The following is a 114,298-nucleotide window of genomic DNA, read 5'->3' on the forward strand; positions in this document are numbered from 1 at the left end:
CACCATGGTGTAGCCCAAGGCTATCAAGGCATACATGCTGCCGAGAACCAGACCGTTGATGATCTGCTGCAGCAAAAATTCCATAACAACACTACCTATTTATGTGCACCAAGAAGGCGCTGGTTTTTGCGGTAGGAGGAAGGTGTGGAGGCGCATCTCAGGATGCTTATCAGCATCGAACACGGACAACATGCTCACATGACCTGATCTTGACCCTTCTGATGCGCATTCCTTGAAACCCTGGACCGAATCCAACGCTTCAAACCATCTTGTCTCCGCCTAGAACAGGCTTTTTTTTTCTAACGCGAGGCTCCGGATGAATACGAGTTGCGCAGCGATGCAACAGCTCGATCTCTATGAGATCCAATGCGTGTTGGCTCAGTCAATGGATGTCTTCGTGTTGTTCTTGAAGGTCGAAAGCGTAAGGGCCGGGCTTCTAAGATCACCGTCCTTGTCGAATTGAATGGCGGCCGTTACTCCGTTGTAGTTTGCAGAGCTGATCTCCTTTCGGAAAACCGAAGGATTGGTCGAGTTCGCGCGCTTCATCGCGTCGGCCAGAAGCATGACTGCGTCGAAAGCATAGGGAGAGAAGATGGCGTATTCATTAGGATACTTCTCGTCATAGCGCTTCTTCCACTCGATGCCTTTGGGCATTTTTGCGACAGAAGTACCGCCTTCCGCACAAATCATCTTGTCGAGGGAGGCAGAGCCGGCGGCGAGCGAGCCAACCTTGGTCGAGCAGACACCGTCCCCGCCCATGAAGCGGACATTCGACATTCCCAACTGATCCATCTGCCGCAGCATCGGGCCGCCTTGGGAGTCGATGCCACCGAAGAAAATTCCATCCGGGTTCTTCGATTTGATGTTGGTCAAAATTGCGTTGAAGTCCACTGCGGTGGTGGATGTGAACTCCTCTGCCACGATCTCGATCCCCGCTGCACGTGCTTCGCGCTTGAAAACCTCGCTCAGGCCCTGTCCATATGCACTGCGATCGTCGATGACCGCAACCCGCTTCAGCTTCAAGGCACTGGAGGCATAGAGGGCCAGCCCTTTTGCTAGTGCATTGTCGTTGGCAAGCATGCGGAATGTGTACTTGTAGCCGAGGTGGGTCAGTTTCGGATTCGTTGCCCCGGGCGTAATGAATGGAATATCGCAGTCGTCGTAGACCCGCGATGCCGGAATTGCAGTACCCGAATGAATATGGCCGACCACGCCCGCGACTTTTGTGTCACAGAACTTCTGCGCCGTCGCCACGCCTTGCTTGGGATCGCCTGCGTCGTCCTCGACATCGAGCGCGAACTTGATCTGTTTTCCCGCTATAACTAACTTTTGAGAATTGAGCTCTTCGACCGCCATTGATGCTCCATTCTTAACGTCCTTGCCAAGATGCGCTACGGCGCCGGACAACGGTCCGACCAAGCCAATCTTCACAATTTCCGCAGGCTGAGCGTGTACGGCCTGCAAGCCAAATGCGGCTCCGATGAAAATGAAAGTGCTCTTGAGATTCATGATGCAGAAAGGGTAAAAACTTGGAAAAAACAACGCCGATATCGCGGCCGGTGCATCAGAAGATGCCGGATGCGACCTAGCATGAGATGGGGTACGGCTACCTGATTCAAGAGTTTTGTTGTGCGATCGGATTCGAGATCTGGTGAGCCGGTGCTTCAGTCCCATCGGGTGCAATTATTCGTTTCTGTAGAATGCTTAATGTCATCTGTCTCCTTCTTGTTGATAAAACCTCGATGCTTTTCGCCAAAAGGTCACCACGACCTTGGGCCGGTCCTTCCCACAAGAACTAAATCGAGAGAACTCGCTCGATGGCTTCGGCCACGCGTTCCACGTTCGAATCATTCAGGCCGGCTAAGCAGATGCGCCCAGAGCGAATCAGGTACACGGCGTGTTCTTCGCGCAGGCGGTCCACTTGTGTTGCACTGAGCCCGGTGAAACTGAACATGCCGCGCTGTGTCAACAGATAGTCGAATCGCCGATTCGGAATCCGCCTGCTCAGTTCACCATGAAGAGATCGGCGCATCTTCTGGATTCGCTTCCGCATTCGCGCTAGCTCTTCATGCCACTGCGCCCTCAGCACGGGGTCCCCAAGCACGTCTGCGGCAACTCGACCGCAATGAATCGGGGGGCTGCTGTAGCTGCGCCTGATGAAGGACTTAAGTTGTCCCAGTACATGACGGGACTCCTTTTCGCTACCGGTGACCACGCTTAGCGCACCACAGCGCTCACCATAGAGACCCATACTTTTGGAGAACGAGTTGGCTACGAAGAAGCGCGCTCCAGCATTCAACAGCTCCCGCACGACATACGAGTCTTCCTCGACTCCGTCTCCGAATCCTTGATAGGCGAGATCGAGATACGCAATGTGCGAGCCCTGGAGAAGAGTTTGAACGATCTCGGACCACTGTTCGCGCGTTGGATCGACCCCGGTCGGGTTGTGGCAACAGGCGTGCAAGACAATGACGCTTTGCGTGGGCATCCGACGGATGGCGTCGATAAGCGCGTCAAACTTCAAACCTTGCGTTTCGGGGTCATAGTAGGGATACATCCCGACGTTGTGACCGGCGGCTTCAAATATCGACGAATGGTTTTCCCAGGTCGGATTGCTTACCCAGACTTGGCTATCTGGGAAATGCAATCGAATGAACTCCGCACCAAGTCTTAACGCGCCACTCGAGCCCACAGTCTGCACTGTTGCGATACGGTCGGACTGGATGGCTTCGTGCTCCCAACCGAATAGAAGTTCTTGCACCAAGCGCAGAAAAGCCCTGTTGCCCTCAATTGGTTGATAGGGTCTCGCTTCGGCCTGCTGCACGGCATTTGCCTCGGCTTGGCGAACTGCCGAGATCAGTGGGACCTTGCCATCCTCGTCAAAGTACATCCCGATGATGGCGTTTACCTTGTGTGTTCGCGTGTCTTTAGAGAACTCCGCATTGAGTTCGAGGATGGGATCGCCGTGAGATTCTGGAATGTGCTCGAACATTTGGTCTACTCGTTTGTCTCGAATCGATTTATCCCGAAACTGAAAAATCGTCGCGATGTCTGGGGCTCCCGGCGGCAACCGGCTCGAAGCATCTCGTCGATGCTGCCCGACGGGGCCGTATCGAAGGCGATGACAAACTTCAGTTTAGTTCGAGGAGGCTGCAATAAATGCAGCAACAAATGCGCGTTCTTAATGCTCTGTGCAAGAATCTGTCATCTTGTCGAGAGCGAGGTGAAACCATGGAAATCGATGCAGCCGATCGAAGAATCTTGGCGGCGCTGCAGAAAAACGGTCGAGCAACTTACGACGAAATTGCTGAACTGGTCTCGCTGTCTTCTTCGACGGTTATGCGCCGAATCCGGCGCATGGAAGAGACGGGTGTGATTGCTGGATACCGCGTGGACATATCGGCACGCCACATCGGCCTGACGCTAGTTGCTTACATCAACGTTGGGGTTGACAAGCATGTGGGTGGAAAAATGGTCGCGTTGCGCGAGTTCCTCGCCGCCGTCGAGGTGTGGCCCGAGGTGATGATGTGCGTTGCTCTCTCGGGCGAGAGCGATTTTCTTCTCAAAGTGGCCGTTCGTGACATGGATCACTTCACGAGCTTCATTGCGGATAAGTTGATGTCTCACCCGAACGTTCGAGAAAGCAAATCCAGCTTCGTCATGAACATGATGAAAGAGGTCGAAGGTCTTCCTCTTTAGACGCGCGTGCGACAACGCGCTGCGGCCGGGATCGCCTGCTGCGCCTTCAAAAACTCCTCCGGAGAGGGTCTTCTACCACCTAGGATGAAGCGTCAGTCCTGCCGTAGCACGCAAAAGGGCGAGCAGCAGTGCGTCCTGATCGACGCCGGATATCAGTTTGTAGAGCTACCGTTCATGAATGGCTTGAGACATGCATATGCGGTGCGATGAAAAGGGGTCGCAATTCCGTGCTGCTCGCCAAGCCTGCTGATAGCACCGCAGATGCCGTCGAGCTCCAGTGGGCGTCCGGCAGAAAGATCGTGGTGCATAGACGCGTACATATCGCGTGGTAGGCCTGACAAGAGCGTCCAGACTTCCTTGTCATAGTCAGGTGGAAACTTCGCCCCGCACGCCCGCCCCACATCTATCGCCTCTTGAATCGACTGTCTTGCCAGCGGCGCTAGGTCGGGGTCGAAATAGATGCGACCGACCGGGCTGCGGGCCAAGCAGGTGAGGGCGGCATTCGTCGCAAGAGGGACAAATTTTCTCCACTGGGTAGTGACGATGTCGTCAGTACAGACGCCCTTGAACGGAGCGATTCTGTCAACGGCGTTGGCGGCGTCTTCGAGGGCTCTCAGTTGTTCATTCGCGCGGGCTCCCGTACCACCAAATTCGATGGAGGACATGTCGGAGTAGTACTCTATATGTCCAGCGGCGGCGAGTTTGGCGCCTACGTAGGCAAGTCCTCCGAAAACCGGAGCACCTCCCAATCCCTTACTCATTCGGAACTGGCCGTCAATCCCGTTTTGAAGACTGACGATCGCCTTGCTGCGTCGCAAGAGTGGAGCCCACTCTTCGGCGGATGACTGTGCGTCGTAGAGCTTTACCGCGGATAGCGCGACATCGAAGTTCGACTCGCCTTGCGAAGGATCTGTGAGCACCTGGTGTGGGGTGATGTCCCAGTTTCCCCGCGGGCCTCGTAACTTCAGACCTTCAGCTCGCAGTCGTTCCCCGGTTGAGGGCCGAACCGCGAAGCTCACACGGTGCTTATCTAAGGCGAAAAGCCCGCCCACGTAGCCACCAATGGCACCCGCTCCAATTATCAAAATATCCACATCAATTCCTTCAATTGATCGCGCTAACCAGGACCGCCGCCGCACCGTTATTGTGCAGCGAACTCCGGCTCCTCCGCGCCGAACACGGCCTTGCTTGCAACAAGCGCATCGATCGCCGAAGCGTCGACCCCCGCAGCTTTCAACACTTGAAATGTGTGCTGCCCGCAGTTCGGAGCCGCCTGATGAGGAGTCAGGTTGCTTTGCGCACTGTTCACGGGGAACCCGGGCATTCTGATCCAGCCGTGTTCGGGATGTCTCACGCCTGCGAGCATTCCGTTGGCGGAAATCTGCGGATGCAATGTGAGGTCCTCGTACGTTGAGACACGCGAGCAGAGGATGTCATTGTGTTGCAACAAAGGCAGCCACTCGTCAGTCGTTCGAAGCTTGAGGGCCGAGTTCAGCTCATCAACCATTGCTTGGCGGTTGGCAACGCGCAGGGGAGACGTCGAGAACCGCGGATCTGCGCTGACATGGGGAATCTCCAGAAGTGCGCACAGACGTGTCCAGCGGTCCGGCATGTAGGCGGCAATCATCACCCACCCGTCCTTGGTCTGGAACGCTTGGTTCGGTGCGGAGTAGGGAGCGGCGCTGCCAGCGCGCACCGGAGCCTTTCCGTCGGCGAGATAGCTGGTAATCGAGGACTGCTGTAACGCGAGTGCCGAGTTCAGGAGATTGACGTCTAGATGCTCGCCGCGGCCATCATGTGCTCGCTGGATGACCTTTGCTAGGATGGCCATGGAAGCGACATACCCCGTCATGACGTCAACAACAGGTGCCTGCACTTTGCAAGGCTCCGTGCCCTCTATCCCGATAAGGCTCATAAGACCAGAGTCGGCCTGTACGATGCCATCGACGCCGGCACGCTCTGCATAGGGGCCGATCTGGCCATAGGCCGAGATAGAGCAATAAATCAATCCAGAATTCGATTTGGAAAGTTGCTCATACCCGAGCCCAAGACGCGACATAACACCAGGGCGCATGCTTTCTACAACAATATCGGCATCCTCTATGAGCTTTCTCGCGACGCCTACACCGCCCTCCGTCTTGAGGTCGATGCAAACGCCGAGCTTGTTTCGATTAAATCCATGAAAGAGCGCGGCATCTTCCCCGATCCAGCCGGGTCCCAGGCTACGGCCAAGTTCACCGCCCGGGGACTCTACCTTCACGACCTGGGCTCCCATGTCTGCCATGAGCATGGTGCACGTAGGGCCGGCGCCTATCTGCGTGAAGTCGATTACTTTCAGACCTTCCAAAGCACTGCGAAGCATTATTTGTTCCTTGTTGTTCTCTTCACGAGATGGCCCGCATAAAGGCCCCTTGTGCGGTGGCGACCACCTTGTCGTTCTCGTCGAGAAGTTCTCCCGACGCGAAGTACATCGTGCGACCGGCCTTGGTTACCCGACCGATGGCGCGGACGCGGCCTTTTGAAACCTTGCTGAGATAGTTGATGGTTAGGCTCACCGTGACGGCATTCCCAAGAGCGTGTCCCGTGCTGGATCCGAGACCTGCATATCCGCACGCGGCATCGAGAAGCGTGGCTGTAACGCCTCCCTGTAGGCTGCGTTGCCGATTGAGATGTCGAGATTCAACCTCGACTTCAAATACGGCTCGCCCAGATTCAACGTCTGTCAGATAGATACCAAGGTAGTCCAGCAAAGGATTGTCGATGGCCTCGAGCATGTCTGTACTCTTGATCGGATTCATCTTGTGTTGCGTTCGACGCGGGCGCTGGTCGGGCTGCCGCGGACTGTTCGGTCTATCGTCCTTTGAATTCAGGGCGACGTTTTTCAGCGAACGCGGCTCGGCCTTCGTGACGGTCATCCGTATCTCTGAGCACACCCCAATAGAGTTCGGTAAGTTGCTGCGCATCCTTTTCGTTCAGATGCGCCGTTTGCCGAGCCAGCTTTTTGATTGCTTGAACCGCGAGTGGGGCGTTCTGCGAGATCGTTGTACCGAGAGCGAGCGCACGTTCGAGCAGCAGGTTCGGGTCGATCACTTCGGTCACCAATCCGATTCGGTGGGCCTCGGCAGCATTGATTCGTGCACCAGTGAGCGCCATCTGCATGGCATGGGCGCTAGGCACGGCTTTTAGAAGACGATGAACCCCGGAAACGCCCGGGATAGAACCCACTACCGCCTCTGGCAGACCAAAAGTTGCATTTGTCGCTGCGATCCGGAGGTCGCACTGCAATGCGAGCTCTAGTCCTCCACCCAAGCAATGCCCGTTCACAGCAGCAATGAGAGGTTTGTGGATGTGCAGATCGTTGAGATCCATCAAGCGGATGTACAGCCCCTTCTCGGTAGCGCGCGCCGGAGATCTAAAGATCGCTTCGGCATACGATGCAGCAGAGGCCTTTGCGCCTTTCAAGTCGGCGCCCGCGCAGAACGCCCGTTGACCTTCGCCAGTGACGATGGCAACTTGAAGATCATCTCTGTCGCGGAACGCTATCAGGTGCTCGCGAAGTTCCCACAAGGCTTGTATGCTGAGGGAATTCGCCACCTCTGGACGGCAGATCGTGAGAACCGCGACTCGTTCGCGAACTTCCAATAAAACATTGGAGCTTGTCATGGCTGGGTTTCTCAAACACTTGGCGAGGAAAGACTTCTTCCGCCGCAAACGTACAGCGTCTGACCGGTGACATAAGATGCAGCCGGATCAAGAAAAAAGAGGACTGCGTTGGCGATGTCATCAGCGGTTCCGATGCGCTTCACCGGTACGGAATCGTTCAATCTGGCCTGTACATCGGGCGTGAAGTTTCTGAACAGCGGTGTGTCCACAATGCCTGGCGCGATGGCGTTAACCGTCACGCCCTTGGATGCAAACTCGATCGCAAGAGAGCGCGTAAGGCTGATCACGCCGCCTTTGGCTGATGAGTAGTTCGCTTGCCCGAAGCCCCCCAACCAGGCTCGCGAGGATATGTTTACGATACGCCCTTGGCCTTGTTCCACCATGGACGGAAGGGCGGCCCGACAGCAAAGAAACTGCGACCGAAGATTGGTATTGACGACCAAATCCCAGTCCTCGTCGGTCATCTTCAGAAACCGTTTGTCCCTTACTGCACCGGCATTGTTGACCAAGTGGTCGATGTGGCCAGCTCTCTCCGAGATCTCCTTGAACGCGGACTCCACTGCTTGGCTGTCGGTCAGATCGACCGTGACTCCGAATGCAGCTGTTTGACCATCGTTAAGCTGCGATATCGCTTCATCGAGAGCGTGAGGATCGCGATCAAGCAAGGCAACGGTGGCGCCTTCCTGCTGGAGCCGCTTTGCGATGCCGAAGCCTATGCCGCGAGCGGCCCCGGTCACCACTGCTACATGGCCTGGTTTCAGTCGCTGCGTCAATCTCAAACTCCCAGAACGTGGACGGAAGAGGCTGCATGGTCTACGCCGGCAATGCCGCCACCCGTGCACTGCGTCAAACCAATTCGAGCATCGGTTGCCTGCCGACTGCCCGCGCGGGCCTGAAGGTGCCACATGACTTCGACCATTTGTGCGACACCGGTGGCTCCGAGGGGATGCCCCTTGGCGAGGAGACCACCGCTTGGATTCACAGGCACTCTCCCGCCGAGCTTCGTCGCACCCGACTTGAGAAGGCTGACAGCCTCGCCGGGAGACGCAAGCCCTAATGCCTCGTAGTAGAGAAGTTCCGCGATGGTGAACGCGTCGTGGAGCTCGACGACGTCTACGTCCTTCGGACCCAGGCCCGCTTGTTCATAGGCTTGGCGGGCAGCACGAGCCGTAATCTCGGCGTCTAGGATGTCGTCGTCAGCCTCTTCTCGAATCCCTGAGACGACAGTGGATGCCAGAATTCGGATCGGTTTGTGGTTTTTGCCTGGACGCGTACTCATCACGACCGCCGCTGCCCCGTCCACCTGGGACGGGCAGCACTGGAGCAGCGTCAGCGGATCCGCGATCATGCGGGAGGCCAATACTTCCTCAAGCGTTACTTCCGTGCGTTGCTGTGCATACTCGTTGCGGGACCCGTTACTTCGATTCTTCACTGCAATCTCGGCAAGATCCGCGGGAGACGCGCTACGCTCATGAAGAAAGCGGGTGCCTCTCATTGCATACACGGCGGGTAACACCATGCCGGATGTGGCGTAGAGATCTGTCTTGTGATCGTTGCGTTGCAGAGGGATCGTCCCGCCGCCTAGCGCTGTGAGCTGTTCGATCCCGAAGACAAGGACGGTGTCGTACTGCTGAGAAAGCAGTGCATGCCGTGCCAGATGGACCCCCGTGGCTCCGCTGGCGCATGCGTTCTCTACGTTGTAAACCGGGATGCCCTTGAGGCCCAGATCGCGAACGATCAGCTGACCAAGGATCATTCCGCCGAGCACGTTAGCGCAGTAGACGGCTTGAATCTGGTCCTTGGTGACTCCCGCGTCATCCAGGGCTTTCAAGATGGCTTGCTGCGCTAGCTCTGGTGCCATGACACCCGGGTGCCGGCCGAATGCGGTCATCGCACCGCCAATGATGTAGGTATCTTGCATGTGCTATCTCCTTCTGTGTCAGGCTGCAGGTGCCGCTTCGAAGACGTATCCAAACTTGTCGTCGCGTTTCGCGACGTACTTATCTCCAATCGCGGGTCTCACAGTTCCCTGCAGTCGTCCAAAAATACGCACGGGGCCAGGGAGATCGACGAAACCCAGCGCGTAAGGGGATTCGCCGCTCTTCTTACTCGGGTGAATGACTGTGAAGCTGTACACCGTTCCGACAGGAGCGATCGATACGGTCTCGTGAGTGGCTGCAAGCGGCGATGCGTCTGGAACCGCTGGGAAAACATACTCGCCGGTCGCTTTGTCGCGTGAGGCGAGCAGGGTTGGGTCGGGGCTAATGCTCCAAAGTGGATATGAGAGTTCCATCTGATTTTTCTCCTTGGCGGCGATTGCCTGGCAACGTGCCGGACAAGTCATGCGCAATTCTTGGCGTTCCAAGGAGTATGGACAATCGATATATTTCGAGTGACGCTTGAGAAGCGCTCAACTCAATAGCGGCCGCCCAAGCGCAGTTCCCCTCGAAGCATCGAATGCTCTTCCGACAACCGAAGATTTAAAAATGTGTTTGCCTAAGTGCAACGAAAATAGCTCGGATTCGCAAGAATCCGAGCTAATCCGACTTATAAGCTTCAATGAAGACGTTGCCGAGACGGCGACTCAATTCTCGTATTGGAGAAAGAAAGAATGGATCCGTCGTCGGCGACTAGGGCGTTCGACTCATCGAAAATGCTCGACGATTTCGATGTCATCCATCGTTCTGCGAGTGCCTTCGCTGGCATTGAAAGAATCAAAAGGATTCTCTTGCCGTCGATCCATCCCTGAAATGAGGCATTGGCTCCGCGCTCGAATTTCATGATCTTCTTGTCTTCAGGGCATAGCCGGTATAACCGGCATCTAGGAGCGCCGCGGACGCGTGGGAGGGGCCGTCGAGTGGCCTTCTTGTGTTGATGTCTGCTTCCTCAGGCGCTCTGTTTGATTGTCGAACCTTAGCGAAGGAAACCCGGGTCCTTCGCTAGCATCATGCGCATCATCGCGGCAAAAACCATTTGCGGCTCTTGCCCTTTGTCGTAGGCGGCTACCTTGTGCTGGGCGGCCGTGCGCTGAGCGGATTCCGTAGATGGCATATATAGGTTCTCCATTCCCCCCGCTTGTGCGGCAATCTGCATCTCACAAGCGCGCTGGAGATGATAGAGGTCCAGGAAGGCGTGTGCCAGAGTATTACCCGCAGCCAGAATCCCGTGATTGCGAAGAATCATCAGGCTCTTGTCGCCGAGATTTTCTTGCATCCGCACTCGCTCTTCGCGGTCGAGAGTGATGCCTTCGTAGTCGTGATAGGCGATACGCCCGGTGTAAAACATCGCGCCGATTGTTAGAGGGAGCAAGCCGCCTTTCTGGCACGAAACGGCTGCGGCCGCAGTGGTGTGAGTATGAGCAACTGCATTGAGATCGTGTCGAGCAGAATGAATTGCCGAATGAACTATGAATCCCGCGGGGTTGAATGTGTAGGGGGACTCACCAATGATCCGGCCTTCGATATCGATCTTCACGAGATTCGACGCAGTGACCTCGCGGTAGAGAAGTCCAAAGGGATTGATGAGAAAGTGATCCTCTGTATCCGGGACACGAACAGTAATGTGGTTGTAGATCAGCTCGTGCCAGCCATAGTGATCGAACAGCCGGTAGGCGCCCGCCAGTTCCTGGCGCGCTCGCCACTCCGCGGGAGCCATGCCGCGCGGCATCGGATATCCGGTGACATCGTTGAACATCTCAAACATATTTCATATCTCCTAAAAAGTTTCGCTCAGACTGCAGCTCACCGAGGCCGCTAGGCTGGTGACAAGATTTCGTGGGGGTACCGAGTCGGCTTGTCGTCCCCTGAACGAGCACTGCTCGCACATAGTTCCTAGTGTTGGTTTCGGCAACTCCAATGACAAGCGAGAAATTCGTCCTAGATGCTTGACTTAAAGTCAATCGAATAAGGGTCACCTCGGTTGACATTCGGGTTTTTCACCATCCCCCCCGATACTTAGTCGGAGAATCCGACCGCCGTGAAATATTCTTCAATCGGCAGTCGAGGAGTCACCATCTGATTGACTGGACTGTCCTCATCGGCGCGTCCCAGTGACATACCGCACACCAATATCTCCGATTGGGGGATGGACAGATGATCGCGAACAACCTGGTGGTAGCGGGCAAATGCTTGCTGGGGACATGTTGATAAGCCAACATCCACTGCAGCTAGCATCACGCTCTGCAAATAGATTCCAAGATCTATCCAAGCTGCCAACCCATCAAGTTCACGATCGAGTGTAAAAAATAAGCCGACAGGTGCGTCGAAGAACTCGTAGTTCCGACCGTACTGCTTTTGCATTCCAGCTTTGTCGCCCTTGGGGATGTCGAGAACCGAGTAAAGAGTTCTTCCTATCTCACGTCGACGCGCCAAATAGGGCTCCTGCCAGGCCGCTGGGTAGTAGTTGTACTCCTCGGTGCATCCGGCGTCCGGCCGCTTATGTGCTGCTAGTAAGGCGTTGCTTAGCACTCGGCGTTTCTCCCCGGCAACCGCATAGACCCGCCAGGGTTGGGTATTCGATGCGCTAGGGCTTCTAGCCGCGGCAGCGAGAATCGAGGCCAGAAGTTCATACCCAACTGGATCGGGCAGGAACGCGCGAATGCTGCGACGCTTGTGGAGCGCCTCAAACACCGTCATTGCCTATCGCTTTCTCAAAGTTTTATGATCACGGACTTCTGCTGCGTGTAGTGCGTGAGTGCGTCCATTCCTTGCTCCCGGCCATAGCCGCTGAGCTTATAGCCGCCGCAGGGATTCTGCACGAAACCTCCGCCGTACTCATTGACCACGATCCGTCCGGCTTCTAGCTTGGCTGCGACCCGATGAACGCGCCCGATATCGCGGCTCCAGATTCCGGCTGCGAGACCAAAGGGAGAGTCATTGGCGATCCGAACGGCATCAGCTTCATCCTTGAACGGAATGACACACAGAACCGGTCCGAAGACCTCCTCGGAGGCGAGGAGCATATCGTTTGTGACGCCGGTATAGACCGTCGGTTCGATAAACCATCCATCTTTCAGGCGTTCCTGCGTTGGAAGATGGCCCCCAATCACCGGCGTCATTCCTGCATCCTTCGCGAGCGTGAAGTAGCTGAGGATCTTTTCGTACTGAGCTTGCGTAGTAATTGGCCCGGCGGCCGCATCGTATTCCGGGCCAATCTTTAGATTTGAGACCGCTGAAATCAGCCTTTCGACGAAAGCGTCGTGGATGCTTTCCTGAACGAGCAGACGCGTTCCAGCAGCGCACCACTGGCCGCTGTTCCAGGTGAACGCTCGAACTGACCCAGGTACAGCTGCTTCGAGGTCTGCATCGGCGAAAACGATGTTTGCGGATTTACCACCGAGCTCGAGAGTGAGTGGAAGAATGCGATCCGCCGCCAGCTTACCGAGCTCCTGCCCGGCACGGACACTTCCAGTGAAGGAGATCTTTCGAATTCGCTGATCGTCGACCATGGCCGGACCGACGACAGATCCCTGCCCCACGATGACATTGAAAACCCCGGCAGGCAGTCCCGCCTCCTCAACAGCGAGGCGGGCGATTTCGACCAACGAGGCGGAGGTGTGTTCCGAGGGCTTCGCCAATACCGTATTGCCCGTTGCCAATGCCGGGGCAATGGCACGCGCTGCTTGGTGTAAAGGTGCGTTCCAGGGAAGGATGACGCCTACGACGCCCAGCGGCTCGCGCAGTACATACGAATGGTACGCAGGGCCGACGTTGACTATCTCTCCGTCCATGGCGTTGGCAAGACCACCGTAGTACTCAAAGAACTGAGCTACTAGGTCAATAAGTACCGGCATCTCATGACCCGGCTTTCCAGTCTCAAGCGACTCGATGTCGCCAATCTTCTTCCCATGAGATCGAATGACCCGTGCGAGCTCGACGAGCAATCGTCCCCTTTGCGTTGGACGTAAGGTTTTCCAAGCCTCTAGTGCGGATTCACACGATCCGCAGGCCCGCTGCACATCAGCGGGTTCGCTGCGGGCCACGTCTGAGATCTTTGTTTTCGTACGAGGATCCATCTTGGAAGAGTACCGGCCACCAGACGGCTCAACGGTCCTTCCGTGGATGTAGCTCAGGGTGCGATAGTGATTCATATCTCTCTTTGTGCTTGTGTATTTGGATTGAGGCGTTTCGACACGCGCTCGGTGACGGTCTCGCCTCACTTCAAGTTGAGTTTTGACGACTTGGCTAGAGTCCAATCGGCTTCACCGGATTGATCGTTGGACGTACACCTCGCCGAGTTACGACAGACTGAACGATTGCGATGAATTCACCCATTACCCCTCTTCTAAAGGTGATGACGCAAACAATGAAGATGACGCCAGTGACCGTCGTGACAGATTCACTCAGCGAGTTAAACCAAGGGATGCCTGTCATGCCTGAGAGCCAGACGCCGAGCTCCCCCAACTTGTTCTCGATGGCTACGATGGCTGCTGCACCTACGATCGGGCCCGAGAGCGTTCCCAACCCACCGACGAGGGTCATCAGAACAACCTGACCGGACGTCGTCCAATGGACATCGCTCAAGGTGGCAAAGCCCAGCACCAATGTCTTGAGGGCGCCGGCCATGCCTGCAAGCCCTGCTGATAGAACGAACGCCAACAGCTTGAATTTCCGGGTGTCGTAGCCCAGCGAGACCGCGCGAGATTCGTTTTGCTTGATACCTTTAAGTATCTGCCCGAAAGGCGAGTGAACGATTCGCCAGATGAGCGCAAATGCTGCGATAACCAGGGCCAGCGAGACGTAGTACATCGTCACATCGTTCGACAGGTCGAGAAGCCCCAAGAGGTGGCCTCTCGGTACGCCCTGCAGACCGTCTTCCCCACCAGTGAATGGCGACTGCAAGGCGATGAAGAACACCATCTGAGCCAAAGCCAGCGTGATCATCGCGAAGTAGATGCCCTGGCGTCGAATCGCGACAATGCCAAAGAGCCAGCCAAGGGCGGCGCCGACTGCCACCCCACAGAGCAAGCCCAGTTCGGGGGACAAGCCAAGAACTTTGACCAGGTAGCCAGTGGTGTAGGCTGCACTTCCGAAGAATGCGGCATGGCCGAAAGAGAGAATTCCTGTAAAGCCCAGAAGTAGATTGAAAGACGCCGCGAACAATGCGAAACACATCAGTTTCATCGCAAACACAGGATAAACGCCGAGCGATGGGGCGCAGAGCAGCCCAACAAGCAGAAGTGCGTATCCGAAGAGAGAGAGTCTGGCAAACATCTTAGTTATCCTTGCCGAACAGACCTGAAGGTCGCATTGCTAGCACCATGATCATTAGAACGAAAACAACCGTGGAGGACGCCTGCGGATAGACCACCTTGGCGAGGCCTTCAACCAATCCGAGGCCGAGTCCTGTGACGATGGAACCAAGAATTGAGCCCATGCCACCGATCACCACTACCGCGAAGACCGTGATGATCAGGTTCTGCCCCATCAGAGGGGAAACCTGCATCACAGGGGCTGCAAGGACGCCTGCGAACGCAGCTAGCGCGACGCCCGCGGCATACGTCAAGGTGACCATAAGCGAGACATTGACACCGAAAGCCTCAACAAGTTTTGCGTTCTCCGTGCCCGCCCGCAGGTACGCACCGAGTTTGGTCTTCTCGATCACGTACCAAGTGCAGAAACAGATCATCAGAGACGCAACTACAACCCATGCACGGTAGTTCGGCAGAATCATGAAGCCGAGATTGGTTGCACTTCTTAAGGCGTCGGGAGCATCGTACGGAAGACCGGAAACGCCAAAGTTAGATCGAAGCACACCCTCGATGACCAAAGTCAAGCCTAACGTTAGCAAGAACCCGTAAAGGTGGTCCAGTCCATAGACCCAGCGGAGCAGTAGCCGTTCGATAAAGATGCCGATGCCCGCGGCCAAGAGAGGTGCGATCAGAAGCATCGCCCAGTAATTCACACCAAAGTAGTTGGCTCCGATCCAGGCGAAGATCGCGCCAAGCATAAAGAACGCGCCATGTGCAAAGTTAATGACATTGAGGAGTCCAAAGATCACGGCTAGGCCCAAACTAAGGATGGCGTAGAAGGAGCCATTCACTAGGCCCAGCAGTAGCTGGCTCAGCACTGCGGCTGGAGATATTTCAAGAAGGGACATAGTGTTAGGGCCGGTTAATCAAACGCCGAGCAGCTCATTGAGGACCGGCATCTTTTTCTCCAGCTGAGCAGCCGCGAAGGATTCGACGATATTTCCGTGCTCCATTACGTAAAAGCGATCGGCAAGCGGCGCGGCAAAGCGGAAGTTCTGCTCCACCATGACTACGGTATAGCCTTTGTCGCGAAGCTGTTTCACCATACGAGCGAGCGCTTGAACGATCACGGGCGCAAGGCCTTCTGAGATCTCATCAAGCAGAAGGAGGTTGGCGCCGGTGCGAAGAATGCGGGCAACGGCAAGCATCTGTTGCTCGCCTCCCGAAAGGCGGGTTCCTTGGCTGTTGCGCCGCTCGGAAAGATTTGGAAACATGGCGTAGATCTCCTCGACCGTCATGCCGCCCGAAGAACTCTTAAGGGCCGGCGGCAACAGCAGGTTCTCTTGCGCGCTGAGACTGGAGAAGATTCCTCGCTCTTCAGGGCAATAGCCGATTCCAAGATGTGCGATGCGATGGGTTGCCATGCCCAAGGTCTCGATACCATTGATCTTGATGCTTCCCGTGCGAGTGCCGGTGAGGCCCATAATCGCTCGCATGGTGCTCGTTCGGCCAGCACCATTTCTCCCCAGCAAGGTAACTACTTCTCCGCGCTGCACGACCATGTCGACGCCATGAAGAACGTGGGATTCGCCGTACCACGCGTGCAGTCCTTTGATCTCGAGTGCTGCCACCGTCATCAGTGCGCTCCTCGTAGCGGCTCGTCCGCGCTGCCCATGTACGCCTCGATGACACGAGGATCCTTAGATACCGATGCATAGGGTCCTTCGGCGAGCACCGCTCCCCGCTGTAGCACCGTGATTGTGTCGGCAATGGTGGACACAACACTCATGTTGTGTTCCACCATCAGAATGGTGCGTCCATGCGACACGCGTTTGATCAGTTCGGCAACCCGGTGAACGTCTTCGTGCCCCATGCCCTGCGTAGGCTCGTCGAGCAGCATTAGTTCCGGATCCATAGCCAATGTCGTGGCAATTTCAAGTGCGCGTTTTCGTCCATAGGGCAAATTGACGGTGAGTTCGTCCGCAAGCTGTTCCAGGTCAACCTCAGCAAGTAGTGCAACGGCTCGATCATTCAGTGAACTCAGTGATTTCTCGGTTCGCCAGAAATGAAAAGATGTGCCAAGCGATCGTTGTAGACCCAAGCGAACATTCTCTAAAAGAGTTAGATGCGGAAAAACGGCAGATATCTGGAACGAGCGGATCACGCCACGGCGCGCAACCTGTACGGGGCGCTCCTTAGTAATATCCCTACCATTGAACAGAATGGACCCCGACGTGGGTTCGAGGAACTTCGTAAGAAGGTTGAAGCAAGTGGTTTTGCCGGCGCCATTCGGTCCAATCAGCGCATGGATAGAACCACGCGTCACTGACAGGTCCACCTTGCTGACGGCGGTAAAACCGCGAAACTCCTTGGTGAGTTGACGCGTTTCCAAGATGGAAGACATATAGAGAGATGAGGTGTCTGACGCGGCGAACAAGCCACCGCGCCATATCGGACTGGAGGTGGATGTCTCAGGTACTGGGAAGAAGGCTGCATGCCCCCTTCTTTGTGGGCGCGAATGCTTCTTCGCCTGGGATGGTCGCTACGATCTTGTAGTAGTCCCAGGGCCGTTTCGACTCGGCGCGTGTTTTGACCTGCATCAAGTACATGTCATGGACCATGGCGCCATCGGCTCGGATATAGCCTTTAACGAACATGTCATCGATCTTGTCCCGCTTCAAAGCAGCCATAACCTTGTCGGAGTCCGTGCTGCCGGCGGCCTGGACGGCCTTGAGGTAGGTCAGAGTCGCTGAGTACTCGCCCGCTTGGAAGGTGGTCGGCATCTTCTTGTTCCGTTCGAAGAAGCGCGTGGCGAACGCACGACTTTTCTCGTTCTGATCCCAGTACCAACCATCGGTGACGTACATGCCCCCCGTTGTGTCGAGACCTAAACCGTGGACGTCACTGATTAGCGCCATAAGACCCGCCACTTGCATCTTGCCCGTGACGCCGAACTCCTTAGCGGTCTTGATCGTATTAATCAAGTCGTTGCCCGCGTTTGCGATACCCAAAACGGTCGCTCCAGACGACTGCGCTTGCAGAAGGTACGAGGAGAAATCGCTCGCATTCAACGGATGACGAGCGCTGCCAGCAACGGCCCCGCCGCCGGCCTGAACGACATCGGCGCTAGCCTTCTCGAGCGAGTGGCCGAATGCGTAGTCGGCAGTGACGAAGTACCACTTCTTTCCGCCGTTCTTGAGAAGTGCGCCGACAGTGCCCCGTGCTTGTGCAGATGTGCTGTACGTGTAGCGCACGAGATAGGGCTGGCATGCTTCTTCAGTCAGGCTATCCGCTCCGGCATTTACACTAATGAATACCTTCTTTTTCTCTTTAGAGACGGTACTGATAGCGAGCGAAACAGAGGAATTGACACCTGCTAATACAACGTCGACCTTATCCTGATCCCACCATTGCCTCGCCTTGTTTGCGGCAATGTCGGCCTTGTTTTGATGGTCCGTCGACAGCAGTTCGATGGGCTTTCCAAGTACCTTTCCGCCGAAGTCGGCAATAGCCATCTTGACCGCGTCGAGACCGCCGGGACCATCGGCATCAGAATAAGGACCGGACAAATCCGTGAGGAATCCGATCTTTATACGATCTGCCGTACCCTGGGAGAGTGCGAGAGGACTGAAGAAAGCACTCATCGCCATAAAGGCGGCGGGAATTGCACTTCGATGCATGGTATGTCTCCGTAATTTCATTTGGCTTGAGCCAAATGGCGTTCAGCAAACGCGGTGATGGCCGCAGTCATTGCTCGTTCCTTCGGTGTAACCCGCGATGACGAGCGGGCAGATTTTGGATATCTGCCTTTATGCTTACAACGGAGATTTGTGGCGTGTCGCTTGCGAAAATCTCAAGCATTGGACAGCACGCCGGGGCGCATGCGCGGCCGCTATGGCGGATAGAGCCTGCTACAAAAAAATGGGGGACGAAAGAGATGTCTGAATCTGACTCGTCGCCAGCTGGGCTCGAGAGCAGAAAACGGCACGCCGTCGGGACGTTGTGTTTCCTCGTCCTCGTCCTCGCGGTCGCTCCGACCGATTAAGTATTAAAAGACGTCAGAAGCGGTTGGGTCGGCGGAAATACTCAGTTGAGCGAAAAGCCAGCGTCGGAACATGTGCATGTTTCGGTTTTCCTCTCGATGGGACGGTGTCAACAGGTAGTAGGTGAAATCGCCCATGTCCACGGTTCTGTCTAGTAGAGCAATAAGTTGACCTGTACGCAGATCGTCCTCGACGAGAAAAAGCTGCGCCATTGCGATGCCTTGTCCTTGAATGGCGGCTACATATGACATCGCCGAACTCTGGAAGACGGTGCCTGCGCGAGGGTCAATCTTTGCGTCTCCTCCGTGCGCCTTGAGCCAGTGGGCCCAGTCGTCGGGCCGGGCAATCGAATGGAGCAATTTGTAGCCGGCCAGCTCGGGGACGGTCAAAAGCCCCTGCATGCCGACAAGTCGAGGGCTAGCCACTGGGACCAGGATGTTGTCCACCAGGCGACTCGCCGTCGCACCTGGCCAACGCCCGCTCCCCAATCGAATGGCACCGTCGATGTCCTCCCTCCGAAAATCGACTTCCTCGAGCGACGTGGTCAGTAAAACTTCAATCGATGGGTGGGACGCGTGGAAATCATTCAAACGTGGAATGAGCCAGCGCATTGCGAATGTCGTGTAGGCCCGGATTTTTAGTTGCTGGCGACGATTGCGATCGCGGTATCCGGAGGTAGCTTCTCTAATGATGTCGAAGGCCCTGCTCGACGCGATGTAAAGACTTTCGCCCTCTCGAGTCAAAGATACTTGACGATGCCCGCGAACGAAAAGCTGCTGCCCTAGATCGTCTTCAAGCGCCTTTACTTGGCGGCTGACTGCGCCGGGGGTCACGTTTAGTTCCGAAGCCGCGCTCGTGATGCTTAACAACCGCGCTGTCGCCTCGAAGGCTCTTATCGCGTTAAGAGGAGGGAGTCTGTCCATGCTGAAGCCTAGCATTCGCTAATACACATACGCGGCCGAATCGTTCGCGGGTTTACCCTTGGTCCAGAGCCTTGCCATCGCTAGGGCACCTATAAATCAGGAAAACTCAAGTCAACCTGCAATTTTTTCGATTGTCGTTAAAGGGTGACTGGGTACGATCGAAGTGCGGCAAGCTTTTCCCAGGCTTCAGTTGGTTGGCTCTTTATTGGACGATAAAAATGACTGCGCAAAATATCGGAAAAATTGCAATTGTTACTGGCGGTGGAAGCGGCTTTGGAGCCGCGATCGCACGAAGCCTTTATGACGATGGTGCTAGTGTCATCGTGTTCGACCTCAATGCGCAGGCTGCGGAGAAAGTCGTAGCGAATTTTGGCGAACGTGGACTCGCCGTTCAAGTAGATGTTTCTTCCACTGAAGATATGAAGAGCGCCTTCCAAGCAGTCGGAAAAGCGTTTGGCGGCTTGGATATTCTCGTCAACAACGCAGGAACCACACATGCTCCCGCCCAAGCGGACGAGGTGAGTGAGGAGGCGTTTGATCGACTGTTTGCTGTGAATGTCAAGTCGGTTTTCAACGGCGTTAAATTTGCGGTCCCCCCGATGCGCGCGCGTGGTGGCGGCGTGATCTTGAACGTGGGTTCCGTCGGCGCGCTCAGGCCTCGTCCGGGCCTGGTCTGGTACGGCGCGAGCAAAGGTGCTGTCGCAAACATGAGTCGTGGATTAGCTGTGGAATTGGCGCAGTACAACATCCGCGTAAATCATATCGCGCCCTCCGTCGGCGCCACTCCACTGCTGAGTTCGTTTGTGTCGGGCGACGTGGAGACCGGCGTCAAGCGTATGGTCGACACCATACCGCTGGGACGACTTTGCACACCTGAGGACGTCGCTAACGCAGTGGTATTTCTATCCTCTCCAGCCTCCTCGTACATCACTGGAATTGATTTTTGTGTAGATGGCGGCCGAAATATCTGACGTGCGATTATTTACGTCAAAAAATATGGAGAAAAGAAAAATGAAAGTTAATGCGGCCTTGGCGTTTGGCGCCGTGCTGTCCGTGGTGTATATCGCGCCAGTAATGGCTCAAGAAAAGGTGTCCGGTGGCGCGGTAAAGATTGGCGTGCTTACGGATATGACGTCTATCTATTCAGACTTTTCCGGCAAAGGATCGGTTGAGTCGGTGAAGATGGCGATCGAGGATCATGGTGGCAAGGTACTCGGCCGACCCATCGAAGTCGTATCAGCCGACCACCAGAACAAGGCCGATATCGCCGCGACCAAAGCTCGTGAGTGGTTCGACACGGGGGGCGTGGACATGGTGATGAACTTGGTGTCTTCGGGCACGGCCAGAGCAGTCTCCGAGGTGGGAAAGCAGAAAGAGAAGCTGGTCTTCGTGACGGCTGCGTACACGTCGAGCCTAACAAACGAAGCTTGCGCCCCATACACGATCCACTATCAGATCGATACTAACGCGTTGACGAACACGCCGAAGGCGTTGGTAAAGAGTCCTGACGACACGTGGTTTTTCATCACGGCGGATTACGTCTTCGGTCAAACGATGCAGAACGACGCGACACGAGCAATCAACTCGGGAGGCGGCAAGGTTCTCGGCTCGGTCAAACATCCCCTTAATGCTCAAGATTTTTCTTCCTTTGTCTTGCAGGCGCAGGCGTCGAAGGCTAGGTTTATCGGTCTGGCGAATGCGGGCGGCGACACTATCGCTGCGATCAAGAGTGCTTCCGACTTTGGTCTCACCAAGAATGGGAATCAGAAGCTTGTAGCCATGGCATTCATGCTGAATGACATCCATGCGCTTGGCCTTCCTGTGGCTCAGGGAATCTATACAACCGCGAGCTACTATTGGGACCGAGACGAGAAAAGCCGTGATTGGGCGGAGCGCTATTACAAAAGAATGGGAAAGATGCCGTCTGAAGTCCAAGCGGCTGACTATTCTGCTGCAACAAACTACCTCAAAGCGGTCGAAGCGGCAGGTACAGATCAGACTGCAGCTGTCGCGGCAAAGCTCAAAAATATGACCATCAATGACTTTTACGCCCAAGACGCAAAAATTCGGGCAGATGGTCGGTTGATGAAGGATGTTTACTTGGTCCGAGTAAAGAAGCCGAGTGAGTCAAAACGTGCGTGGGACTATCTTGAGGTGCAGGCAACTATTCCTGCAAACCAAGCCTTCCTGCCCGCTGATCAAAGCGTCTGTAGCCTCCTGAAATAGAACAATTTCCGCTCTAGTAACATGATTTTTGGGCGAGTCGATCGAGTTAATTATTAGTATGCTGTTTGAGACGTTTAAGCTAGGGGAGTTTCTGCTCCGAAACAGGATGGTGTTTGCACCGTGTACCCGGTGTAGAGCAGATGCTGAAGGCGTTCCGCTGGAGCTGGTCAAGCATTACTACGCGCAGCGAGCTTCCGCTGGTCTCGTTGTCAGCGAAGGGATTGTCGTTTCTCCTGAAGCACGGGGTTTCGCATTTACCCCCGGCCTCTATTCTTCGCGTCAAGTTGAAGCTTGGCGCGCAATTACCGACAAAGTGCATGCGAGCGGAGGGGTGATATTTGCGCAGTTGTGGCATACCGGTCGTATCTCGCATCGCTTGCTTCAGCCCGATGGTCGACTTCCTGGCGCTCCGTCGCCGATCGCCCCGGATACGCAGGGCCGCAGTGCTCACACTTACGAGGGCCTTCTTCCCTTTGAGACGCCCCGCGCGCTTTCAGTAACAGAGATCGAGCAAATAATTGGTGCATTTGTGAATGCCACACGGGCTGCCCGTGAGGCCGGCTTCGACGGCGTCGAAGTGCACTCCGCCAACGGATACCTTCTTGATCAGTTCCTGCGTGCATGTAGCAATCATCGAGACGATTCATATGGTGGAAGCCTTGCGAATCGTTGCAGGCTGACTATCGAAGTCGTCCGAGCCGTAGTTGCGGAATGGGATTCCAGTCGCGTGGGTGTGCGAATTTCTCCAACCAACTTCGTCAACGGCGTGCGGGATGAGGTGCCGGGGGAAACATTTTTCAATCTGGCACGCGCATTGAGTGAAGCGAAGGTCGCATATCTGCATGTAGTCGAGGGTGACTCACGGCTAAAGAGAGGCGAGGGACAGCCCTTTGACTATGCTGAGTTGCGGAAACTTTTCGCCGGAAGTTACATAGCGAACAACGGATACGAGAAAAAAACCGCTGCCGATGCCATAGCTGAGGGTGCTGCGGATCTCGTATCTTTCGGGCGCCTGTTCATCGCAAATCCCGATCTTGTCGAGAGATTTGCTGCTGATGCCCCGATGAATACCCCGGACGTCACAACGTTCTACGCCCAAGGTGAGAAGGGGTACACGGACTACCCAGCTGCCTTTGCTTCATGAGGGGTGTTTCGACGGGCGGACGGGTGAGGCGGCAGATGAGCGCGCACATGGCGCCTACTGTCTAGCGCGGGGCGTCGTTCAGCGTGCTTCAAATGAGTACGCGCGTTGATAGAACTCACTTTATCTCGTCCGTTCGGATGCGGCGAATACGTGCTCGCAACGGAAGGGCGGGTGAGATTGTGAACCCCTTTGGGCTTTAGAGCTATGTGTGATCGAAGCCCGTCGCCGTCGCTTGCCCAGGCTGTTAATTGCAACTTAATAGGCCGTCGTGCTATCGGTGCCTTGGGCTGCAAAAAGATTCGTCAGAGAGCGAGAAAAGCCGTTTCCTCGTGGCGTAGATGGAAGTGAGAAAAAATTCCTCACGTTGCTACCAGATCCGACTTGTGAAGTCTCATGAAATTTACTAAGTTGTGGATAAATTGCCTCGAAGATCGGTCTGGGCAATATTCGAGGATACCGCGCTACGATTTAAGATAAGTATGTCACGCGTCGAGTTGGGACACGCTGTGTGATGAGCTCCGTATAACGATAGTACGTTGTTCTGCGTTGCGGTACAGTTCTCAAATGAACGAAGATCGCAATTTGATCGTAGCCCTGGAGCGCGGGCTGCAGGTGCTCGAATGCTTTGCATCGCGGCGTACATCTCTCGGTTTAGGAGAGATCTCTACGAAGACGAAGTTGGCCAAAGCTACAGTCGCGCGCATTACCTACACGCTGAGCAAGCTAGGCTACATGCACCAAAATGTCGACCGAAGCTATTCGTTGTCTCCCGCAGTTCTGGCTTTGGGTCATCCTGTCCTCGCAAGCATGCCAATTCGACAAATCGCGCAGCCCCTGATGCGGAATTTGGCTGCAGAGATCAAGGGCACCGTATCGTTGGGCGTGCTGGACCGGACCCGTATCGTCTATGTCGAGACTTGTCGGAGTAGTCCAAATCCGGAGCATCTTCCGGATATTGGCCTCATATGGCCAATTCTCGAGAGTGCAATCGGTCGCGCTACTTTGGCGGCCATGAGCGCCACGGAGCGTACTCGCTTGATCAATAAGATTCGCGTGAACGACCCGGAGCGATGGGACAGGCAGAAAGCGAACATTGATGCGGCCCTCATCGACTATGAGCAGCACGGCTATTGTGTGTCGCTGCAGGAAATCCGACCCGGCTACCTTGGTGCCGCAGTCGCATTGTCTGAGCCGATCGGACAACACCGGCTAACATTCAATTGCTCCATCCCCGCGTTTGACCCGACGGGCGAGGCGTTACGACGCGACGTCGCTCCCAAGTTGGTAAACCTTGTCCACCAGGTTCGTGGTCTACTTAGCCAGCAGGAGCAAATTGAGCGTTTTGTTGGGCAAACGGGATGGCCTTTGCGCTAGAAAAGTTTCTCAGCGACTGGTCTTAGGTATTGCCTGCAGATATCTCGAGTGCACGACTAGATGATGCCTGCTGCGCGCAATCGCTCAAGGTGAATGGATGTGATTCCCAGCTCACTGTATACCGTCGCATTGTGCTCTCCAAGCGACGGACCGCTACGTGGGGCCTGAGGAGAGTAGCCTTGGAATCGAGGCACCACACATGGTGCTGGAACGCTACCCAACTCGGGATCAGCAAGACGAATAATGGCGTTTCGCGCTTGAAGATGCGGGTCGGAGAGCACGTCAGAGATATCGTTCACTTTGCTGAACGGGACCTCATGCCTTCGTAAAACTTCGGTGAGCAATGCTAGGCTCATAGATTCGCACCAAGCCTCAACAAGTTTGTCTAGCGTGTGGACATTCGCGAGCCGCTCGTTCGAGTCTGAGAATCTTTCGTCAGCCAACAGGTCAGATCTGTCCATTGCTTGGCACAGCCTTCGAAAAATGGGCTGTGATGTACCAACTAACGTTATCCATTGGCCATCCTGTGATCGATAGACATTCGATGGAGCTGTATAGGTCGCGCGCGATCCCGAGCGTTGACGAATCGTTCCTAGTTGTTCAAACTCAACGGGCAGTGGGTCCAGTAGCCGCAGAAGCGCTTCAGTGGCTGAAAGATCGATCACGCGTCCGGGTAACTCACTGCTGCCGCGCCGCTCTGCCATGGCGCTTGCTATTGAGAATGCACCAAATACCCCTGCAACCACATCCCCAAGAGAGTAGTTCATATGTTGGGGTGGCGCATTGGGAGTGCCAGTGAGATTTGCCCAGCCACTCATGGCCTCAAAGATCCGCGCGAAGCCTGGCCGTTGCGAATAGGGTCCTGTTTGACCGAATCCGGTGAGCCTCAGAATGCAAAGGGATGGATTCGCCCTATGAAGAGTCTCCATGTCGAGATTCCATCGTTCGAGGGTTCCGACCCGAAAATTCTCCACCAGCACATCAAAATTTTTGATGAGCTCGAGAAAGATCTGCCGACCTTCTTCCTTCCGAACATCTAGCGTGATCCCGCGCTTCCCTCGATTTGTGACCTTCCAATGAAGTGCATGCTTCCCTTTGGTCGGCGATAGAGATCGCAAGGTGTCGCTACCATCTGGAAGTTCAAGCTTTACTACATCGGCGCCGAGGTCTGCGCAAAGCGTCGCTGCCATTGGAGCCGCAAGGACCGTGGCCATGTCCAAGATGCGGATGCCATGCAAGGGCCCATTCGAAACGCTAGTTGCTGTCACACCGAATCTCGCAGTTGGACGCGGCAAATGTATAGCGCTGACGAAATCATCGTTTGCACCTTTTCACCGCGTTGGTTGATGACATTACGCTCAAACTCGACGATGCCCCGTTTCCCATCGGAGGTAAGCCGCTTCTTGAGAGGAATGATCTGAACGTGAATCGTGTCGCCATGTTTCACGGGGATTAGGATGCTCCATTTTTCCATCCCCAGCATGGCAACGACCGTGCCATCGTTGATCCCGCTCTGGCACTGTAACCCCGTGGCGATTGCTAATATCAAAGGGCCGTGCGCGATGACCTCACCGTAAGGTTGGGACTTACAGAATTCCCAATCTGCGTGCGGAGCGTTGTAGTCACCCGAAAGCCCGCAGAACGCCGTGATGTCCGCATGGGTTACTGTCCGGCGTGGAGTAAGGTAACTGCGACCGATCTCGAAGTCCTCGAAATAAAGGCCTCTGGGTTGCGCTACTTGTGTACTCATTGTCAAGGTATCGTTGCGTAGCATCACTACTCACCTTTGATGCCAGCGCGTGAGATAACCTCCGCATACTTGCGGACATCAGCTTGCAACACGGCCTGTGACGCCTCCAGGTCTCGGGGAGGCTCGGGGTCAAGTCCCGCAAAGCGTAGCTTTTCTTGTACTTCGGGCTCCGTCAAGATGCGAGAAATGGCGGCGTTAATTTTTTGCGCGATGTCTCTTGGTGTGTGGGAAGAAACAACAAGTCCATAGTGCGGGACGGCGTTGGCTTCCGGATAGCCAGCTTCGGCGATCGTGGGTACCTCCGGTAGTTCCTTAAGTCGTCTCTCACCTACAACGGCCAATGCCCGTAGCCGTCCCGATTGGATCTGGGGAATAGCCAATCCCGGAGAGAGCAAGGTTACCGAGAGATCGCCGCGAATTAAATCAAGGACGGTTGGCGGCTGACCCTTATACGGCACACTTGTAAGGTCGATGCCGGCCGCGAGCTTGAAAAGCTCTGTGTTGAGATGCATTGAGGAACCGATCGCCGGGTTTCCGTAGTTGAGCTTTCCCGGTGCAGCCTTGGCAGCAGCCACGAATTCCGCAAGCGTTTTACTGCTGCTACTGGCCGGAACTGTAATGAGGCTTGGCGCGGTGGCGACTATCCCAACGGCGGTAAAGTCCTTGACCGTGTTCCACACACCGGGGTAGAGCGAGGGATTTGCCGACAGAGAGGGCGATGCCATGAGCCAAGTCTGACCGTCGGCAGGCGCGCGGAGCACAGCGAGTGTGGCGATGTTGCTGTTGCCGCCGGGGCGTGATTCCACTATCACCGGTTGACCAAGGATCGCCGTCACGCGATCGCCCACTACTCGTGAAAGCACATCTCCCACACCGCCTGGAGCGTATGGGACCAAAACCTTGATGGGCTGGCTCGGGAAATTTTTTGCGCCCTGGGCCAGTAGCGGAAGAGGACTCAGTGCTGACGCTACCAGCAGCAAAGTGAATAGAGCGCGTTTCATGTTGTCTCGTCCTTCTAGTTTGAAAAAATTCGAATAGTCCCTAGAGCTGCAGCTGGCGTGCCGCCAGGTCTTTCAGAATTTCAGCGGCGCCACCGCCGATAGACAGAATCTTGGATTCGCGAAAGAGTCGATCCACTTTGTTCCGACGAAGGATGCCGTGGCCACCGTGGAGTTGAACGGCATGAGAGGCGCAGCATTCATAGCTCTCAGTCGCCAAATTTTTCAGCATGGCAATCTGCGCTGCATCTGCGTGACCTTGCATAAACCGAGATGTCAGTAAATCTAACGTTGCCTCGACTGCTTGGATTTTCGTCGCCATATCGACCAACATATGTCGTACCACCTGCTTTTCGATTAGTCGCTCGCCAAAAACCTCACGGCTTCTAGTCCATGCAACGGCCTCGTCATAGCAAGCCTTCGAGGCGCCCAGGACGATTGCTGCATTACCCAGGCGTTCCTGATTGAAGTTACGCATGAGGCCCTTAAATCCATCGCCCTCGTTACCGATGCGCTGGGCAATAGGAACCCTACAGTTATCAAAGATCAACTCAGCAGTATCGGATGCCCACCATCCAGTCTTTTCCAATGGAAGCTGGCGGAATCCAGGCGTGTCTCGGTTAACGAGAAGAAGCGATAAGCCATCGCGGCTCCTTTCGTCTGTACGTACCGCAAGCGTGAAGAAGTCGCCGCGTATGCCCGTGGAGATAAAAAGCTTTCTTCCGTTGATGATGTAGTGGTCCCCGTCACGTTGAGCGCTCGTTCGGATACTTGCGACGTCTGATCCGCCCTCCGGCTCTGAAACTGCGAGAGCCGCCAGCTTGCGGCCGCTGAGCACTTCTGGGACCACTGCGCGCTTGAGCGCTTCGTCACCAAGCGCCAGAATTGGAGGCAGCGCGATGGTGTGAGTTGTCAGGGCGACGCGAACTCCGCCGCTTCCGAACCTTGCCAACTCCTCTTTCACAAGTAGGACTTCCTTGAGATCTCCTCCCCGCCCACCGTACTCCAGAGGAAAGCCAGCCCCAAGAATGCCTGTCTCTGCCGCCTGCCGGTAAAGTGAAAGGGGAAACGTTCCCATCTCATCCCATTCGTGAGCGTGGGGCGCGATGTTCTGGAGAGTAAAGGTGCGAACGCGCCTTCTAAGACCTTCGGTCACATCAGTTTCGAAGATGCTGGGCCCGTGTGTGATCCGGTCTGCGGGAAAACGCTGAGGTGTGGCCCTCGAACTAATACTCTGGCTGATATCGTTCATTTTTCGCTACTGAGCAATCGAGGAAGCGCAGGTCTGAGTGCTGCGGGTGGAAGAATGTGAGGATGTGGCGAAAGGGGCTCTCAAAGAGCAACTAGCGTGCATCAAAGCTCGGCTTGCGTTTGTCGACGAACGCGCGGATCGCTTCTTGCGTATCTCGAGTGCGGGCTAGTGCAATCATGGCTTTCGCCTCCGAAGCCAACTGCTGCTCCAGAGTGACGGAAAGTGATTCGCTTAGAAGCGCCTTCACCGACGCATGAGCCAGTGGCGAACCGTCTGCAAGTTGCGCCGCAAGTTCCGATCCGCACATGACAAGATCAGCGTCGTTGCAGACTCGATCGATGAGACCCATCTCGTAGGCTTCCTCAGCAGCAACGGATCGGTTCGTCAGCATTAGCTCTCGCGCTCGGCGCAGGCCGATGTGACGCGGTAGCATGAACGTCGTTGCTGCATCTCCACAGAAGCCAATTGCCGTGTAGGCCGTCTTAAATGATGCAGAGCGCGCTGCCAACGTCAAATCGGCGGCGATAGCAAGACCCAGCCCACCGCCGGCTGCCACGCCCTGAACAATGGCGACAACGGGCGCCTGCATGCGCCCGAAAACCCCGAGCGCGGCATTCAAGGGAGTGATGATCTTCTCGATCTCCCACGGGAGGTCACTGCCAGCAGTGTGGAAGGCCCGAACGTCCCCGCCGTAGCAGAAGTTTGTTCCGGCTCCCTCGAGCAACACCGCCCTGACGGTTGAGTCCGCCGCGCACGCAAGGGCAGCGTCGAGCAAGAGTTTTGCCATTTCTGAGTTGATTGCGTTACCAACATGAGGGCGATTGAGCTTGAGGTGGGCGACCCCCCTCTTGATGCTGAAAATGAGCGGCGCCTCGTCTTGGTCGAGCATAAGTTTCTCCTGTCGAATGCATTTGCAGTCGTAGGGAATCATTTCTCGGGTGCTGCAGCTTGGTCAAGATTTCGGCGCCACTGATCCGCAGTGCGGAACAGATGCTGTGCGAGCAAGTACCTTGACTACGATTTAGAGCCTTTGCTTGTTGGCAGTGCAAACAAGCTCAATTTATCGCCCGATCGGAAGGAGCAGGATGAGCGCAGTAATAGTTAATGGTGTCCCATTCGATGTGGTGCGCACGCACGTCGTGGATGGTAAGACGGTAAGTCGAATGGAAAGGGCCTGCTTGGAGGAACTAACGCCGGGGGACGTAGTGCTGCGAACGCTCTTTGCCGGTGTCAACTACAAGGACTGTCTCTCGCTGCATGGTCGAGCGAAAATAATTCAAGGATTCCCAAGGATCGCTGGAATTGAACTAGTTGGAGAGGTCGTGTTATCCGAGTCGCCTGAATTCGAGCCTGGTGATCACGTCATCCTTCACGGTTTCTCGACAGGTATTGCTTACGACGGTGCGTTTTCCGAATACGTGCGCACACGATCGGAGCATCTTGTGCGACTGCCCCCCACTCTTACGGTTGAAGAAGCGGCCATCCTGGGAGTACCTGCCGTGACGGCGGCGATGTCGATCGAGCAGATCGAGAGTTCTGGAGTAAAAAAGCGCGAAGGCCCCGTCGCGGTAACGGGAGCGACGGGATCTGTGGGTCTGATGGCTATTGAGATTCTTCAAATAGCTGGGTATGAGGTAGCTGCAGTTACGCGGCGCGCAGGCCATGAGTCAACTTTGCGTGCTCTAGGTTGTGTCGAAATTGTGGATAGTTCAGATCTCGGAGCACAACTAGAACGGCCACTGAACAGGGCTCGATTCTCTGCTGCGATCGATAACGTCGGTGGCTCGACCCTTCAGTGGCTATTGAGCGTGATGCACCAGAAAGCCTGCGTTGCAAGCGTCGGAAACGCAGGAGGAAACTCATTTGAAGGAAGTGTTCTTCCTTTCATCCTTCGCGCGATACAGCTGGTCGGAATTGTCGCGAACCCACCTCTCGCGTCGAGGCAGCGTGTTTGGGAGCGGCTTGCCTCTGAATGGAAGCCAGATTTCGAAAAGCTTCGATCACATGTTCGATATATCCAGTTGAACCAGCTTCTAGAAACCAGCATCGACCAACTTGAAGGGAAAAACTTTGGGCGAACACTCATCGACTATCGCAGACTGTGACAGTCGATGAAGTTCATCAGGACGACCAACTCGATGTACCCCGGCTCTTCGCTCTCACGCGATGTGCCGCTTGCTTAGCGCGGTTTCCGCATAGGCTCATGCTGCACCAACGACGCATGCGCCCTTGTGTCGTGCCAAAGAACAATAAACTGCATCCGGACCCCTCACATTGCTTCACCTGCGAGAAATCTGTCTCGCAGATGGCATGTGCAACGACGGTTGCGAGAAGGTAGACCAAGTCTCCCGCAGCGTTCCAGATCCGATCGCTGCGTACCCGCAGACTCGTGTTGCCTCGTTCTCTGACCACCTGCAGCCGCCTCTCAATGCGACTTCCCTTATCTAGTAGCTCGTTAAGTGTTTCTAGATTTTCCACCTGCACTGCAGGAAAGGTTGGTGCCATGCGCTGCGTTGCCACGCCGCGGAACCACTCCCTCAGCACCCTTGCGTCAACAGCAGCCATGTCCAGTTCTTCCTGCTTGGCGAGTATGCGCATCGCTAAGCCCTCGCTCTTGGACATCAAGCCCGTTGCTTCCATCCAAGCAAGTAGGTCTCGCCCAGAGCCTAACCCCTCTAACTCATTTGGTCCAAAGTTTCTAACCGTATTGAGGTAGTCCAACGCGACGCAGCCGGAGATGGCCTCCGTGCTCGGCGGTTCACCCGGCTTCACTTTGGAGAAGCTGGTCATCCTGTTGTCTCCAGGTAGTGCGACTGAGCTTGATAGTAACCTGTCAACGAGGCTTGACAGGTTACTATGGAGTTTAGTAGCCTTGCCGCGCCGATATGGAAGTTCCACCTACTGGAGTGAAAGATGACCGCTATCTCGAATCGAGCCGTAGACGTCGACGGTGTGACCGTGTTCTACCGTGAAGCAGGTACGCCCAATCTGCCAACGCTGCTGCTTCTGCATGGGTTTCCTAGCTCTAGTCACATGTTTCGGGACCTCATCCCGTTGCTAGCTGATCGGTTTCATATCGTAGCGCCCGACCTGCCAGGTTTCGGCCAATCGTCAATGCCATCACGGGATACGTTTTCGTATACGTTCGATCACTTGGCTGATGTGATCGAGGCATTTACCGAGAAGCTTGAGTTGGACCACTTCGGAATCTACGTTTTTGACTATGGGGCTCCAGTTGGATTTCGCTTGGCCGTTCGTCATCCGGAGCGTGTAAGCGAGATAGTCACGCAAAATGGCAATGCATATCTTGAAGGTTTAAGTGAAGGCTGGAACCCGATTCGTACCTATTGGGAGAGTCCATCTCAGGAGAATCGCGATGCACTCCGGGCCCTTCTTACGCCCGAGACAACGCGGTGGCAATACACGCACGGGGTGAAAGACACCACGGCTATTTCCCCTGATGGATACACGCTCGACACGTACTACCTCAGTCGTGAGGGGATGGCTGAGATTCAGCTGGACCTCTTCGGCAACTACCAGAGCAACCTCGAGATGTATCCGGCGTTCCAGGCGTATCTACGAACGCATAAGCCTCGTGTGCTCGCGGTGTGGGGAGACAAAGATCCATTCTTCCTCCCCGCGGGGGCAGAAGCTTTCAAGCGCGATGTGCCCGACGCACGTGTGATGTTTTTCGAGACGGGCCACTTTGCGCTGGAGACGCATGCGAAGGAGATCGCGTCCGCGATACGTGAATTTTTGAGCTGAGAAGCGCACAGAGCAATCGATGGGTGGAAGTGGACGTAGGCCGATGTTGAGCTGCGACGCCCCATGCGAAGGCTGGTGGACGTTTGGATATAGCGGCGTCCCGTGCCGAATCCAGTTTCGAAATGAACTACGGGGAAAATTTGCGCCAAACGGAGACGAAAATGAACAACATCAAGGGTGTCGCGTTCGACATGTATGGAACCCTGTATGACGTGCATTCTGTGGCGGGGGAGTGTGAGCGGCGATTTCCCGGTCGAGGTCGAGAGATCAGTGTGCTTTGGAGGCAAAAGCAGCTGGAGTACGCGTGGCTGCGAACGCTCATGGGTGAGTACGAGGATTTCGAGCGTGCTACGCACGACGCTTTAACGTACACCTGCCGCCAGTTGAGGCTGGAGTGTGATGAAGAAGCTGCAGATGCGCTTAACAGCCTGTACTTGCGGCTTCGTCCGTTCTCCGAAGTCCCGAGCGCCCTACGGGCCTTGAACGAGCGGGGACTGAAGCTAGCAATCCTGTCGAACGGTTCCAAGCGAACGATTGACAGTATCGTGCGGAACTCTGCGCTCGTGGGGGAATTCGCTCATCTCATAAGCGTCGACGATGCGCGGGTGTTCAAGCCTCATCCGCACGCCTACGAGCTTGGAGAAAAGCAGATGAGGCTGGGTCGGGGATCGATCCTCTTTGTGTCGTCAAACCCATGGGACGCTACGGGAGCTAAGGCTTTTGGGTACAGGGTGTGTTGGGTAAACAGAGGACAAGTGGCATTTGACGAGCTCGGTCGCCAGCCGGATTACGTCGTTCGATCTGTAGAGGAAATCTTGGACCTGTTAGCTTTTGAAGCGTAAGCAGGAAATCCGCATTTGTTTACTTTGTCGTAATCAAATTATGCGTGTGACGGTCTGAGATACCTGGTTTTTTCAAAACCTCAAGAGAATGCTCTGGTATGGGAGTGCGGCTCGTCCGCGGAGTATTAAAAGGCGGCCTCTTCAAGATCTCAAGCTCATGGAACTATCCGATCGGTGGATACAAGCCTTGGTGCTCTAGGCGCACGTGGGCTTCGCGAAGGGCCTTGTAGCTCAGCAGCGTTTCTGGCGGTTAAGCCCGCCCGTCGTTGTTATCCATCGGTTTTGCATGGCGGCCACAGAGCCATATTCCGTTACTTGGATGGCGAAGCTCGGACTCCGTCAGGCCGCCCTGACCCTGGTGCCCCCCGTCGGAGGCGGAATAGATGTGTGCCCTGCAGCCGCTTTTAGAAGAGGCATCAGCACTTACACCCGGTCCTACAGTTTCTGCGATTGCACCGTGGAAGCTGCACTGATGGCCTGCCGCTTCCGCGATCTGTGCTCGGGCCTTCGAAGGAAATTCGGAGCGCAGCGTGCTTGACGTTGATCTACGTGGGTGTTGGCGCGCAACCAGTCGGTTCTTATGGGTAGATTGTCAGTCTGACCAGCTCTTGGAATCGAGAATATTTATTCTAATGATCAGAGAAACTTAAGCTAGCGGGCTTCTTCGGCGCTCAGCGAAGAATCGGCTCGGACCAAGGAAAAGCACTGGACCGGCCGAGTGATCTGTTGACGGAGTCTTGCTTGTGGCGCGTCAGGAGCCACGATGGGCAACTATGCCATCTTGCCGTACATCGCAGGATGCTGACTCCACCGCTCAGTGCTTTCATCCAAGGTCTCCAAAAAGTGCATTCATCTTGACCGCGTTCCGCGCTGGCCGAATGAATGTGTGCGAAATCGCGCAGGAGACAAAGAATGAAACTATCTACACGCCGTGGCTTCCTCAACACATGTGCCGCTACGGCGACCGCGGTGAGCTTGCCATCTTTCGCCTTGGCGCAGCCCGCCGCACAGGTCCAGTATGGAGGGTCTGCCTGGCTTGGACACTATCCAGCGTATCTCGCCATGAAGAACGGTTCGCTGTCCCAGCAAGGCATTGATTTGCAGTGGCAAGTCTTTGGGACCGGCTCTGCTCGTATGAGCGCGATCCTCTCGGGTGGAGTCGACATCGGATTGACCGGCGCCGTGTCGGCGTTCGCGTTGATGGCAAGGGGATCGAAGCACTTCTCTGTGATCGCGATTCCGGAGAGCTTTGGTCGTGTGGAGGGGTTGTTTGTGCGCAGTGACGTCGCGTCGATCAAAGACCTCAAGGGAAAGAAGATTGGGGTTACCTTTGCCGCGAGCACGCACCTCCTGATCCTTGACCTACTGAGTGCTGCCGGTCTTAGTGCGTCGGATGTGACGGTTATCAACGTACCCGCGCCCGAACTTCCAGCCGCCTTCCAATCGGGGCAGATCGACGCCGTGGCGGCTTGGACGCCTCAGTTCAATCGAATTCGCGCCATGCCAGGCGTGAAGCTGTTGGCGGATGACACGAGTTTCTCGCTCTACAAGGCGTATGGGATTACTCCAGGCCCGGACGTTATCGTTGCTCGTACGGCCTTTGCCGAGAAGAATCCTGCGGTTATCAAGAGTTTCTTGAAATCCTACTTTGCAGCGAGCTCGGTACTCCGAGATCGACCGCAGGAGGCGAGTTCAGTGCTGATGCCAATGACAGGGCTGTCCGACGCAGACCAACTAGAGGTCGTGAAGGGAACCGAGTGGTATACCCTGGAGCAGCAGGCACAATTGCTGAATTCATCGGGCAAATATGTTGAAGGCTTGCAGCGCGTGGCGGAGATGCTCGTTGCGCTTAAGCAAATAGACAAAGCGCCTCCCGTGCGGGAGTGGATGAACGCGTCTTTCGTTTGAGGGCCGCCAGTATGACGGCAACCAAACCTTCGCGAACTGGGCTGCTTGCAACAAGCGCAGTGGCCATTCTCGTCTTGCTGCTTGCGTGGGAAGCCGCGTGCCGCGGTGGACTCGTCGATCCGATCTTCCTGCCAGCGCCGAGTGCAGTGTTCGTGCGCGGTAGCGCGATGTTTGCTGACGGAACGCTTGTGGGGAATGTTCTTGCTTCGACGCGCCGCGTCATGGCGGGGTTTTTCGCGGCAACTCTTGTCGCTACGCCTCTGGGCATTGTTCTTGGTACTTCTCGCTATGCGCGCGCAGCGTTCGACCCGATCTTGTCGTTGCTGCGACCGCTGCCTTCGATGAGTTGGGTGCCACTTTCTCTTCTCTGGTTTGGGATTACGGAAACCCAGAAGTACAGCATCGTTTTCATGGGCACGTTCGCTCCGGCGCTGGTCTACGTGATCGAGGCGACTCGAAATGTTGATCCACTGCTAATCCGAGCGGCCCAGAATCTTGGGGCCAGCCGGTGGCAGGTGATGCGTGAAGTAATTCTTCCGGGCAGCTTGCCCCAAATTCTGAGTGGCTTGAAAGTCATCTTGGGACTGGCGTGGACTTGCGTCATTTCTGCCGAACTTGTGGCAGCTCGCGAGGGCCTGGGATTTCTGATCATGAATGGCAAGGAGTTCTTTCAAACGGAGACAGTCGTGCTGGGCATGGTGATGATCAGCCTGACAGTGCTGATTACTGACATGCTGTTTCGCGTCCTCGAGCGTCGGGTTCTAAGGTGGCAGGCATGAAGGCGGAAGAGATGATGATCTCGATCGAAGGCGTGTCTAAAAAGTATGGAAGCTTTCTAGCGCTGGAGCGCGTTGACCTGCAAATCGCCAAGGGCGAATTCTTGGTTTTGCTCGGAGCGTCGGGTTGCGGTAAATCGACGCTGCTAAACATGATCACCGGTTTCGAGCCGCCGTCCTCGGGGCAGATCGTAGTGAATGGCCGTGCAGTCAAAGGCGTGGATCCGCAGTGCGGCATGGTATTCCAGCAGTACGCGCTCTTTCCTTGGATGAACGTGCTCGATAACGTCGCGTTTGGTCTAAAGATGAAGGGGATAGGTTTGGCAGAGCGACGGCGGACCGCAAACCGCTTCATCGAGATGGTCGGGCTCAAGGGGTTCGAAAGCCACTATCCCAAGGCACTTTCCGGTGGTATGCGTCAGCGGGTTTCGATCGCTCGGGTCCTGGCCAATGATCCGGATGTCATCCTCCTAGATGAGCCCTTTGCTGCGCTGGACGCCATGACGCGGCAAGTGCTGCAGGAGGAGTTGCTCCAGATCTACGCAAAGAGCGGCAAGACGATCGTCTTCATTACGCATTCGATTGATGAAGCGTTGCTGCTTTCGACTCGAATGGTAATTCTTAGTGCACGGCCCGGTCGGGTTGCGTGTGACATCCGAAACGACCTGCCTTTACCACGTAATGCCGAAGTTCAACTGTCAGCTCGCTACAACGAGTTGAAGTCTCAGATATGGGGCATCGTGCAAGCGGAGGTGATGCGTAGCTTGGAAAGCAAGGCTTGAAGCCGTTCACGTTGATCTCATGAAGCGAACACCTAAAAATATCAAAGCTAGCCACCCGTCCTACCAGGCACGCTCCGGCTGGAATCAGATGCTTAAGCCGCGGGTAGCACAAACCCGCGCACCATCGGAGCGCAGCTTCGATGTCATCGTAATTGGGGCCGGGTACACCGGCCTTGCAGCCGCGCGCAGGATCGCCGAAATCGAGCCCGAATCGTCGGTACTGGTTATTGACGCCGTGGAGGTAGGGGAGGGGTCTGCCGGACGCAACTCCGGGTTCATGATCAATTTGCCACATAACACGGGCATGTCTGGGCATGGTAGTGAGGCGGAGGCGGCACGCAAGCAGATTCGTCTGTACAACACCGGTCTCGAATGGTTGCGCCAGCTTGTCGTTGACCACCGTATCGACTGTGGCTGGAACCCCGTGGGTAAGTACCATGCGGCCGCCACTCAGGAGGGAGAGCGCCGCCTACGCGAGACCCTCAAGCAGTACAAGGAATGGGGAGTCAAGTACCGCGAGCTGGATCGCAGTGCTCTAGCGACGGAGATCGGCACGGGCTACTATCGCTACGGCTATCACTCGGCAAACAACGTGTTTGTGCAGCCCGCAGCGCTTGTGCGCGGCTTGGCAGACAGCCTACCTGGAAGCGTACAGCTTTGGGAAGGTGAACCAGTCGTCGGGTTGGAAGGGCAGGGGCCTTACACGGTTACTACGGCGACAGCTACGTTGAGAGCGCAGCGCGTAGTAATTGCTAACAATGGCTTTGCTCGCAAACTGGGCTTGGCGCGCGATCGCGTGCTGACGATCTACACCTACGCCGCCTTGACGCCGGTGCTCGGCGGCGCGCAGCTCGACGCTTTCGGTTCTCAAGGGGAGTGGGGCGTGATCCCCGCGAACCGTTTGGGGTCGACACTTCGCCGAACCGGAGAAGGTAGATTCATGGTTCGCAGTGCGTTTTCGTATGAGTCAGAGCAGCCTCTTGACCGCATCCGGGAGCTGCTGACAGATTGCTATCGGCGTCGATTCCCGGGATTGTCCAGCCATAAGTTTGAGTACGTCTGGGGCGGCGTCACAGCGCTCACCCGAAACGGAGCCCTCTATTTCGGTGAGGTCAAGAAAAATATGTACGTGTCCTTGGGGTGCAACGGTGCCGGGGTGCTCAAAGGCAGCATGTTTGGCAAGCTCCTAGGCGAGATGGCATGCGGGCAACGATCTCCCGAGCTTACCGATGCTCTTGGTTTGGAGCGCCCCACGTGGTTGCCTCCGGAGCCGATACGGCGCATCGCTGTGCTATCGGCTATTCAGTACCAAAAGCGCGTGGCCGGCCTCGAGCGGTAAGCGCCAGGCCGCCGTCGGCGACGGCTTCCCAGTCCATGTGAAACGGTTGGGTAGTCTTCGCGCGGTGCCTGGGCTAAAGCGCCGGTGCGCCATGCGCTACGTGTTTTTTTCGTCTGTGGCTCGCCCTCGGGGCGTAGCGGCATCTGGAAGCTTCACAGAATTTGAAGTTTAGTAGCGCATTTACTTATGTAATACGCTGCTCGGGAACTTCGAACTACGATTTTCGTGCTACTCGGTGGAGCGCACGTTTACCTCCATGTGTGTGTAGCGGAGGTGGGGAGTCGTCGCGCATACCTTGCATCCCTTGGCTTGACATCTAGGAAGACTCATGACGTTCAAAAATGCTTGGCCGATCACACAAGCGTTGCTCTTGTGCAGTGCAGCAATTTATCTTCAGCCTTCGATGGCGGCGACCCCCAAGGACACCCTGGTCATCGCATCGACTTTTGACGATATCTTTTCGTTCGACCCAGCGGAGGGCTATGAGACGAACGAGGTCTCAGGCAATACGTATGAGCGCTTGCTGAAGAATGATCCGCACGATCCGTTGAAACTGGTCGCCGACGCAGCACGTTCGTGGTCGGTTTCCGGAGACGGGAAGACGTTCACCTTCGAATTGAAGCCGGACCTGAAATTCGCTTCCGGGAACTCTTTGACGGCAGAAGACGTGGCCTATTCGCTGCAGCGTGCAGTCATCCTGGATAAGGCTCCAGCGTTTATCTTGACGCAGCTTGGATGGTCAAAGGCGAATGTTCGCGACAAGGTGAAATCAGTTGGCCCCCTTACCTTGACGCTGGAAACAGACCGAGTCTACTCGCCGGCATTCGTCTATAACTGTTTGACGGCAAATGTGGCATCGATCGTCGACAAGAAGCTACTTCAGAGCAACGAGAAAGACAGTGACTGGGGATCGGCTTGGTTGAAAACGCGTCATGCAGGCTCAGGCCCTTTCAAGCTGAGAGAGTGGCGGGCGAATGAGATCGTCGCGCTCGAGCGCAACGAAAACTATTCGGCCGGACCGAAGGCCAAGCTTGCGCGTGTGATCTACCGTCACGTCAAGGAGACCACCACCCAGAGGCTGCTATTGGAGAAGGGTGACGTGGATGTTGCGCGAAATCTATCGCCCGGTGATCTTGCCGCTTTGACTGCAAACAAATCGATTGCGACAACGCGCACTGCTAAGGGCGGGTTGATCTACCTGAGCCTCAACCAGAAAAATCCCTACTTGTCGAAACCTGAAGTTCGTGAGGCGTTTAAGTTCCTTGTGGACTATGAGGCGTTGAGTGAGACGATGCTCAAAGGAATTGGTGTCGTCAATCAAAACTTCATTCCGCAGGGAATCTTAGGGGCGAGCGCGGAAAACCCATACCGCCTTGACGTGGAGAAAGCAAAAGCCTTGCTCAATAAGGCGGGTTATTCCAATGGCTTTAAGGTTACCTTTGATGTTCGTTCAATCCAGCCCCTTCAAGGCGTGGCAGAGGCCATTCAACAGTCCGCAAAGCGCGCAGGCATAGAGATCGAGATCGTCCCTGGGGATGGCAAACAGACCGTGACCAAGTACAGGGCACGGGCGCACGACATCTATATCGGTCGCTGGGGAGCGGACTACTGGGATCCACACGCATTCGCTGATGCATTTGCAAGAAACCCCGACAACTCCGAGGCAGCGAAGACGAGGAACCTGGCGTGGCGAACAGGCTGGTTCGACCGAGATATTACTCAAGCAACGGATGCCGCTTTATTGGAGCGCGATCTGGAGAAGCGCAAAGGCCAATATAGGGACCTTCAGGCGAAATTCCGCGCGAGTAGTCCGTTCGTTGTGCTCTATCAGCAGGTGGAAGTCGCGGCATTTCGCACGGAGATCAAGGGCCTCACTATTGGTGCAACGGCGAATTCTACCGACCTGACCTCCATCTCTAAGTAACGTCATGGTTTCACCCGCTTTGGCTCCGCGCTCCCCCCGTGCGTCGACCTCGACGCGAAGGAGGGAGCGCCTGGGGCAAGGAGCTCGTTTGATCGCCAACTTTATTGTGGCGATGGCACTCACTTTCCTCGGTCTATTGGCCGTCACCTTTTTTATAGGTCGCGTCATGCCGATCGATCCTGTGGTGACAGTGGTTGGGGAAAACGCGTCGGCGGAGCTTGTAGAGCGTGTACGCCAGGAAATGGGGCTGAACAAACCGCTAATTGAACAGTTCTACATCTATATCGGCAAAGTTCTCCGGGGCGACTTCGGCACATCGCTGCTGACTTCCAACCCAGTGATGCAGGACATCCGTAGGGCGTTTCCGGCGACTTTTGAGCTGGCTAGCCTGGGGATTCTTATTGGCGCAGGCCTGGGTGTTCCGTTGGGCGTCTGGGCAGCGGTCAAGCGTGGCGGTCTTGTTGATCAAGTGGTCCGAGTGACCGGACTTATCGGGTACTCAGTCCCGGGATTCTGGTTGGGGCTGATGGCATTGGTCGTGTTCTATGCCAAGTTGGGCTGGGCAGGAGGACCAGGAAGAATTGACGTCAGCTATGAGTTTGCGTTCTCACAGACGACGGGACTCATGCTGCTGGATACGGCTATGGCAGGAGAGTGGGAGGCATTTGGCAATGTGCTCTCGCACTTGATTCTTCCAGCGTCTCTCCTAGGCTACTTTTCGCTAGCGTATATCAGTCGGATGACACGCTCCTTCATGCTGAACGAACTCGCGCAGGAATACATCATCGCCGCAAGGGCCAAGGGCCTGTCGGAGACCAGGATCATTTGGCGTCACGCGCTTCGAAATGCAGCGGTGCCACTTATCACTGTGATCGCGCTCTCGTACGCGGGCCTGCTCGAAGGCTCCGTGCTGACTGAAACGGTATTCTCGTGGCCTGGTCTAGGGATGTACATCACCAGTTCGCTTCAGAGCGCAGACATTAATGCCGTTCTGGGCGGAACAGTGGTTATTGGTGCAATTTTTATATCCCTCAATCTTTTCTCCGACCTGCTTTACAAGCTGCTGGACCCGAGGACGCGTGTGCGATGAATAGCTCAGCTCGACCTACAGTTCAGTTGCGCGAGTGGCTGATGTCTGACAAACCCGCATCGCGCAGGCAAGCGCTTCTCGGCAGAATCTACAGTGCGTGTACTGTCTTCGCGCAGAACAAGCTCGCGGTGGTTGGCTTGACAATTGTGCTTGCTTTGGTCGTAGTGGCCGTGTTCGCGAGCATTCTTGCACCTCACTCCCCCTACCTGGGCGATCTGCGAACAACAAGATTGCTGCCGCCATCGGGGCAGTACTGGCTGGGTACTGACGATCAGGGCCGAGACATTCTCTCGCGGCTTATTCATGGATCGCGCATTACCCTCCTAGTGGTTGCGCTTGTGGCCGTACTTGCAGCTCCCATCGGTCTCTTGGTGGGGACCGTCGCAGGTTACGCGGGAGGATGGGTGGATTCCGTTCTGATGCGTATCACCGACATCTTCTTGGCATTCCCGCGGTTGGTGCTAGCCTTGGCCTTCGCAGCCGCCCTAGGGCCGGGCATCGAAAATGCCGTCATCGCGATCGCGATCACTTCCTGGCCTCCCTATGCACGCATTGCTCGTGCAGAGACGCTGACGATCCGCCAAGCGGACTACATAGCGGCTGTTCGACTTTTGGGAGCTTCGCCTTGGCGTATTGTCCTGCGGCATGTCATGCCACTCTGCGTTTCGTCGCTGATCGTTCGCGTGACGTTGGATATGGCAGGGATCATTCTCACGGCTGCCGGATTGGGATTTCTGGGATTGGGAGCTCAACCGCCCATGCCAGAGTGGGGCGCCATGATTGCCAATGGGCGCTTGTACATACTCGATCAATGGTGGGTTGCGGCGGCACCGGGGGCTGCAATTTTTATTGTAAGCCTTGCCTTCAATCTGTTGGGTGATGGACTGCGCGATGCGCTCGATCCGAAGGGAAGCAAATGAAATCGCCAGGCAATGAAGAAAGTTTGCTCTGCGTCGAAAATCTGCGCGTCGCCTTTCCTTCAAGGAGTGGCGAGTACGTCGAGGCGGTGCGTGGTGTGTCCTTCAGACTTGGACGCGAACGTCTAGGGATTGTTGGTGAGTCGGGATCGGGGAAATCACAAACCGGACGAGCCATACTAGGACTGACTCCGCCGCAAGGACGAGTGAGCGCCGAGCGTCTGACTTTCGGTGACATCGATCTCTTGCGGTGTTCTCCTCGACAACGGCGTGCCCTGCGCGGCGGCAGCATCGCGATGGTGTTGCAAGATCCAAAATTCTCAATGAATCCCGTGATGACTGTGGGAGATCAGATCGCTGAAACGCTCCGGTCTCATCAGAGAGTCGGGCGATCGCAGACTCGCGAGCAGGTTTTGAGAGCCCTTGCATCGGTAGGGATCGAGGATCCCGAACGCGTGTACAAGCTCTATCCTAATGAGATGTCCGGCGGAATGGGGCAGCGCGCAATGATCGCAATGATGCTTATTGCGAATCCTTCTGTTTTGATAGCCGATGAGCCGACGTCTGCCTTGGATGTCACCGTTCAACTGCAAGTGTTGTCGGTACTTGACAAACTAGTGGCGCAACGAGGGATGGGGCTGATCTTCGTATCGCACGACCTTCGTCTCGTTTCTTCTTTTTGCGACCGGATCCTCGTCATGTACGCGGGACGAGTTGTGGAGGAACTGTCGGCCGGCGGGCTCGCCCATGCCAAGCACCCTTATACGCGTGGTCTGATGGCTTGTCTGCCGCAGCTAGGAGGTGCCTCGCACCCTCTGACGACCTTGAACCGGCAGCCGGAATGGGCACTATGAAGGATACGCGGAACGCCCGGGCACATAGCCCTCTCGGATTACGTGTTGACGGCCTGCGTGTGTGCTTCGGCGGGTTCGTCGCCGTGCATGACACAGGGTTTGAGGTCGCGCCTGGCGAGAGTTTCGGCATCGTGGGTGAGTCCGGCTCTGGGAAGTCGACCGTCCTGAGAGCTATCTGCGGATTGAATGCGCCGGTCTCAGGCCAAGTTCGCTTAGTCGCGGCGGCTTCTGCAGCCGAAACCATGCCCACGCCAGGTAGCTTGGGATTCCGGCGAAAGGTTCAGATGGTGTTTCAGGATCCTTATGGATCCTTGCACCCGCGGCAAACGGTCGATCGGATTCTGGCCGAGCCATTGGCGATACATCGGGTCTCAGATGCCGAGCAACGCATCGAGAGAGCGCTTGAAGAGGTCGGTTTGGGAAAAGGATTTCGCTTCCGCTATCCGCACCAACTTTCAGGCGGTCAGCGGCAGCGCATCGCCATCGCGCGTGCACTCATCCTAGAGCCGCAAGTCCTACTCTTGGACGAACCAACCTCCGCACTCGATGCCTCTGTGCAAGCTGAGGTGCTGAATCTGTTGGAAGAGCTACGTCGGCTAAGAAGGCTTACCTTCATCATGGTGAGTCACGACCTTGCGGTCGTAACCCATCTGTGCGAGCGACTGATGGTCATGCGGGGCGGCCGGACGGTTGAACTTCTTTCGTCCACTCAGCTTGTTGAACGTCGGGTGGCTCACGACTACACAAAAAGCTTGATCGAGGCCTCCGAGGGCTTTCGTAGGGTTCCCATAGCTGCATAAGGTTGTAAGGCAAAAAATGGACGAAAGATTGACACCTTCTGCACTTCGTGATGTGTATTGGGAAGCGCACACATGTCTACCTCTGCACCCGGAAGCGAGCTTTGAGCCCCTTGATCGTTTGCACGCAGCGGGTGTTCACTATGCATGCGTCAACGTTGGGATGGATATGAACCCCCTAGCGCAGGTTATGGCCGTGATTGCGGGGTACAGGGCAACCATTGAATCCAATCAGCAAAAGTACGTGCTCGTACATTCGCTCGAAGATATCGCCCAGGCGCGGTCTAGCAATCGCCTTGCAATCGCGTTTGATCTTGAGGGATCGATGCCTTTAATGGACGACCCGAATATGGTTAACCTCTACAAGACCTTAGGGGTGCGCCAAATTCATCTTGCTTACAACCGAAATAATTCAGTAGCAGGCGGGTGCCATGATGTGGAGCAGGGCTTGACATCATTGGGATACAAGGTTGTGGCTGCCATCAATCGGGCCGGCATTCTGATGGATTGTGCGCACACTGGGCGACGCTGTAGCCTAGAGATCATGGAGGCTTCAGCCGATCCAGTCGTCTTCAGTCACGCGAATGTGCTGGGTTTGGCCGAACATGGGCGCAACATCAGTGATGAGCAGATCCGGGCATGTGCTGCAACAGGCGGCGTCATCTGCGTGTCTGGGGTATCCGCATTTCTGGGCGCGGAGCCGGATGCGGCATCTATCGCAAGACATGCCGCTTACATTGCTTCGCTGGTCGGACCCGAGCACGTGGGCATCGGGATGGATTACTCCATGCCACAAGCCGGCTTGGTCACTCGTCCTCCGGGTGATTTTGACCCGACATACTGGTGGCCGGCATCGGCGGGATACAAGCGGGATGCGAATGGGAAGTCCTCGAGCCGATTCGCGCCGCCAGAGACGTGGCTGGCGCTGGACGCGGCTCTTCTTCAGCTTGGAATGAGTGCCGCCGAGACCGCCATGGTCATGGGTGAGAACATGTACAGGGTTGCCCAGCGGGTATGGCGCTGAGCTTCGCACGCACAAGGAACGTTCCCGCTAGGTGAAGATCTCTTCTTTCGGAAAGATCGAGGCCGCTGCGAGTTCCTTAGCAAGCGTCCCTCGGACGGTAGAGCGTATGAGATCGCAGACCTGGTGTGGCAGGGTTCCGAGTTCACCTTTTCGCGATGCCAAATAAAAATTGCGGACGAGCGATTCATTCTGACGTCCGTGATGAGTAAAGGCGGTCAGCGGAACGATTCTAATTCCCTTGACGAACTGCCGCGATTGCCAGATGCACAGCGGGGTCGAGAACGCGAAACCCATGCCGGCGGAAACCAAGCTCAGTAGTGGGTCAGTGGCATCTAGTTCACAGGTTCGATCTAGGTCAGCTCCGTGGCGCTGGAGGTAGCCGTCGACTTGTTGCCCAATGAGCGATCGGGCGCTGTAGCGCAGGAATGGAAGCAGCTTGGCAACCGACTGCAAGGAGCCGAGTTTCTCGAGTTCCAAACTTGCCGGAACCACGACGAAGTAGTTCTCCGAGAACAGGTGCGCACGGGCAACTCCGGGGAGAGAGCGATCGCTGGTAGTCACGGCCAAGTCGAGTTGCCGGTTCTCGATCGACGTATCAAGCGTCGCCGCGATACCTGACCACAGGCGTATCTGATGGGACGACCCTGTCAGTGCACGTATGAGCGTTGGCCCTATGGTTGCGGCAAAGGAGTCAACACAGCCGAACCGAACGATCAGTCGCTTGGCACGACTGACTGCACGCACGCTCTCCATCATCTGGTCGGCCTGTGTCAGGAGCCCCTTCGCGTGTTCAAAGAGGCGTTGGCCGGCTGCTGTTGGTTTTGCCGGACGGGTGGCTCTGTCGAGCAAAAGAGTCTGGGTCGCCTCTTCGATCTGCTTGATGCGCAGAGACACGGCCGCCTGAGATACCCCTAGCATTTCGGCTCCTTTGGAGACGCTGCCGGCTTCGATAACTGCGACCCAACTTGCCAGGCAGTCCCAATCTGGCAAGGTCTCCGCGCGAGCTGAGCTCATGATTGTTAATTTCTCTTTCAGCCGTTCAAATGCAGTACAGGGCTATGTTTCAAGCCGGCGGGGAGCGTGGCAAGACTCTACGATTGGGTTGCTCCGAGTTCCTCCCGAACAACACTTAGCCAGTAGGCGATGCCATATGGCAAGGCGTCGTCGTTGAAATCGTAGTTGGGCATATGCAGATGGCCGCCCCCGTCGCCGAGTCTGCGGCCGTTTCCCAGAAACATGAACGCGCCTGGTCGCTTTTGGAGCATCCACGAGAAGTCCTCGCCGGCGGTCATCCTCGCCATCGAGCGGTCGACCTCCCCGACATCTGTAGCGCGCTCGGCCGCTCGAATTGCCAGAGCGGTGGATGCTTCCTCGTTGATCACGGGTGCAGAGCTCCACCAGCACCTCACGCTCGCTGTTGCTCCTGCAAGCGAGGCCTGAGCTTTGGCTATTTCAGTCAAACGCCGCTCAAGGAGTGCCTGAATGGCCGCTGAGAACGCACGCATAGTCCCTCCGATCCGCAGTTCGGAGGGCATGACGTTCAAGGCAGCCGGATTTCCGGCATGGACGTGCCCGACGCTGATGATCGCTGTGTCCGCCGGGGGTACATTGCGTGAGACGATCGACTGTAGGCCCATCACAAACTGCGCCTGCACAAGCGCCAAGTCGGCCGCAAGATGCGGGCTCATCCCTCCATGGCCACCCGAGCCTGAGAAAGTGACCTCCCACCTTCCTGCTGCCGCCATGAATTCGTGTGGTCGAATCCCAAAGCTGCCGACGGGCATCGTCGGGTACGAGTGAAGGCCATAGACTCTGTCGCAGTGAAAGCGCTCGAAGAGCCCATCGTTGATCATGGCATTTGCGCCCCCGCGACCTTCTTCTGCAGGCTGGAAAATCAGATGGACTCTGCCTGCAAAGTCCGGCTCTCGTGCCAACAGTCGCGCGGCACCAAGAAGCATGGCAGTATGACCGTCATGTCCACAAGCATGCATCTTTCCTATGTGGATAGAGGCGTGGGGAAGAGAATTTGCTTCAGTCAGGGCGAGCGCGTCCATATCCGCCCGCAGGCCGATCTGGCGCGTACCTTGATGTCGACCAAAAATTGTGGCGACTAGGCCGAGATGACCGATGCCTGGTACTACGTCGATTCCCCAGGCGCGAAGCTTCGACTGCACCAGTCGAGCTGTCCGCTCCTCCTCCATGCCCAACTCCGGGTTCGCATGAATATCTCTTCGGATCTCGATGATGTCGTCGATGTCCGTGCGAGCAAATTCGAGCAAAGAGCGCCGTTGTACAGTCATTCGTGTCGTGTATTGCAGGTTTTTTACTAGCCCAGCGGTCCTCTGCGACATCGATAGTCGATGAGTATGGCGTCGATGGCCAGCTACCATCGCGGCGTAAAGCACGATAGTTAGGCATCCGCAGATTAGAAGGATTGCCGCGAACACGAGATAGCTCAAGATGAACTGATCCTGAGCATTAGTTTGACTGAAGCTAGCGGCTAAAAGTGGTGCGAGAGGCAGCATGCGATAAGAAGCTATGCCCTCCCGCACTAACGTCAATGCACCTTTCGGCGCTCCCAAGGGCCATCGGTCCTTGCCAGATCTCAAAGCTCTGGAGACCTTTCTTGCCGTTTATGAGTTTGGATCGATGGCACGCGCCGCGCGAAAGATCGGAATTTCACAGAGCGCGATAAGTCAGATAGTCAAATCGCTTGAGACGGAGCTGGGCGCTCGGCTCTTTGATCGCGAGATGAGGCCAGCACAGTTCACTCGTGCCGGGAGAGAGCTGTTAGAGCTGTCTGGTTCCCTGCTCCAAGATGCACGGCTTCTCGTAGAGCGGGTGCGCTTGACTTCGAGCGAGGATCTTGGCCGAGTTCGCCTCGGGTGCGTGGACGCGCTGGCGACGGCACTAGGTCCGGCGCTTATCAAGGGGTTGAGTAGCAATTCGTATGACTTGCAGTTCTCGTCTGGACGCACGTCCAGCTTGTACGCACAGCTTCAGGCCTGCGATATTGACTTGGTAATCTGCGATGAAGCGCCACTTGAAGAGTTGGACTCTTCTCGGGAACTGCTGTTCGGCGAAAGCTGGGTCGCTGTCTTTCCGCGGTCGATGAATGTCTCCTCAATGACGAGCGCCTTCGACCTGAAGGAGCGGGTGGACTGTCAGCTCCCACTCATTCGCTATAGCCAGTCGTCTGATATTGGGAAGGCCATTGAGCAGTTCCTCTCTCACCTTGGGATCGAAGCCGCGCGCCGCTTTCATTTTGAGGCTACTGATCCGGTGCTGAGTCTTGTTGCAGCCGGAGTCGGATGGGCGGTGACAACACCTCTTCGTTTATGGCAATCACGAAGCTGGCTGCAGGCGCTGCAGATCTTGCCGATTCCACCCTCACGTCTGGGTTGGCATAACTATCTGATGCTCAGTAGAGGGAGTGCCTACGCGGCGATGGCGGGCGATGTCAAAAAAGTCGTTCATGCGACCTTGAGGGATACGGTTGTCCCAAGGGCTTGCTCAGAGATTGTGAGTATCTCTGACGCAAGCTTTTTCATACCCGATGTCTCCTGTTCGCCGGCGCGCAGCGACTAGGCGGGGGCTTCGGTCGGGCTCGGTCCAAAACGGTCGAAGTACCGTGCCGATCAAAGAGAGCATTCTCCATGCTGGCGTGCTCGCACTAGGCGATTTCATGCCTTCCGCGCGGGCACTCTCAGGTTTGGAGAGGTCATCGCTTCTCGTAATGTGGGAAGAGATTGCATTGCCCAAGCATATACAAATATCAAGTGAGCGTGATGTTGCAGTTTGGCGGAAAACGTTAAGTCAGACTTAGCAAGCGGGTCTTGAATGGTCCGTTGGAGTCCGTGCAAAGCAGTTTTTCTGCTGGTGGGTGCCTTGGCTCTTATCGCGACGAGAACATGCGCGATTCGAAACAGTGCTCAATCCGTTGATCGATGCGGTCCAGGGTCGAATCTGCTGCGAAATATGCAAGCAGGTAACCGTACTTGGCCTTTATTGATGTGTCTCGAGGCGGATTTCGGCTCTTCAACTTTCTGAATCTACCGTTGCGACTAGTGCGCACCGGGGGTACTTGCGCGCTTGAAGAGGTTTACTGTCTTTTCGATTTCGCAGGTTGGAGCAACGGCATCCGCTCGGTTGGAAGGGTGCGGGCTGATTCCGTTGCAGTTCTGTCGACTGTGATTTCCCACTGTTTACCACCATGGAGTCTGGGATGAAAAAAACTGCGAGTCTGCTTTCTTTGATGGGGATAGCAATATCTGCATCGGCCCAATCGTCGATCACCATTTCCGGGATCATCGATACCGCGATCAGCCACTATGAAGTTGAAAGCGCATTTGTGCCGAGGACGCTGAGCGACTACTTCTATTCGGGTAGCCGTACGACCAAGCAAAGTAGAAATGTGCTCGCATCGGGCGGCTATAGCACCAGTCGTCTTGCGTTTCGAGGTACTGAGGATCTCGGAGGAGGATTGGCTGCGGGGTTCTGGCTGGAATCGGCGCTGGCAACCGATAGCGGCAACTCAGGCGTGACCTTCTTGCGACGGTCTACTGTTAGCTTGTACGGAGACTTCGGCGAGATCCGTTTGGGCCGTCACTTCGTCCCGACCTACTTTAGCGATTACATCTTCGACCCGTGGGGGAACAGCGGTGTCGCGGCGAGCGCAGTCTACGCCGTTCGTGCGAACCTGCAGACTGTGCGCGCGGGTATCACGCCAGTCGCCCAGGCTGGTCTTCGATCGCTGGGTGGTAGCACTCAGGGGGCTGGTTTGGGTGCTGCCGCTTCTGACGGGGCACTTCGGGCGAGCGACAGTATTGGGTACTTCCTTCCGAGCAACTTAGGTGGCTTCTACGGACACTTCATGTATGCGCTGCCAGAAGCTGTTTCGTTGGACAACACTTTCACCAGTAAGAGGGGGAAGTATGTCGGAAGTCGGTTCGGCTGGGCCGGTGGTCCAGCCGATATTGCTGTGTCCTATGGGGTCAGCACCACTTCCAACAGCCTGACGTTTACTGAAAAGCTTAAGACGTTCAACCTTGGGGCTTCGTATGATTTTGGAGTCGTCAAGCTTATGGGAGAACTCTCGCGGACGACCGATGATACAAGTTCGGTTACTGCATCCCCACTGACCTCGGGTCAACGCAGCGATCGCTACGACGGCCTGTTGATTGGGGCCAACGTTCCGATCGGTCCAGGCATGATTAAAGCGTCGTTCTCACGCGTTAAGTATCGTCGTGATCCGAATGCGTTGGTGGCGTTGAACACGATCGATAGTCGCGGAGATGCTTCAGTAAACAAGCTCGCCCTCGGCTATGTTCACTATCTTTCCAAGCGCACGCTTCTGTACGCAACCGTCGCGCGTGTGAATATGAAAGATGCTCAGAATAACCCGGCCGTGATGGGTGTAGCGGTGACGAACTCTCCGTTCCAGTTCAGTGGTCAGGGATCGATCTCGTCGCCTTGGGCGCCGCGAAGGTCTACGGGTTACGAGTTCGGCATCAGCCACTCCTTCTAAGCGATGACCTCGCCGAGTCTCTCAAGCTTGGCGGGAAAGACGTTGAGCGTTTTGCGAACAATGTCCATCGCAAAGATCCTTTGACCCGTGAATGCGTGTATTAGGACAATACACGCATTCACATATTTTTTTGACAGCTAAGAGGATATAGCTCTTGCCGCGAAACTCCCAGTTGAGGCGCGCTGGAGCTGATTGACCCATGACCATGACAGTGCACGTTAGCGCCGACGAAGTTCGGGCTCGTTTCTCCCGCGCCATGTCGGAGATGTATCGCAAGGAGGTACCGCTGTATGGTGCCTTGCAAGACCTAGTTGCCGACGTCAACGCCACCGTCTTGGCGGATGATCCGCAGAAGCGGGCGCGCATGCTGCACGCAGGCGAGCTCGAAAGAATGGATGTCGAGCGGCACGGCGCAATACGCCTGGGCACAGCTGCTGAACTGTCTAATATGCGCAGGATCTTCGCAGTCATGGGCATGTTGCCGGTTGGCTACTATGACCTTTCTGTTGCAGGTGTGCCGGTGCATGCAACCGCGTTTCGCCCGATCACGGACGCGTCGCTGTCTTTCAACCCCTTTCGAGTTTTTACATCGCTGCTGCGCTTGGAGCTGATTCCGGATACGCAGCTGCGCGATAAGGCGCGCTCGATTCTCCAGCAGCGCAACATCTTCACCCCCCGTGCGTTGGCACTGATGAGGCGATACGAGGAAGTGCAGGGTCTGACGTCAGAAGAGGCGGATGAGTTCGTGGCCGAGGTTACGCAGACTTTCCGTTGGCATGGGGAGGCCACTGTTGGTGCGCAAACTTACAAGGAACTGCTCGACGCGCATCGACTCGTTGCCGACGTCGTCAGTTTTAGTGGTCCTCATATCAATCACCTAACGCCACGTACGATGGACATCGACGCTGCGCAGCGCGAAATGCTGGATCGAGGCATCGATGCAAAGTCGGTGATCGAGGGGCCGCCTCCGCGCAAGCACGCGATCTTGCTGCGGCAAACGAGCTTTAAGGCACTAGAGGAGGGGGTGAAGTTTCTCGGTGACGGTAGCGCCGGGACGCATACTGCGCGCTTTGGTGAGATCGAGCAGCGCGGGATGGCCTTGACAAGAAAGGGCCGAAATCTCTATGACAGTTTGCTCCTGCAAGCCAGGCAGACGCGGCCGGAAGATGCAAGTTATATCCAGCATCTCTCGAGCGTGTTCGCCGCGTTTCCTGACGACTTGAATCAGCTTCGTAAGGAGGGGTTGGCATTCTTCCGCTATAGCTTGACAGATCTGGGCCGGCAGCTTCCGCTGGCGGATGTTAAGACTGCTTCGATCGATGAGATGGTTGATCGAGGCTTGGTTGCCGCGACCCCGATCACCTACGAAGATTTTCTGCCGGTGAGTGCTGCCGGAATCTTTCAATCGAATCTCGGAGGGGACGAACAGCGCGTCTATGAGGCAAATGAAGCCAAGGAGATCTTTGAGCGCGATCTAGGAGATTCAGTTCTCGACGAATTTTCGCTCTATGACGCGGCCCAGCAACGTTCGATCCAGGCGATTCGGGATCAGGTTAGTAGTGCGTCAGCATGAGCTCGGCAGATTTCTCTGCGGGCTCGGCGCCCGATAACCTAGTGCTTCAGCTTGAGGCGATCGTTGGTCCTCAGGGGATGGTGGACTTGGCGCAGGCGCAAGCCTATCTCAATGGGGCCCGATACGGGAAAGGAGAAGCCTTGTGCGTTGTGCGGCCGGCGTCGACTTCGGAGGTTGAGGCCATTGTCAGGCTGTGTTCGAAGAACGGCGTGCCGATCGTGATTCAGGGGGCGAACACTGGTCTCGTGGGTAGTAGCACACCCGGGATTTCGGGAAATCAAGTGGTGTTGTCCACCGGCCGGTTGCGTAGTACATGCAATGTAGACGTCGGCAACCGCAGCGTTACGGTCGGGGCAGGAGTTTTGCTGCATGAGCTCAACGACGCGTTGCAGCCTCATGATCTTTGGTTTCCGATCGATCTGGGCGCCGATCCCACCATCGGAGGAATGGTTAGCGCTAATACCGGTGGAACTCGTCTGATTCGCTACGGTGATGTGCGTCACAACCTCTTGTCCGTTGAGGTTGTGCTCTTTGACCCGCCTGGGGAGAGGGTCCGCTTCGGTAGGGCCCTTCGTAAGGACAACACCGGATTCGATCTCAAGCAATTGTTTGTGGGGACCTCGGGCGCATCGGGTGTGGTGACGGAAGTAAGTTTGGAGGTCCATCCGCGGCCCAAGCAGTCTGCAACAGCGTTGATCGCCCCGGTCTCGGGGGATTCAGTGTTGCCGATTCTGAATGCTTTGGAAGCTCAACTAGGCGATTTCCTCTCAGCGTTTGAAGGCATATCTCGAGAAGCAATTCGTGCGGCGGTGGAGCATGTACCGAATCTGCGCAGTCCTTTCGAGAGTGGCGCCCTGCCCGAGTTTGCTCTTCTGGTCGAGCTGGAGTCGAGTGTTTCGTCGCAGCGCATGGGGGTAGAGCTTCAGGATCTGCTAAATGCGTTTCTCGAGGAGCATTTCGGTTCATTGATATCGGACGCAGTACTTGGAAAATCCGAAGATCTTTGGCGCCTACGTCACAGCATCAGTGAAGGCGCGAGCAAGTTGGGAAAAGTAATTGCCTTTGACGTTTCGGTTCCACGGTCGCAGATCATGAATTTCAGGGAAGCCGCCGCAGAATTGGTGCGAAAGGATTTCTCTTACCTGATCGTCGTGGACTTCGGCCATATTGCAGATGGAGGAATTCACTTCAATGTTGTCTGGCCTACGGCGGCGCCACAAGCCTATGACCAAGTCGAGGTACTGAAACTAAGAGACGCCGTCTACGAGTTGGCCGTTCGGCAATTTGATGGCAGCTTCAGTGCCGAACACGGTATTGGGCCACATAACTTGCGCTACTACGATCTGCACACGAGCACACGCTCGAAAGCCTTGTCGCTGGGCATCAAGCGATTGCTTGACCCTCAAGGCCTATGCGGAGTGGTTGATTTTGCAGACGCTCGCTTGTAGGACCGATTCATTCTGGACTTCCAGGCTGTGTACTTGATCATCCCATGAACAGTGTAAATTTTTCACCCAGTTTCGTGCATCCTGCGGGCTCGCCGATCCGAGAGCTGTTTCCTTACCTGAGCCGAGAAGGAATGATTTCTTTCGCGGGGGGGTATCCATCGCCAAGCTTATTGGATGCTGAAGGCTTGGAGGAGGCGAGCAGGCGCGCATTTACAGGTGGCGCGAAGATGCTTCAGTATGGTGCTACCGAAGGTTCGCTCCAGTTGCGCGAAGCGCTAGCAAGGCTATGTGAGACGCGCGGCATCTCGTGTGATCCTGGGGAAGTACTTGTAACTACAGGGTCGCAGCAAGCGTTCGATTTACTAATTCGCGTTTTTGTATCATCGGGGGATTGTGTTTATGTGGAGTCGCCTACATACCCCGCAGTCATTCAAACGCTCCGCTTGATAGAGGCGGAGATTACGTCTGTCCCGGTGGATCGATCGGGATTAGATCTGGATAAGTTGGAGGGGATGTTGATCGCAACTCCGCTTGAACGCCGCCCGAAGCTGCTATATACGGTGCCAACCTTCTCCAACCCGAGTGGTGCATTACTATCCGAAGAGAGACGCAGGAAGCTGGTCGAGTTGGCTATCCGGTATCGATTTCTAGTGATTGAAGATGATCCATATGGAGAATTGAGGTTTGGGGATCGAGCGATTGGAACAGTTTACGAGTTTGGTCGAGAGGCGTTCGGTCCTAGGAATCCGGTCATATATCTCTCCAGCCTGTCTAAGACAGTAGCGCCCGCGTTGCGTATTGGCTGGATGATCGCGGGGCCGGATGTGATGCGCCGTTGCGCGATTGCGAAGCAGACAAGTGATCTGTGTACTTCACCAATTTCACAGCTGATTGCCGCTGAATATTTAGACCTCGGTCGCTATGCTCCTACGGTAGGAGCAGCTTGCGCCGAATATTTGAGTCGAATGACGGCTTTAACCACCGGTCTGTCCGAGAAATTGAATGGCCGCTTTGAATTTTCCTCTCCTCGCGGCGGGATGTTCTTGTGGGCTGTTTTTGATAGTGCGATTGACCCGAAGGCGCTGTTCGCGGCAGCTGTTGATCGTGGAGTGTTATTTGTGCCGGGGTCCGCGTTCTTTGCGGGGCGTCCAGAGCATTCGACAATGAGGCTCTCGTATGCAGCTCCAAGTGTTGATGAAATCAAAGAAGGCGTTGCTAGGCTTGCGTTTGCGGTCGAGCAGGTAAGTGAGTGACTGTTTTTGGGAACGAAGAGCTATGAAGGTGCTAGTGACTGTCAAACGGGTCGTCGACTACAACGTGAAGGTGCGCGTCAAGAGTGACGGCACGGGCGTGGACATCGCCAACGTCAAGATGAGCATGAACCCCTTCGACGAGATCGCCGTCGAAGAGGCCGTGCGCCTGAAGGAAAAGGGCGTGGTGACCGAGGTCATCGCCGTCTCGTGCGGTGACGCCAAGTCGCAGGAAACCCTGCGCACCGCGATGGCCATCGGCGCCGACCGCGGCATCCTGGTCGAGACCTCGGAAGAGCTGCAGCCGCTGGCCGTGGCCAAGCTGCTCAAGGCGCTGGTCGACAAGGAACAGCCGCATCTCATCATCCTCGGCAAGCAAGCGATCGACGACGATGCGAACCAGACCGGCCAGATGCTGGCTGCGCTGGCCGACCTGCCGCAAGCCACCTTCGCGAGCAAGGTCGAAGTCGCCGGTGACAAGGCCAACGTGACCCGTGAAGTCGACGGCGGTCTCGAGACCGTCTCGCTCACGCTGCCGGCCGTCATCACGACCGACCTGCGCCTGAACGAGCCGCGCTACGTCACGTTGCCCAACATCATGAAGGCCAAGAAGAAGCAGCTCGACACCTTCAAGCCCGAGGACCTCGGCGTGGACGTCAAGCCGCGCCTGAAGACCCTGAAGGTCTCGGAACCGCCGAAGCGCGGTGCCGGCATCAAGGTGCCCGACGTGGCGACCCTGGTGGACAAGCTGAAGAACGAAGCCAAAGTGATCTGAGGAAGACAACGAACATGACCGCACTCGTCATTGCTGAACACGACCACGCCAGCATCAAGCCGGCCACCCTCAACACCGTGACCGCCGCGCTCGCCTGCGGTGGCGACGTCCACGTGCTCGTGGCTGGCGCCAATGCGGCCGAAGCCGCCAAGGCCGCTGCCCAGATCGCCGGTGTCACCAAGGTCATCGCAGCCGACAGCGCCAGCCTCGCCGAGAACCTGGCCGAGAACGTCGCGGCGCAAGTCCTCGCGATCGCCGGCAACTACAGCCACATCCTGTTCCCCTCGACCGCCAACGGCAAGAACGTCGCGCCGCGCGTGGCCGCCAAGCTCGATGTCGCGCAGATCAGCGACATCACCAAGGTCGACAGCCCCGACACCTTCGAACGTCCGATCTACGCGGGCAACGCCATCGCCACCGTGCAGAGCAGCGATGCCACCAAGGTGATCACCGTTCGCACCACCGGCTTCGACGCCGCGGCCGCCACGGGTGGCAGCGCAGCGATCGAAACCGCCGAAGGCGTGGCCGACAGCGGCAAGAGCAGCTTCGTGGGCCGCGAAGTCACGAAGAGCGAACGCCCCGAACTGACGGCCGCCAAGATCATCGTCTCGGGGGGCCGCGCCCTGGGCAGCGCCGAGAAGTTCACCGAAGTGATGGCCCCGCTGGCCGACAAGCTCAACGCGGGCCTCGGCGCCAGCCGCGCAGCGGTCGACGCGGGCTATGCGCCGAACGACTGGCAAGTGGGCCAGACCGGCAAGATCGTGGCGCCGCAGCTGTACATCGCCGCGGGCATCTCGGGTGCGATCCAGCATCTGGCCGGCATGAAGGACTCCAAGGTGATCGTGGCGATCAACAAGGACGAGGAAGCGCCGATCTTCTCGGTCGCCGACTACGGCCTCGTGGCCGACCTGTTCACGGCCGTGCCGGAACTGGTGGCTTCCATCTAGCTTATGAAATCTTGAAAATCTTAGAAAGCGAAGCGATTATGAGCATTCAGAGAGTGGATTCCGGTCAGCGTATGAGCCGTGCCGTTGTTGCCAATGGAACCGTTTGGTTAGCTGGCGTGGTTGCACCTGATGCAACGCAGGACATCAAAGGCCAGACAAAGCAGGTGCTCGAGCAGATTGAGGTGTACCTGAAAAAGGCCGGTAGCGATAAATCTCGTATCGTATCTGCTCAGATCTGGCTGCGTGATATTGAAAGAGACTTTGCGCAGATGAATGAGGTTTGGGATGCCTGGGTTGTTCCGGGCGCTGCACCCGCGCGTGCTACCGGCGAGTCAAAGTTGGCACGGTCTGAGCTGTTGGTCGAGATCATTGTTACAGCGCTACAGGGGGCTGACTGAACGTTGGGTTCGTATCAACTGCTTTTGCGATTGTTGTTCGATTGAGTCACTCTCTGTCGGTGCGCTGCCTGTTTCGCTCGATTTCCACAAACGGCCATGCTGCACCATCGACGAATGTGGCCTCTTGTCGTATCAAGGAACATCAACGTGCACGTCGGTCCCTCACAGGCCTTCACATGGGCGAAGTTGGCGTTCGCAAGAAGGTCAACCATCGACTTGGCGATCGGGAGTAACAGTGCGTCCGCAGAGCGCCAGCGCCGTCGACGAACCCAAGCAAAATCGGATGGCTCGTCGCCTTGAGTTGAATGCTTGTCCCGGATCTCGATCTGGTCAAATTCTTCATCGCGAGCGAGAAGGCGATTGAGTGGCTCTAGATCTTTGAAGGCCTTGCGCGAAAGCCGTTCTCCTTTATGTTCTCGAACGAAGTCTCTGAACCACTCGCGCAAGGCTCGAGCTTGGGCGGCGACGGCATCAAGTTCACCAGGGCCTGCGGCGTCGCTCAGTTCGGCAAGAATCTCGGGGCTGACCATGCCTGATTCCCGTAGCCAGTTCACGAGGTCTTGTCCGGAGGCGAGCCACTCGACCTGTGTGTCTACTGGAAATCCAATGGAATTCAAAAAATCGAGTGCAAGAGAATCCGCCAAGAACATGGGCGGGGGACGAATGTCGCTCATTCCAAACCTTCCTGAGTCTTAAAGCAGGAGCGTAGGCCCCCAAAGGTGCCTAGGTTACCAAAAGGTAACTGACTCGTTTGAGATTGACAAGTTACGCAGCTCGCGCTAGGCTTTAATCGTCCACTTACCTTGCTGTGGTTTTCGCGACGACAATTTTTCGAGGACTACGGCTGTGCCAGGAGCCGTCCGGGCTGTATGGATTGTGTTTGCTACCCTCTCAAAGGATCGGTGGCGCATTGGCAAGACGCTGAGTACAGCGGTCGACAAGGGGTGAGATTGCGTTGAGCACAGAAGTTGACAACACCGAGCGGTTGAAGCTCTTCTCTGACGCTGTTTTTGGCGTGATCATCACCATCATGGTGCTAGAACTGCGCCCTCCGCACGGAGATACCTGGGCGGCATTGATGACCCTATGGCCAACAGCGATTACTTACGCTGTGAGCTACTTGTTCGTTGCAATCGTCTGGGTTAATCATCATCACATCCTTCGATTTGCGAAGAGTGCGACGCCCAAACTGATTTGGGGCAACTTCGGTCATCTTTTCACGGTGTCCTTGGTCCCTTTCTCGACCGCATGGGTGGCCGATAGCAAGCTCGCATCGGTTCCTGTCTTTGTCTACGCCGCAGTATTTGTGCTTGTTAATTTGAGCTATATGTTGCTCTGCGTAGAGGCTTCAAGAACATGTTCTAAGGAGTTGTCGCCAAGAATTTGGAGTGTGCTGCATAAGCGCTCGGCAGTAACTCTTGGAATTTTTTCTGTTGCGGCGGCAACGGCTCTCGGTTTTCCCGTAATCGGATTTGGTTTGATTTGCTGTTGTCTCTTGGTCTACACCAGGCCGGATGCCTCGCCTGCACCCTTAGGAGATAACCTCTAAGCCAAGTAGTGGGGCCGGCAAGGGCCAAGGACGAAAAAATAACCACCCAGGGGGGGGTGGTCGTATTTCTTTGAGCGGCTCTAGATATATCAGGGAAAAAATTAAGTCGCCGAGAAATTTGAGGGATTCATGGGAAGAACGAAATCTGAGCAGTCAGTTGCAAGTGCGGGGAAGTCTTGGCTTATCAAGCATTCCGCGCTGTCATATGCAAACCAATGGTTTGTTACGGATCGGAACTTCATGCGGAACTTGAAGCCTGCTGGGGGTACTGGCATAGATGCCCTAGTCCTGGGTAATCTGGCAGGCAAGTACATGGTTGCTCGTGGCTTCAAAAAGGATCCCGATAAGTTGCAAGACGATCCTCGCTGGGTCAAGGCTGCGGAATGCCTCATTCGGTCGGTGGCAAGCTCCAGTCCGTTGAACGATGAGATTCCTGCTCTAGCTGCACAACTAGGAAAAGTGTCGCCGGTTGGTAAGGCAACCGAGAAGAAGCTTTTGTCGGCCGCCACCAAGTTTCTCTGGTTTGCCGGCCGCCATGATGTACGCATTCTCGACAAGCGAGCCGTAGATGCACTTGCTGCGTTCGATGGGCATGGTGGCCTGGCTGCGAACTATCGTAAATACTCCGCATCGTGGTCAAAGCATTTCGATGTGAATAAGCGTTCTATCGAAGATGCAGTGGGTCAGCTGACAGACCGCCTAGATTGGACTTGTATCGATCCCGAGTTTCATGATGAAGCCAAGAGGGCACTTGAGTCTCCATGGTTCATCGATCGAGTCTTTGATAAGTACTTATGGACGATCGGCGCCTCCGGTAACTCTGCAACGTCTTTCATGTAGAGCGTTTGAGTTGATCTTTGATGAGCCGGTGATGGCAGTTACTGTTAAAATCCAAACCAGCTCAGACCACCAGGGCTGCGGCTAGCTTGTCAGACGCTATCAGGGATCTTGGTGCCGTGACGAGTCGGTCAACTTCAAGGTAAACGCCTCGCCCGCTTCGTGCGGGCTTTTTTTTGCTTCTTTCTATGCTCAAGGAGCGCTGAAAAAACTCTGGCGTTGCCTGGCAATCTTTGAAGCGTCGTTGGCGATATTTTTTATGCCGTTGGACAACTCAGATATCCAGTTGCACATCAGAGATAGGCTTGGCGCAACAAATAAGGACTCGACCAGTGGCCGGCTCATCTAGTGGCGGAATAGCATAATTGACGATGCCATCGATAATCGAGCACTCGCATTGATGACACACGCCAGAACGGCATGACCAACTGGCCTCAACGCCCAAAGACTCAGCAAACTCAAGCAAGCTTCTCTCCTTTGCGTTCCAGCGAGCCGCAATCCCGCTGCGTGCAAAAGTTACTAGAGGCTGGGTTCTGTCTTCTGAGATAGTCCGATTCTCGGACGAAGCATGCGAAGCGGGATTGAAGCGAGCTACGCCGAAAGCCTCAGTGTGAATTTGATTCGGCAGGAAGCTTAGTTCCATCAGGCACTTCACAACCTCCTTCATGAAATCATTAGGGCCGCAAACATAGATCTCGGAGTTCGACGGAATCTCGAGTGATCTAAGTAGCGCAATGTCGATACGTCCCGATGAGTCGAAGTCCTTCCCCGGTATGTCATCAACCCTCGGTTTACTGAAAGCGATGTGAATTCTAGCGCCTGATAAATATTTCAAAAGCTGATTCGACTCCTTTGTAAATACTCTGGAATTTTTATCTCGTGCTGCATGAATCCACCACACTTGGCGTCGTCGATTTGGCGCATCGTTTTGCTCGTCCAGCGCGATCCGGTGAAGCATTGATAGCATGGGCGTGAGGCCGATTCCCGCACTTATGAGGGCGACAGGAGTGGCGCCTTCACTCAGCGAGAATTCGCCGCGGGGAGCACTGATTTCCATAGAGCTACCGACTTCTAGTCGATCGTGTAAGTCCGCGCTTCCAGATCCCGTGCCCTCCCTTTTAACGCTGATGCGGTAGGTCCCTGCGATCGGAGGACCCGACAGAGAATAGCTTCGCGTGATCAATGTCGCCCCATCAGGCGCGAGGCGTCTTGTGACGATGTATTGCCCTGCGCGTGCTGAGGGGAGTGCAGATCCTTCTGGATCTGCGAGCACGTACGATCTGACAGCTTCCGACTCCCGTTCGATGCCGACCACGGATACTCGGCGAAATCCCTGCCACAGTGGAGCGTCGGGAGCGCTGCTCAGACCAGCATTGCTCTTGGTGTCACCTGTCTGGGATTGCTGCAACAACGCCTCAAATGATCCGCGCCACCCAGGGCTTAGCGCGGGCACTCGCAGGATGCTCCGAAGGTCCTTCTCAGGATGCTTGCCCGTGTAGAGAAGAGCGTCGGTGCGCGCGACACTCATTTGCTCAGGGCCGCTCAGAATCTTGATGATCTCATCGCCAGCGCCAATACGCCCCTCTGAGATCACCCGCATATAAAAGCCAGGCCGACCGCGTGACACTAGCAACCCTGGAAGCTCCGGAAGATTGAGTCGGATCCCCAATCTGTAGCACGTAACCCTTGGCTGTGTTACCTCGAACACCGCGGTGCCTATTTGATAACGGTCGCCGATGCAAACCTCAGAATCCGGCAATCCCTGGACTGTCAGGTTTTCGCCAAACTGCCCATACTCAAAGCTTGACCAGCCGAACTCCCGGCTCCAATAGTCATAGGACTCTAGTTGATATACCAAAACTGCACGCTGTTCGCCACCGTGTCCCCTGAGGTCGGCTTGAGCATCGCCATCGATGTTCAATCGGCGCACATACTGCCTCCCGCCCACAGGACGTTTCCAGATCGCCGTCCGATAACTCTTTCCGCGCCATTCGATCTCGCGCGGAAGGCCAACATTCACCGAAAGGAGCGTGTTCATGTTGCGTCCTTGTGACCATCGCTGACAAACTTCAAGGCGCAGCCGGAGCGTCGTACTGCTGCGCCAAATAAACTCCAAACATGTCTTGTTCGTCCGACCATTCAGCCACCGGATTCCACCCGCCTGCCCGTAGCAGAACGCGCGCATCCAAGCTACTGTATTTGATGCTGTTCTCTGTATGAATGCTTTCGCCGGCCTTCATTGAGAAGCGGCTACCTGCCACGCAAAAGGTTAGATCATCTTTAGCTTGGAGATGCATCTCGATTCGCGAGAACGATTCGTTCCATCGAGCGATGTGCTTGAACTTACTTACATCGATATCTGCTCCAAGCTCTCTGTTGATCCGATGTAGCAAGTTGAGGTTGAATTTGGCGGTCACGCCCTGGGCATCGTCGTACGCCGGCACCAGGATCGCGGGCGACTTGATGCGATCGATTCCGATCAGCAGATAAGAACCCTCCGCAAGCGTTCGTGACATCGCTCTAAGCAGATCCACTGCCGCCGGTGGCACCAAGTTACCGATCGTTGATCCGGGAAAAAATCCAAGGGCACGACCTGCGCATGTCGACGGGAGTTGTACCTCTTTGGTGAAGTCGGCTTCAATCGGATGGATGGCCAGGGTGGGAAATGACGTAGAGAGGGTCGCCGCGGATTCTCGTAAAAATTCGCCGGAGATATCGATGGGCACATAGGCTGCCGGCTCTATCGACCTCAGCACTAGAGGTGTCTTCACCGAAGACCCCGAACCAAACTCGACAACCACGCGCTCCTTGCCAATAATATCTACCAACCAGCTGCCGATTTGAGCCAAAACGGATCGTTCGGCTCTGCTGGGGTAGTACTCGGGCAGTTGAGTAATCTCTTCGAAGAGCTCCGAGCCACGGTGATCGTAAAACCACCGCGCCGGAATCGCTTTTTGCGCTTGCATTAGCCCGAACATGACATCTTCGAGGAATGGTGACATCACCTCTCCACGATTCGCAGATCCATGCTCTTGCTCAGTTCTCAGCATCATTCACCGTCTCTTGCAAGTCTCAAACCACTGAACTGCCAGCGCTGATGGGGATAAAAGAAGTTTCGATAGGTCGATCGCACATGTCCTTGCGGAGTAGCGCAGCTGCCCCCACGCAAGACGAATTGCCCCGACATGAACTTACCGTTGTACTCACCCACGGCACCTTCCGCAGGCCTAAATCCAGGGTATGGCAAGTATGCAGAACGAGTCCATTCCCATACGTCTCCGAACATCTGCTGGAGGCGAGCCAGGTCAGGGAGGATGCCAATCCGGTCTCCACTCGCCGAGAGTTGTGCCGCTAACGGTCGTACAACCCGTTCATCAGTAAGCAGGTTTCCTATATTCGGATCCAATCCTTGCGCTGCGCTTTCCCACTCAGCCTCGGTAGGTAGCCTTGCGCCCGCCCATCGTGCAAAGGCGTCGGCTTCGTAGTAACTAATATGGCGCACCGGCGCGAACTGATGCAGCGGCTTCAGACCATCGATTCCAAACTGGCTGGACCATTCTCCGCGGTCGTCCCAGCGCCAATACAGTGGAGCCTCAATCTTCTCTTTACACACCCACGCCCAACCATCGGAAAGCCATAGGTTTGCGGTTTTATATCCACCGGCCGCCATGAATTCCAGCCATTCCGAGTTCGTGATTACTCGGTTGGCCAGGAAATGCTTCGCTAACCATGTTTTGTGCCGAGGTCCTTCGCAGTCAAAAGAAAAGCGCTCCCCCTGGTGACCGATCTCCACCAGGCCTTCGCGTCCCGCAATCCACTCCAGTGGGACATGCGAGCCATGTTCAACCTCTTCGCTTGGCCAAAGCGCAGGAGACGTTGGATTTTGCGATAGAAGATGAAGGAGGTCGGTCAGCATCAATTCCTGGTGCTGTTCCTCGTGATTGCATCCGAGCTCGACGACTTTGAGCACATCCTCGCTCGCGAACTCCAGCAGTTGCTCGAGGATCCCGTTCACATAAGCTCTGTACTCGCTAATCTCCCTCAATGAGGGTCGAGTGATCAGGCCGCGCAAAGACCGGGCCATTCTCGGTCCTTCTGCCTCGTAGTAGCTGTTAAAAAGGTAGTGATATTGGCTGTTGAAGACCCTGTAGCCTCTGAGCGCCCGGCGCAGCACAAACGTCTCAAAGAACCATGTGGTGTGTGCGAGATGCCACTTGGCCGGCGACGCATCCGGCATTGACTGAACTGTCGCGTCTGCCTCCGATATTCCAACGCTTAGATGCTCTGTTAGTGCTCTGCAGCGCACAAACCGCTCGCGTACCGATTGGTGGTCAAGCATGCAGCAGCTCCTCTTCGATTCTCGTCATATCGACCTTCTTAAACCTCTTGTTCTCGATGATGCCGAGGGCTTACTTTGAACACCTCAGCCTGGTTACTCTACACGACGAGATCGCCAACCTGTCGCAAAAAAACGCCATACTCTGCCCTGTAGTAACCGTCAAAATACAGGTTGACAAGTTACTATCGGAATCGTAATCTTCGCGGACTGGAAGTGCATGCCTATGAGGCTCCCGCTGAGAGAGCAGGGGCAGATCACAGGGCAGGCGGGGCTTAGCAAAGGGTGTGGAACACATGCAACAAGCAGTGGTGATCGTGACAGGGGCTAGTCAGGGCATCGGTGCCTCGACAGCGATCCGGTTAGCGCGAGACTATGGGAATGTGGCACTGGTTGCCCGCAACGCTCAGAAGCTTCAAGCGGTGGCCGATCGCGTGAGCAAGGCTGGTGCTAGCAGCCTGGTTTTGGCTGCAGACCTGAGCGAGGTCGACAACGCAGAAACGATTGTCAAACGCGTCGTCGACACTTTTGGAAGGATTGACGCACTGGTCAACATTGCAGGCGCGGTGCCTCAGGTCAACGTTCTCGAAATGAGTGACGCGCAATGGGATGCGGGAATGGCGCTCAAGCTCCATGGCGCCCGACGGTTGACTGTGAAGGCATGGAGATATCTGAAGCAAAGCGGTGGCTCGGTAGTCCTCACTTCCGGAAACTCAGCGCTTTTTCCAAGAGCCGGCTACGCCGCAGTTGGAACTATAAATGCGGCGATCGTTGCTTTGGCGAAGGCCTTTGCAGACCTTGGGATAGAGGACGGAGTGCAGGTCAACAGCGTGTTGCCAGGGCCGGTAATGACTGGGCGGCGCAGGTCATACCTGGAGCACTGGGCGCCGGCGCACAACATGACATTTGAAGATGCCTTGGAAGGATTTCCTAAGGAGGCGGAAATCTCTCGGTATGGAGAACCTGAAGAAATTGCGGAGTTGATCTCTTTTCTTTTATCTCCGAAGGCGCGATGGATGACGGGCACGGCGCTGCGAATGGATGGCGGCGAGGTTAAAGCTGTCTGAGCGAGGCTTGGACGCACTTATGGTTTATCAACAGCAGGTGAATTGAAATGTCGACGAAAGTAGCGGTAGTCACAGGTGCAAGTTCTGGAATCGGTAAAGCGACAGCACTGCGTCTAGCAAAAGATTTCTCAGGGATTGTCCTGGCAGCTCGAAGTGGCGAGAAACTTGGAGAGGTCGCCGCGCAGGTGCGCGCTTTGGGAGCTGAGGCGATCGAAGTTGAAGGAGACCTGAGTGTGTTGGCAGCGAGTGACTTGGTCATCGAGAAAGCGATTGCAGCCTTTGGAAGGATCGATGCGCTTGTGAACGTGGCAGGAGCGGTGCCCGGATTGGACATTTTCGAGATGACGGATGCACAGTGGGATGCTGGGCTTGCGTTGAAGTTTCACGGGGCGCGTCGTCTGACCATTCGCGCGTGGGATGCGTTGAAAGCATCCTCTGGTTCGGTTGTTTTTATCTCGGGTACGTCGGCCGAAGCACCGAGGGCAGCTGCAGCTGCCGTTGCAGCGATCAATGCGGCAATCGAAGCGATGGCTAAGGCATTTGCTGATCGAGGAATTGTTGATGGCGTTCAGGTGAACAGCGTTTCGCCGGGAGCGGTGATGACCTCGAGGCGGATGGGAATGATAGAAAAGGCGGCAAGTGCGAGGAGTGTCACCGTGGAAGAGGCCAAGAAGGCATTTTTGGCGCAGGCGGGAATTTCTCGATTCGGAGAGGCTGGGGAAATCGCGGATCTGATTGCATTTGCGGTGTCATCCCAAGCGAAATGGATGACCGGAACCGTACTTCGCATGGACGGCGGCGAGATCAAGTCCATCTAAACGCGCGCAGTCGTCCTAGCCAGCCGCTTCGCGGCAGCATCGTGATCCACGGAAGAGCTTTTCAATGAAGATCAATGTTCTTTCAGATTTACATCTGAGTATGCAAGGACTGCCAGCGCCAGTAAACGATGCGGCTCTTGTGGTGCTTGCGGGGGATGTTGCTCGGCCCGAGCGGGCCATTGAGTGGGCACGTTCGTTGGATAAGCGCGTTTTGTACGTGCCTGGTAACCACGAGTTCTATGGAGGTAGCCTCGAAGGAAGATGGGCAGAGCTGGTAGAGCTTTGTTCAGGCACGAACATAACGCCTTTGCAGATGATGGCTGTGGTCGTGGAAGGGGTCCGATTTCTCGGAACCCCTCTATGGACCAGTTTTGATTTGTCTGAAAACGCGACGGAAAATTCGCAAGCAAAAGAGCTTGGCCAGAAGCTCTTGCGTGATTTCGAGAGAATCCGTATCGAAGAGGATTCGAAGGATCTTTTCACCCCTGACGACTGTGCGAGCTTGCATCGGTCTCAGATGCTCTGGCTTGAGGAAATGCTCTCGATAGCGCACGCAGGGCCAACTGTGGTTGTGACCCATCATGCACCCTCCACCAAAAGTATCAATCCCCGATTTGAAGGTTCACCGTTGAACGCCTGCTTCGTTTCGGATTGCGAGCGCCTGATGGGGGCGCAGCGAGTGGCCCTCTGGATCCATGGCCACACTCACGATAGCTTCGACTATGAAGTCGCGGGAACTCGGGTCGTTTGCAATCCCAGAGGCTATTTCAGGGGTGGGGCTCCCGAAAATCCACATTTCGATCCGAACTTCGTGATTGAGATTTGAAGTCTCTGCGAAGCGGTGGCTTGCTGGGCGTTGCGAGCTCGCGCAATTTTCGCTGATTCATATCGCTCGGTTAGACGTGAGAGGCGCATAGTTGCCGGTGTCATGCTTTCCTAAAATCACGTGTTTCGGTCAATAGCCACTCTTTGAAGGTGTGCACCTGTGGAGCACTGTCTGCGGCAGGCTTGTTTACGATGTAGTAAGCCCAACTTACAGTGCATTGAATTTCGAGAAACAGTCGCACCAGTTGACCAGCCCTAATGTCGTCATCGACTACAACATTTCTTCCGAGTGCGATGCCTTGGCTGTCAATCGCGGCCTGGGTGACGGCCGCGGATGAATTCAGTGCCAAGCCTCTTCGTGTAGTGCCATGGACCCCAGCGATGTTTAGCCATCGCGGCCAGTCGGGATAGCTGCTATCGGCACGTATGCTCGTATCGTGGATCAGAGGAAGACGCAGCAGATCCGAGAGGGTTACTGGCGACTGAAGTTTCCCAAGGAACTTCGGGCTGCAAACGGGGAAAACTTCTTCATCGGCGAGGTGTACTGCATGAAGACCGGGCCAAGAACCTCGGCCAAATCTTATCGCCAATTCCGCTTCGCCTGCGGCGAGGTCTGCGAGCCTGTCGGACGCGTCAAGTTGCAGTTCAAATTCCGGGTGAGTGGCTTGGAACTGTTGAATCCTTGGCATTAGCCACTTGGCCGTAAATGCCGGAGGGGCCGTGACCCTTAGGAGATTTGCTGAACTCCGGTGTCCACGAAGGGTCTGCAAGCCGGCTGCGAGGCGATCAAAGCCTTCGCGCAGGTCCGGAAGGGCGGCGATTGCGGCAGTTGTGAGTTCAAGCTTCGCGGGCGGGCCTCCGATTCGGTGAAAGAGCGCTACACCGAGCCAAGCTTCCAGTGACCTGACTTGCTGCCCGACGGCGGCAGGGGTTACGTTGAGTTCTTTCGCCGAAGCCACGAACGAGAGAGTGCGTGCAGTTACCTCGAAAGCTCGTAACGCATTTAGGTGTGCAAGCGTTCTCATGGTCGAAATAGTTTTTCTTTGCCGAGGCTGCACTTAATCTCTGTCGAGAGGAATTCCGAAAGTCTTTAATCTTCACCTATCCATTCGCAGCTTCTCTGAGCTGCTAGGACTTGATGATGATTAACAGCAACTGTTTAAGACAAAGGAGAATCTTATGAAAGCGGCAATCATGCGGGACTATGGGGCGCCAGATGTGCTTCAGTTCGGGGAATTACCAACACCCAAACCTGGATCTGGCGAAGTGCTGGTCCGGGTGCTGGCCGCGGGAGTAAACAGGCTCGATCACTACATCAGAGAGGGGGTGGTTTCTCGAGGGCTGGTGCTACCGCACATACTGGGATCGGATGCATCGGGAGTGGTTGAGCAACTAGGTGAGGGCGTTACTCAGTTCCGTGTTGGGGAGAAGGTCATCCCAATGCCCGGATATCCATTGGCCGCATCAGAAAGCGATTTCTCTCCACTGAGTGCGGCGCCCAGCTACGTGATCCGAGGCATCGCTCAGTGGGGCAGCTATGCTGAGTTCATGGTCGTTCCTGAGCAATGGCTTTTGCGTGATCAAACAGGCTTATCGTCGCAGGAAGTGGCAACACTCCCGATGACACTCACAACCGCAGTGAGGGCTGTGAAAGTAGTTGGAGAGGTGAAACCTGGCGATTTCGTCCTTGTTCATGCGGGCGCTTCTGGGACAGGAAGTACGAATATCCAGGTGGCGCGAGCTTTGGGCGCACGTGTGGCGGCAACGGTTAGAACGCCCGAGAAGGCTGACTTTGTTCGCAAGCTTGGGGCTGAACTGGTTGTCGCTTTGTCCGACGGCGATTTTGTAATGAAGGTGAATGAATGGACCGGGCATAGAGGCGTTCAAGTTGTAGTTGACAACCTCGGCGGCGAAATCTTGACCAAAAGTATGGAATGCCTGGCGCCTTTGGGTCGACTTGTTTCTATGGGGATGGTCATGGGTTTGGAGTCCACAATACAGATACGCCCCTTATTTTTTGGCCAGAAGCAAATTCGTGGCACGATGATGGGCGATGTTTCTGATTTGCAATGGGGCCTAGAGCTGGTCAAAGAGGGAACGATCAAGCCGTCGCTTGACCGTGTGTTCTCGCTCCAAGAAGCGTCCACGGCGCATCAGTACATTGCAGACGGCCGCGCCCTGGGAAACATCGTGCTTGCGCCCTAGGGCTTTGTTCACGGGGTCGCCGACGTTGTTGAAACACCCTTCGTCGGCGCCTCCGTCGCAATGGTTCGCTCTGCGTTAGGGTCTGCGGCCGATTTGGTCGACAGCCGGGTAGAAGACTCAATGTTTGAGGGTTAGCTTGAGGAGCGCGGCTAAGCCAAGCACCAGAGCGCGAGGCCAATAGCCGAATCACATTGGTGTCCCGCGCCAACTGTGAGTCCCGCTTGACCTAGTCCGGTCACGTTATGTCACCTATTCGCGCAGATTTCGTTGGTCTAATTTCTTTTGAATTTAGACAGATTTGTTTCCTCGCTCGAATACTTCATCCACATCGAGCCCTCGATCGACACCATGCGGCGTGACTCCTTGCCCGGGCTCCATTAGCAGCTTCTTTCCGTCAAGGTAGATGTCGATTTTGTCTGGCTCGAACGAGACATAGTTCGAAACGGACTTCACCTCTGACCAGGCCTGCAAATATGACCAAGCTGCCTTTTTTCGGTCGCCGATGTCGTAGTAGCTTGCCAAGCCCTTGTAGGGGCAGAACGTTTGACCATCAGTTAATGTCAGACATGCGTCAACAACATCCTCGCGCGGGACATACCAGCGAGGAGCGAATCCCGATTCAAACAGTACAAGTGGCTTTGTCGATTCGGCGACGATGCGGTCGCTGTCTTTCACCACGAGATGCCTGGAGCTTTGGCGAATATCGATTCGATGGTACGGGTCCGCAGCGTGGCCGACGATTCGTTCGTCTTCTTCGTAAAATGCATCCATCGCCCGCCAGGCAAACGCGACCCGTCCTTCAAGGATCTCGGCATACTCTGGCAACTCTGTATGTTGCCAGGCAGCGTGCGCGGTCGATGTTTCTCCTTGCGCCACCGTGAACCACGCAGTCTTGCCGAGATCTTTGTGCTGGGTTACTCGTGTTTCCTCTGCAAGTACTCCCTCTCGTATATCGCGCTGGGGAAAGTACGCCACTGGATACCGTCCTGGCTCATGCAGTAAGACCACATCTTCGCTATCGACGATCCATTCGCCGCCTAGCTTCACTCTCATCCTTCGGCGCAAAGGTTCCGCGAACAACAACCGCGGCGGAAGTGGTGTGGCCGTCAAAAATTTCCCCACTCCCGACCCACTGATCGGGCCTTGTTGCCATGACAGTCCCATCTTGCTCTCCTATCGTTACGGATTCCGCACGCTCAGCCCTTGTAACCACGCTCCTGGAGCGTCCAAATGTTTCCATCAGGGTCGGAGAAGTCCGCGAAGCTTGCATAGTCGCGGTGGCCTGGTGCGATCCCTGCCGCCCATCCACCAGTCCAGTCGACAACATCCTTGTGCCGGACATCGCTGACATTGATTCCCGTTTCAATGAGCCGAGCCCGCTCTGCGATCAAGTCATTCGTCACTAGATAGAAGCCTCGCACAGTTCCCGAATCTTTGCTTGGTACTAAGTGGATGGAGCACGCCGAACCGGGCGGCGTCAACTGGATGACTTGAAAGGTCGGCGTTGGTCTGTAGTCCACATCAACATTGAAACCGACCTTGCGATAGAACTCGAGAGCGCGCTCAACGTTGGAAACGGGAACGGGAATAACCTCCAGAGCAAGCATGTGATCTCCGATAAAAATCATCAACCCCCCCCACGCGGGCGGGACGCGGCAAGAATACACTGGCATAAGTAACCTGTCAAAGATAAATGTATGGGTTACTAGAACGAAATGGACTAGGAGCACGCAAAGTTCGCTTTTGGCTTATGCTTCTGTGACAATTGGATACGCTGCCTGTCCGGCAGGGATAAGTGGCGACGTTGGAAGAAAAGAAGAGGGCGTTCGATGGCACTTTTCCCACAGGGCAAAACGACGGTGCAGTCCCGATGTAACCAGGGAGAGCGCAAGCTTTTCGAGGCTCTAAGGCGTCACTTACCAGACGATCACATTGTTTGGCACGATCTGCCTGTCGGCGATGCAGGTCTGCAGCCTGATTTTTTGATTCTTAGTCCCAGGCAAGGCCTGCTGGTTCTCGAAGTCAAGGATTGGAAGCGCGGTACGTTGGCGGGGGCGGACAAGCATCGTGTGGCGCTCAAAGTTGAAAGCGGGCTTATTAGTAGCCCACATCCGATTGCGCAGGCGCGAAAAAATGTCATCGCGCTAGTCGATCGTATGGAGCGTGATGCGGCGCTGGTGGCGTCCGAGGGAAGCTATCGCGGCAAGCTGCTTTTTCCGTGGGGTTGGGGGTGCGCACTGGTGAACCTAAAGCGCCAGGAGACTGAGGATCCAGCGTTTACGGAACTCTTTCCTCCGGAGAGAACGCTCCTGCGCGATGACTTGGTGGCTGAGGTTGATGGCGAGACATTCTGTCAGCGTCTGCGGTCGATGATGCAAGTGCAATTTCCGCACACTCTAACGATGCCACAGCAGGATCGGGTGCGCTGGCACTTATTTCCAACTTTGCGTGTAGCGCCGGCTCAGAAGCCGCTTCCGCTAGCGGAGCAAGGTGCGTCACGCTCCACCCCCATTCGCATGCATGACGTAGTGCACGTTATGGACATGCAGCAGGAGCGTGAAGCGCGTCGCATGGGGGACGGCCATAGGGTCATCCATGGGGTTGCGGGTTCAGGCAAGACGATGATCTTGGTTTTTAGGGCACAGTATCTGGCTTCTGCGGCAGCTGCAGTGGGGCGACCTGTTCTGGTGCTGTGCTTCAACCGCGCTCTCGCTGAACGGATTGCCTACTTACTTGCAGGCAGGGGAGTAGCGGAGAGCGGACATGGAGTAGTCGTTCGCTCTTTCCATAGCTGGTGTGAGGACATGGTTCGCACTTACCAACTGGAGGTAAAGGCTCCGCGTAGTCCAAAGGAAGCGTACTTCGCGGAGTTGGCGGCAACGGTGGAGCGAGCACTTGCCAGCGGATTTGTTCCAAAAGGCCAGTACACGGCCGTGATGATCGACGAAGCACACGACTTTGAGGATGCGTGGCTGCGCATGGCTGTCGAATTGGTGAATCCGGCGACAAGGGCATTGCTCGTCCTCTATGACCACGCACAAGCGATCTACAAGAAGCAAGCCCGTAAGACTCCGTTCAAATCATTGGGCATTGATGTGGTGGGTGGTGGCCGTAGCACCATCATGCGAACGAACTATCGAAACACAGCGGAAGTATTGAGCCTTGCCCTCCGCTGTGTAGAGGAGCTAATTCCACTGCAAGGTGTGTCGGATGGGGCCGAGTTGGGTAAATCCGATAGTGAGTACTCCGACGATCTCGAGGCAAGTGGCGCAGACGTGTCGGTCACGACTGTCCATCCAGATTCGGCGGGTCGCAGAGGACCGATGCCGGTGTTTTTTCAGGCCGGTACTGCGAACGTTGAAGCACAGTGGATAGTGCAGAAGGTCATGTATCTTCAGGCCGAGGGTGTGCGCCTCGAACAGATTGCTGTCGTCTTTCGATTCAAGGCATCGATGGAAGTGCTGGAAGATGCCTTGCGACGGCAGGGCATTCACTTTCAATCACTACGAACGACAAAAGCGCGAAATCTACGGTGGTCCGATGATGCTCTTCGAATTCTGACAGCCCATAGCGTCAAAGGCCTAGAGTTCTCCCACGTGTTCGTCGCTTCTATCGATGCCTTCGAGGATGCAAAGCATCAAAGCGCGTTAGAAGAGTTGCGATTGCTCTATGTGGCGATGACACGCGCGACTCTTTGGCTTGCACTATCGGCGCGGGAACGAGGCGGGTTAGCAAAGCGAGTGAAAGAACAGATCGACCAGTTGCAGATCGAATGGGCAAATCTCGAGTAGCCGTGGCTCCCGACCACCCATAGACATCGTTTTTTGATCTGACTTTATAAAGTCTTAATGAGAAAAAAGTCAATCCCTACAAGTTGGGTAGAAGATATGTCGTATCGAGAGCAAAGTTGATGGGCGGCGGGGACGTGCCTCGAGAACGTGCTGTAGGGCTCGCTTGCAGATACTCTGCTTGCCGTTTACCTGGCCTGAGTGAATCGATAGGAATCGTCAATACGGTTGCGATAGCAGAAGAAACTGAGGAGAGAAAATGTGCGGAGAACAGGAGGGCGCGTCCCCCGAGACCGCTCGCGGCTTAAGTGGTCGTGGGGACTACCAAGAAAAATGGCAGCACCATGAGGGAGGTCACCTGATCTACGTCTGTGTGGACTTCATTGTCCGCATAGATGAGAACGAAAGACTTGATTGGGAAACCAGCACTGAGTATGACAGTCGGATTGACAAAGCCTTTGATCCCAAACTTAAGGCGGAGATTCTTGATGAAGTGGCGCTGCTCGAAGCGGCGCCCTGCGAAGGGATGTCACGTGAAGCGCGTCGCGCATTTCTACGCTTGCTTGGAGAGGCGATTCGTTCCAATTGTCACTTCCAGTACAAGGCCGCAAAGAAAATGTTAGTCGACGCTCGCGGATTTTTGGTTGCTAGAAGCGCCGAAATATCACGTTTCTGGTACCTCGCCGCGAGCTTCGCAGCTTCAATGCCCTTTGCGATCGCCGGGGGTGTGCTTTGGTCGATGCGTGTATCTGCGCAAAACATCCTCGGGGCGAGCGGTTTTTGGCTTGCGATTGCAATGGTTGCGGGTGCAATAGGAGCGTTGCTTTCTGTCATTGTAAGGTCGGGTCAACTTGCAGTTGATAGCTCCGCTGGCCGAAAGTTGCACTATATGGAGGGTGCCTCGCGAATCGTGGCGGGCGCAATCTCCGGGTTCATTGTTGCGCTCGCCATTCGTTCAGAGCTCGTGCTTGCCTCAGTTGCGAAAGGAGACAAGCAAATCTTCTTCACGCTGCTCGGAGCGTTGGTCGGTGGGGCGGGGGAGCGCTTGGCGAGTTCCATTATTTCAAAGCTCGACGCCTCCGCGCGTCCCGTCATTAGCAACGAGAACGGAAAAAATAAATGAACAGATCTGCATTAATCATTGGAAGTCCGGATGACAAAATTCCTGGAGTGAAGGCTGATATGCTGAGGTATCGCCAGTTCCTCAGCAGCCCGGCTGGTGGTTTATGGTTTTCACACGAGATTGAAGTGCTTGAAAGCCCGCGCAAAGCCGCGGTTGTTTCGAAACTCAATTTGATGAAGTCATCAGATTATTCCATCGTGATATTTGCAGGTCATGGGCGCCATCCTGTTAGGCAAGGCCCGACGCATGTACTTTTGCAGCCTAACGAAGAGATGACGTCGTACGAGCTCGCGATAGGAGCTGATAAACATACGGTGATTCTGGACTGCTGCCGAAAGCTTGAAAAACAAATCGTTCTAGATAGTATGCAAGCTGCTGCCAAATCGGTTCGAAGCGACAATAGTTATGCCTGTCGGAAGGCATATGATGATTGGATTGCAAGTTGTGATCGCGGCGTCGTGACAATGTATGGATGCGATATAGATGAGACGGCTGGCGAGACTGTGCGAGATGGGGGGCACTTCTCGTCGGCGCTGCTGAGTGGAAGCGAGCAATGGGCCGAGCAGCAGCGGGGAGGCGCGTCGAGAATTCTGGAGGTAACAGCTGCACATGCGCTCGCAAAGACGGCCGTTGCTGCCCGCACCGGTGGCCGGCAGAACCCCGTTATTGATTACACGCGAGCACTCCGTCAGTTTCCGTTTGCAGTTCACGCATGACTCGTTCGAGGGAACGGCGCGAAAATAATCTCTAAATCTTAGACGTCAATCGAAAGAATTGGCTTGGTAATGGAGGAAAAATGAGTGCAGTGGTTAAGGAGGCGGCAAACGACGTTCCGCTTTTCAAAGAGAAAGATGAGCCAGAGGATACCTACTCGACTCTTCAAACTACTCACACAAGCGAGTTGGTAATAGCCTTGTGCGGACCAATCGGTTCACCTCTGCATGATGTGGCTGCAGCCATTCGAGCTTCGATAATGCAGCGCTATGGATACCAGTGCGAGGTCATTCGGCTGAGTGACTTTATCAGCGAGCACTTTTCCAGAGTAGGTGGCGAAAAGTCTATCCCGAAGGCTCCGAAGGTGGCGCGTATCGAAGCACTTATTCGCGGAGGCGATGAAATGCGGAAGGCGTTCGGCCCATCGATTTTGGCGGACCTCGCTGTTGCTCGGATTAGGCTCGACCGTCAGAAAAATGGCCGAGACGATACAGGAAGTAGATTCGTCAGTCGACGCGTTTGCCATATTATCGACTCTATCAAGAACCAGGCGGAGTTGGATCTTCTGCGTGAGGTCTATCGCGAAGTTTTGTATGTCTTCGGGGTTTTTTCGCCGACATCTGCACGCGAAGCCAACATGCGTGCCGCGGATCTTCCAAATGACAAGATCCATGTCCTAATGGAGCGAGACGCACGAGGTAGTTCGAATTTTGGTCAGACGGTCGGCGACACGTTTCCGCAGAGCGACTTTTTCCTGAGGATGGACACAAACTCTCAAACCGCATTGGCAATCAAGGTGGAGAGGTATATGGATCTGATCCTTTCCGCCAAAATCGTGACGCCGACCAAGGAGGAATCCGCAATGTATGCGGCATCTTCTGCCGCTAGTTCATCTGCCTGTCTGTCTCGACAGGTTGGAGCGGCGGTGACGGACTCGAGCGGAGAAGTGCTTGCCGTCGGATGGAATGACGTGCCGAAGGCTGGGGGAGGGCTTTATCAGACTGATCGAGACCGAGACCCTCAAGGCCAGCACGATCTGCGTTGTTACAACAAGGACGGCGGAAAGTGCTTCAACGATGAAGAAAAGGAATTACTAGCGGCGGCACTGGTTGAAAGTATTGGCGAGGATCTGTTGCAGGCGGATAGTGTCGACAAGGCTGTCAAAAGGATTTTGGGCGATAGGAAGCTTCAGGGTTTGATTGAGTTTTCTCGGGCGATTCACGCGGAAATGCATGCGATCTTGAATGCGTTGCGAATTAGCGGAGATAAGGTGCAGGGCGGAAGCATATTTGTGACAACCTATCCATGCCATGGATGCGCGCGCCATATCGTGGCGAGTGGGATTCAAAATGTTTATTACATTGAGCCTTACCGCAAGAGTTTGGCTTTGAAGCTCCATGGCGATGCAGTAACTGAGAATGAAAGTGCTACAGGCCTTGTGCGATTGCTTCCGTTCGAAGGGGTGGCTCCTTCGAGATATCTTTCGATATTTCAGATGAAGCCGAACTCGCGAAAAAAGGATCGCAAGCGGATAACAATAATTCCCGGAGAGGCCTTGCCAAAACTGGAGAAAAGCCTACAGTCGTTACCTGAGCTGGAGAGTATGGTTGTCAACAAGTTGGTGAAGCGCGGGCTTCTAACGGTACAATCTGCGGCTCTCGGGGGAAATGACGATGGACCACAAGCAGCTTGAACTGGATTTTTCCCAGCCTCAGGTCGATGAAGCGTCCCAAGGATGTCATGTGGTGGAATTCCGTGCATTCCTTGAAGCGCGGCGCAAACGTTTGGCTGATGAGGAGCGCGCGACGCTCGTAGCCGAAATTCTTAAATCCGTGGAGCACATCACAGGCCACTCGGGCGAAGCTGAAGCCATGTGAGCACTGGTGGTACTGCTTGCGTCGCCTGAGCGCACGTTCTGTTGATTAGGAGTTCTTCTCCTGCCTGAAAGTATGCGATGCAGTGCGAATGCTGCTCTGTCGCCGGTGCTGCGCGGCATCGGCATGTTTCGGCGCATGGGTAGATCATTCAGTTCGACGGCAGTGGCTGCGTAGCATAGTTCTAGCTCTGTAAGCTAGTTTGTCTTCTTTTTAGGGACGCGTTACCACGTAGTTGGCTTGACAGTTGATCAACACCATCGACTAGAAGTAAAAAAAAAGTGAAGTTCATAGGCGCGGGAGCTTTCACGCCGTTGGCATTCAAAAATACGTTCTTCAGGGATCGCGCCTGAGTCCTTGATTTGGCGAGAATGATGACTTCTGCGAGAACACATTTTTGGCTCGTTTTCTCGCATGAATCTGTTCCCCGGATAGCGGACCTGCAAATTGTGTTCCGCAGCTAGCGGGTACGTGAGCGGCTGGCCATCCCATCTTGATCGGAAGCAGGCGCACGCGGCACGATTTCTTCTATCGGCCGCAGTGCGGTTAATCAAGCTCGACAGAGATCGTCAAGATCGAAGCAGCCCATCTCCGAGCTCTGCGGCGTCGAAGAGCCTCTGTGACTCGCCGAAGCGGAAGATTTCCATCAACGACGCGCCCGTCTGAAGTCGCAGGTAAAAGACAACCGGAAGCGTACTGGGCTGCTTGGCCAGAATCTTCACGTCCCTGAGTACTTCGGCCGGAAGGTCGCTCAACGTGTGCAACGCCGCCTTGTCGTTCGCGAGCAGCTTTCGTCCGAGCGCTTGTTCGATCTGGGTTTCCATGGGGCGGCAGCCTACCTGAAGGCCGACGACGCAGCTGACCGCCCGCCGCGACAACGGTTTCGTCCATGCCGCCGCCCTCCGCGGCGCGCGCGACCACACCAGATTGCTGTCACGCAAGTGCCGGCCTCCGCAGATGAGGTTGCCCTCGCCGTTGTCGAGTCCACTGGTCTTTGACGCCCCGATCAACCCTCCCGCGCTGGAGGCCCCGCCGCGACTGAGCGCCTACGACGAACCTGGTGCAGCCCGGCATACCCAACCGGAGGTTAGATGACTGCCTTACCCTGAGATCCTGTCGCCTGCCCGATGTGTCTGGTCAGGGACGACGCCAAAAATGACGCACAAGCCTGTGGCATCAGGTACAGCCGGCCTCCCCGTGAGCGGGGTCGGCGCGAATTCCAGGCTGGTCGCGGTTCTCGCGGCCGGCCGCAGCTAGGTCAGCTTTGGGCCCGAAGCCGCCAGCGACGCCGGCCGACAGTAGCCGTTCAGAACCGCACCACCGGACATGGTCAAGACGAGGCAAGGTTACGCCGGGCCTGCGCGCCGCTTTTGGTGGAGTGTTAGTACTGGATTAGTATCCAAGCATTCTGAGCTCCACCAGCGTTCATGCGGGCTGCAGGCCGATTCAAAAGCCGAGTTTGGGATACAGGCGGCGACGTTACACAGCGCGTCTTTCTCCCTATAACCAAGTCAGAGTTCAAAGGCAAGATGCCGTCCCTTGCAAACCTAAACGTGGCCACGTTTATCCGTGTCACGCTCACGCCCGGAACGAAGGGCTGGTGGTCTTCGGTACCGGCTGTGCCGGGCTGGTACGCAGTTGAAACGGACGCTCCCGTCTCTGCGCTTGAAGTGCTGATTCCGGGAGCGAACTGTGCGAAGCACTACAACTTCTCCAGTCGGGCGGCCGCTGCAGCGCTCTTGCTCAGCTACGAGGAGATCATTCTTCCTCCAGCTGAGGGCCAGCCGTACATCGTCTACTCGGGAGAGGGCAGAGACCTCAAAGCTCGCGCCCGCGAACACACTCATGGAAACGGCGGCACAGGTTGCCTCGGGCTCAGCGGCTACCCCACGCTGACAGGCTACAAATGGACGTTCCTGTATCGCACTTGCGAAGCTCAAGTTCCTGGCTCAAACGGAGACAAGTTGCTTCGAACCCTGCTTGAGCAGCGCTGGCGCGGCCAGCATGGCTGGCCACTACTCTGCACCGAGTGAGCTATAGCCCCTTCATCGAGCCGACGCCCTAAAGCTTTCCGCCGGCGATGCGACCGGCTGCATTTTGCCGCTCTCGGGGCGAATCAGGCAGGAGAAGCCGCGCTCGCGTCGGCGGGGATCGTTGCGTTTAATTCGACGATCAATCGTAAGCTGCGTGGCGCGTCGCCGAATGTTCAGTGGCGTTCCGCAGCGAGCTTCGTACGGCACAACGAGGGGCGTGCGGGCCTCTCAGGGCATAGTCACACAAGCTATTTTTGACAAAAAGAGTTGGCATATTGTCGAGCGCCAACACTAAAGTGCTCGGAAAAAGAGTTGGCTATTTTTTCCAATTTCGATAATTCTGGATATGCCCTATAAACGGCTGGATCTGGCCCCTCATCGCATAAAAAATAATCATATTGGGAGCCCTGATAGGAAGAAAAAAAGAATGCCGCTGGAGGAATTTGCATTTCAGTCGAGAATTCTTCGGCTGCCTCAAAAAACCATTCTTTTAGAACCTTATATGCATGATAAAAAGTTTCTACATCTCTTCCGTATGATCCTGCACTTCGCCCGCATTGTTGAAGAAACCTTACAAACTCGGCGGGCAGCACCACTTTTTGTGCAATCTGAATCTCATTAATTTCCTCTTCCGTTAGTCCAATTATCGGGCTTTCTTCATTCAATCCCAATTCAATTAATTGACCGGCGAAATTCATTTCATTTTTTCGAAAACTTTTGCTGCCATCTTGTCATGTACGGGCCAGCTTCGGTTTTGATTATGCGCACATCGGGGAGCATCCCTTCTGCTTGTATTTGACCTTTATAGGCGAAGCAGGCGGAAAGGTCGAGCCCGCGTCGGCGAGGATCGTTGCGTTCAGTTCGACGATCGATTGCAAGCTGCGCATTTTCAATGGCGCATTCTCGAACGTTTAGTGGCATTCCGTACCGGCCATGACCCCATAAGGAGCGCAGTTGATTCGATAACTCTTCTTATCTCGACAGCAACTTGGACGCGCTCGATCTTTCAATCCAGCGATCAGAGAGAGAAGTCTTCCGCTGGATTGGTCGTTACTGAAATCCTTCGGCAAATCAACAAGTTAGACCAGCTTTGAGCCCGTCAACCTGAACTCACGCGAAGTCGGGAACACATTCCTGAATTTTCCGGGAAGACTTTTCGGCGCTTAGACGAACTGATTGATTTTACATAATATAGATAGTATCCAGACCTACGCTCTGACAAGCCGCGCTCCAATTCAGACCGATAGCCGACGGACTGGATATATACGCAGGCGTACTAGGTACCCTCCTTGACTCGAAAACAAGCCGGCGGCAACTCGAGCGCTAAGCTGCAGTGCGTCGACGGTCGCTTGCGTCCTGACTGGCGCCAGCGGCCGATTACCTCAAGCCTAGGGTGTGCTCGCGTAAAAATGGATTACGTAGATCTTTGCACGCGTTTCTTTTTCGCCTGATTGATCGCTACCTCAACGGCCGGGACGCTTCTCACAAGAGCCGCTGCCATAGCTGCACCTGGTGCAAACAACGTGCGCATCTCAGGCGACTGCTCTTCTGGCTGGATGCATTCAGTGCGCAAGGTCTTAGTTGCCGTCTGCTCGATGTATACCCAAAGAGGCTGATTCGCCCATCCGGGACCGGCAGCGAATGCTGGTACCACAGCGATGATGTGTTCGCCGGGATTTAGCTGAATAGGATTCATAGGTCTTCTTTAAGAAAATATTTCTAGTAAAGGCGTTCAGTCACATCGAACGGCTCTGCCCCGAGTCCCGGTTGCTCTGTTCGAAGAGGCGCCGCAGGGCAGCGGCACCTCGGGTTTCGATGACGTCTCTTGCCATGGCAAACCTTTTCGTTCTTGGCATCGATCGGCTCTAGTCAGCCTACATGGCTTCAGATGCTCAATGCACAGCGGGCCGATAGGCCACTGAAAATCGTTGGGCCAGATCGCCAAGACGTCTGTCCAATGTCCACAACCCTGCGCCGGGGGTCATGAGGGTGGATGCCAAGAGAGTAAGGTCGACAAGACCACATCCCAATCCAAACAAACGTTCTTTCTCGATAAAGATAAGCACCTCGCGCAGATTGGCCTGCTGCATGCTTTGCAGCTGCTGGAGATACCCCAGCGTTTGGATACGCGATGGTGGAGTTCCGCATGCCAATTCCCCCAGGACCATTGGATGCATCAATACTTGATCTAGGCCGAGCAGCTGCTCCAAGGCGGTGTTACGCGCACGAAAGTGATCTACCCAAACCGATGTATCAACCAAGATCAGCTTCACGAACTCGAACTTTCGCGACGACGGGGAACGTCGGGCATTTCGGGCGTAAGCCCCCCAAGCGCGGCGAGACGTTTGGCTGCTTGAACCCTCACGAATGTCTTGATAGCTTCCCTGAAGAGCTCTGCCTTGTCCATGCTCGGATCCGCAACCTCTAGTGCTTCTTCATAAAGCGCATCTTCAATGGTAACTGTCGTTCTCATAGTCAATCTCCATGCATCTGGATTGATGCAGTATATCATCAAATTTGGTGCTATACTGCGGTCGTCACATCTGAGAAGCCGCCAAGGGGGCTGGGAGCGGGGTTCGGCTCCCAGCGGGTACGCCGGAACCCGCCAAATCGGTCTTGCCCAACCCCTCCGGCTTCTGAGCTCGCCCGCTTTCCGGCGTATAGAGGTGTCGTCGACGTGGAAGCCGCCTAGCTTTAAGCGGCATCACCATCTTGATGGATGGCAAGCTTCAGCTCGTCTAAACGGAGACGGCTGTCAGATTTCCGTTTCGTCGCCAACAGATCGATCGATTTCAGAGTTCACGATGCGTGGCGTGTTCGATGCTTGTTCTCCCTTCAGCCGTTCAGTCGTTGGGTCTAAATCTTTCGCAACTCCAAGTGCCCACTCGCGCCAAAGGCTGAAGGTCGGCGCTATGGCTTGAGATGATTGATTTTGTGCGTCAAGGTGCTCGATATATCGATATAGAAGTTTTGAAACTTCCCATGATCTTGCTTCGACAACTAGAGCGTCACATCGAGCCTTTTCTGCCTCTCTGAGCCGCTCCATCTCTTTGGCGCGTCGTTGTCTTTCGTAGGCTGCCTGTGCCTCAGCTTCCATCGCAAGCTTTTGCTCAGCCCATCTTCGTTGGGTCGCGACAGAGCGCGAATGCTGATTTTCAACGGCGGCCCAGATTAAGCTCCAATCCCCCTCAAGCTTCTCACTGCTGCGGTCCGTCAATGACGCCTCTCCGTAGCCCATCTGTTCGACAGCGAGAGTCAAGCGACCGCTCGGCTCGGAAACTCTCACCTGCCGCGGCTCATCTCTCCACGAGTCCTTTTCCAACTGAAAGCTCTGGCTCAGTTTCTCGACCAGGCGCAAGTCGACGTAGGCCCCCGATCGAGTGGCCCGCAGCCGCTCACCATCCTTTTCGAGGCTGACTACAAAGCCCCGCTGCTCGAGCCCTCTGACCAAGAGGTCAAAGAGCCTCAGTCCGCGTCGGTAAGTTCCCAGTGAGACGCGAAGCATTGATCGGTGATGCGTGCGTCTGAGTATTTGCCCTTCGATCTGAAAGTGTCTCCAGTTTCCATAGCGAGGGACCGCACCTCGATATTGGCGACCGGGATTGGTGAGCTCCCAGTCATGCTTGGCCTTGAGTTGAAGCGCTTCCTGCGCAGCTTGCTCATAGACATCCACGAGATGTCGTATCAGTGGATGAAAGGCCTCGGCCTTTAGCTTGGCAGCTTTCGCAAGTTCGACCGGAGCTTGGGGAGGCACCGGCGGCCCTGTCGGCGAAGCGACCTGCTTGCGATGCGCCTTGACGCCGCCCTCCTCCATGGCCGCTTGCAGCGGTGGCAAGGACGGACGAGGAATCTGGTAGCCCGCAGCGGTCCGTGTCCAATGCCCGGGGTTAGGTACGGGAATCTGCAGCTTCGAGCAGAGTTTGCGGAGTTCTGAAGCGCTCAAGCCGTACTTGGGCGCGAGGTGAAGCATTGGGGTCGCCCAGATATCCTCAAAAAGCTTGCGGCGGTCGATGTTGCTGCTCATGGCTGCCTGAGTATCGGCCTCTGCGGCCCCGCTCGTCCGTAACAAGGGGTCAGCACCGACGGTACGGACATAATAGATGGGCATACCGACCTCGATGAAGCATCGATTGCCTCGGCGCTACCTTTGTGCAAGGCAGGACGGGTGCAAGCGCTTACCGTGATTTCATTGCGGCGCGGCGCTTCTACAGGTTCCATCGTTCTCCGACCTTGGCTACAAAGAATCTAGCAATGGTCGAGTGGTACGGCGTTTTTGTGCCTGCTGCCATATCTCTGGGCGTTGCAGACCAAATGAATCCGAAGATCAGTCGCGTGCTCCAGTGGCCAGAGGTTCGTGCCGTCATCCTCACGCGCGAGCAGGGAGAAACGTCCCGCATCTCGCGGCAGGACCAGCGTATTTAGTGCGCTTGATAATGCACTTCAGCATAAGTCATTGGACCGTCTAGAGATGGCTGCCTAGCATTCGATCAGCAATGTTTGCAAGTATCGAAGCGGAAAATGACGGCAACCTCCCCCTCAGAGAAGAAATCGCAAGCCCTATCGGGCATTCGGGTGCTAGATCTAGGCACTTTTGTTGCGGGTCCGTTCTGCACCACCATCCTTGGGGAGTTTGGTGCAGAGGTTATCAAGGTCGAGCAACCAGGCACGGGCGATTCGTTGCGGCGCTTTGGAACTAGGACCGACTGCGGGGATACGCTCATGTGGCTCAATGAGAGTCGCAACAAGAAATGCGTGACGCTCAACCTTCGTGACCCTCGAGGCCAGGCTGCTCTGAAAAGGCTGGTCGCTTGTAGCGATGTGATCGTAGAGAACTATCGGCCTGGTGTTCTTGAGCGTTGGGATCTTCCCTGGGAAGAAGTTCAACGCATCAACCCGCGGGCCATCCTGGTTCGTATTTCCGCTTATGGGCAAGAAGGCCCCTACAAAGGCCGCCCGGGATTTGCGCGCGTAGCTCACGCATTTTCGGGACTTGCCTACCTCGCGGGTGAGCCTGGCCGAATTCCGGTGACTCCGGGCTCGACATCGTTGGCCGACTATGGATCCGGTATGTACGCAGCGATCGGCGTGCTGCTCGCCCTGCGGGCGCGCGACGTGACCGGTGTGGGTCAAATGGTCGATCTGGCCCTCTATGAATCGATGTTTCGAGTTCTCGATGAGATGGTTCCTGTTTATCAACAAACGGGTGAGGTACGGGAACGACAAGGCGCAGACACCGTGAACGTGGTTCCACATAGCCACTACCAGACGCGCGATGGTAAGTGGGTGGCCATCGCGTGCACCAACGACAAGATCTTTGCCCGCCTTGCGCAAGTCATGGGTGAGCCCGAGCTTGCATCGCCTGAACGCTGGGGTCCAGTGCAGCATCGCTTGGCGGAGCGACCGGCAGTAAATGCAAAAGTGGCTGCCTGGACTGCATCTATCGACTGTGCCGACGTACTCCAGCGGTGTGACGAAGGCGGTGTACCGGCCGCGACGCTCTATAGCGTCGCAGACATATTCGAGGATCCACAGTATCAACTGCGCGAGAACATCAAATTGGTGCCTTCGCGAATCGGTCCGGTGGCAGTCCAGAACGTCATTCCGAAGCTTTCAAACACCCCCGGTTCGATTACCTGGCTCGGGGCGGCTCTCGGTGAACACAACGAAGAGGTTTTCCAAGGACTGCTTGGTATGAGCCCGGCGGAACTGAATGCTTTGCGCGAAGCCGGGGTGATGTGATAGCTGAGTCCTTCCAGAGGATGAAAAGACAACCGGAGACAAAAATGAGCAAACTAAATTTTCTGCGGGCTTGGTCCGTCGCCCTGACCTTTGCCGCGATCTGCGGCGCTTCATCCGCGCAAAGCTGGCCAGCCAAGCCCGTCAAACTCTTGGTGCCGACCCCGCCCGGGAACGCGTTGGACATTTCAGCTCGCCTTCTGGCAGACAAGCTTGGCCAGATGTGGAAGCAATCGGTCATCGTGGAGAACAAGCCCGGTGGAAGCGGCGTCCCGGGCATGGTCGCCGGCAAATCTGCGGCACCAGACGGTTACACCATCGTGGTCGCACCTTCATCCACCATGGCAATCAACCCGGGCCTGTATCCCAAGCTGCCATACGATCCGCGCAAGGACTTTGATACGGTTGGGGGTGTATACCTAGGCCCGATCATGTTGGTGGCAAATAACGCCTCGCCATACAAGACCGTTGCAGATGTGGTCGCCGCAGCCAAAGCGGAGCCGGGCAAGGTGGCTATCGCGATCGGTGGCCCACCTGGTACGACGCAGCATCTATCGGCCGAGCTTTTCCGGCACCGGGCTGAGCTGAAGGTGATCAGCGTGACCTACAAAGGTAGCGGACCCGCGATGCAGGATGTGATCGGTGGGCAGGTTCCCCTCCTGTTCGATAGCGTGGCGTCGGCTTTGCCCCAGATCAAGGCCGGTACTGTGCGGCCGATCGCTGTCGCCACTGCTCAGCGTATGCCTCAGCTTCCAGATGTGCCCACAATCGCGGAGCTCGGCTATCCCGGCTTTGAGGCTGTCAGTTGGGGTGGGCTGGCGGTGCCACACGGCACCCCGCAAGCGATCATCGATCGGATCGGCGCGGATGTGAAAACGGTCGTGAGCGACCCGGTTGTGCGAGAGCAGATGCTCTCGCGTGGTTTGCTGCCTGATCCACGCGGCGCGGCTGCTTGGACTGCATTCATCGATGCTGAGATTGCCAAGTGGGGCGATCTCATCAGGACCGCCCACATCACTGTTGACTGAGAACTCATATGGCACCCCTTCACTCCTTTCTTTTCGTGCCGGCAACTCGTCCGGATCGATTTCCTAAGGCTGTCGCAACTGGCGCGGACGCTGTGATCGTGGACCTTGAAGATGCTGTGGCTCCCGAGGACAAGCTGAAGGCCCGCATGGCGTTGGCAGAGGGGGCAGTTTCCTTGCGATCTCTTTGTGATGCCGCCGGTTGCCAGCTTCTCGTGCGACTGAACGCAGTGACGACGACATGGTTCGAAGAAGACCTACGTGCGTGCGCCGCCCTTCCGCTGCACGGGCTAGTGGTGCCAAAGCCTGATTCCGGAATCGCAATTTCGCATCTGGGTGGAGCGTTTGGGCGGGACCGAGCACTCTATCTGTTGGTTGAATCCTTGGCCGGATTTCACAACATAGCGGAGATCTCGCGCGTTCCCGGTGTGCGGCAACTCATGCTCGGAGCGGCTGATCTGATGCTGGAGGCCGGTGTTGTCGATGATGACGAACCGTTGAACTACTTCCGATCGCTATTGGCGATGTATTCCAAGCTGGCGGGTCTGGCGGCGCCTGTCGATAGCGTTTGTCTCGCGTTGAATGATCAGGCGCAGCTAAGTGCGGAGATCGAACGAGCTAAGCGTTTTGGTTTTGGTGCGAAGCTGTGCGTTCATCCAACGCAGATTGAAGCAGTGAACTTTGGCTTCCTCCCTCCAGCTGCTGATCGCCAATGGGCACGACGGATCCTGAGCGCGGCTGGTTCCGCGAACGGAGCGGCCATCAGGGTGGATGGACGGCTCGTTGACGCGCCGATCCTCGAGCGGGCTCGTCGAATTTTGGTCGCGGCAGGCGAGTCGGCCGGGGAAATGAGCTAGTGCTTAGGTCGTAGAATGCCGCTCCATATGGGAGCGCCCGTGGACATGCAGCATTTGCGCGCCTTCGTTGCAGTTGCGCGCGAGGGTAACCTTACGCGCGCTGCAGAGAGTCTGCACCTCACCCAGCCTGCTGTGAGCATGCAGATCAAGAGTCTGCAGGAGTTGCTTGGCGTAGCGTTATTCAATCGTACGGCGAGAGGTTTGATGCTCAGCCCGCAGGGCCAGACGCTGGTTCCTGTCGCTCAGAAGATCCTCGAGACCGTGGACGACTTCGGCCACATGGCGGAGGCCATGCGCAACGGTGTGTATGGATCTCTCAGCATTGGGACCATTCTGAATCCGGAGACGATCCGTCTCGGGGCCTGCTTGCAGTACCTGGTTGAACATCATCCCAACGTACAACCGCGGCTACGCCACGGTATGTCTGGTTGGGTGCTCAACCAGGTGCGAAATGGTGCGCTTGACACGGCGTTCCACCTGGGCGCTGCGGGAGAAGTTGCAGGCCAAGAATTCCACGCGGTCCTTCTGCGCCCTGTCGTCTACTATGTGATTGCTCCACGCGGCTGGGCGTCGCGCGTACGAGGCAAGCGTTGGAATGAGGTCGCAGCGCTACCTTGGGTCTGGACGCATGAGCATTCCACACATCATCGAATGTTGACCAGAAAGTTTGATGAGTTGGGCGTACGCCCGACGATTGCCGCCGAGGTAGACCTCGAGGCATCAATGATCGATCTGGTTCTCTCTGGTGTGGGTTTGTCGTTGGCCAGGGATTCGATTGCTTTGCAGGTCGCTCAAACTCACGGCTTGGTGGTTGAGCAGCGGCTGAGCTTGACGGCCGAACTGAGCTTCATTTCGCTAGCTAAGCGAGCGGATGATCCGATTGTGCAAGCGGCGTTTGCAGCTGTTCGAGCCACCTATAGCTAGATCCTGATCGCGATCTCGAGCGGATGGTCCTGCGCCACCCTTGGCAGGGAAGGTTCGTCTTCTGAGGAACCTTCTCTGCGTATGAGGGTGCTGGACTAGTCCAATGTGATTTCCGCAGCCTTTATCACTTCATGCCATTTCTGCGTTTCTGCAAGCATGTAACTTGAAAAAGCTTCGGGAGTTCCGGATATCGGCTCGATATACGCCTTTTTCATCCATTGCTGGACGCTCACATCGCCCACTGCAGCGGTGAATGCTTCATTAAGTTTCTTGACTACGGAGGCAGGCGTTTTCGCCGGCGCTGAGAATCCATTCCATATGTACGCTTCGAAACCCGGCAGCCCAGATTCTGAGATGGTCGGGACATCTGGCAGGTCGGAAATGCGCTGAGGGCTGGCAATACCGATGGCCCGCAGTTTTCCTGCGGTGAGGTGCGGAAGCGCGGATGCAACGTCGAGGAACATGGCGTGAACTTGGCCGCTCAAGAGGTCATTCAGTGCGTCCGCACCACCCTTGTACGGTACCGCAACCATGTTCAACTTTTGCCGATACTTGTAGAACTCCATGGCCATGTGGACTGGCGCACCAGGTCCAGGGGCACCATAGTTGATCGTGCCGGGCGCACGCTTGGCCGCCGATACGAAGTCCGAAGAACTTTTCACATCAAGCTTGGCTGGATTCACGAGTAGGAGGATGGGAATGCGCCCCCCGAGAGATACAGGCGCGAAGTCGGCTTGTGGGTTGTAACGTAAGCGTCGATATAGGCTTGGGTTCAGGGCATACGTACCAAAGTCACTGAAAAGTAGGTTGTACCCATCTGGCGTGCTTCGAGCCACGAACTCCGCTCCGATTGTGGAGCTTGCTCCAGGTCGGTTTTCGATCACCATCGGTTGCCCGATGAGCTCGCCCGCCTTCTGGAACACGGCACGAGCGAACGCATCGGTTGCCCCTCCTGCGGGATAGGGCACGGTCACCCTGATCGGTTTCGTTGGATAACTTTGAGCCTGCGCCAAGGTCTTGTCGACACCTAGCAGAGAAGAGGCTGCAATCATCCCAAGAATTTCTCGTCTTTTCATTTTGTCTCCATCGTTGATGTTTTAGGCAGTTGGATTCGATAGACCCACTCGGCGTTTTTGAAAAATAGTCGGTCTTTCTCTGCTTGAGAAAGATCTGCGAACAGCTGTAGGTACGAGGACCATACGTATTGATAGGGCCGGGCTAGGGTCTCAACTGGATAGTTGGACGCAACCATGCAGCGGTCATCCCCGAAGATTTCGAGGCAATCCCGAACGGTTGGTCGGACGCTGGCTGCGGTCCAGTTTCGATCGAAGAGTCCAAAGCCAGAGAGCTTCAAGAAGACGTTGGAATAGCTTGCGTAGCGACGCATATGAAGCTTCCATCGAGCTAATCCCGCCTCGTCGCGCCACAGTGGTAGCCCGCAATGAGTAACAACAAATGTCGTCTCGGGGTTGTCGCGCATGAGGGCTGCCACGTCGTCTGCCTGATAAGGCATGGCGTGGACCTCGAAAACCAGATTGTTTCGAGCGAGCAGCCTAAAATTTCGAGTCCACTTGGGATCAACAAGAGGGTTGTACGGGCGCGAATCTAGTGGGCCCTTGTGAAGAATCTGCCGGATCCCGCGCATGTTCGGATAACGGCAATGCTCTTCGAGTGTTCGTGCTGCGTCGTCCGCTTGGAGTTCTATGTTGGCGATGATCGCTTGCGGTAGACCCCCAGGGGAATTCTCGTTGGCGATGCGTTGCAGCCATCGCGTCTCGCGCACATGATCGCTGGGGTCATGGTTGGCCTGAATGTGCACGAGGCCTTGGACATCAAAATCACCCGCGTCGTGAAGTAGATCGGCGACAAGGTAGTTTCTCTTGATCGAAGAGTAGTCGCCACAGTCGATCGCCATCGACTGTGCATCCTTAGCCAACCATGGATAGGAGTTCTCTTTCAGATCCCAAAGGTGTATGTGGGCGTCAAGGATTTTTTGTCTCATCTTCTGTCATCTCTTGTCTTGACGTGTATCCGCCGGTGTGTCTGTGGGCGGAGCAGCTCGGTCCGTGCCATCGCTGGACGAAGCCCTATCAGTTCGCTGATGCTACTGACGGACCTCTGCCCGAATCCAATGATTTCTTATGAAGTTCTTCATAAGGAAGCTTGAAATTGCCTTGTTTTCAGAATTGGTTGTGACGCGCGTGGTGAGCTGGGGTCATCGCAACTTGGTTGGAGCGCGTAGACGCTTAAAGTGTCAATGGATTGGAGGGATCTCTCCGTCCTATTGCCCGAGCTACTGCTTCTTTCCGGCCGGTGACGCCGAAGACAGTTGGTCAGTCTGAGAATCTGAGTCAAGCATCGATCCAATTCTCAGAGCCAGGGACGCTTCTCCTCTGAAATATCCCATTACTGTCGCGACGCTCTGGTGGCCCGTCATGGCCATTGTCTCGGCCAGCGACATGGCTTGGCGTCCCGCTTCAGTCACGAAGCCTGAGCGCAAAGAGTGCGCGGAGAAATTTCCTTCGATGCCGGCAAGCTCGCATCTCTCTTTTACGATGTCGCGTACGGCAGCGGGGGCGAGTGGCTCGCCGAGGCGCCCGCCGCGCCGGATGCGTCTGAAGATCGGGCCATGCTTGATATCGTGGCTTTTCAGTACGTTCAGCCACTCCTGCATGGCCACTGCCGCACTGCCTACCAGGGGCTTCACGTCCTCTGGCCGTAACGTCCCGAGCTGATTGGTCTTGGAGTGCCCAAGGGTGTAGAGAAACGATGAGGCATCTACCTTCTGGAGGTGTTCAAGCCTCGCGTTGGTAACCTCAGAGCGGCGCCGGCCTCCAGTAGCCCATGCGAACAACAGCAGCGCTCGGTCGCGAGTTCCCTTGGGGGAGGTGTCGCATGTGGCAAGCAGTTGCTGAAGGGGGCCTTTTGTGAGTGCGCGCTGACGTTGGGGTTGTTCCCCGCGTTGGGCATAGGCGCGACGGGTACGTGCGATCAGTTCACGCACGAGCGGGTCTGCGCAGGGGTTCGTTGAGGCCGCTCCTTGGTCGCCAAGGCTTTGGGACGCCTTCGGGTTGCTGGCGGCGTCCGGCTGGCGTGTGTCCGCGGCTTTTGCCATCTGGTGAGCCTTGGACAGGACGGCAATGCGATGTACCAACGTGCTGAGTGCGGGTGGCCCCGGCCTGGTCTTGTACCCGGCGGCTACGAGCGCCGCATCGACATCGGATGGCATTTCCGTGAGCAACCCGCCCGCTCGCGCGCTGGATTGTCTTTTGGAGCCGGCCGAGCCGCCTGTTTCCGCGCGTCGCTTCGGACTTGGTTCTAAGGCGCTTGGCTGCGGCACTGCGCCGGCCAGTGGCAAATTCGCCATGGCCTGGCCGTCATCGAACTCTGCTTCTTCATTTCGGCGGCTGGCGTGGTCGACGATGAACTGGACAACCACTGGGACCGGTACGGGCAGCGTTAGCGCTTCTCCATATCGCGCGGCATACCAGGCGCACCAGTACCTCATGGCGGAGCCGTAAGAGGCGCGCGTGTTGATTGATTCGCCTTGCCGCAATAGCGCCCGTGCCGCGGCTTCCGTGGCTGCTGCCAAGCGACCCGCCTCGAGCACGCCGTTCGTTGGGCCCGGCAGTGCCGTGGGGTTTTTTCCCCTTCGCTCAATTTTGCCGAAGCCGGCGCCATCAGCTACCTTGCCCACCGAAAATATCCTACATATGACATATGATTCATTACAAATTATCTAGATAAGTAGCGATAACCAACGCTTATCGAGGGTAGTTCTGTGGCTGCTGAGCGTAGCCGAATTCAAGCGAAGTGCGCTGCAAAAAGGCTCTTAGGAGGTCGAATGATTCAGGTGGCTGAGATCAAGGGACGCGGGATTCAAGAACGTGACGTTTTTGAGGCGGCCGACGTGCTTCTGGCCGAAGGTAAGCGCCCCACCATCGAACGGGTGCGGCTAAAGATCGGACGCGGCTCTCCTAACACCGTGAGCCCAATGCTCGAGCGGTGGTTTGCGACGCTTGGGAGCCGTCTGGCTAGCTTCAAGCTCGGTCGCGTACCGGGTGGCGCGAATGATGCGGATGAGATGCCAGTAGGAGTGCGCAACGCGGCTAAGCTGCTCTGGGAAACGGCAAGACGCGAAGCTGAGGAGGTGCAACGCGGTGAACTGGCTGCTGTGCAGGCAGAGCTTGAGCGTCGCGCTGCTACGTTGGAGGAGGCCCAGCGAGCACTGATGCAGCGGGAGGAGGCCTTTGCGTACTCTCGGACGAGCTTGGATGCGGCTCTCGCTTCTTCCCAACAGGCGCGTGAAACGCTGGAGCGCCAGCTGCGAGAGCATGCCGTCGAGGCGCAGCGAAATCATGCTGTGCTGGACGGGGAGATTGCCCGTCTGACCGGCCTGCTCGCTCGAGCCGCCGAGATGCAAGATCGGACGCGTCAAGAACACGTAGATGCCTTGGCAGTTAAAGACCAAGATCTACGTCAGGCCGAAGCTCGTCACTCTGCTCAAGAAACTCGCATGCTGATGGAGATCGATCGAGCGAGGCTTGCAGCCAAGGCCGTGGAAGCAGAGCTTGTCGACGAGCAGCAACGACGCGTCAAAGGCGAGGAAGCCGCAGCCAGAAGGCTCGAGGCGGCATTGGAAAAACTCCAGAAAGTACGCGATTCAGCCCGTGAGGTAGAGGCAGGTCTGCGCGAACAGATTGGGGCCGAGAAGGTTGATCTGGCACAGGCTCGCGCCGAAGTTCAGTCGCTAGGACAGCAGTTGTCTACGCTAAAGGGGCGCATAGACGAAGAAAAGACAGCTCACCTAGTAACGCAGGGGCTTCTGGCCGAGTCCTTGATACGAGTCCAAAGGACAAAGTCGAATCGTTCGGGAGGTTCGCAGCGCTCCGGCGATGAGAAACGAGGCTAGCTCTCTATCCAAGAACAGTCCGAAGCGTTTTCGGAGTCGAGAGTCAACTCATGTGTTACGAGTAGCATGTGAGAATCTATACGCTAGGTAGTCTTCATCATCATGCTTGTTTCTCGTCCCACAAAGTACGGCGCTGGAATCACCTTGGGCGGGGACTGGCTCGACTTCGCCAGCTTTCGTGACACGATCCAGTACTTGACGTCCGAGAACGGCCCGATACCGGCGAGCCACATCGACTTCGTCCTTGGTCTTTCTTATAATTTTCGTAAGGCTTCCGAAGGCGCTCGAGACAAATGGGATGCAGATGAGCCTCATTTTGCAGGATACGCTGCTGTAAGCATCCTCTGGCCAGAGTTTCTCACGCAACTTGGGATGCTTCGTGCAGCTAGCGCGTATACACCGACCAGCCGCAGCGTTCACGCGCATCTGTTCGCGCTGGAGGCATGCGCCGAGCAAGCGCTTTTAGCGTTCGATCCCGCCGTTGGAGCGATCTGCATGCGCTGGCTCGCCAACTTCAGTCTGCCGCCAGACAACTTCCTCACGGAGTTCGTGTCCCAGCAGTCGTACAGGTTCGTTTTTGACGGTTCGGCGGGGAAGGCACGCTTTCGACGACTGCCTCATCTGCTCGATGAAATCTCGACGTTCTCCCCCGCATACCAGGCTTTCGATCGAGAGATTACGGAGCGCGCTCATGCAGAAAACTCCAGGCGCGAGGATTTCGGGAATTGGTCCGCCTGGCCAAATTTCAAGTGGTGAGTCCAACTTGACAGCTGGTCTAGCGGCCGTGCTAACTATCGAGCCCGTTAGGCCGCGCGTTGATGGCTTTAGCTGAAATCGATGGTGACGCGATGTCCGCCAGATTGAGCAATTCGGACTAGAGCATCAGTGGTGCGATTGCCCGCCTTCACTATGACCTGCGCCGCAGTGCTTTGCACGATTCTTACGACGGCATCCGTCGTGAGATTCGGGCCAAGAATGATCGGACCGCCGCCTGCTTGCGCAACGCGAATGATGGAATCTGTGGTGTGCGACGACATGGTTATCTACCGTATGCCAACGGCTAATTAGAGTGCGAGGTTGTTTGTAGTGGTGTTGCGGCAGCCTGAAGCTTGGCTCGGTGTTGCGCTAGTTTCGAGCGGACGCGAAATGCAATAAGAACTTCCAAGATGTCTTTCATAAAAAAGACACTCATGAGAAAGAACGCTACTGCTATTGCGGCGGATGTCGATATCGAAGAAACGCCTTTCTGGGTATACAGAGAGATTGCTGCATAAGCCAGGTAGGATCCCGTGAGAACCATGTAGATAAACAGCAAAGCCGCAAGAATCGCTCCTGTCCTAACTCGGACTTCTAATTCTTGGTTGTCGTTCAAGTGCATGTAGTACCGAGACATCCGGAGCTCGCGGACCGAAAACAATCTCGTTTCGTGCAACTTGGTAACAGCAGTTCCAAATAGCGGCGAGACGTTAAGGCCGAAGACGCCTGCGAATGCCAATTCGCTTCTGGCCGCGTCGATAAGCCGAGCTGTGTCTTCGTTGGTGGCAGCTTGTTCTTTCAAGAAGGTCAAATTCTTGAAGCGCCGCTTTAAGAGATAGTCATCATGGAAGTCGAAGACAGTTTTGATGGCTTTCCCGAGGGCCACTATCAATGTAACGATCGCAGCAGCAAGCGGGCCGACTGAATCCGGAATAGCCATTCCTTTCCCTCCGAAGTTAATAAAAACAAATTTTAAAGGCCAAGGGGGAGAACTGGTAGCTCTAGCCGGGCCTCCAATCCCCCGCTACTTCTTGGATGCAACTCGAGCGAGCCGCCATAGCGCTTGGCGATGGCATCCACGATCGACAGACCCAACCCGCCTCCTCTGCGGTCGCTTCCCGCACGCCAAAATCTTTCCAGCGCTCTAGCCCGATCTGTCTCACTCAAGCCAGGACCCTCATCAAGGATGCCAATGCGGGCGATCCCTGAACGATGAAGCTCTACTGTCACAATAACAGGGGTGTGTGAAGGTGAGTAGCGCAGCGCGTTGTCGAGGAGGTTGCGGATCGCGGAGGCAACAAGAACCTCGGGTATCGGCGTACAAAGATCGTCCTCACTTTCTCGCAGGGTGATGCGTTGACGAATGCTCCGGTTCGAGGCGGAGTCGTCTACAGCAGTACGAATCGCATTGTAAATAAATGAAGATTCAGAGGCTGATTCGGTAGGCTGACTCTCTAGCCTTGCAAGCTGTAGAAGCTCATCCAGTGTTCGTTCCAATCGAAGCGTCGCTTCCTCGGCATCCGCCAAGGATTGCCTAGACATTGCTAGATCCTCAGACTTGGGAAGCGCCATTTTTGCAACTTGAAGATTTGTCTTGATGCCCGTCAGCGGCGTGCGTAATTCGTGAGCGGCATCGTCAGTGAAACGACGCTCCCGTGCCATCGCAGCTTGAATACGATCGATGAGGCGTTGAATTGTTTCTAGAAGTGGTTTCAGCTCAGAAGGTGCAGGAGAGTCCGGGAGCGGCGATGTATCCCCGGGTACTCTGGTGGCGAGCTCCGCGCGAATAGACTCCAAGGGATGAAGACCGCTACCGATGCTGAACCATAGGAGAACCAAACTTCCGCCAAGCGCAATGAAAAAAGGTATACCTATCGCAAGCCCTACGTCCTTCAAGAGACTTTCACGTGAAGCTAGCCGATCGGCGGTAGCGATCCGCAAATCGCCCTGCTTCAAGACGTAGCTACGCCACAAATCTTCTCCTATGAGGCGAGTGCTGTAGCCGAGGGGAACATTCGCGAGTCCGGGGCTGTGCGATGTACTGGAGACAGTTTGAAGAACCACTTCACCTCGCACGATGCTCACCTCGCATACGAGGCCGTCGCCCACAACGGTGTTGAGAATGGCTGAGGCGGACTCTCTTTTCGAATTAGCGATCGACGGGATCTGAGCCATAAGTCCGGCGGTCATGTGTGCCGAGGCGGAAAGGCGCTCGTCCAGAACGGTACGAAGCTCCGCACGGATGTCTACCAGCATCCAGATAGCGACCAAGCTCCAAAGCGTGAGCAGCGAAACTCCGATAACAGCCAGTAGTCGCAGACGAAGACTGAACGTCTTGGTGGCATCCTTTGACGTCGCAAGAGAACTCATTCGCCGGCCCTCCCTAGACGAAATCCGAGTCCTCTTACTGTCTCTACGATGTTCCTTCCAAGCTTCTTTCGCAGATGGTGAATGTGGACATTGACAGCGTTGCTCTCAACTGTCTGATCGAAGCCATAGAGGCTGTCTCTAAGACGTTCCATGCTCAAAATCTGGCGAGGATTCTGGAGTAACACGCTCAACAGCGTAAGTTCTCTACGCGAGAGCTCGACATCTTTTCCGTTTAACTGAACGGAGTTTGTCGACACCGTCACTGTCAGAGGTCCATGCACGATGTTGTCACTGCTGCGGCCGGACGCCCTTCGTACGAGGGCATGAAGTCGGGCAACGAGTTCATCGATATCGAAGGGCTTGAGCATGTAGTCATCCGCACCTTTTTGTAGGCCCTTGATTCGATGCTCAACGGCATCTCGGGCAGTCAATATGAGAACAGGAACGGACCTGCCTTGCTCGCGCCAGCGTTGAACAACCGCCATCCCATCCTCGTCCGGGAGGCCAAGGTCTAGTACGCAGGCATCAACGTGGAACGCTTCTAGCGCGGCTTGCGCCGCTGCAGCACTGGCGACATGGCTGACGGTGAGATTGTGCAGGCGCATCCCCGCGGCTGCTCCACGCGCGATAAGGGAATCGTCCTCGACCAAAAGAATATGCAAAATTTCAACCTATGTTTTTCTCAAGCCGAAGACCCTTGGAAGATGCTGGATTGTTAATGTTGCCTTAATGTAAGGATCCGAGCATGCGCTGCACCATCTCTCCAAAAAATACCTCGTGTTTGCGCTACTAAATGGAATTTTGCAGCGAAAGCTGTACATCTGGGCCGCGTTTTTATCGTTAATGTGTCTTTTCATCCCCGTTGCGGATGCGCAAGACAACTTTCTCCCAGCTGAGAAAGCATTCTCGCTGGAAATAAAGAAATCGAGCGAAAGCGCGCCAGTCTTGCTTCACTGGACGATTGCTCCGGGTTACTACCTTTATAGAGACAGGCTGACTGCTAAGGTCGCTGGTTCGGATGAGGAAGTCGTACTCCGCCTGCCCAAAGGCGAAACAAAGAGCGATCCAAACTTTGGAGATGTAGAAGTTTTCCACAATTTCGTCGACGCCACGATCGAGGGGAATCGCGGAGGAGCGGGTAGTCTTACCGTGACTTGGCAGGGTTGTGCCGAAGCGGGACTGTGCTACCCACCACAAAGTAAAGCGATCGATCTTGGCTCCGATATCGGTGCTGGAGGCGATAGCGGCTCAAACTCTAGGACTTCTAGTAATTTCGATGCGAGCGAAGGTTTGCTGAGTTCGGCGAGCAGCAGCGACGATGGCATTCTCAAACTGCTCGAGAGTCACTCATTGGGATGGATGATCCCGACTTTTTTCCTCCTTGGCATTGCCCTCGCGTTCACTCCGTGCGTCCTGCCAATGGTCCCGATTGTCTCGAGTATGGTCGTTGGCAGCCAACCCAGTCCGAGACGCGCTTTGGCGCTGTCGGCGGCGTTTGTGGCCCCGATGGCTCTGACGTACGCGTTGTTGGGCGTGGTGGCGGCATTGGCTGGAGCCAATTTGCAGTTGTTCTTGCAAAACCGTTGGACGCTCTTCGCATTTGGCGCCGTCTTCGTGGCGTTGGCCTTGGGCATGTTCGGTGTTCTAACGATTCAGCTGCCCTCGTTCCTGCGCAACCGTCTTGACAGTGCAAGTAGAGGTCAGCGTGGCGGAACCTTGAAAGGTGCTGCTGGAATGGGCGTGCTTTCGTCGCTGCTCGTCGGGCCCTGCATGACGGCGCCTTTGGCGGGCACGCTGCTGTACATCGCTCAAAGTGGGAATGTGCTCGAAGGAGGTCTGTTGCTCTTTGCGTTGGGCTTGGGGATGGGCGTGCCATTGCTTGTTGTCGGCACCGTAGGCGCGAAGTACCTACCGAAGCCCGGGCCATGGATGGATCGTGTGAAAGGGGCTTTCGGCTTTGTCTTGCTAGCGGTCGCCATCTGGATGGTGCAGCGCGTTGTTCCAGACGCCGTCGCGCTCGCAATGTGGGGTGCGCTGCTCATCATCCTCGCACTCAGCTTGCAGCAGCTGGCAGGCACGCTTGGTGCGGGGGCTGTATCAGCCGCACCTGGTGGGCGCGTAGCTGCGCTGGCGACGGCGGCACTGGTGGGGTTGTGGGGTGCAGCGATGGTTTTGGGGGCCGCAAGTGGGGGGCAGGACCCCTGGCGCCCGCTTGCTGCGATGGTGCGCACCGACGTTCAGAGGAGCGCTTCGATCGCAACAAGTCACGCAGCGGGCGACCTACGCTTTGAAGCGGTCAATAGCGTTACGGAGCTCGCCGAGCAGGTGAGGTCCGCGAGTTCGATGGGAAAGCCGGTGCTTGTCGATTTCTATGCCGACTGGTGTGTGTCGTGTAAAAGCATCGAGTCCAAGGTGTTCACCGATGCGCAGGTCAAGGGGGCTCTTCGGAACATGGTGCTCCTGCGAGCAGATGTGACGCAGAGCAATTCGTTGCAACGCGAGTTGATGCGAAGTCATCAGGTGATTGGACCGCCAACGGTCATGATTCTTGATCACCAGGGACATGAGCGGAGGGAAGCCCGTCTGGTCGGCGAATTCGAAGTCAAGGATCTTCTGGGCAGACTGGCTGCCGAAAGGGGGCCGACATGACAGGGGCGGTTCAGATCGGCCCGTTGAGCTTGCCGTATGACTTACTGCTGGCGTTGATGTCGTTCGCTTTCGGAACATTTCTGGCAGAGCACTTCGGGCGCAAGCTAAAAATCGCTTCAGACAGGGTATTTTTCTACCTCGTGCTGCTTGGCCTTGTCGTGTCTCGCCTGACGTTCGTCGCGCAGTTCTGGCAAGCGTACCTTCAACAGCCGCTGGCGATTCTCGACATTCGAGACGGTGGGTGGTCACCCTATGCAGGAATTGCGGCCGCCTGGGCTGGATTGCTGGTTGCTACGTGGCGCCGGAGACTGCTTACGAAGCCCTTGGGGTTTGCCTTGGCGGGTGCTACGGCGATCTGGATCGTGGGAGCTGCTTTGCTCTCCATGGACTATGGCTCGAAGGTCCGTCTTCCCGCAACCATGGTTTACAGCGTTGATCACCGCGAGGTTCGACTTTCGGAGTTTCAAGGGCAGCCCGTTGTAGTGAATATGTGGGCGACATGGTGTCCGCCATGTCGGCGTGAGCTTCCAGTTCTCGCGGAGGCGCAAACGGCATATCCGGGCGTTCATTTTATTTTTCTCAATCAGAGAGAGTCTGCTCAGGCCGTAACTGCATTCTTGTCTAAGACTCAAACGAGTCTGAGAAACATCCTGCTGGACGACGAGGGCAAGGTGGCTGAAGGATTTGGCCAGCGTGCCCTACCAACAACCCTTTTCTTCAACTCTCGCGGAGAGTTGGCCAGCACCCGCGTTGGTGAGCTCTCGCGGGCCACGCTATCGCACCATCTTACTGAGATCACACGAAATCCCGCACCATGAACCCTGCTCTTCTACGTAGAGGTCCTCGTACCGTTTACAGGCCTTTCGCGATGCTATCGCTATCGGCATTGATGCTCGGCCAAGCAGTCGCCCAAGCGCAGACTCGCCCTCAAGCCCTGCAGGCGCTTGAAGGCCAAGGTTTCACCATCATTGGCACTTTTCCAGCAGCCGGTGGCCTGAAGGCGTGGGCCGCGTATGCTGGACAGCAACCCGTGGCGCTTTATGAGACCCCGGACGGGACGTCCGTGATTGCGGGAACGCTGCTGGATGCACAGGCACAGGACGTGAATCAAGCAGCGCTGGAGAAAGCGGTGCTTAGGCCCATGGCAGACACTGCTTGGAAGCAGCTTGAACAAAGTGCTTGGATCGCGGACGGCTCCAGCAGCGCGCCGCGAGTTGTCTATGTATTTACCGATCCGAACTGCCCGTACTGCAATCGGTTGTGGAGTGAAGCCCGCCCTTGGGTAGATGCAGGTAAGGTGCAACTGCGCCACGTCTTGGTGGCGGTTCTCACTCCCACGAGCGCGGGCAAGGCCGCTGCGATCTATGGCAGCAAAAGTCCGTCGGAAGCGCTGGTGGCGCATGAGGGCGCCAACTCTGCTGCGAATGCCAAGCAAATGGCCTCTGGCCACGTGAAACCGCTGGGAGAGTTAGGAGTCAAGCCATTGGCGACTGTGCCTTCTGCGATAAGGTCTAGGTTGCTGGCCAATGAGAAGCTGATGGGTTCATTTCGCCTTGAAGCTACACCAGGGATCGTGTGGCGAGACGCTCAAGGCGCGATTCAATCGCGCGCTGGGGCCCCGACGTCAGCGCTACCCGGCATATTTGGTCCCTTGTGATGAGTACACGGCCCAAGATGCTAGAGGGTGAGAGTACTTTGCTGTCGAGTCGACGGGGATTCATTCAGAACCTCGCTAAGCCGGCTCTGATGCTGGGTGCCACTGGCGCGCTATATGCGAGTCTGACGGCTTGTACGAGCTCAGTTGCTCAGTTTCACGGAACCGATATCACGGGTGCAACCTACGGGAAAAATTGGTCACTGAAAGACGCAGAAGGCAAGACTAGAAGCCTCCAAGATTTTGAGGGAAAGGTTGTTGTTCTGTTCTTTGGCTTCGTCCAGTGTCCTGATGTCTGCCCCACAACGCTATCGGACCTGGCACAGCTCAAGCAGCAGCTTGGCCCCGACAGCACGCGGCTGCAGGTGTTGTTTGTCACCGTCGATCCGGCGCGCGATACGCCTGAGGTGATGAGGGCGTACATGGAGGCATTTGACCCGAGCTTCGTCGCTTTGATACCGACGAGCAGTGAGCTGGAGGCAACGGCCAAAGACTTCAAGGTGTACTACAAGAAGGTTGACGGGAAGACACCGACGAGCTATTCAATGGACCATTCGGCTGCCTGCTATGTCTACGATCCCCAGGGGCGGTTGAGGCTATACGAGCGCTACGGGTTGGGTGTGCCAGCCTTCCTGGCGGATGTGCGAGCGTTGATGTCGGCCTGAATCCGAGTGCGTCGTGAGCGTAGGGCTTGCGAAATAGAATGCAGAGGGTTTCCCCCCTGTATTTTGAATGGTACGTCGTAGCGAAAAGGCTCAGGTAAGTATTTGGCAGGCGCCCGATATGAAGGCGGAGCTGCTGCATGGACAGTTTACGAACTTCACTTACGATGTTCACTCCCATGAGACAGCATGCTTCGCGTTGCTGACTGCGGGGCAGATCCGCATTCGGATGCGTGGGAGCGAGTTCGTCGCCAGGCAGGGCGATGTGTATGCCATAGATGCGGATGAGGCGCACGCCGGTTGGGGACAAGACGAGACGGGCTGGCACCTACGAACGCTCTATGTTGAGGCAAGTCATCTCAGATCGTTGATCGGTGATGAGCGAACTCATCGCTCGGTTCAGATTGCTGGGCCGATCATTGATGATCCTAAGGTCGCCTGCTTGCTTCACTCGCTGCACGAGTGCTCACAGGTGCAAGGTCCCCTCCTCTTTCGCGACGAGGCATACCTCGGATTTGCCAAGGCGCTGATGGAGAGACATGTGCGCAATATGCCGGTTTTCGACAAACAGCGGCTTGAACCTGCCGCTGTCAAGGCGGCGCGCGACTTGTTGGACGAGCGACTCGATGATCACCTGAGCCTGCAAGACTTGGCTGCTCGCGTAAATCTTTCACCCTTCGTCTTGTTTCGTGCCTTTGAGCGGTCAACTGGGATGACTCCACATGCGTACCAGCGACAGGCCAGGGTCAGAATGGCAATGCGGCTCATTCGAGCGGAGCACAGCCTTGGGGAGGCGAGCGTTATGGCTGGATTCTCCGATCAAGCACATTGCACTAGGTGGTTTCGGCGCTTCATGGGGGTGACCCCGGGTCAGTATAGAAGCTCACTGTTTGGCCGTCGCACCATTCCTTTGCAATAGCGTTCAATACACGCTGCTCTCTGCAGTTCAGAATTCCTGACCTTGTGAGCAGGAAGCGTAGGCGCTTCGAAGGCCGAGGGTTATGTGCGGAAAAAATAGTGTTCGATGGAGCCGCAACTCCACTCTCACTGGCGTAACGATGGCTTTTAGTCCTCCCGATTTTCTCTGGAGCCTGAACCTTGATAGGTCTCAGTGTGCCAACGTGGATCGCTGAGTTTTCTTCGACACGAACGTTGGTATCAAACGGCCTTGGCATTGTGTGTCACTAGGCTGCTTTGTGATCACCGATCGCTATCGCTACGCACCGACGTCACTCTGCCCTGGCGGGAGGAGCGCGCAAGTCTCTTTTTGCTCGCAAATTCTGGGGCCATTGAAACATCCCAGAACATCAAAGGATGAGCTTTTAAACCTGCAAGATGAAAGGCAGTTGAATGAACGTAGAAACCGAAGCCGCCACCCCAGGAGTGCCTGAGAGGTGCGTCATAGTCGTCGATGCAGCATTGCCAGCAGGTCGCGCTGCAAATGCTGCGGCTGTGATTGCGCTCACCATTGGGGCTAGACACCCAGAGCTTGTTGGGTCAGCGTTGGTTGATGCGGAGGGCTTCGCCCACCCCGGCCTCATTCCAATCGGAATACCGGTGCTTGTAGCAAATCGAGATGAACTCAATCAGCTGCGGGAGAAGGCCCTCGCAGTGTGCGATGATGTTGTCGACTTTCCTGTACAAGGTCAGAAAACCAACAACTACGAAGCGTTCAAGGGCGCTGTACGACTTGTCGGTTCGAATGACCTACGCTATGTAGGGATTGCCTTGGTGGGTCAGAAAAAGCCGATCAGCAAGATCGTTTCCAAGCTAGCCTTGATGGGCTAGGTGTTTCGGGCCGGCAAAAAGCTTCCTGCCGGCCGTGCGTGCTAGCCAGGCATAGGTTCGCGCATTGTGACGAACTCCTCTGCAGCGGTCGGATGAATGCCGATCGTACTGTCGAAAAGCGCCTTTGTTGCGCCAGCACGCATAGCCACGGCGAATCCCTGCACCACTTCTCCGGCATCTGGCCCCACCATATGCAAACCGACGACGCGGTCGGTTGCCTTGTCTACCACGAGTTTCATGAACGTGCGCTCGGAGCTGCCTGACAGCGTGTGTCTGAGTGCTTTGAACTCGCTGGAGAAGATAGTGACTTCACCAAACTTTTTGCGTGCCGTGGCTTCTGTGTACCCGCAGGTTCCGATATTTGGGTGCGTGAAGACTGCTGTTGGGATGTAATCGTAGTCGAGCCGCCGCTTTCCATCGCCATACAGGTGCTCCACAACAACCATCGCCTCAGCGAGTGCGACGGGAGTCAATTGAATGCTGGTGGATACATCGCCAACCGCGTAGATTGATGACGCCGAGGTTCGATAGTTTGAGTCCACGACGATACCTCCCTTTGCGTTCAGTTCGACTCCAGCGGCCTCGAGGCCGAGTCCTTGGGCGTTTGGGGCACGACCGGTGGCGAAAAGCACAGTGTCTACCTCAAGTTCCTCTCCTCGCTTCAAGCTGACATGAAGTCGGCCCTCATCTCGAACAATCGATGTAACTTCGCAGTTCAAACGAATGTCCACGCCCGCCTTACCCATCTCGCCGGCTACGAACTGGCGCACATCGTCGTCGAACCCGTTGAGAAGATGTGCCCCGCGGTGCACCTGGGTGACGGCGGCGCCAAGGCCGTTGAAGATGGAAGAGAATTCACAAGCAATGTATCCACCACCTACGACCAGCAGTCGCTTTGGGAAAGGGTCAAGGTCGAACATCGACTCTGAAGTAAGCGCATGTTCTCGCCCCGGAAAATCGGGGACAAAAGGTCTTCCACCAGTTGCGATAAGAATGTGACGCGCCGTATGCCGCTTCCCATCGACTTCCACGGTATGAGGGTCTAACAGCTGAGCCCAACCAGCGATCAAAGAAACCTTTGAGTTGCGAAGCAACGATTCATATACGCCGTTGAGCCGCCGAATTTCTTTCGCGCGTTGAGCTTTGAGGTGGCTCCAGTCGAAGCGCAACATCTCCAGCGACCATCCGTAGCCTGCCGCTTCTTCAAACGACTCGGCATATCCAGCCGCGTAGCTGTATAGCTTCTTTGGGATGCAGCCGACATTGACACAGGTGCCTCCAAGGTCCGCGGCCTCCGCGACAGCGACGCGAACACCACGCTGCGCGGCCATGCGTGCGGCTCTTACTCCCCCACTGCCGGCACCGATCACGAAGAGGTCAAAGTCAAACGAGGTCGTCATAGAAGTGTTGCTTCGTTGTGGGTTTGGGCGAGCTTGACAGTACGCGGGAAACTAGATTCGGTGCTTTGCTCGGCTTCGAACATGTAGTCTCGTGTCAGAGGTAGAACGTCCAATTCTTTGGTGATTTGGAGTTGCCAGTTTATTAGCGCTAGACGCCTAAAAGAAAGTTCTGATCCAATCAGATAGAACTCGAACATCCGGCAAAATCGCTCGTCATAGAGCTTAATCAGAGCCTCCCGATGGCGAACGAAGCGCATACGCCATTGGTCCAAAGTCTTCGCATAATGCAGCCTGAGGATCTCGATGTCGTTGGCCCAGAGGCCAGATTTCTCTACCGCCGAGAGAACTTCAGACACTGCAGGGGAGTACCCTCCCGGGAAGATGTACTTCGCGATCCAAGGGTTGGTGCTACCTGGCCCATCGGCTCTTCCTATAGCGTGAATGAGCCCAACCCCGTCCTTCTTGAGCATCTTGCGCAGAGACTGAAAGAATGTCGGATACTGACCAACGCCGACATGCTCAAACATTCCGACAGATACGACACGGTCGACGGGGCGCGTCCATTTTCTATAGTCCAGCAGTTCAAAGTTGACCTGGGACTGTAGACCCGCTTCCTTCGCGCGTTGCGTTGCCACTTTGAGCTGTTCAACAGACAACGTCAGGCCAGTAACTTTTGCCCCGTGCTCTTTCGCTAGGTAGAGCGCCATTCCCCCCCAGCCGCACCCGATGTCAATTACGTCTAGGTTAGGTCGGTCCAGCTTGAGTTTCGAGGCGATATGCCTTTTTTTCTTTCGCTGAGCTTCCTCGAGCGTTTCGTCACCATCTTGAAAGTAGGCACACGAATACTGCTGATCCTCGTCAAGCATCAAAGAGTACAACCGCGCGTCCAGGTCGTAGTGATGGGCAACGTTTCGTTGCGATCGATCGATTGGGTTAAATTGATCGAAGCGACGCATATACCAACGTAATTTGTCTCCTAACTTATCCAGCGGATGGCTTCCCCCGTTGGTTGCGTTCAAGGTCAAAAAGTCCAAGAGGCCGAAGAGGTCACCATCTGCAGGCTCGACGTCGCCATCCATGTACGCCTCACCGAGAGAAAGGGACGGATTCCAGAACAGCCGGCGTTGCGCACGCCGCGTTCGGATGGTAAAGCCGGCATGCGGATCTGTGCCGGTACCGAACTTTCGTGTCTTCCCATCCGGGAAGGTTACGCTGAGAGTTCCAATTTTTATGAGCTTTTCTAGCGCGATCTCGAGCAGCATAGAGAAATCGAAGATGTTCTCGATCTTGGTGATCAGCCTCAGAGGGCTGATCACCGTGGCTATTGCTTACGCAGCGTTGCTTGGCACATTACCAAGCAGTGGGCCAAGACCTTCAGCCATCGTCAGATGGGTGATAACCGAATCGCGCACTTCCGTATACGGGAGCTTTGCCAACATCGCCATCTGGATTGCCGTCGTGACCTCCCCGGCCTCGGCTCCCAGCATGGTGAAACCGAGGATGCGATCGTCCGCTCCCACGAGCACTTTCATAAAGCCCTGCTTCTCGCCTGTGGCCGCAGTGCGAAGGACGTTGCTCATCGGAAGCGAGGCGACTCGGGTGGCAATGTTTTGAGCCTTCGCTTCGCGCTCATTCAGGCCAACTCTTGCAAGCGGCGGGTCCGTGAAAACGCAGTAGGGCACGAGTCGTCCGGCAGTGCTTCGCTTGCCGCCAGTCATGTTGCCCATGACGATCCGGAAGTCGTCTGCGGATACGTGAGTGAAGAAGGGGCTGCCCGCACATTCGCCCACCGCCAGCACGCCCGCTACGCTCGTTTCGAGTCGATCGTTGACTCGAATAAAGCCACGAGCGTCAAGTTCAATGCCAGCTTCTTGCAGGCCAATACCTGCGGTGTTTGGAGTGCGGCCTGCTGCGACCAGCAGATCACTGCCTTCGATCTGTTGTTCCTTGCCGGCGGCTGAGCGTACCTTCACTTTCACGCTCTTGCCGGACTGACCTTCGACGGCTTGCACTTCCGCGCCGAGTACGAAAGAGATGCCCTCGTTGGTGAGAATCTTTCGCATTTCATCAGCGATGTCTTGATCCTCGCGCCCCATCAACTGAGGACCGGATTCGATGACGGTTACTTGCGCCCCGAATCTGCGGTAGGTCTGAGCCAACTCGAGACCGATATAGCCGCCTCCCAGCACAACCAGGTGCGCGGGCACGTAGTCCAGTTCCAAGGCTTCGATGTGCGTCAGCGGCTTGGCGGATTCAAGGCCCGTGATCTTTGGGATGGCTGCGCTGGTCCCAACATTGATGACAACCTGATCGCCGGTAAGGACGCGCTTGCCACCGTCATTCAATGTGACTTCGATGGTCTTAGGGCCAATGAAGCGCCCGTTTCCCATCACAAAGTCCGTTCCGCTGCCGGCGAAGGCCTGCTTGTGGAACGCGACTTCGCCTTCCACCATCTCTCGTTTGCGTGCGAGCACTTTTTTCATGTCGGTCGATACCGTACCGGTTGTCGTACCGAACTCGGCCGCACGTCTCGTTAGATGTGCAACCCTGGCACTCGCAACCTCGTTCTTGCTCGGCAAGCACGCGATGTTCGGGCACGACCCACCCACCCAGCGTCGCTCGACGACTGCAATCTTGCGACCCGTGCGCCCCATATTCCACGCAAGCAATTTCCCTCCTGCTCCACTACCAAGGATCAGGATATCAAAATGATCAACGTTGGACATAAATTCCTTTGCGTAAACTGTCCGCCTTAATTGGCCGGTGAAGTATTGCCAGCCATGGAGAAAACGCAATAAGGCACTTATTTGTACGTCGATTACAAAAAGGTAACCTGATGGATCAGGTCGATTCTTCGCTGGCGGATCTGGAGTCGAAGTCTCGTCGGGATGTTTCTATCCCCGCCCAGTTTTCTTGCACCCAGCTTGTGAGTGGCATCAGTGCTGTACGCAGTGACTTTCCAAGCGGAGACAACTCATACTCGACACGCAAGGGAATCGCATCGAACACCCGCCTCGTCACGAACCCATCTCGTTCGAGATTTCGCAGACAAAGCGTCAGAACTCTTTGCGATATTCCGTCAATCCCTCGGTGCAAGTTGTTAAATCTCAAGCTTCTGTCGCCAAGAACTGCGACGATGACGACAGTCCACTTGTCACCGATACGGGATAGAACTGCTTGAACCGCCTCACAGTCAGCCGCACACTTTTCCGAGAACACTAGGCCCGAGCCTATCGAGAGCGCTGACATTTCGTAGGTGATCTTTGAAGATTTGGCATTCCTCTGATGCCTGATTTTTTGGCTCTCTGGCCAAGTGGCCTTGAATCTATATCGCGCCACGCCACTTGGTAAGGCGCTATCGGCTCAATAAAGAGCGAAATCGTCTCGTTCTGTGGGGCAAGAGAAATGGATCGCGGGTGAGGTGTCCTGAGAGAACGTGCCATGCACCGCTGGACAAGTCGATCCGGGTGCGATGAGCACGCAGATTGTGGTGTCGGTCTACGTGAGGGTCTTGAACGCTATTGCGGTAGAGCCATGCATGCCGCAGCCGCTACGAGGAAGCGTCAGAGGGCCGGCCGGTTGCGGCCCGCCGGTGACTAGGCGTGACGGCCTTGGTTCAGAAGGCGGCGCCAGTCGGCCGGCGATATGCCCATGCGGTGCTTGAAGGCTGCTCTGAACGCGCCGATTGATCGATAGCCCACCAGTTCTGCCACGGCCTCTGTAGACATAGAGGAGCTTTTTAGTTCGTTGGCCGCAAGGCTGATGCGGATGTCGGTCAGTAGGTCGCTGGCAGACTTGCCTACCTTGTCTTGAAAGTGTCGGGCCATGGTCGCCCTGGACATGTTGCACTGTCGTGCAAGCTCGGGAAGCGTCCATTGATGCGAGGGCTGCTCCAACATGGCGGTTAACGCGGGAGCTAAGCGTGGGTGCCCCGCAAGCGCCAGAAGACCCATCGGTGCTTCATCTGATTCGCCAGCCAACCGCAGTGCCACTGTAAATAGTGCGGCCGACAGGGCATTGAGGAGTGCCTGTCCTCCAAGTCCCTCCGAGGTGGACTCAGTGCGCATGATCTCCACGAGGCTCTTCACTTGTGCCCGCGTTTCGTGTTGCGCCTGAGCAGACGTGTTGGCGCTGCGAACCACAAGCGTGGACGGCAAATACCCTCGCACCAGCCGTTCGTGCTGGGGGTCAAGCACAAACCGGCCGCAAAGCATGTCTAGGCGCTCACCCGCGCCCAGGTTTTCGCTCAAGGTCACGTTCAGGTTTCGTTTCTCTATGACACGGCCAGGCGCTGTGCCACTGCCATCGTGCAGGACATGTGCTGACCCTTGCGTCAAAAGAACGATGTCCCCGGCGCCAAGTTCGTATGGAGGGCTTCCGTCGGCGCTTTCGAGGATCGCACAGCCTCCGAGGATGACGTGGTACGGCATCTCCCCTGAAGGCGATGGCTCGTATGTGACGCGCCAAGGGGCGCCGTACAGGCAGCGAAGCTCGAGTCGGCCCGTAACCGGTATCAGGGTGAGAAGGCGGCTTAACCAGTCCATGCAGTATTACAGCTCATTTTTGTTGTATGAGACGATTTCGTCTTTTATTGATGTTTTGCGTTCTTAACTGTCTCACATTGGAGGTCTACAGTACATCCCATCGCAACAACGTTTCTCAAGGAGAACACCATGACCCGTATCGTTACCCCCGCTCTGGAATCGGCCACCGGCGCGACCGCAGAAGTCTATGCACAGATCCGCAAGGCCGCGGGGAGCGTGCCGAACACGTTCGCCACGATCGGCGCCCACGGGCCGGTGGCGCTGAAGGCGGTGCTGCAAGCAGACAGCGCGCTGGCTGCGGGCTCGCTGAGCAAGCAAGACCAGGAAACCATCAAGTTGGTGGTTAGCAAGGTGGCCGGCTGCGACTACTGCGTGGCTGCGCACAGCCTGCTGGGCAGGCTCACCGGGCTGCCGCAAGACGTGCTCAAGGCGATCCGCGACGGCGTGTCGACGGGTGACGCCAAGCGCGACGCGCTGCTGCGGTTTGTGACGAAGCTGGTTCGCACCAGCGGCACGATCAGCCAGGAAGAGTTCGCCGCGATCAAGGCGGCTGGCTACACGGATGCGCAGCTGGTGGACATCAGCCTGGCGATCGCGGTGACGGTGTTCACGAACGTGTTCAACCGGATCAACGACACGGCGGTGGACTTCCCCGCGGTTGCTTAAAAAATAGACAGCGGATAGACAGTACTTCGAGGAGAACGACATGGCCCCCACGGCAGCACAGCTAGATACCTTCATCGTTGATCTACGAGCGATGGGGTTGGAGGATCGCGCGCTGCGCGTGGGCGAGGCGGCCCCCGATGTGACGGTTCCGGATGCGCTGGGTCGACCAGTGCGTCTGGGTGAGCTGTGGAGGCAAGGGCCACTGGTTGTGAAGTTCTACCGCGGGGGCTGGTGCCCGTATTGCAACCTGGAGCTTCGAGCTCTGCAGAGTCGCTTGGGCGAGCTGCAGGAGGTTGGAGGGCAGCTGGTGGCGATCTCGCCGCAGACGCCGGACAACTCGATGAGCACGGCGCGCAAGAACAGCCTGGCGTATCCGGTGCTGAGCGACTCGGGCCTTGAGGCGGCGCACGGCTTCGGCGTGGGGATGACACTGGCGCCGGAGTTGGTGGATCTGTATGGGGCGGGTGGTGTGAACCTGCCGGTGCTCAATGGCAACGGGCAGTGGGTGTTGCCGGTGCCTGCGACGTTCGTGATCGACGAGTGGGGGGTGATCCAGTACGCGCATGTGGATGTGGATTACCGTGTGCGGGCTGACGTCGAGGAGGTCATCGATGCGGTAAGAAGCATTCACGCAGCAGCGTAGACGACAGCGCAACTTCGAGGAGCCATGATGCTGAGCAGAAAAGTTGGCCAATTTGGAATTGGCCTCGCGGTTGCGTACATTTGCTATCAGTCGAGTTGCGCGCTCGCGATGTGGTGGTTGGCCTGGGTTCGATAGCCACATAAGAAATGTGAGCCGTGAGGTTTCTGAGCGTCTGCGAATGCGATTGAGCAGAGCTACCCGGTCAACCAGAACTGGGTTTTAAACGATATCCAAGTTGCAACGAGATGGCCTGCGCAGCCGCTCTTAGTGCGCCCACTTGATCCTTGCTCGGATTCGAAGGTAAATGTTGAATAGATCCGACGAGTGCAAGAGCTGCCACGCAGTTGCCCCGGGCGTCGAAGATCGGAGCAGCGATTGCGTTGATGCCTAGCAAGATTTGCTCGGGCGCACTTGCCCAGCCGCGACTGAGTGTTACGTCGCATTCGCGCTCGAGTGCTTCAAGGTCAATTACGGTATGAGGCGTTGACTTTTCGAGGGGTTGGCTTCGAAGAGTTGTCCACAAAGACTTCTTACCGAATGCCAAAAAGATTCGGCCTTGGGAGCTGCTATGCAACGAGAACTCGCTGCCTGGCCGTACACCAATCTCGAGCGGCATTCTCCCGAAGAATCGCTCTACGGTACGAACCCACCCTCCTTTACAAGTAGCAAGCGTCACCGTAAGACCTAGCGTATCTCGCAGCGATCGCATTGGTGCGTCGGCAGCCGACACCAGATCTACAGCCTCGGCCGCGAGGCGGCCTAAGAGATGACATTGAATGCCCGCGCGGTAGCGTGCGGTCGCATGATCCTGCCAAAGGTACCCCCTAGCGACCAAAGTCTGCAAGTGGCGATGCACCGCGCCCTTACCAACGCCAATGACCTCGGCGAGTTCACTCACTCCCACATCTCCTGGAGCGTTTACGACGAGCTCCAAGATGTCAAGGGACATCGATACTGATTTCAACGCTGGATCAGCGCAATCTTGCAGGGGCATCTGATTTGTTTTCTAGTCTTCGGCATCATCGATGGAAACGCTCCCAAGCATACTGCTCGTTCTCCACAGAGATACAGCGTTCGTCGCAGCGTTGACTTCAAAAGTGGTGATCCGCATCATCAAAAAAGCATTTTTCTTGATGTCGTATCACTAACTTAAGGAGTTACTAATGCAAAGTTCAGCGAGACCTAAAGCTGTGAAGCTTGGGGTCGATGTTGGCGGAACTTTCACTGATGCTGCGCTCGAAGTGGGGAACAAACGCTTTTCGGCCAAGGTTCTCACGACACACGAGTTCCCGGATGAAGGTGTTGTGGCATCGATCGAGAGGGTTTTGGCGGCGGCGAAACTACAGCTCCAAGATCTGTCCCTGTTCGTCCATGGAACCACACTGGCTACCAATGCGCTGATCGAGCGCAAAGGAGCGTCCACTGCCATGGTGACAACGGCGGGATTTCGCGATGTGCTACAGATCGGCTTGGAGCATCGCTTCGAGCTATACGATCTCTTCATCGATTTACCTGCACCGCTCGTTGAGCGAAACCTTCGTTTTCCGGTGAAAGAACGCATCGGTGGACATGGATCGGTACTCGTGCCGCTGAACGAAGCGGAGGTTCTGGAGGCGGCCCGCTCCATAGAGCGAGCAGGCATCGAGTCCGTTGCCGTTTGCTTCATGCACAGCTATGCGAATTCTGCGCATGAAGAGCGAGCAGGTGAGATCTTGCATAGAGCACTGCCGGGAGTGTCGATCTCGCTTTCTTGTGAGGTTGCCCCCGAAATGCGAGAGTTCGAACGCTTCACTACCGCCTGCGCAAACGCCTACGTTCGCCCCAAGATGGCTGGCTACCTTGGTCGTCTCGAACAACGTTTACGCGAGCGCGGTATGGCTTGCCCGATGCTCATGATGCTCTCCGGAGGTGGTTTGACCACGGTCGAGACAGCATCGAGGTTCCCTGTGCGTTTGGTGGAGTCGGGGCCAGCTGGCGGCGCAGTCTTTGCTGCGGCGGTTGCGGCAGAAAACGAGCTAGAGAATGTGGTTTCCTTCGACATGGGGGGGACTACCGCGAAGGTCTGTTTGATCGATGCCGGAAAGCCCCAGACTTCGCGAACCTTTGAGGTGGCTCGCGTGTATCGTTTTAAAAAGGGAAGCGGGATGCCGATCCGGATCCCCGTGATCGATATGGTCGAGATCGGTGCCGGTGGCGGATCGATCGCGCATGTTGATAGCTTAGGGCGTGTCGTGATCGGACCCGAAAGCGCAGGCTCTGAGCCAGGCCCTATCGCCTATTCTCGAGGCGGAACGAAGCCCACTGTCACCGACGCTGACCTCGTCCTTGGACGCATCAATCCTGCAGGGTTCGCCAACGGCAAGTTTTCACTGGACTTGACCGGAGCGCGCGAAGGACTGCTGCGCGAAATCGGCGCGCCTCTCGTCCTGTCCGAACTGCAGGCCGCTGCTGCGGTAGCCGATATGGTGGAAGAGAGCATGGCTACGGCGGCGCGAGTGCACGCAATTGAAAGCGGAAAGTCGCTCGATGAGCGAACTCTCATTGCTTTTGGAGGTGCGGCTCCTCTGCATGTTGCCTCCGTAGCGAAGAAGATCGGGATTGGGCGATTCCTCATCCCTACCTCTGCGGGTGTAGGTTCCGCAGTTGGTTTTCTAAGAGCGCCCGTTGGATTTGAGATCGCGCGTACTCTTCAAAGTCCGCTCGAACAGCTCGATATGAAGAGGACGGGTGAGATGCTCGCTCAGATGAGCGCCGAGGCGCACTCTGTCGTCGAGCCCGCGGCGGCTGGAATGCCATTGGTTGAAGTATGTCGAGTATCGATGCGCTATGTGGGACAAGGTCATGAGATCGAGGTAGAGCTTCCGAAGGGATCTACCGACAACAGTGCCAGGGCACTGATTGCGCAGGAGTTTGATCGTCGTTACACCGCAGCGTATGGCCGAACCGTTGAGGGCGCACAGATAGAAGTTGTGACTTGGGCACTGACTTTGAGTGCGACCTCCCCCTCGACGCCAGCGGCAGCTCATGTCACGCAGGCCTATCAACCCGAAGCGAAAGCGCAGCGTGCCATCTTCGATGCGCAAGAGTACAAGCTCGTCGATTTCTCGATCTACTGGCGCGATGACCTGAGGCCAGGTGCGATCCTGAAAGGCCCGGCGATCGTCGAGGAAGAAGAGACTTCGACCCTCATCCCCGCCGGCGCAACCGCTGAAATTTTGGCCAATGGCGCGATTTTGTGTCGCCTCGGCTCGCCGACCCGAGCAGGCCAGAGCTCGCAACATACGGAGAATCAAGATGCGTAGAGGCGTGATCGACCTTCAGATCGTGTGGAACCGGCTTATCTCGATCTGCGAAGAGCAAGCTCAAACAATGATCAGGGCTGCCTTCAGCCCCCCTGTTCGTGAAGCCGGAGATCTATCCGCAGGGTTGTTCGACGTCGAAGGTCGGATGCTTGCACAGGCCGTCACTGGCACGCCCGGACACATCAACACGATGGCCTCCGCGGTGAAGCACTTCATCGATGCTTTCCCGGTCGATACGATGAAACCGGGAGATGCGTTCATCACAAATGATCCATGGATGGCATCTGGCCACTTGAATGACACGACAGTCATCACGCCTGCGTTTGCGGCGGGAAAGATCGTTGGCATCTTTGCGGCAACGGTTCATCTCACGGACCTTGGCGGGCGCGGGATGGGGCCAGACGGGCGCGACCTTTTCGAGGAAGGACTTTTGATTCCGCACATGTACCTGGTGCGTGAAGGAACGATCAATCAAGACTTGATGGCGCTGCTTCGCTCCAACTCTCGCGAGCCGTTGCAAGTGAGCGGGGATCTGCTCGCCATCATCGCGGCGGGTGAGGCAGGGGCGAGAGGACTGGCGCAAGTTATGAGGGAGTTCGACATGCAGGATCTGCAAAAGATCGGTGCATACATCCTCGAAACCTCGAAAGCAGCGACGATTGCCGCGATCGGTCGACTAGCACCGGGCATATTTCGCAATCAGATGAGAATCGACGGCTATGAAAAGCCCGTGGATCTTGTTGTCGCCATGACGGTGGAGGCGGACCGGTTGCTGCTGGATTTCGAAGGCACCTCTTCGATCAGCGAGTTCGGGATCAACGTGGTACTAGCGTACACAGCGGCCTACTCGGTGTATGGCGTGAAATGCGTTGTCGCTCCTGAGGTTCCTAGCAATCATGGATCACTTGAGCCTTTCGTGGTTTGCGCGCCTGAAGGCTCGATCTTGAATCCGCTCAAACCCGCACCCGTCTCCGCGCGGCACATGATCGGCCATGCTCTTCCGGATGCTGTAATGGGCTGTTTGGAACAAGCGCTACCAGGTCGGACGATTGCAGCTTCGGGGATGATGTGGAATCCATACCTACGTGGCTTCACGGGATTGAATGGAGCGGCTCGGCTGTGGGAACTTTTTATGTTTTTAAGCGGAGGCATGGGAGCTCGGTCCACCAAAGACGGATTGAGCGCCACAGCCTTTCCGGCGGCACTGCGCAATATTCCTGTCGAGGCGGTCGAGAATTTGGCCCCACTGGTGTTCTGGCGTAAGGAGTTGAGGAGCGACTCTGGAGGCGCGGGACAGTATCGGGGTGGGCTTGGACAAGTCGTTGAGGTGGGTGGTCTCGGGGGAGCCCCGCTGCGTGTCCAGGCTATGTTCGAACGAGTACTAAATCCTGCTGAGGGTCGAGCTGGAGGCAAGAGCGGAGCGCCTGGTCGAGTGTTGTTGGGCTCTGGCGACGCCTTACGAGCAAAAGGACAGCAAGACATCCCTGCGAACGACACGCTGCTGCTGGAGTTGCCCGGTGGGGGGGGATACGGTGCCGTTACGCGCCGCGACATCGCTGCTATCACTGAGGATGTTGACGATGGCCTTGTGTCTGCAGCGCAAGCCGAGATCGACTACCCGCAGTACCTCATGGCAAGACGACGCGCGACGGCAGATCGAGTTGAAGGGCCGTAGAGATGTACGCACATCTGCCTTTTCTTCTCGGACAGGGGCACATTTAGGTAACTATGGCTTAGCGCTAGCCGGGCGCATCCAGGATCAATCCTAAAGGCGCTTGCGGTCACAATTGGAGGATGACCGCAAGCGCTATTCGATGCCAACTAAACAACAGACGATGCTCACATCGAGGCCTTAGTAAAGAGGCCTGTCGCGCATACAAATACCCTCGTCCGGATGGGTAGCGAGGGGTGTCCGAGACCGGAAGACCCATCTCACTCGCTTACTTCTTGCCGACCCGGAACGTTACGAAGCGCGCCGTCGCACAAGGAAGATAGCAAGGAAGCCGTGCCATTCGCATCTGCGTCGGAATCGGCGCAAACCGCTTGCGGTGGCTAAGGGACCGTCTCGCCCTCTCGAGTCCGATTTCAAGTCGGGCACGCTTCGCAATTCACCCTCTTTTCCTCTACCGAAGCACAAGAAAATACACTAACGGCAGGCGGCAGTGATTCTGCATGGCGGTTGTTAGAGGGCTGGGGGTCGCTAGTGTTCGGCCGTTAGTGTATTTAGTCTGCCTCTTATTTTTGACCGGTATGCGTAACTTTTCCGTCCCATCTCGCCAGCAAAACTTGCCCAAGCAGGAGCCGAAAGAGCCGTTCCGTGGCCACCAGCAGGACCTTCTCCAGCGAGTCATTGACGACACACAGATGAGGATCCAGAGCCCTCGAGCCTTGATCATCAGTTCCCTTCTCTCGACGCTTTCCATCGCCTGTCAGCCTGGACGGCTTGTCCAGCATCCGTCGGGTCAAAGGTCCCCCTTGTCACTGTACCTTTTCACGTTGGCAACATCCGGCGAACGCAAAACAGCGACTGATGCGCAGTTCATGAGACCAATCCTTCAATTTCAGAAAGAATTGGATGAGCAGCAGCGGGCGCGACAAGCCGCCTATGCCAGCCAAAGGCACGACTGGGATCATCGACTTAAATACTTTGACCAGCAGATATCAAAGCGCTGGCGCAAAGGGGAAGATGCGACTGACCTCGAGAAGGAACGACGGGAGCACAATCTCAACTCTCCGGCCATCGAGAAAGCCGTAAAACTACAGATCGACAATGTAACCCCAGCGGCGTTTCTGAAGTTCTTCGAGCGGTACTATCCAGCCACGAGCATCATCTCGGATGAGGGGGCAAGCGCGCTAAAAAGCTTCGCGACTGCAAACGTGGGAAATTTGAACAATTGCTGGAACGGAAAATCATTCACCGTTGAGCGCGTTTCTTCCGAGAGCTTCACCGTAGTTGATCCTCGGCTTACGGTTCATCTAATGATCCAGCCAGAGATTTTCAAAAATGCGGTTCAGCAAAAAGGGAACATCTGGGAGGAAAGCGG

The 114,298-nt window shown here is 55.9% G+C and carries 107 protein-coding genes (1 of these 107 cut by a window edge); 55 read left to right on the forward strand and 52 right to left on the reverse strand.

Annotated elements, in window-relative coordinates:
* Positions 1-378: 378 nt before the first annotated feature.
* Complete coding sequence (locus AC07PU_RS30620; RefSeq protein ID WP_495322041.1) at positions 379-1,509, reverse strand: branched-chain amino acid ABC transporter substrate-binding protein; 1,131 nt, start codon at positions 1,507-1,509, stop codon at positions 379-381.
* A 286-nt stretch (positions 1,510-1,795) separates the two neighbouring features.
* Positions 1,796-2,992 carry an amino acid aminotransferase gene (locus AC07PU_RS30625; RefSeq protein WP_495322042.1) on the reverse strand — a complete coding sequence of 399 codons (1,197 nt, stop codon included), beginning with the start codon at positions 2,990-2,992 and terminating at the stop codon, positions 1,796-1,798.
* Between the two features lie 239 nt (positions 2,993-3,231).
* Between AC07PU_RS30625 and AC07PU_RS30630 the strand changes: the two genes are divergently transcribed.
* Positions 3,232-3,699 (forward strand): Lrp/AsnC family transcriptional regulator, encoded by a 468-nt coding sequence (locus AC07PU_RS30630; RefSeq protein WP_495322043.1) that lies wholly within the window; start codon positions 3,232-3,234, stop codon positions 3,697-3,699.
* A 152-nt stretch (positions 3,700-3,851) separates the two neighbouring features.
* On the opposite strand, the gene AC07PU_RS30635 is transcribed toward AC07PU_RS30630, so the two are convergent.
* From AC07PU_RS30635 to gcvA, 17 genes are all read right to left on the reverse strand, one after another.
* A complete protein-coding gene (locus AC07PU_RS30635; protein ID WP_495322044.1) occupies positions 3,852-4,838 on the reverse strand; it encodes a ketopantoate reductase family protein in 987 nt (328 codons plus the stop codon).
* A gap of 2 nt (positions 4,839-4,840) precedes the next feature.
* Complete coding sequence (locus AC07PU_RS30640) at positions 4,841-6,061, reverse strand: CaiB/BaiF CoA transferase family protein (protein ID WP_495322046.1); 1,221 nt, start codon at positions 6,059-6,061, stop codon at positions 4,841-4,843.
* Positions 6,062-6,083: 22 nt separating this feature from the next.
* Positions 6,084-6,497 (reverse strand): PaaI family thioesterase, encoded by a 414-nt coding sequence (locus AC07PU_RS30645; RefSeq protein WP_495322047.1) that lies wholly within the window; start codon positions 6,495-6,497, stop codon positions 6,084-6,086.
* 52 nt (positions 6,498-6,549) lie between these two features.
* Entirely contained in the window at positions 6,550-7,362 is an 813-nt protein-coding gene (locus AC07PU_RS30650; protein ID WP_495322048.1) for an enoyl-CoA hydratase/isomerase family protein, read from the reverse strand.
* Between the two features lie 11 nt (positions 7,363-7,373).
* Complete coding sequence (locus AC07PU_RS30655; RefSeq protein ID WP_495322049.1) at positions 7,374-8,141, reverse strand: SDR family NAD(P)-dependent oxidoreductase; 768 nt, start codon at positions 8,139-8,141, stop codon at positions 7,374-7,376.
* Positions 8,138-9,283 (reverse strand): thiolase family protein, encoded by a 1,146-nt coding sequence (locus tag AC07PU_RS30660; RefSeq protein WP_495322050.1) that lies wholly within the window; start codon positions 9,281-9,283, stop codon positions 8,138-8,140. Before AC07PU_RS30660 ends, AC07PU_RS30655 begins: the two co-directional genes overlap by 4 nt.
* 18 nt (positions 9,284-9,301) lie before the next feature.
* Positions 9,302-9,727, reverse strand: coding sequence for a Zn-ribbon domain-containing OB-fold protein (locus tag AC07PU_RS30665; RefSeq protein WP_495322051.1), 426 nt, complete (start codon positions 9,725-9,727; stop codon positions 9,302-9,304).
* Between the two features lie 191 nt (positions 9,728-9,918).
* Positions 9,919-10,143 carry a hypothetical protein gene (locus AC07PU_RS30670; protein WP_495322052.1) on the reverse strand — a complete coding sequence of 75 codons (225 nt, stop codon included), beginning with the start codon at positions 10,141-10,143 and terminating at the stop codon, positions 9,919-9,921.
* A gap of 132 nt (positions 10,144-10,275) precedes the next feature.
* Positions 10,276-11,064: a class II aldolase/adducin family protein gene (locus tag AC07PU_RS30675; protein WP_495322053.1), complete on the reverse strand. Its 789-nt coding sequence runs from the start codon at positions 11,062-11,064 to the stop codon at positions 10,276-10,278.
* A 251-nt stretch (positions 11,065-11,315) separates the two neighbouring features.
* Positions 11,316-11,996 carry a nitroreductase gene (locus AC07PU_RS30680; RefSeq protein WP_495322054.1) on the reverse strand — a complete coding sequence of 227 codons (681 nt, stop codon included), beginning with the start codon at positions 11,994-11,996 and terminating at the stop codon, positions 11,316-11,318.
* 14 nt (positions 11,997-12,010) lie between these two features.
* Positions 12,011-13,450 carry an aldehyde dehydrogenase family protein gene (locus AC07PU_RS30685; protein WP_495322055.1) on the reverse strand — a complete coding sequence of 480 codons (1,440 nt, stop codon included), beginning with the start codon at positions 13,448-13,450 and terminating at the stop codon, positions 12,011-12,013.
* A gap of 94 nt (positions 13,451-13,544) precedes the next feature.
* On the reverse strand, positions 13,545-14,573 hold the full coding sequence (locus AC07PU_RS30690; RefSeq protein WP_495322056.1) for a branched-chain amino acid ABC transporter permease: 1,029 nt from the start codon (positions 14,571-14,573) through the stop codon (positions 13,545-13,547).
* Position 14,574: 1 nt separating this feature from the next.
* The gene (locus tag AC07PU_RS30695; protein WP_495322057.1) at positions 14,575-15,459 is read right to left on the reverse strand and encodes a branched-chain amino acid ABC transporter permease; all 885 of its coding nucleotides are present in this window, start codon (positions 15,457-15,459) and stop codon (positions 14,575-14,577) included.
* A gap of 18 nt (positions 15,460-15,477) precedes the next feature.
* The gene (locus tag AC07PU_RS30700) at positions 15,478-16,188 is read right to left on the reverse strand and encodes an ABC transporter ATP-binding protein (RefSeq protein ID WP_495322058.1); all 711 of its coding nucleotides are present in this window, start codon (positions 16,186-16,188) and stop codon (positions 15,478-15,480) included.
* Positions 16,188-16,955 carry an ABC transporter ATP-binding protein gene (locus tag AC07PU_RS30705; RefSeq protein WP_495322059.1) on the reverse strand — a complete coding sequence of 256 codons (768 nt, stop codon included), beginning with the start codon at positions 16,953-16,955 and terminating at the stop codon, positions 16,188-16,190. Before AC07PU_RS30705 ends, AC07PU_RS30700 begins: the two co-directional genes overlap by 1 nt.
* A gap of 67 nt (positions 16,956-17,022) precedes the next feature.
* Positions 17,023-18,201: an ABC transporter substrate-binding protein gene (locus AC07PU_RS30710; RefSeq protein WP_495322352.1), complete on the reverse strand. Its 1,179-nt coding sequence runs from the start codon at positions 18,199-18,201 to the stop codon at positions 17,023-17,025.
* A gap of 398 nt (positions 18,202-18,599) precedes the next feature.
* Complete coding sequence (gene gcvA / locus AC07PU_RS30715) at positions 18,600-19,517, reverse strand: transcriptional regulator GcvA (RefSeq protein WP_495322060.1); 918 nt, start codon at positions 19,515-19,517, stop codon at positions 18,600-18,602.
* A gap of 218 nt (positions 19,518-19,735) precedes the next feature.
* On the opposite strand from gcvA, the gene AC07PU_RS30720 reads away from it, so the two are divergent.
* From AC07PU_RS30720 to AC07PU_RS30735, 4 genes are all read left to right on the forward strand, one after another.
* A complete protein-coding gene (locus AC07PU_RS30720; RefSeq protein WP_495322061.1) occupies positions 19,736-20,488 on the forward strand; it encodes an SDR family oxidoreductase in 753 nt (250 codons plus the stop codon).
* Positions 20,469-21,743: an ABC transporter substrate-binding protein gene (locus tag AC07PU_RS30725; protein WP_495322062.1), complete on the forward strand. Its 1,275-nt coding sequence runs from the start codon at positions 20,469-20,471 to the stop codon at positions 21,741-21,743. Before AC07PU_RS30720 ends, AC07PU_RS30725 begins: the two co-directional genes overlap by 20 nt.
* Before the next feature lie 58 nt (positions 21,744-21,801).
* The gene (locus AC07PU_RS30730; protein WP_495322063.1) at positions 21,802-22,887 is read left to right on the forward strand and encodes an alkene reductase; all 1,086 of its coding nucleotides are present in this window, start codon (positions 21,802-21,804) and stop codon (positions 22,885-22,887) included.
* 564 nt (positions 22,888-23,451) lie between these two features.
* Positions 23,452-24,261: an IclR family transcriptional regulator gene (locus AC07PU_RS30735; RefSeq protein WP_495322064.1), complete on the forward strand. Its 810-nt coding sequence runs from the start codon at positions 23,452-23,454 to the stop codon at positions 24,259-24,261.
* Between the two features lie 56 nt (positions 24,262-24,317).
* Here AC07PU_RS30735 and AC07PU_RS30740 read toward each other — a convergent pair whose 3' ends face one another.
* The 5 genes from AC07PU_RS30740 to AC07PU_RS30760 all read right to left on the reverse strand — a co-directional run bounded on the left by AC07PU_RS30740 (position 24,318) and on the right by AC07PU_RS30760 (position 29,150).
* The gene (locus tag AC07PU_RS30740; protein WP_495322065.1) at positions 24,318-25,529 is read right to left on the reverse strand and encodes a CaiB/BaiF CoA transferase family protein; all 1,212 of its coding nucleotides are present in this window, start codon (positions 25,527-25,529) and stop codon (positions 24,318-24,320) included.
* Positions 25,526-26,035: a MaoC/PaaZ C-terminal domain-containing protein gene (locus AC07PU_RS30745; protein WP_495322066.1), complete on the reverse strand. Its 510-nt coding sequence runs from the start codon at positions 26,033-26,035 to the stop codon at positions 25,526-25,528. The genes AC07PU_RS30740 and AC07PU_RS30745 overlap by 4 nt, the downstream gene beginning before the upstream one ends.
* Positions 26,036-26,037: 2 nt before the next feature.
* Positions 26,038-27,012, reverse strand: a complete 975-nt coding sequence (locus AC07PU_RS30750; protein WP_495322067.1) for a Bug family tripartite tricarboxylate transporter substrate binding protein — start codon at positions 27,010-27,012, stop codon at positions 26,038-26,040.
* Between the two features lie 40 nt (positions 27,013-27,052).
* On the reverse strand, positions 27,053-28,261 hold the full coding sequence (locus AC07PU_RS30755) for an acyl-CoA dehydrogenase family protein (protein WP_495322068.1): 1,209 nt from the start codon (positions 28,259-28,261) through the stop codon (positions 27,053-27,055).
* Between the two features lie 91 nt (positions 28,262-28,352).
* Positions 28,353-29,150, reverse strand: a complete 798-nt coding sequence (locus AC07PU_RS30760; RefSeq protein ID WP_495322069.1) for an enoyl-CoA hydratase/isomerase family protein — start codon at positions 29,148-29,150, stop codon at positions 28,353-28,355.
* Positions 29,151-29,346: 196 nt separating this feature from the next.
* On the opposite strand from AC07PU_RS30760, the gene AC07PU_RS30765 reads away from it, so the two are divergent.
* Complete coding sequence (locus tag AC07PU_RS30765) at positions 29,347-30,366, forward strand: YhdH/YhfP family quinone oxidoreductase (protein WP_495322070.1); 1,020 nt, start codon at positions 29,347-29,349, stop codon at positions 30,364-30,366.
* A 16-nt stretch (positions 30,367-30,382) separates the two neighbouring features.
* Here AC07PU_RS30765 and AC07PU_RS30770 read toward each other — a convergent pair whose 3' ends face one another.
* Complete coding sequence (locus AC07PU_RS30770) at positions 30,383-31,051, reverse strand: CGNR zinc finger domain-containing protein (RefSeq protein ID WP_495322071.1); 669 nt, start codon at positions 31,049-31,051, stop codon at positions 30,383-30,385.
* Between the two features lie 123 nt (positions 31,052-31,174).
* On the opposite strand from AC07PU_RS30770, the gene AC07PU_RS30775 reads away from it, so the two are divergent.
* The 12 genes from AC07PU_RS30775 (at position 31,175) to AC07PU_RS30830 (ending at position 44,279) form a co-directional block, all read left to right on the forward strand.
* Entirely contained in the window at positions 31,175-32,026 is an 852-nt protein-coding gene (locus AC07PU_RS30775) for an alpha/beta fold hydrolase (protein ID WP_495322072.1), read from the forward strand.
* Between the two features lie 161 nt (positions 32,027-32,187).
* Positions 32,188-32,868, forward strand: coding sequence for a haloacid dehalogenase type II (locus AC07PU_RS30780; protein ID WP_495322073.1), 681 nt, complete (start codon positions 32,188-32,190; stop codon positions 32,866-32,868).
* A gap of 912 nt (positions 32,869-33,780) precedes the next feature.
* Positions 33,781-34,776, forward strand: a complete 996-nt coding sequence (locus AC07PU_RS30785) for an ABC transporter substrate-binding protein (RefSeq protein WP_495322074.1) — start codon at positions 33,781-33,783, stop codon at positions 34,774-34,776.
* Positions 34,777-34,787: 11 nt separating this feature from the next.
* On the forward strand, positions 34,788-35,555 hold the full coding sequence (locus AC07PU_RS30790) for an ABC transporter permease (RefSeq protein ID WP_495322075.1): 768 nt from the start codon (positions 34,788-34,790) through the stop codon (positions 35,553-35,555).
* Between the two features lie 14 nt (positions 35,556-35,569).
* Positions 35,570-36,334 carry an ABC transporter ATP-binding protein gene (locus tag AC07PU_RS30795; protein WP_495322353.1) on the forward strand — a complete coding sequence of 255 codons (765 nt, stop codon included), beginning with the start codon at positions 35,570-35,572 and terminating at the stop codon, positions 36,332-36,334.
* A 19-nt stretch (positions 36,335-36,353) separates the two neighbouring features.
* The gene (locus tag AC07PU_RS30800) at positions 36,354-37,673 is read left to right on the forward strand and encodes an NAD(P)/FAD-dependent oxidoreductase (protein ID WP_495322076.1); all 1,320 of its coding nucleotides are present in this window, start codon (positions 36,354-36,356) and stop codon (positions 37,671-37,673) included.
* 328 nt (positions 37,674-38,001) lie between these two features.
* On the forward strand, positions 38,002-39,597 hold the full coding sequence (locus AC07PU_RS30805; RefSeq protein WP_495322077.1) for an ABC transporter substrate-binding protein: 1,596 nt from the start codon (positions 38,002-38,004) through the stop codon (positions 39,595-39,597).
* A 4-nt stretch (positions 39,598-39,601) separates the two neighbouring features.
* Positions 39,602-40,687, forward strand: coding sequence for an ABC transporter permease (locus AC07PU_RS30810; protein ID WP_495322078.1), 1,086 nt, complete (start codon positions 39,602-39,604; stop codon positions 40,685-40,687).
* A 41-nt stretch (positions 40,688-40,728) separates the two neighbouring features.
* Positions 40,729-41,607 (forward strand): nickel transporter permease, encoded by an 879-nt coding sequence (gene nikC / locus AC07PU_RS30815; protein WP_495322079.1) that lies wholly within the window; start codon positions 40,729-40,731, stop codon positions 41,605-41,607.
* A complete protein-coding gene (locus AC07PU_RS30820; RefSeq protein ID WP_495322080.1) occupies positions 41,604-42,458 on the forward strand; it encodes an ABC transporter ATP-binding protein in 855 nt (284 codons plus the stop codon). Before nikC ends, AC07PU_RS30820 begins: the two co-directional genes overlap by 4 nt.
* Positions 42,455-43,258 carry an ABC transporter ATP-binding protein gene (locus AC07PU_RS30825; RefSeq protein WP_495322081.1) on the forward strand — a complete coding sequence of 268 codons (804 nt, stop codon included), beginning with the start codon at positions 42,455-42,457 and terminating at the stop codon, positions 43,256-43,258. The genes AC07PU_RS30820 and AC07PU_RS30825 overlap by 4 nt, the downstream gene beginning before the upstream one ends.
* A 16-nt stretch (positions 43,259-43,274) precedes the next feature.
* The gene (locus AC07PU_RS30830; protein WP_495322082.1) at positions 43,275-44,279 is read left to right on the forward strand and encodes a dipeptidase; all 1,005 of its coding nucleotides are present in this window, start codon (positions 43,275-43,277) and stop codon (positions 44,277-44,279) included.
* A 27-nt stretch (positions 44,280-44,306) separates the two neighbouring features.
* On the opposite strand, the gene AC07PU_RS30835 is transcribed toward AC07PU_RS30830, so the two are convergent.
* Together AC07PU_RS30835 and AC07PU_RS30840 are read right to left on the reverse strand one after the other, a co-directional pair.
* Positions 44,307-45,293: a LysR family transcriptional regulator gene (locus tag AC07PU_RS30835; protein WP_495322083.1), complete on the reverse strand. Its 987-nt coding sequence runs from the start codon at positions 45,291-45,293 to the stop codon at positions 44,307-44,309.
* A gap of 77 nt (positions 45,294-45,370) precedes the next feature.
* Positions 45,371-46,738, reverse strand: a complete 1,368-nt coding sequence (locus AC07PU_RS30840) for an amidohydrolase (protein ID WP_495322084.1) — start codon at positions 46,736-46,738, stop codon at positions 45,371-45,373.
* Positions 46,739-46,874: 136 nt separating this feature from the next.
* Between AC07PU_RS30840 and AC07PU_RS30845 the strand changes: the two genes are divergently transcribed.
* The 8 genes from AC07PU_RS30845 to AC07PU_RS30880 all read left to right on the forward strand — a co-directional run bounded on the left by AC07PU_RS30845 (position 46,875) and on the right by AC07PU_RS30880 (position 56,197).
* Positions 46,875-47,867: a LysR family transcriptional regulator gene (locus tag AC07PU_RS30845; protein WP_495322085.1), complete on the forward strand. Its 993-nt coding sequence runs from the start codon at positions 46,875-46,877 to the stop codon at positions 47,865-47,867.
* 637 nt (positions 47,868-48,504) lie between these two features.
* Positions 48,505-49,806 (forward strand): porin, encoded by a 1,302-nt coding sequence (locus AC07PU_RS30850; RefSeq protein WP_495322086.1) that lies wholly within the window; start codon positions 48,505-48,507, stop codon positions 49,804-49,806.
* Between the two features lie 199 nt (positions 49,807-50,005).
* Entirely contained in the window at positions 50,006-51,379 is a 1,374-nt protein-coding gene (gene hglS, locus AC07PU_RS30855; RefSeq protein ID WP_495322087.1) for a 2-oxoadipate dioxygenase/decarboxylase HglS, read from the forward strand.
* Positions 51,376-52,827, forward strand: coding sequence for an FAD-binding oxidoreductase (locus tag AC07PU_RS30860; protein ID WP_495322088.1), 1,452 nt, complete (start codon positions 51,376-51,378; stop codon positions 52,825-52,827). Before hglS ends, AC07PU_RS30860 begins: the two co-directional genes overlap by 4 nt.
* Before the next feature lie 44 nt (positions 52,828-52,871).
* Positions 52,872-54,080 carry an aminotransferase-like domain-containing protein gene (locus AC07PU_RS30865; protein ID WP_495322089.1) on the forward strand — a complete coding sequence of 403 codons (1,209 nt, stop codon included), beginning with the start codon at positions 52,872-52,874 and terminating at the stop codon, positions 54,078-54,080.
* Positions 54,081-54,102: 22 nt separating this feature from the next.
* The gene (locus AC07PU_RS30870; protein ID WP_495322090.1) at positions 54,103-54,852 is read left to right on the forward strand and encodes an electron transfer flavoprotein subunit beta/FixA family protein; all 750 of its coding nucleotides are present in this window, start codon (positions 54,103-54,105) and stop codon (positions 54,850-54,852) included.
* 14 nt (positions 54,853-54,866) lie between these two features.
* Positions 54,867-55,799: an electron transfer flavoprotein subunit alpha/FixB family protein gene (locus tag AC07PU_RS30875; RefSeq protein ID WP_495322091.1), complete on the forward strand. Its 933-nt coding sequence runs from the start codon at positions 54,867-54,869 to the stop codon at positions 55,797-55,799.
* A 38-nt stretch (positions 55,800-55,837) separates the two neighbouring features.
* A complete protein-coding gene (locus AC07PU_RS30880; protein WP_495322354.1) occupies positions 55,838-56,197 on the forward strand; it encodes a RidA family protein in 360 nt (119 codons plus the stop codon).
* Positions 56,198-56,211: 14 nt separating this feature from the next.
* On the opposite strand, the gene AC07PU_RS30885 is transcribed toward AC07PU_RS30880, so the two are convergent.
* Positions 56,212-56,871 (reverse strand): CGNR zinc finger domain-containing protein, encoded by a 660-nt coding sequence (locus AC07PU_RS30885; RefSeq protein WP_495322092.1) that lies wholly within the window; start codon positions 56,869-56,871, stop codon positions 56,212-56,214.
* A 281-nt stretch (positions 56,872-57,152) separates the two neighbouring features.
* On the opposite strand from AC07PU_RS30885, the gene AC07PU_RS30890 reads away from it, so the two are divergent.
* Both AC07PU_RS30890 and AC07PU_RS30895 read left to right on the forward strand, forming a co-directional pair.
* The gene (locus tag AC07PU_RS30890) at positions 57,153-57,746 is read left to right on the forward strand and encodes a TMEM175 family protein (protein WP_495322094.1); all 594 of its coding nucleotides are present in this window, start codon (positions 57,153-57,155) and stop codon (positions 57,744-57,746) included.
* A gap of 240 nt (positions 57,747-57,986) precedes the next feature.
* On the forward strand, positions 57,987-58,586 hold the full coding sequence (locus tag AC07PU_RS30895) for a hypothetical protein (RefSeq protein WP_495322095.1): 600 nt from the start codon (positions 57,987-57,989) through the stop codon (positions 58,584-58,586).
* 271 nt (positions 58,587-58,857) lie between these two features.
* Here the strand turns inward: AC07PU_RS30895 and AC07PU_RS30900 are convergent, their stop codons facing one another.
* Genes AC07PU_RS30900 through egtB form a run of 3 tightly spaced genes read right to left on the reverse strand, consistent with a single transcriptional unit; the run spans position 58,858 to position 62,922 of the window.
* A complete protein-coding gene (locus AC07PU_RS30900) occupies positions 58,858-60,621 on the reverse strand; it encodes an MOSC domain-containing protein (RefSeq protein WP_495322096.1) in 1,764 nt (587 codons plus the stop codon).
* Between the two features lie 31 nt (positions 60,622-60,652).
* A complete protein-coding gene (gene egtD / locus AC07PU_RS30905) occupies positions 60,653-61,585 on the reverse strand; it encodes an L-histidine N(alpha)-methyltransferase (protein ID WP_495322097.1) in 933 nt (310 codons plus the stop codon).
* A 47-nt stretch (positions 61,586-61,632) separates the two neighbouring features.
* Positions 61,633-62,922, reverse strand: coding sequence for an ergothioneine biosynthesis protein EgtB (egtB, locus tag AC07PU_RS30910; RefSeq protein ID WP_495322098.1), 1,290 nt, complete (start codon positions 62,920-62,922; stop codon positions 61,633-61,635).
* A 293-nt stretch (positions 62,923-63,215) separates the two neighbouring features.
* On the opposite strand from egtB, the gene AC07PU_RS30915 reads away from it, so the two are divergent.
* The 3 genes from AC07PU_RS30915 (at position 63,216) to AC07PU_RS30925 (ending at position 65,630) form a co-directional block, all read left to right on the forward strand.
* Positions 63,216-63,986 (forward strand): SDR family oxidoreductase, encoded by a 771-nt coding sequence (locus tag AC07PU_RS30915; protein ID WP_495322099.1) that lies wholly within the window; start codon positions 63,216-63,218, stop codon positions 63,984-63,986.
* Between the two features lie 47 nt (positions 63,987-64,033).
* Positions 64,034-64,804 (forward strand): SDR family NAD(P)-dependent oxidoreductase, encoded by a 771-nt coding sequence (locus AC07PU_RS30920; protein ID WP_495322100.1) that lies wholly within the window; start codon positions 64,034-64,036, stop codon positions 64,802-64,804.
* A 64-nt stretch (positions 64,805-64,868) separates the two neighbouring features.
* Complete coding sequence (locus AC07PU_RS30925; protein ID WP_495322102.1) at positions 64,869-65,630, forward strand: metallophosphoesterase; 762 nt, start codon at positions 64,869-64,871, stop codon at positions 65,628-65,630.
* Between the two features lie 100 nt (positions 65,631-65,730).
* On the opposite strand, the gene AC07PU_RS30930 is transcribed toward AC07PU_RS30925, so the two are convergent.
* Positions 65,731-66,654 carry a LysR substrate-binding domain-containing protein gene (locus tag AC07PU_RS30930; protein WP_495322103.1) on the reverse strand — a complete coding sequence of 308 codons (924 nt, stop codon included), beginning with the start codon at positions 66,652-66,654 and terminating at the stop codon, positions 65,731-65,733.
* A 154-nt stretch (positions 66,655-66,808) separates the two neighbouring features.
* Here AC07PU_RS30930 and AC07PU_RS30935 point away from each other — a divergent pair, with 154 nt between their 5' ends.
* Positions 66,809-67,834, forward strand: a complete 1,026-nt coding sequence (locus AC07PU_RS30935) for a quinone oxidoreductase family protein (protein WP_495322104.1) — start codon at positions 66,809-66,811, stop codon at positions 67,832-67,834.
* Between the two features lie 288 nt (positions 67,835-68,122).
* Here the strand turns inward: AC07PU_RS30935 and AC07PU_RS30940 are convergent, their stop codons facing one another.
* A complete protein-coding gene (locus tag AC07PU_RS30940) occupies positions 68,123-68,998 on the reverse strand; it encodes a DUF427 domain-containing protein (protein WP_495322105.1) in 876 nt (291 codons plus the stop codon).
* Positions 68,999-69,030: 32 nt separating this feature from the next.
* Entirely contained in the window at positions 69,031-69,441 is a 411-nt protein-coding gene (locus AC07PU_RS30945; RefSeq protein WP_495322106.1) for a VOC family protein, read from the reverse strand.
* 222 nt (positions 69,442-69,663) lie between these two features.
* Here AC07PU_RS30945 and AC07PU_RS30950 point away from each other — a divergent pair, with 222 nt between their 5' ends.
* The 5 genes from AC07PU_RS30950 to AC07PU_RS30970 all read left to right on the forward strand — a co-directional run bounded on the left by AC07PU_RS30950 (position 69,664) and on the right by AC07PU_RS30970 (position 75,336).
* Positions 69,664-71,625: a 3'-5' exonuclease gene (locus AC07PU_RS30950; protein WP_495322107.1), complete on the forward strand. Its 1,962-nt coding sequence runs from the start codon at positions 69,664-69,666 to the stop codon at positions 71,623-71,625.
* Positions 71,626-71,881: 256 nt separating this feature from the next.
* Complete coding sequence (locus AC07PU_RS30955; RefSeq protein WP_495322108.1) at positions 71,882-72,745, forward strand: hypothetical protein; 864 nt, start codon at positions 71,882-71,884, stop codon at positions 72,743-72,745.
* Positions 72,742-73,461: a caspase family protein gene (locus tag AC07PU_RS30960; protein ID WP_495322110.1), complete on the forward strand. Its 720-nt coding sequence runs from the start codon at positions 72,742-72,744 to the stop codon at positions 73,459-73,461. Before AC07PU_RS30955 ends, AC07PU_RS30960 begins: the two co-directional genes overlap by 4 nt.
* Positions 73,462-73,541: 80 nt before the next feature.
* Positions 73,542-75,152 carry an anti-phage dCTP deaminase gene (locus tag AC07PU_RS30965; RefSeq protein ID WP_495322111.1) on the forward strand — a complete coding sequence of 537 codons (1,611 nt, stop codon included), beginning with the start codon at positions 73,542-73,544 and terminating at the stop codon, positions 75,150-75,152.
* Positions 75,133-75,336: a hypothetical protein gene (locus AC07PU_RS30970; protein ID WP_495322113.1), complete on the forward strand. Its 204-nt coding sequence runs from the start codon at positions 75,133-75,135 to the stop codon at positions 75,334-75,336. Before AC07PU_RS30965 ends, AC07PU_RS30970 begins: the two co-directional genes overlap by 20 nt.
* Positions 75,337-75,902: 566 nt before the next feature.
* Here the strand turns inward: AC07PU_RS30970 and AC07PU_RS30975 are convergent.
* Positions 75,903-76,157 (reverse strand): hypothetical protein, encoded by a 255-nt coding sequence (locus AC07PU_RS30975; protein ID WP_495322115.1) that lies wholly within the window; start codon positions 76,155-76,157, stop codon positions 75,903-75,905.
* Positions 76,158-76,886: 729 nt separating this feature from the next.
* Here AC07PU_RS30975 and AC07PU_RS30980 point away from each other — a divergent pair.
* Complete coding sequence (locus AC07PU_RS30980; protein ID WP_495322116.1) at positions 76,887-77,366, forward strand: hypothetical protein; 480 nt, start codon at positions 76,887-76,889, stop codon at positions 77,364-77,366.
* A gap of 248 nt (positions 77,367-77,614) precedes the next feature.
* Here the strand turns inward: AC07PU_RS30980 and AC07PU_RS30985 are convergent, their stop codons facing one another.
* The 4 genes from AC07PU_RS30985 to AC07PU_RS31000 all read right to left on the reverse strand — a co-directional run bounded on the left by AC07PU_RS30985 (position 77,615) and on the right by AC07PU_RS31000 (position 81,390).
* Positions 77,615-78,064 (reverse strand): SMI1/KNR4 family protein, encoded by a 450-nt coding sequence (locus AC07PU_RS30985; protein ID WP_495322117.1) that lies wholly within the window; start codon positions 78,062-78,064, stop codon positions 77,615-77,617.
* 1,194 nt (positions 78,065-79,258) lie between these two features.
* On the reverse strand, positions 79,259-79,639 hold the full coding sequence (locus AC07PU_RS30990; RefSeq protein ID WP_495322118.1) for a type II toxin-antitoxin system VapC family toxin: 381 nt from the start codon (positions 79,637-79,639) through the stop codon (positions 79,259-79,261).
* Positions 79,636-79,839 (reverse strand): type II toxin-antitoxin system VapB family antitoxin, encoded by a 204-nt coding sequence (locus tag AC07PU_RS30995; protein WP_495322119.1) that lies wholly within the window; start codon positions 79,837-79,839, stop codon positions 79,636-79,638. The genes AC07PU_RS30990 and AC07PU_RS30995 overlap by 4 nt, the downstream gene beginning before the upstream one ends.
* Positions 79,840-80,121: 282 nt before the next feature.
* Complete coding sequence (locus AC07PU_RS31000) at positions 80,122-81,390, reverse strand: hypothetical protein (RefSeq protein WP_495322120.1); 1,269 nt, start codon at positions 81,388-81,390, stop codon at positions 80,122-80,124.
* A 494-nt stretch (positions 81,391-81,884) separates the two neighbouring features.
* On the opposite strand from AC07PU_RS31000, the gene AC07PU_RS31005 reads away from it, so the two are divergent.
* From AC07PU_RS31005 to AC07PU_RS31020, 4 genes are read left to right on the forward strand one after another with little or no spacing between them, the layout of a single operon-like run.
* Positions 81,885-83,105 carry a CaiB/BaiF CoA transferase family protein gene (locus AC07PU_RS31005; RefSeq protein ID WP_495322121.1) on the forward strand — a complete coding sequence of 407 codons (1,221 nt, stop codon included), beginning with the start codon at positions 81,885-81,887 and terminating at the stop codon, positions 83,103-83,105.
* A gap of 44 nt (positions 83,106-83,149) precedes the next feature.
* Entirely contained in the window at positions 83,150-84,130 is a 981-nt protein-coding gene (locus tag AC07PU_RS31010; protein WP_495322122.1) for a Bug family tripartite tricarboxylate transporter substrate binding protein, read from the forward strand.
* Between the two features lie 8 nt (positions 84,131-84,138).
* A complete protein-coding gene (locus AC07PU_RS31015; protein WP_495322123.1) occupies positions 84,139-84,984 on the forward strand; it encodes an HpcH/HpaI aldolase/citrate lyase family protein in 846 nt (281 codons plus the stop codon).
* A 39-nt stretch (positions 84,985-85,023) separates the two neighbouring features.
* Entirely contained in the window at positions 85,024-85,908 is an 885-nt protein-coding gene (locus AC07PU_RS31020) for a LysR family transcriptional regulator (RefSeq protein ID WP_495322124.1), read from the forward strand.
* Between the two features lie 95 nt (positions 85,909-86,003).
* On the opposite strand, the gene AC07PU_RS31025 is transcribed toward AC07PU_RS31020, so the two are convergent.
* The 3 genes from AC07PU_RS31025 to AC07PU_RS31035 form a co-directional block, all read right to left on the reverse strand.
* Positions 86,004-86,984, reverse strand: a complete 981-nt coding sequence (locus AC07PU_RS31025) for a Bug family tripartite tricarboxylate transporter substrate binding protein (protein ID WP_495322125.1) — start codon at positions 86,982-86,984, stop codon at positions 86,004-86,006.
* The gene (locus AC07PU_RS31030; RefSeq protein ID WP_495322126.1) at positions 86,981-87,910 is read right to left on the reverse strand and encodes an amidohydrolase family protein; all 930 of its coding nucleotides are present in this window, start codon (positions 87,908-87,910) and stop codon (positions 86,981-86,983) included. The genes AC07PU_RS31025 and AC07PU_RS31030 overlap by 4 nt, the downstream gene beginning before the upstream one ends.
* Positions 87,911-88,201: 291 nt before the next feature.
* A complete protein-coding gene (locus AC07PU_RS31035) occupies positions 88,202-89,347 on the reverse strand; it encodes a site-specific integrase (protein ID WP_495322127.1) in 1,146 nt (381 codons plus the stop codon).
* Between the two features lie 405 nt (positions 89,348-89,752).
* Here AC07PU_RS31035 and AC07PU_RS31040 point away from each other — a divergent pair, with 405 nt between their 5' ends.
* Together AC07PU_RS31040 and AC07PU_RS31045 are read left to right on the forward strand one after the other, a co-directional pair.
* Complete coding sequence (locus AC07PU_RS31040) at positions 89,753-90,820, forward strand: DNA-binding protein (protein WP_495322128.1); 1,068 nt, start codon at positions 89,753-89,755, stop codon at positions 90,818-90,820.
* A gap of 102 nt (positions 90,821-90,922) precedes the next feature.
* Positions 90,923-91,576, forward strand: a complete 654-nt coding sequence (locus tag AC07PU_RS31045; RefSeq protein WP_495322129.1) for a DUF6904 family protein — start codon at positions 90,923-90,925, stop codon at positions 91,574-91,576.
* Positions 91,577-91,644: 68 nt separating this feature from the next.
* Here AC07PU_RS31045 and AC07PU_RS31050 read toward each other — a convergent pair whose 3' ends face one another.
* Genes AC07PU_RS31050 through AC07PU_RS31065 form a run of 4 tightly spaced genes read right to left on the reverse strand, consistent with a single transcriptional unit; the run spans position 91,645 to position 94,608 of the window.
* Positions 91,645-91,857 (reverse strand): hypothetical protein, encoded by a 213-nt coding sequence (locus AC07PU_RS31050; protein ID WP_495322130.1) that lies wholly within the window; start codon positions 91,855-91,857, stop codon positions 91,645-91,647.
* Positions 91,858-91,880: 23 nt separating this feature from the next.
* On the reverse strand, positions 91,881-92,516 hold the full coding sequence (locus tag AC07PU_RS31055; protein WP_495322131.1) for a hypothetical protein: 636 nt from the start codon (positions 92,514-92,516) through the stop codon (positions 91,881-91,883).
* Positions 92,517-92,548: 32 nt separating this feature from the next.
* A complete protein-coding gene (locus AC07PU_RS31060) occupies positions 92,549-93,946 on the reverse strand; it encodes an ATP-binding protein (RefSeq protein ID WP_495322132.1) in 1,398 nt (465 codons plus the stop codon).
* Positions 93,943-94,608, reverse strand: a complete 666-nt coding sequence (locus AC07PU_RS31065) for a response regulator (RefSeq protein ID WP_495322133.1) — start codon at positions 94,606-94,608, stop codon at positions 93,943-93,945. The genes AC07PU_RS31060 and AC07PU_RS31065 overlap by 4 nt, the downstream gene beginning before the upstream one ends.
* A 115-nt stretch (positions 94,609-94,723) precedes the next feature.
* On the opposite strand from AC07PU_RS31065, the gene dsbD reads away from it, so the two are divergent.
* The 6 genes from dsbD to AC07PU_RS31095 all read left to right on the forward strand — a co-directional run bounded on the left by dsbD (position 94,724) and on the right by AC07PU_RS31095 (position 100,699).
* Positions 94,724-96,595: a protein-disulfide reductase DsbD gene (dsbD, locus tag AC07PU_RS31070; RefSeq protein WP_495322134.1), complete on the forward strand. Its 1,872-nt coding sequence runs from the start codon at positions 94,724-94,726 to the stop codon at positions 96,593-96,595.
* Positions 96,592-97,413: a TlpA family protein disulfide reductase gene (locus AC07PU_RS31075; RefSeq protein ID WP_495322135.1), complete on the forward strand. Its 822-nt coding sequence runs from the start codon at positions 96,592-96,594 to the stop codon at positions 97,411-97,413. Before dsbD ends, AC07PU_RS31075 begins: the two co-directional genes overlap by 4 nt.
* The gene (dsbG, locus tag AC07PU_RS31080; protein ID WP_495322136.1) at positions 97,410-98,252 is read left to right on the forward strand and encodes a thiol:disulfide interchange protein DsbG; all 843 of its coding nucleotides are present in this window, start codon (positions 97,410-97,412) and stop codon (positions 98,250-98,252) included. Before AC07PU_RS31075 ends, dsbG begins: the two co-directional genes overlap by 4 nt.
* Before the next feature lie 89 nt (positions 98,253-98,341).
* On the forward strand, positions 98,342-98,914 hold the full coding sequence (locus AC07PU_RS31085; protein ID WP_495322137.1) for an SCO family protein: 573 nt from the start codon (positions 98,342-98,344) through the stop codon (positions 98,912-98,914).
* Between the two features lie 118 nt (positions 98,915-99,032).
* Positions 99,033-99,830: a helix-turn-helix transcriptional regulator gene (locus AC07PU_RS31090; protein WP_495322138.1), complete on the forward strand. Its 798-nt coding sequence runs from the start codon at positions 99,033-99,035 to the stop codon at positions 99,828-99,830.
* A 431-nt stretch (positions 99,831-100,261) separates the two neighbouring features.
* Positions 100,262-100,699, forward strand: a complete 438-nt coding sequence (locus AC07PU_RS31095; RefSeq protein ID WP_495322139.1) for a DUF2000 domain-containing protein — start codon at positions 100,262-100,264, stop codon at positions 100,697-100,699.
* Between the two features lie 41 nt (positions 100,700-100,740).
* Here the strand turns inward: AC07PU_RS31095 and gorA are convergent, their stop codons facing one another.
* The 5 genes from gorA to AC07PU_RS31120 all read right to left on the reverse strand — a co-directional run bounded on the left by gorA (position 100,741) and on the right by AC07PU_RS31120 (position 106,643).
* Positions 100,741-102,099: a glutathione-disulfide reductase gene (gene gorA / locus AC07PU_RS31100; protein WP_495322140.1), complete on the reverse strand. Its 1,359-nt coding sequence runs from the start codon at positions 102,097-102,099 to the stop codon at positions 100,741-100,743.
* The gene (locus AC07PU_RS31105) at positions 102,096-103,415 is read right to left on the reverse strand and encodes a class I SAM-dependent methyltransferase (RefSeq protein WP_495322141.1); all 1,320 of its coding nucleotides are present in this window, start codon (positions 103,413-103,415) and stop codon (positions 102,096-102,098) included. Before AC07PU_RS31105 ends, gorA begins: the two co-directional genes overlap by 4 nt.
* A 12-nt stretch (positions 103,416-103,427) precedes the next feature.
* Positions 103,428-104,825: an FAD-dependent oxidoreductase gene (locus tag AC07PU_RS31110; RefSeq protein WP_495322142.1), complete on the reverse strand. Its 1,398-nt coding sequence runs from the start codon at positions 104,823-104,825 to the stop codon at positions 103,428-103,430.
* 115 nt (positions 104,826-104,940) lie between these two features.
* Complete coding sequence (locus AC07PU_RS31115) at positions 104,941-105,348, reverse strand: winged helix-turn-helix transcriptional regulator (protein ID WP_495322143.1); 408 nt, start codon at positions 105,346-105,348, stop codon at positions 104,941-104,943.
* A gap of 347 nt (positions 105,349-105,695) precedes the next feature.
* Complete coding sequence (locus AC07PU_RS31120; protein WP_495322144.1) at positions 105,696-106,643, reverse strand: cupin domain-containing protein; 948 nt, start codon at positions 106,641-106,643, stop codon at positions 105,696-105,698.
* Between the two features lie 129 nt (positions 106,644-106,772).
* Between AC07PU_RS31120 and AC07PU_RS31125 the strand changes: the two genes are divergently transcribed.
* On the forward strand, positions 106,773-107,309 hold the full coding sequence (locus tag AC07PU_RS31125; protein ID WP_495322145.1) for a carboxymuconolactone decarboxylase family protein: 537 nt from the start codon (positions 106,773-106,775) through the stop codon (positions 107,307-107,309).
* A 40-nt stretch (positions 107,310-107,349) separates the two neighbouring features.
* Positions 107,350-107,952, forward strand: coding sequence for a peroxiredoxin-like family protein (locus AC07PU_RS31130; protein WP_495322146.1), 603 nt, complete (start codon positions 107,350-107,352; stop codon positions 107,950-107,952).
* Positions 107,953-108,154: 202 nt separating this feature from the next.
* Here the strand turns inward: AC07PU_RS31130 and AC07PU_RS31135 are convergent, their stop codons facing one another.
* Complete coding sequence (locus tag AC07PU_RS31135; protein ID WP_495322147.1) at positions 108,155-108,946, reverse strand: IclR family transcriptional regulator; 792 nt, start codon at positions 108,944-108,946, stop codon at positions 108,155-108,157.
* A gap of 169 nt (positions 108,947-109,115) precedes the next feature.
* Here AC07PU_RS31135 and AC07PU_RS31140 point away from each other — a divergent pair, with 169 nt between their 5' ends.
* The 3 genes from AC07PU_RS31140 to AC07PU_RS31150 all read left to right on the forward strand — a co-directional run.
* Complete coding sequence (locus tag AC07PU_RS31140) at positions 109,116-111,254, forward strand: hydantoinase/oxoprolinase family protein (RefSeq protein ID WP_495322148.1); 2,139 nt, start codon at positions 109,116-109,118, stop codon at positions 111,252-111,254.
* Between the two features lie 4 nt (positions 111,255-111,258).
* Positions 111,259-112,929 (forward strand): hydantoinase B/oxoprolinase family protein, encoded by a 1,671-nt coding sequence (locus tag AC07PU_RS31145; protein WP_495322149.1) that lies wholly within the window; start codon positions 111,259-111,261, stop codon positions 112,927-112,929.
* 689 nt (positions 112,930-113,618) lie between these two features.
* Positions 113,619-114,298, forward strand: partial view of a YfjI family protein gene (locus AC07PU_RS31150; RefSeq protein ID WP_495322150.1) — the 5' portion only. 709 nt of this gene lie beyond the right edge of the window; 680 of the gene's 1,389 nt are visible here — the first part of the coding sequence; its start codon is at positions 113,619-113,621; the stop codon falls past the right edge of the window.

It is taken from the genome of Variovorax sp. GW821-FHT10D07, from assembly GCF_059415325.1.

Bases quoted from the DNA above. Each gene is read 5' to 3' on its own strand.
- AC07PU_RS30790 (WP_495322075.1), top strand. From the start codon at position 34,788: ATGACGGCAACCAAACCTTCGCGAACTGGGCTGCTTGCAACAAGCGCA.
- AC07PU_RS31115 (WP_495322143.1), bottom strand. From the start codon at position 105,348: ATGTCAGCGCTCTCGATAGGCTCGGGCCTAGTGTTCTCGGAAAAGTGT.
- AC07PU_RS30945 (WP_495322106.1), bottom strand. From the start codon at position 69,441: ATGCTTGCTCTGGAGGTTATTCCCGTTCCCGTTTCCAACGTTGAGCGC.
- AC07PU_RS31010 (WP_495322122.1), top strand. From the start codon at position 83,150: ATGAGCAAACTAAATTTTCTGCGGGCTTGGTCCGTCGCCCTGACCTTT.
- AC07PU_RS30860 (WP_495322088.1), top strand. From the start codon at position 51,376: ATGAGCTCGGCAGATTTCTCTGCGGGCTCGGCGCCCGATAACCTAGTG.
- AC07PU_RS30975 (WP_495322115.1), bottom strand. From the start codon at position 76,157: ATGGAAACCCAGATCGAACAAGCGCTCGGACGAAAGCTGCTCGCGAAC.
- AC07PU_RS30820 (WP_495322080.1), top strand. From the start codon at position 41,604: ATGAAATCGCCAGGCAATGAAGAAAGTTTGCTCTGCGTCGAAAATCTG.
- AC07PU_RS30695 (WP_495322057.1), bottom strand. From the start codon at position 15,459: ATGTCCCTTCTTGAAATATCTCCAGCCGCAGTGCTGAGCCAGCTACTG.
- AC07PU_RS30955 (WP_495322108.1), top strand. From the start codon at position 71,882: ATGTGCGGAGAACAGGAGGGCGCGTCCCCCGAGACCGCTCGCGGCTTA.
- AC07PU_RS30785 (WP_495322074.1), top strand. From the start codon at position 33,781: ATGAAACTATCTACACGCCGTGGCTTCCTCAACACATGTGCCGCTACG.
- AC07PU_RS30850 (WP_495322086.1), top strand. From the start codon at position 48,505: ATGAAAAAAACTGCGAGTCTGCTTTCTTTGATGGGGATAGCAATATCT.
- AC07PU_RS31050 (WP_495322130.1), bottom strand. From the start codon at position 91,857: ATGTCGTCGCACACCACAGATTCCATCATTCGCGTTGCGCAAGCAGGC.
- AC07PU_RS30775 (WP_495322072.1), top strand. From the start codon at position 31,175: ATGACCGCTATCTCGAATCGAGCCGTAGACGTCGACGGTGTGACCGTG.
- AC07PU_RS31030 (WP_495322126.1), bottom strand. From the start codon at position 87,910: ATGAGACAAAAAATCCTTGACGCCCACATACACCTTTGGGATCTGAAA.
- AC07PU_RS31060 (WP_495322132.1), bottom strand. From the start codon at position 93,946: ATGAGTTCTCTTGCGACGTCAAAGGATGCCACCAAGACGTTCAGTCTT.
- AC07PU_RS30965 (WP_495322111.1), top strand. From the start codon at position 73,542: ATGAGTGCAGTGGTTAAGGAGGCGGCAAACGACGTTCCGCTTTTCAAA.
- AC07PU_RS30670 (WP_495322052.1), bottom strand. From the start codon at position 10,143: ATGAAATTCGAGCGCGGAGCCAATGCCTCATTTCAGGGATGGATCGAC.
- AC07PU_RS30925 (WP_495322102.1), top strand. From the start codon at position 64,869: ATGAAGATCAATGTTCTTTCAGATTTACATCTGAGTATGCAAGGACTG.
- AC07PU_RS30745 (WP_495322066.1), bottom strand. From the start codon at position 26,035: ATGCTACGCAACGATACCTTGACAATGAGTACACAAGTAGCGCAACCC.
- AC07PU_RS30630 (WP_495322043.1), top strand. From the start codon at position 3,232: ATGGAAATCGATGCAGCCGATCGAAGAATCTTGGCGGCGCTGCAGAAA.
- AC07PU_RS30725 (WP_495322062.1), top strand. From the start codon at position 20,469: ATGGCGGCCGAAATATCTGACGTGCGATTATTTACGTCAAAAAATATG.
- AC07PU_RS30915 (WP_495322099.1), top strand. From the start codon at position 63,216: ATGCAACAAGCAGTGGTGATCGTGACAGGGGCTAGTCAGGGCATCGGT.
- AC07PU_RS31135 (WP_495322147.1), bottom strand. From the start codon at position 108,946: ATGCCCCTGCAAGATTGCGCTGATCCAGCGTTGAAATCAGTATCGATG.
- AC07PU_RS31025 (WP_495322125.1), bottom strand. From the start codon at position 86,984: ATGAAAAGACGAGAAATTCTTGGGATGATTGCAGCCTCTTCTCTGCTA.
- hglS (WP_495322087.1), top strand. From the start codon at position 50,006: ATGACCATGACAGTGCACGTTAGCGCCGACGAAGTTCGGGCTCGTTTC.
- AC07PU_RS30640 (WP_495322046.1), bottom strand. From the start codon at position 6,061: ATGCTTCGCAGTGCTTTGGAAGGTCTGAAAGTAATCGACTTCACGCAG.
- AC07PU_RS30935 (WP_495322104.1), top strand. From the start codon at position 66,809: ATGAAAGCGGCAATCATGCGGGACTATGGGGCGCCAGATGTGCTTCAG.
- AC07PU_RS31120 (WP_495322144.1), bottom strand. From the start codon at position 106,643: ATGGACTGGTTAAGCCGCCTTCTCACCCTGATACCGGTTACGGGCCGA.
- AC07PU_RS31095 (WP_495322139.1), top strand. From the start codon at position 100,262: ATGAACGTAGAAACCGAAGCCGCCACCCCAGGAGTGCCTGAGAGGTGC.
- AC07PU_RS30835 (WP_495322083.1), bottom strand. From the start codon at position 45,293: ATGAGCTCAGCTCGCGCGGAGACCTTGCCAGATTGGGACTGCCTGGCA.
- AC07PU_RS30690 (WP_495322056.1), bottom strand. From the start codon at position 14,573: ATGTTTGCCAGACTCTCTCTCTTCGGATACGCACTTCTGCTTGTTGGG.
- AC07PU_RS30780 (WP_495322073.1), top strand. From the start codon at position 32,188: ATGAACAACATCAAGGGTGTCGCGTTCGACATGTATGGAACCCTGTAT.
- AC07PU_RS30760 (WP_495322069.1), bottom strand. From the start codon at position 29,150: ATGCTCGACCAAGACGAGGCGCCGCTCATTTTCAGCATCAAGAGGGGG.
- AC07PU_RS30995 (WP_495322119.1), bottom strand. From the start codon at position 79,839: ATGAGAACGACAGTTACCATTGAAGATGCGCTTTATGAAGAAGCACTA.
- AC07PU_RS30750 (WP_495322067.1), bottom strand. From the start codon at position 27,012: ATGAAACGCGCTCTATTCACTTTGCTGCTGGTAGCGTCAGCACTGAGT.
- gorA (WP_495322140.1), bottom strand. From the start codon at position 102,099: ATGACGACCTCGTTTGACTTTGACCTCTTCGTGATCGGTGCCGGCAGT.
- AC07PU_RS30985 (WP_495322117.1), bottom strand. From the start codon at position 78,064: ATGAATTTCGCCGGTCAATTAATTGAATTGGGATTGAATGAAGAAAGC.
- AC07PU_RS30735 (WP_495322064.1), top strand. From the start codon at position 23,452: ATGAACGAAGATCGCAATTTGATCGTAGCCCTGGAGCGCGGGCTGCAG.
- AC07PU_RS30950 (WP_495322107.1), top strand. From the start codon at position 69,664: ATGGCACTTTTCCCACAGGGCAAAACGACGGTGCAGTCCCGATGTAAC.
- AC07PU_RS30650 (WP_495322048.1), bottom strand. From the start codon at position 7,362: ATGACAAGCTCCAATGTTTTATTGGAAGTTCGCGAACGAGTCGCGGTT.
- AC07PU_RS30730 (WP_495322063.1), top strand. From the start codon at position 21,802: ATGCTGTTTGAGACGTTTAAGCTAGGGGAGTTTCTGCTCCGAAACAGG.
- AC07PU_RS30795 (WP_495322353.1), top strand. From the start codon at position 35,570: ATGATCTCGATCGAAGGCGTGTCTAAAAAGTATGGAAGCTTTCTAGCG.
- nikC (WP_495322079.1), top strand. From the start codon at position 40,729: ATGTCTGACAAACCCGCATCGCGCAGGCAAGCGCTTCTCGGCAGAATC.
- AC07PU_RS30810 (WP_495322078.1), top strand. From the start codon at position 39,602: ATGGTTTCACCCGCTTTGGCTCCGCGCTCCCCCCGTGCGTCGACCTCG.
- egtD (WP_495322097.1), bottom strand. From the start codon at position 61,585: ATGTCACCATTCCTCGAAGATGTCATGTTCGGGCTAATGCAAGCGCAA.
- AC07PU_RS30940 (WP_495322105.1), bottom strand. From the start codon at position 68,998: ATGGGACTGTCATGGCAACAAGGCCCGATCAGTGGGTCGGGAGTGGGG.
- AC07PU_RS30960 (WP_495322110.1), top strand. From the start codon at position 72,742: ATGAACAGATCTGCATTAATCATTGGAAGTCCGGATGACAAAATTCCT.
- AC07PU_RS30875 (WP_495322091.1), top strand. From the start codon at position 54,867: ATGACCGCACTCGTCATTGCTGAACACGACCACGCCAGCATCAAGCCG.
- AC07PU_RS30675 (WP_495322053.1), bottom strand. From the start codon at position 11,064: ATGTTTGAGATGTTCAACGATGTCACCGGATATCCGATGCCGCGCGGC.
- AC07PU_RS31000 (WP_495322120.1), bottom strand. From the start codon at position 81,390: ATGAGCAGCAACATCGACCGCCGCAAGCTTTTTGAGGATATCTGGGCG.
- AC07PU_RS30705 (WP_495322059.1), bottom strand. From the start codon at position 16,955: ATGTCTTCCATCTTGGAAACGCGTCAACTCACCAAGGAGTTTCGCGGT.
- AC07PU_RS30920 (WP_495322100.1), top strand. From the start codon at position 64,034: ATGTCGACGAAAGTAGCGGTAGTCACAGGTGCAAGTTCTGGAATCGGT.
- AC07PU_RS30800 (WP_495322076.1), top strand. From the start codon at position 36,354: ATGAAGCGAACACCTAAAAATATCAAAGCTAGCCACCCGTCCTACCAG.
- gcvA (WP_495322060.1), bottom strand. From the start codon at position 19,517: ATGGACAGACTCCCTCCTCTTAACGCGATAAGAGCCTTCGAGGCGACA.
- AC07PU_RS30625 (WP_495322042.1), bottom strand. From the start codon at position 2,992: ATGTTCGAGCACATTCCAGAATCTCACGGCGATCCCATCCTCGAACTC.
- AC07PU_RS31005 (WP_495322121.1), top strand. From the start codon at position 81,885: ATGACGGCAACCTCCCCCTCAGAGAAGAAATCGCAAGCCCTATCGGGC.
- AC07PU_RS31075 (WP_495322135.1), top strand. From the start codon at position 96,592: ATGACAGGGGCGGTTCAGATCGGCCCGTTGAGCTTGCCGTATGACTTA.
- AC07PU_RS30970 (WP_495322113.1), top strand. From the start codon at position 75,133: ATGGACCACAAGCAGCTTGAACTGGATTTTTCCCAGCCTCAGGTCGAT.
- AC07PU_RS31040 (WP_495322128.1), top strand. From the start codon at position 89,753: ATGATTCAGGTGGCTGAGATCAAGGGACGCGGGATTCAAGAACGTGAC.
- AC07PU_RS30900 (WP_495322096.1), bottom strand. From the start codon at position 60,621: ATGAACACGCTCCTTTCGGTGAATGTTGGCCTTCCGCGCGAGATCGAA.
- AC07PU_RS30685 (WP_495322055.1), bottom strand. From the start codon at position 13,450: ATGAATCACTATCGCACCCTGAGCTACATCCACGGAAGGACCGTTGAG.
- dsbG (WP_495322136.1), top strand. From the start codon at position 97,410: ATGAACCCTGCTCTTCTACGTAGAGGTCCTCGTACCGTTTACAGGCCT.
- AC07PU_RS30830 (WP_495322082.1), top strand. From the start codon at position 43,275: ATGGACGAAAGATTGACACCTTCTGCACTTCGTGATGTGTATTGGGAA.
- egtB (WP_495322098.1), bottom strand. From the start codon at position 62,922: ATGCTTGACCACCAATCGGTACGCGAGCGGTTTGTGCGCTGCAGAGCA.
- AC07PU_RS30770 (WP_495322071.1), bottom strand. From the start codon at position 31,051: ATGACCAGCTTCTCCAAAGTGAAGCCGGGTGAACCGCCGAGCACGGAG.
- AC07PU_RS30870 (WP_495322090.1), top strand. From the start codon at position 54,103: ATGAAGGTGCTAGTGACTGTCAAACGGGTCGTCGACTACAACGTGAAG.
- AC07PU_RS30620 (WP_495322041.1), bottom strand. From the start codon at position 1,509: ATGAATCTCAAGAGCACTTTCATTTTCATCGGAGCCGCATTTGGCTTG.
- AC07PU_RS31085 (WP_495322137.1), top strand. From the start codon at position 98,342: ATGCTGGGTGCCACTGGCGCGCTATATGCGAGTCTGACGGCTTGTACG.
- AC07PU_RS30660 (WP_495322050.1), bottom strand. From the start codon at position 9,283: ATGCAAGATACCTACATCATTGGCGGTGCGATGACCGCATTCGGCCGG.
- AC07PU_RS30880 (WP_495322354.1), top strand. From the start codon at position 55,838: ATGAGCATTCAGAGAGTGGATTCCGGTCAGCGTATGAGCCGTGCCGTT.
- AC07PU_RS30885 (WP_495322092.1), bottom strand. From the start codon at position 56,871: ATGAGCGACATTCGTCCCCCGCCCATGTTCTTGGCGGATTCTCTTGCA.
- AC07PU_RS30865 (WP_495322089.1), top strand. From the start codon at position 52,872: ATGAACAGTGTAAATTTTTCACCCAGTTTCGTGCATCCTGCGGGCTCG.
- AC07PU_RS31015 (WP_495322123.1), top strand. From the start codon at position 84,139: ATGGCACCCCTTCACTCCTTTCTTTTCGTGCCGGCAACTCGTCCGGAT.
- AC07PU_RS30825 (WP_495322081.1), top strand. From the start codon at position 42,455: ATGAAGGATACGCGGAACGCCCGGGCACATAGCCCTCTCGGATTACGT.
- AC07PU_RS31055 (WP_495322131.1), bottom strand. From the start codon at position 92,516: ATGGCTATTCCGGATTCAGTCGGCCCGCTTGCTGCTGCGATCGTTACA.
- AC07PU_RS31140 (WP_495322148.1), top strand. From the start codon at position 109,116: ATGCAAAGTTCAGCGAGACCTAAAGCTGTGAAGCTTGGGGTCGATGTT.
- AC07PU_RS30700 (WP_495322058.1), bottom strand. From the start codon at position 16,188: ATGACGGTGGCAGCACTCGAGATCAAAGGACTGCACGCGTGGTACGGC.
- AC07PU_RS30765 (WP_495322070.1), top strand. From the start codon at position 29,347: ATGAGCGCAGTAATAGTTAATGGTGTCCCATTCGATGTGGTGCGCACG.
- AC07PU_RS31090 (WP_495322138.1), top strand. From the start codon at position 99,033: ATGAAGGCGGAGCTGCTGCATGGACAGTTTACGAACTTCACTTACGAT.
- AC07PU_RS31125 (WP_495322145.1), top strand. From the start codon at position 106,773: ATGACCCGTATCGTTACCCCCGCTCTGGAATCGGCCACCGGCGCGACC.
- AC07PU_RS30645 (WP_495322047.1), bottom strand. From the start codon at position 6,497: ATGAATCCGATCAAGAGTACAGACATGCTCGAGGCCATCGACAATCCT.
- AC07PU_RS30680 (WP_495322054.1), bottom strand. From the start codon at position 11,996: ATGACGGTGTTTGAGGCGCTCCACAAGCGTCGCAGCATTCGCGCGTTC.
- AC07PU_RS30895 (WP_495322095.1), top strand. From the start codon at position 57,987: ATGCGGAACTTGAAGCCTGCTGGGGGTACTGGCATAGATGCCCTAGTC.
- AC07PU_RS31130 (WP_495322146.1), top strand. From the start codon at position 107,350: ATGGCCCCCACGGCAGCACAGCTAGATACCTTCATCGTTGATCTACGA.
- AC07PU_RS31110 (WP_495322142.1), bottom strand. From the start codon at position 104,825: ATGTCCAACGTTGATCATTTTGATATCCTGATCCTTGGTAGTGGAGCA.
- AC07PU_RS30755 (WP_495322068.1), bottom strand. From the start codon at position 28,261: ATGAACGATATCAGCCAGAGTATTAGTTCGAGGGCCACACCTCAGCGT.
- AC07PU_RS31045 (WP_495322129.1), top strand. From the start codon at position 90,923: ATGCTTGTTTCTCGTCCCACAAAGTACGGCGCTGGAATCACCTTGGGC.
- AC07PU_RS30930 (WP_495322103.1), bottom strand. From the start codon at position 66,654: ATGAGAACGCTTGCACACCTAAATGCGTTACGAGCTTTCGAGGTAACT.
- AC07PU_RS30720 (WP_495322061.1), top strand. From the start codon at position 19,736: ATGACTGCGCAAAATATCGGAAAAATTGCAATTGTTACTGGCGGTGGA.
- AC07PU_RS30710 (WP_495322352.1), bottom strand. From the start codon at position 18,201: ATGGCGATGAGTGCTTTCTTCAGTCCTCTCGCACTCTCCCAGGGTACG.
- AC07PU_RS30805 (WP_495322077.1), top strand. From the start codon at position 38,002: ATGACGTTCAAAAATGCTTGGCCGATCACACAAGCGTTGCTCTTGTGC.